Origin of the sequence: Stakelama saccharophila (genome assembly GCF_032229225.1) — a bacterium.
Lineage (GTDB): Bacteria > Pseudomonadota > Alphaproteobacteria > Sphingomonadales > Sphingomonadaceae > Sphingomonas > Sphingomonas saccharophila.
Genome location: NZ_CP135076.1, coordinates 1744842 through 1858274, shown reverse-complemented (window position 1 = coordinate 1858274; position 113433 = coordinate 1744842). Strand labels below are relative to the sequence as shown.

Annotated in this window: 110 protein-coding genes, 1 tRNA gene and 1 pseudogene (2 of these 112 running past the window's edge); 48 read left to right on the top strand and 64 right to left on the bottom strand. The window is 65.1% G+C overall.

Going from position 1 to position 113433, the window contains the following annotated elements:
• The 10 genes in view from mazG to RPR59_RS08560 are tightly spaced (at most 26 nt apart) and all read right to left on the bottom strand, a layout consistent with a single transcriptional unit that may run on beyond the window.
• Positions 1–699: the 5' portion of a nucleoside triphosphate pyrophosphohydrolase gene (mazG, locus tag RPR59_RS08605; protein WP_313913079.1), read on the bottom strand. The gene continues 33 nt to the left of window position 1, outside the view; 699 of the gene's 732 nt are visible here — the first part of the coding sequence; its start codon is at positions 697–699; its stop codon lies beyond the left edge, outside the window.
• Positions 700–725: 26 nt separating this feature from the next.
• Positions 726–1334, bottom strand: a complete 609-nt coding sequence (locus RPR59_RS08600) for a retropepsin-like aspartic protease family protein (protein WP_313913077.1) — start codon at positions 1332–1334, stop codon at positions 726–728.
• Positions 1331–2095, bottom strand: coding sequence for an MBL fold metallo-hydrolase (locus RPR59_RS08595; RefSeq protein WP_313913074.1), 765 nt, complete (start codon positions 2093–2095; stop codon positions 1331–1333). The genes RPR59_RS08600 and RPR59_RS08595 overlap by 4 nt, the downstream gene beginning before the upstream one ends.
• Positions 2092–2871 carry a TatD family hydrolase gene (locus tag RPR59_RS08590; protein WP_313913072.1) on the bottom strand — a complete coding sequence of 260 codons (780 nt, stop codon included), beginning with the start codon at positions 2869–2871 and terminating at the stop codon, positions 2092–2094. Before RPR59_RS08590 ends, RPR59_RS08595 begins: the two co-directional genes overlap by 4 nt.
• Complete coding sequence (gene metG / locus RPR59_RS08585) at positions 2868–4430, bottom strand: methionine--tRNA ligase (protein WP_313913070.1); 1563 nt, start codon at positions 4428–4430, stop codon at positions 2868–2870. The genes RPR59_RS08590 and metG overlap by 4 nt, the downstream gene beginning before the upstream one ends.
• A 21-nt stretch (positions 4431–4451) precedes the next feature.
• Entirely contained in the window at positions 4452–5456 is a 1005-nt protein-coding gene (locus RPR59_RS08580) for a DNA polymerase III subunit delta' (RefSeq protein ID WP_313913067.1), read from the bottom strand.
• Complete coding sequence (gene tmk, locus RPR59_RS08575; RefSeq protein ID WP_313913065.1) at positions 5453–6076, bottom strand: dTMP kinase; 624 nt, start codon at positions 6074–6076, stop codon at positions 5453–5455. Before tmk ends, RPR59_RS08580 begins: the two co-directional genes overlap by 4 nt.
• A complete protein-coding gene (locus RPR59_RS08570) occupies positions 6073–7239 on the bottom strand; it encodes a D-alanyl-D-alanine carboxypeptidase family protein (RefSeq protein WP_313913063.1) in 1167 nt (388 codons plus the stop codon). Before RPR59_RS08570 ends, tmk begins: the two co-directional genes overlap by 4 nt.
• 21 nt (positions 7240–7260) lie before the next feature.
• Positions 7261–8160 (bottom strand): SPOR domain-containing protein, encoded by a 900-nt coding sequence (locus tag RPR59_RS08565; RefSeq protein WP_313913061.1) that lies wholly within the window; start codon positions 8158–8160, stop codon positions 7261–7263.
• The gene (locus RPR59_RS08560; RefSeq protein WP_313913059.1) at positions 8144–9187 is read right to left on the bottom strand and encodes a lytic murein transglycosylase; all 1044 of its coding nucleotides are present in this window, start codon (positions 9185–9187) and stop codon (positions 8144–8146) included. Before RPR59_RS08560 ends, RPR59_RS08565 begins: the two co-directional genes overlap by 17 nt.
• Positions 9188–9285: 98 nt before the next feature.
• Here RPR59_RS08560 and RPR59_RS08555 point away from each other — a divergent pair.
• A tRNA-Ser gene (locus RPR59_RS08555) sits at positions 9286–9375 on the top strand.
• A 14-nt stretch (positions 9376–9389) separates the two neighbouring features.
• Here the strand turns inward: RPR59_RS08555 and RPR59_RS08550 are convergent.
• The 15 genes from RPR59_RS08550 to RPR59_RS08480 form a co-directional block, all read right to left on the bottom strand.
• Complete coding sequence (locus RPR59_RS08550; protein WP_313913057.1) at positions 9390–9749, bottom strand: PilZ domain-containing protein; 360 nt, start codon at positions 9747–9749, stop codon at positions 9390–9392.
• Positions 9750–9809: 60 nt separating this feature from the next.
• Complete coding sequence (gene rpmE / locus RPR59_RS08545; RefSeq protein ID WP_313913055.1) at positions 9810–10040, bottom strand: 50S ribosomal protein L31; 231 nt, start codon at positions 10038–10040, stop codon at positions 9810–9812.
• A 100-nt stretch (positions 10041–10140) separates the two neighbouring features.
• Positions 10141–10620 (bottom strand): 3-hydroxyacyl-ACP dehydratase FabZ, encoded by a 480-nt coding sequence (gene fabZ / locus RPR59_RS08540; RefSeq protein ID WP_313913053.1) that lies wholly within the window; start codon positions 10618–10620, stop codon positions 10141–10143.
• Positions 10617–11234, bottom strand: a complete 618-nt coding sequence (locus RPR59_RS08535) for an OmpH family outer membrane protein (RefSeq protein ID WP_313913050.1) — start codon at positions 11232–11234, stop codon at positions 10617–10619. Before RPR59_RS08535 ends, fabZ begins: the two co-directional genes overlap by 4 nt.
• Before the next feature lie 38 nt (positions 11235–11272).
• Positions 11273–14134, bottom strand: a complete 2862-nt coding sequence (bamA, locus tag RPR59_RS08530; RefSeq protein WP_432280252.1) for an outer membrane protein assembly factor BamA — start codon at positions 14132–14134, stop codon at positions 11273–11275.
• A 67-nt stretch (positions 14135–14201) separates the two neighbouring features.
• Positions 14202–15335 carry an RIP metalloprotease RseP gene (gene rseP, locus RPR59_RS08525; RefSeq protein ID WP_313913047.1) on the bottom strand — a complete coding sequence of 378 codons (1134 nt, stop codon included), beginning with the start codon at positions 15333–15335 and terminating at the stop codon, positions 14202–14204.
• Positions 15332–16489, bottom strand: a complete 1158-nt coding sequence (locus RPR59_RS08520; RefSeq protein WP_313913045.1) for a 1-deoxy-D-xylulose-5-phosphate reductoisomerase — start codon at positions 16487–16489, stop codon at positions 15332–15334. Before RPR59_RS08520 ends, rseP begins: the two co-directional genes overlap by 4 nt.
• Positions 16486–17259: a phosphatidate cytidylyltransferase gene (locus RPR59_RS08515; RefSeq protein ID WP_313913043.1), complete on the bottom strand. Its 774-nt coding sequence runs from the start codon at positions 17257–17259 to the stop codon at positions 16486–16488. The genes RPR59_RS08520 and RPR59_RS08515 overlap by 4 nt, the downstream gene beginning before the upstream one ends.
• Positions 17260–17273: 14 nt before the next feature.
• Positions 17274–18014, bottom strand: a complete 741-nt coding sequence (locus RPR59_RS08510) for an isoprenyl transferase (protein WP_313913042.1) — start codon at positions 18012–18014, stop codon at positions 17274–17276.
• Positions 18014–18571 carry a ribosome recycling factor gene (gene frr, locus RPR59_RS08505; protein ID WP_313913040.1) on the bottom strand — a complete coding sequence of 186 codons (558 nt, stop codon included), beginning with the start codon at positions 18569–18571 and terminating at the stop codon, positions 18014–18016. The genes RPR59_RS08510 and frr overlap by 1 nt, the downstream gene beginning before the upstream one ends.
• A gap of 14 nt (positions 18572–18585) precedes the next feature.
• A complete protein-coding gene (pyrH, locus tag RPR59_RS08500) occupies positions 18586–19311 on the bottom strand; it encodes a UMP kinase (protein ID WP_313913038.1) in 726 nt (241 codons plus the stop codon).
• A gap of 112 nt (positions 19312–19423) precedes the next feature.
• The gene (gene tsf / locus RPR59_RS08495) at positions 19424–20353 is read right to left on the bottom strand and encodes a translation elongation factor Ts (protein ID WP_313913036.1); all 930 of its coding nucleotides are present in this window, start codon (positions 20351–20353) and stop codon (positions 19424–19426) included.
• 91 nt (positions 20354–20444) lie between these two features.
• A complete protein-coding gene (gene rpsB, locus RPR59_RS08490) occupies positions 20445–21371 on the bottom strand; it encodes a 30S ribosomal protein S2 (RefSeq protein WP_313913034.1) in 927 nt (308 codons plus the stop codon).
• A 376-nt stretch (positions 21372–21747) separates the two neighbouring features.
• Complete coding sequence (locus tag RPR59_RS08485) at positions 21748–22527, bottom strand: CDP-alcohol phosphatidyltransferase family protein (protein WP_313913032.1); 780 nt, start codon at positions 22525–22527, stop codon at positions 21748–21750.
• A 53-nt stretch (positions 22528–22580) separates the two neighbouring features.
• A complete protein-coding gene (locus tag RPR59_RS08480; protein ID WP_313913031.1) occupies positions 22581–23309 on the bottom strand; it encodes a phosphatidylserine decarboxylase in 729 nt (242 codons plus the stop codon).
• A gap of 441 nt (positions 23310–23750) precedes the next feature.
• Here RPR59_RS08480 and RPR59_RS08475 point away from each other — a divergent pair, with 441 nt between their 5' ends.
• Positions 23751–24185, top strand: coding sequence for a TonB family protein (locus tag RPR59_RS08475; protein ID WP_313913028.1), 435 nt, complete (start codon positions 23751–23753; stop codon positions 24183–24185).
• Positions 24186–24231: 46 nt separating this feature from the next.
• Positions 24232–25458, top strand: coding sequence for an NADP-dependent isocitrate dehydrogenase (locus RPR59_RS08470; protein WP_313913025.1), 1227 nt, complete (start codon positions 24232–24234; stop codon positions 25456–25458).
• Positions 25459–25605: 147 nt separating this feature from the next.
• Here the strand turns inward: RPR59_RS08470 and RPR59_RS08465 are convergent, their stop codons facing one another.
• Positions 25606–26826, bottom strand: coding sequence for an FAD-dependent oxidoreductase (locus RPR59_RS08465; protein WP_313913023.1), 1221 nt, complete (start codon positions 26824–26826; stop codon positions 25606–25608).
• A gap of 42 nt (positions 26827–26868) precedes the next feature.
• Here RPR59_RS08465 and RPR59_RS08460 point away from each other — a divergent pair, with 42 nt between their 5' ends.
• Complete coding sequence (locus RPR59_RS08460; protein ID WP_313913020.1) at positions 26869–28653, top strand: cation:proton antiporter domain-containing protein; 1785 nt, start codon at positions 26869–26871, stop codon at positions 28651–28653.
• Positions 28654–28656: 3 nt separating this feature from the next.
• Here the strand turns inward: RPR59_RS08460 and alaS are convergent, their stop codons facing one another.
• The 5 genes from alaS to RPR59_RS08435 all read right to left on the bottom strand — a co-directional run bounded on the left by alaS (position 28657) and on the right by RPR59_RS08435 (position 34444).
• Entirely contained in the window at positions 28657–31314 is a 2658-nt protein-coding gene (alaS, locus tag RPR59_RS08455) for an alanine--tRNA ligase (protein ID WP_313913017.1), read from the bottom strand.
• A gap of 120 nt (positions 31315–31434) precedes the next feature.
• A complete protein-coding gene (locus RPR59_RS08450) occupies positions 31435–31965 on the bottom strand; it encodes a GNAT family N-acetyltransferase (RefSeq protein WP_313913015.1) in 531 nt (176 codons plus the stop codon).
• Complete coding sequence (gene ndk / locus RPR59_RS08445) at positions 31955–32377, bottom strand: nucleoside-diphosphate kinase (protein WP_313918423.1); 423 nt, start codon at positions 32375–32377, stop codon at positions 31955–31957. Before ndk ends, RPR59_RS08450 begins: the two co-directional genes overlap by 11 nt.
• Before the next feature lie 78 nt (positions 32378–32455).
• On the bottom strand, positions 32456–32896 hold the full coding sequence (locus RPR59_RS08440) for a DNA polymerase III subunit chi (RefSeq protein ID WP_313913013.1): 441 nt from the start codon (positions 32894–32896) through the stop codon (positions 32456–32458).
• A 78-nt stretch (positions 32897–32974) separates the two neighbouring features.
• Positions 32975–34444 carry a leucyl aminopeptidase gene (locus RPR59_RS08435; RefSeq protein WP_313918421.1) on the bottom strand — a complete coding sequence of 490 codons (1470 nt, stop codon included), beginning with the start codon at positions 34442–34444 and terminating at the stop codon, positions 32975–32977.
• A gap of 212 nt (positions 34445–34656) precedes the next feature.
• Between RPR59_RS08435 and RPR59_RS08430 the strand changes: the two genes are divergently transcribed.
• The 4 genes from RPR59_RS08430 to rsmA all read left to right on the top strand — a co-directional run bounded on the left by RPR59_RS08430 (position 34657) and on the right by rsmA (position 40126).
• A complete protein-coding gene (locus tag RPR59_RS08430; protein ID WP_313918419.1) occupies positions 34657–36849 on the top strand; it encodes an LPS-assembly protein LptD in 2193 nt (730 codons plus the stop codon).
• Positions 36850–36930: 81 nt separating this feature from the next.
• Entirely contained in the window at positions 36931–38280 is a 1350-nt protein-coding gene (locus tag RPR59_RS08425; protein WP_313913011.1) for a peptidylprolyl isomerase, read from the top strand.
• Between the two features lie 17 nt (positions 38281–38297).
• A complete protein-coding gene (pdxA, locus tag RPR59_RS08420) occupies positions 38298–39305 on the top strand; it encodes a 4-hydroxythreonine-4-phosphate dehydrogenase PdxA (protein WP_313913009.1) in 1008 nt (335 codons plus the stop codon).
• On the top strand, positions 39302–40126 hold the full coding sequence (rsmA, locus tag RPR59_RS08415) for a 16S rRNA (adenine(1518)-N(6)/adenine(1519)-N(6))-dimethyltransferase RsmA (protein WP_313913006.1): 825 nt from the start codon (positions 39302–39304) through the stop codon (positions 40124–40126). The genes pdxA and rsmA overlap by 4 nt, the downstream gene beginning before the upstream one ends.
• Positions 40127–40132: 6 nt before the next feature.
• On the opposite strand, the gene RPR59_RS08410 is transcribed toward rsmA, so the two are convergent.
• From RPR59_RS08410 to RPR59_RS08395, 4 genes are all read right to left on the bottom strand, one after another.
• Positions 40133–40645, bottom strand: coding sequence for a tetratricopeptide repeat protein (locus RPR59_RS08410; protein WP_313913004.1), 513 nt, complete (start codon positions 40643–40645; stop codon positions 40133–40135).
• 29 nt (positions 40646–40674) lie between these two features.
• Positions 40675–41862, bottom strand: a complete 1188-nt coding sequence (locus tag RPR59_RS08405; protein ID WP_313913002.1) for an RsmB/NOP family class I SAM-dependent RNA methyltransferase — start codon at positions 41860–41862, stop codon at positions 40675–40677.
• Between the two features lie 4 nt (positions 41863–41866).
• Positions 41867–43324, bottom strand: a complete 1458-nt coding sequence (gene guaB / locus RPR59_RS08400; RefSeq protein WP_313912999.1) for an IMP dehydrogenase — start codon at positions 43322–43324, stop codon at positions 41867–41869.
• Between the two features lie 66 nt (positions 43325–43390).
• Positions 43391–44218 (bottom strand): HpcH/HpaI aldolase/citrate lyase family protein, encoded by an 828-nt coding sequence (locus RPR59_RS08395; protein ID WP_313912996.1) that lies wholly within the window; start codon positions 44216–44218, stop codon positions 43391–43393.
• Between the two features lie 50 nt (positions 44219–44268).
• On the opposite strand from RPR59_RS08395, the gene RPR59_RS08390 reads away from it, so the two are divergent.
• From RPR59_RS08390 to RPR59_RS08380, 3 genes are read left to right on the top strand one after another with little or no spacing between them, the layout of a single operon-like run.
• Positions 44269–45252, top strand: coding sequence for an SPFH domain-containing protein (locus RPR59_RS08390; protein ID WP_313912994.1), 984 nt, complete (start codon positions 44269–44271; stop codon positions 45250–45252).
• 3 nt (positions 45253–45255) lie between these two features.
• Positions 45256–45717 carry an NfeD family protein gene (locus tag RPR59_RS08385; protein ID WP_313912992.1) on the top strand — a complete coding sequence of 154 codons (462 nt, stop codon included), beginning with the start codon at positions 45256–45258 and terminating at the stop codon, positions 45715–45717.
• A 26-nt stretch (positions 45718–45743) separates the two neighbouring features.
• The gene (locus RPR59_RS08380) at positions 45744–47561 is read left to right on the top strand and encodes a DUF885 domain-containing protein (protein ID WP_313912990.1); all 1818 of its coding nucleotides are present in this window, start codon (positions 45744–45746) and stop codon (positions 47559–47561) included.
• A gap of 15 nt (positions 47562–47576) precedes the next feature.
• On the opposite strand, the gene RPR59_RS08375 is transcribed toward RPR59_RS08380, so the two are convergent.
• The gene (locus RPR59_RS08375) at positions 47577–48695 is read right to left on the bottom strand and encodes a mechanosensitive ion channel family protein (RefSeq protein ID WP_313912989.1); all 1119 of its coding nucleotides are present in this window, start codon (positions 48693–48695) and stop codon (positions 47577–47579) included.
• Between the two features lie 126 nt (positions 48696–48821).
• The gene (locus RPR59_RS08370; protein ID WP_313918417.1) at positions 48822–50444 is read right to left on the bottom strand and encodes a phosphoenolpyruvate carboxykinase; all 1623 of its coding nucleotides are present in this window, start codon (positions 50442–50444) and stop codon (positions 48822–48824) included.
• 211 nt (positions 50445–50655) lie between these two features.
• Here RPR59_RS08370 and RPR59_RS08365 point away from each other — a divergent pair, with 211 nt between their 5' ends.
• The 8 genes from RPR59_RS08365 (at position 50656) to RPR59_RS08330 (ending at position 56603) form a co-directional block, all read left to right on the top strand.
• Complete coding sequence (locus RPR59_RS08365) at positions 50656–51363, top strand: response regulator transcription factor (protein WP_313912986.1); 708 nt, start codon at positions 50656–50658, stop codon at positions 51361–51363.
• A complete protein-coding gene (locus RPR59_RS08360) occupies positions 51332–52924 on the top strand; it encodes a sensor histidine kinase (RefSeq protein WP_313912984.1) in 1593 nt (530 codons plus the stop codon). The genes RPR59_RS08365 and RPR59_RS08360 overlap by 32 nt, the downstream gene beginning before the upstream one ends.
• Positions 52921–53355 carry an HPr kinase/phosphorylase gene (locus tag RPR59_RS08355; RefSeq protein ID WP_313912982.1) on the top strand — a complete coding sequence of 145 codons (435 nt, stop codon included), beginning with the start codon at positions 52921–52923 and terminating at the stop codon, positions 53353–53355. Before RPR59_RS08360 ends, RPR59_RS08355 begins: the two co-directional genes overlap by 4 nt.
• Complete coding sequence (rapZ, locus tag RPR59_RS08350; RefSeq protein ID WP_313912980.1) at positions 53355–54272, top strand: RNase adapter RapZ; 918 nt, start codon at positions 53355–53357, stop codon at positions 54270–54272. Before RPR59_RS08355 ends, rapZ begins: the two co-directional genes overlap by 1 nt.
• Before the next feature lie 25 nt (positions 54273–54297).
• Complete coding sequence (locus tag RPR59_RS08345; protein WP_313912977.1) at positions 54298–54705, top strand: PTS sugar transporter subunit IIA; 408 nt, start codon at positions 54298–54300, stop codon at positions 54703–54705.
• A complete protein-coding gene (locus RPR59_RS08340; RefSeq protein WP_313912974.1) occupies positions 54702–54974 on the top strand; it encodes an HPr family phosphocarrier protein in 273 nt (90 codons plus the stop codon). The genes RPR59_RS08345 and RPR59_RS08340 overlap by 4 nt, the downstream gene beginning before the upstream one ends.
• Positions 54975–54999: 25 nt before the next feature.
• Positions 55000–55806 (top strand): TrmH family RNA methyltransferase, encoded by an 807-nt coding sequence (locus RPR59_RS08335; RefSeq protein ID WP_313912972.1) that lies wholly within the window; start codon positions 55000–55002, stop codon positions 55804–55806.
• Positions 55807–55880: 74 nt separating this feature from the next.
• A complete protein-coding gene (locus RPR59_RS08330) occupies positions 55881–56603 on the top strand; it encodes an META domain-containing protein (RefSeq protein ID WP_313912970.1) in 723 nt (240 codons plus the stop codon).
• Positions 56604–56642: 39 nt separating this feature from the next.
• On the opposite strand, the gene RPR59_RS08325 is transcribed toward RPR59_RS08330, so the two are convergent.
• Positions 56643–58034 carry a DNA recombination protein RmuC gene (locus tag RPR59_RS08325; RefSeq protein ID WP_313912968.1) on the bottom strand — a complete coding sequence of 464 codons (1392 nt, stop codon included), beginning with the start codon at positions 58032–58034 and terminating at the stop codon, positions 56643–56645.
• A 104-nt stretch (positions 58035–58138) separates the two neighbouring features.
• Between RPR59_RS08325 and RPR59_RS08320 the strand changes: the two genes are divergently transcribed.
• Complete coding sequence (locus RPR59_RS08320) at positions 58139–58612, top strand: hypothetical protein (RefSeq protein ID WP_313912966.1); 474 nt, start codon at positions 58139–58141, stop codon at positions 58610–58612.
• Positions 58613–58617: 5 nt separating this feature from the next.
• Here RPR59_RS08320 and def read toward each other — a convergent pair whose 3' ends face one another.
• On the bottom strand, positions 58618–59145 hold the full coding sequence (def, locus tag RPR59_RS08315; RefSeq protein ID WP_313912964.1) for a peptide deformylase: 528 nt from the start codon (positions 59143–59145) through the stop codon (positions 58618–58620).
• Between the two features lie 31 nt (positions 59146–59176).
• A complete protein-coding gene (gene recR, locus RPR59_RS08310; protein ID WP_313918415.1) occupies positions 59177–59773 on the bottom strand; it encodes a recombination mediator RecR in 597 nt (198 codons plus the stop codon).
• Positions 59774–59830: 57 nt separating this feature from the next.
• Here recR and fmt point away from each other — a divergent pair, with 57 nt between their 5' ends.
• Together fmt and truA are read left to right on the top strand one after the other, a co-directional pair.
• On the top strand, positions 59831–60736 hold the full coding sequence (fmt, locus tag RPR59_RS08305; protein WP_313912963.1) for a methionyl-tRNA formyltransferase: 906 nt from the start codon (positions 59831–59833) through the stop codon (positions 60734–60736).
• Complete coding sequence (gene truA, locus RPR59_RS08300; RefSeq protein ID WP_313912961.1) at positions 60733–61476, top strand: tRNA pseudouridine(38-40) synthase TruA; 744 nt, start codon at positions 60733–60735, stop codon at positions 61474–61476. The genes fmt and truA overlap by 4 nt, the downstream gene beginning before the upstream one ends.
• Here truA and RPR59_RS08295 read toward each other — a convergent pair.
• Positions 61464–62279: a class I SAM-dependent RNA methyltransferase gene (locus tag RPR59_RS08295; protein ID WP_313912959.1), complete on the bottom strand. Its 816-nt coding sequence runs from the start codon at positions 62277–62279 to the stop codon at positions 61464–61466. The two genes, truA and RPR59_RS08295, sit on opposite strands and share 13 nt — an antisense overlap.
• Here RPR59_RS08295 and RPR59_RS08290 point away from each other — a divergent pair.
• Complete coding sequence (locus RPR59_RS08290) at positions 62265–62669, top strand: hypothetical protein (protein WP_313912957.1); 405 nt, start codon at positions 62265–62267, stop codon at positions 62667–62669. The two genes, RPR59_RS08295 and RPR59_RS08290, sit on opposite strands and share 15 nt — an antisense overlap.
• Here RPR59_RS08290 and RPR59_RS08285 read toward each other — a convergent pair.
• Genes RPR59_RS08285 through RPR59_RS08250 form a run of 8 tightly spaced genes read right to left on the bottom strand, consistent with a single transcriptional unit; the run spans position 62666 to position 71767 of the window.
• Positions 62666–64024 (bottom strand): NAD(P)H-hydrate dehydratase, encoded by a 1359-nt coding sequence (locus RPR59_RS08285; protein WP_313912955.1) that lies wholly within the window; start codon positions 64022–64024, stop codon positions 62666–62668. The two genes, RPR59_RS08290 and RPR59_RS08285, sit on opposite strands and share 4 nt — an antisense overlap.
• A gap of 41 nt (positions 64025–64065) precedes the next feature.
• On the bottom strand, positions 64066–64428 hold the full coding sequence (locus RPR59_RS08280) for a hypothetical protein (RefSeq protein ID WP_313912953.1): 363 nt from the start codon (positions 64426–64428) through the stop codon (positions 64066–64068).
• Entirely contained in the window at positions 64415–66136 is a 1722-nt protein-coding gene (ilvD, locus tag RPR59_RS08275) for a dihydroxy-acid dehydratase (protein WP_313912952.1), read from the bottom strand. Before ilvD ends, RPR59_RS08280 begins: the two co-directional genes overlap by 14 nt.
• A gap of 9 nt (positions 66137–66145) precedes the next feature.
• Positions 66146–66883 (bottom strand): N-formylglutamate amidohydrolase, encoded by a 738-nt coding sequence (locus RPR59_RS08270; RefSeq protein ID WP_313912950.1) that lies wholly within the window; start codon positions 66881–66883, stop codon positions 66146–66148.
• Positions 66880–67617 carry an enoyl-CoA hydratase/isomerase family protein gene (locus RPR59_RS08265; protein WP_313912947.1) on the bottom strand — a complete coding sequence of 246 codons (738 nt, stop codon included), beginning with the start codon at positions 67615–67617 and terminating at the stop codon, positions 66880–66882. Before RPR59_RS08265 ends, RPR59_RS08270 begins: the two co-directional genes overlap by 4 nt.
• Positions 67618–67674: 57 nt before the next feature.
• Complete coding sequence (locus RPR59_RS08260) at positions 67675–68505, bottom strand: 4-(cytidine 5'-diphospho)-2-C-methyl-D-erythritol kinase (RefSeq protein ID WP_313912945.1); 831 nt, start codon at positions 68503–68505, stop codon at positions 67675–67677.
• 3 nt (positions 68506–68508) lie between these two features.
• Complete coding sequence (locus RPR59_RS08255) at positions 68509–70101, bottom strand: tetratricopeptide repeat protein (RefSeq protein ID WP_313912943.1); 1593 nt, start codon at positions 70099–70101, stop codon at positions 68509–68511.
• A gap of 10 nt (positions 70102–70111) precedes the next feature.
• Positions 70112–71767, bottom strand: a complete 1656-nt coding sequence (locus RPR59_RS08250; RefSeq protein ID WP_313912942.1) for an electron transfer flavoprotein-ubiquinone oxidoreductase — start codon at positions 71765–71767, stop codon at positions 70112–70114.
• Between RPR59_RS08250 and RPR59_RS08245 the strand changes: the two genes are divergently transcribed.
• From RPR59_RS08245 to moaB, 3 genes are read left to right on the top strand one after another with little or no spacing between them, the layout of a single operon-like run.
• Complete coding sequence (locus RPR59_RS08245; protein WP_313912940.1) at positions 71748–72626, top strand: uracil-DNA glycosylase family protein; 879 nt, start codon at positions 71748–71750, stop codon at positions 72624–72626. The two genes, RPR59_RS08250 and RPR59_RS08245, sit on opposite strands and share 20 nt — an antisense overlap.
• On the top strand, positions 72623–74392 hold the full coding sequence (locus tag RPR59_RS08240) for a lytic transglycosylase domain-containing protein (protein WP_313912937.1): 1770 nt from the start codon (positions 72623–72625) through the stop codon (positions 74390–74392). The genes RPR59_RS08245 and RPR59_RS08240 overlap by 4 nt, the downstream gene beginning before the upstream one ends.
• Positions 74382–74909, top strand: coding sequence for a molybdenum cofactor biosynthesis protein B (gene moaB, locus RPR59_RS08235; protein WP_313912935.1), 528 nt, complete (start codon positions 74382–74384; stop codon positions 74907–74909). Before RPR59_RS08240 ends, moaB begins: the two co-directional genes overlap by 11 nt.
• A 10-nt stretch (positions 74910–74919) precedes the next feature.
• Here the strand turns inward: moaB and RPR59_RS08230 are convergent, their stop codons facing one another.
• The gene (locus RPR59_RS08230) at positions 74920–75276 is read right to left on the bottom strand and encodes a VOC family protein (protein WP_313912933.1); all 357 of its coding nucleotides are present in this window, start codon (positions 75274–75276) and stop codon (positions 74920–74922) included.
• Positions 75277–75327: 51 nt separating this feature from the next.
• On the opposite strand from RPR59_RS08230, the gene RPR59_RS08225 reads away from it, so the two are divergent.
• Positions 75328–76401 (top strand): PA0069 family radical SAM protein, encoded by a 1074-nt coding sequence (locus tag RPR59_RS08225; RefSeq protein WP_313912931.1) that lies wholly within the window; start codon positions 75328–75330, stop codon positions 76399–76401.
• 126 nt (positions 76402–76527) lie between these two features.
• Positions 76528–79155: a M1 family metallopeptidase gene (locus tag RPR59_RS08220; RefSeq protein WP_313912928.1), complete on the top strand. Its 2628-nt coding sequence runs from the start codon at positions 76528–76530 to the stop codon at positions 79153–79155.
• A gap of 60 nt (positions 79156–79215) precedes the next feature.
• Here RPR59_RS08220 and RPR59_RS08215 read toward each other — a convergent pair whose 3' ends face one another.
• Both RPR59_RS08215 and dnaE read right to left on the bottom strand, forming a co-directional pair.
• The gene (locus tag RPR59_RS08215; RefSeq protein ID WP_313918413.1) at positions 79216–80811 is read right to left on the bottom strand and encodes a long-chain fatty acid--CoA ligase; all 1596 of its coding nucleotides are present in this window, start codon (positions 80809–80811) and stop codon (positions 79216–79218) included.
• A gap of 19 nt (positions 80812–80830) precedes the next feature.
• Positions 80831–84373 (bottom strand): DNA polymerase III subunit alpha, encoded by a 3543-nt coding sequence (dnaE, locus tag RPR59_RS08210; protein WP_313912925.1) that lies wholly within the window; start codon positions 84371–84373, stop codon positions 80831–80833.
• 120 nt (positions 84374–84493) lie between these two features.
• Here dnaE and RPR59_RS08205 point away from each other — a divergent pair, with 120 nt between their 5' ends.
• Entirely contained in the window at positions 84494–85048 is a 555-nt protein-coding gene (locus RPR59_RS08205) for an HdeD family acid-resistance protein (protein WP_313912923.1), read from the top strand.
• A 21-nt stretch (positions 85049–85069) separates the two neighbouring features.
• Here RPR59_RS08205 and RPR59_RS08200 read toward each other — a convergent pair whose 3' ends face one another.
• Entirely contained in the window at positions 85070–85744 is a 675-nt protein-coding gene (locus RPR59_RS08200; RefSeq protein ID WP_313912921.1) for an ABC transporter ATP-binding protein, read from the bottom strand.
• On the bottom strand, positions 85737–86987 hold the full coding sequence (locus RPR59_RS08195; RefSeq protein WP_313912919.1) for a lipoprotein-releasing ABC transporter permease subunit: 1251 nt from the start codon (positions 86985–86987) through the stop codon (positions 85737–85739). The genes RPR59_RS08200 and RPR59_RS08195 overlap by 8 nt, the downstream gene beginning before the upstream one ends.
• A 551-nt stretch (positions 86988–87538) precedes the next feature.
• On the opposite strand from RPR59_RS08195, the gene RPR59_RS08190 reads away from it, so the two are divergent.
• Positions 87539–88009, top strand: a complete 471-nt coding sequence (locus tag RPR59_RS08190) for an Hsp20 family protein (protein WP_313912916.1) — start codon at positions 87539–87541, stop codon at positions 88007–88009.
• 106 nt (positions 88010–88115) lie between these two features.
• On the opposite strand, the gene pyrG is transcribed toward RPR59_RS08190, so the two are convergent.
• A complete protein-coding gene (pyrG, locus tag RPR59_RS08185) occupies positions 88116–89750 on the bottom strand; it encodes a CTP synthase (RefSeq protein ID WP_313912914.1) in 1635 nt (544 codons plus the stop codon).
• 92 nt (positions 89751–89842) lie between these two features.
• Positions 89843–90223 carry a preprotein translocase subunit SecG gene (secG, locus tag RPR59_RS08180; protein ID WP_313912912.1) on the bottom strand — a complete coding sequence of 127 codons (381 nt, stop codon included), beginning with the start codon at positions 90221–90223 and terminating at the stop codon, positions 89843–89845.
• A gap of 220 nt (positions 90224–90443) precedes the next feature.
• Between secG and RPR59_RS08175 the strand changes: the two genes are divergently transcribed.
• The 8 genes from RPR59_RS08175 to eda all read left to right on the top strand — a co-directional run bounded on the left by RPR59_RS08175 (position 90444) and on the right by eda (position 98352).
• The gene (locus RPR59_RS08175; protein WP_313918411.1) at positions 90444–90770 is read left to right on the top strand and encodes a MarR family transcriptional regulator; all 327 of its coding nucleotides are present in this window, start codon (positions 90444–90446) and stop codon (positions 90768–90770) included.
• Between the two features lie 118 nt (positions 90771–90888).
• Positions 90889–91614: a hypothetical protein gene (locus tag RPR59_RS08170; protein WP_313912909.1), complete on the top strand. Its 726-nt coding sequence runs from the start codon at positions 90889–90891 to the stop codon at positions 91612–91614.
• Positions 91611–92543, top strand: a complete 933-nt coding sequence (gene argC, locus RPR59_RS08165; RefSeq protein ID WP_313912908.1) for an N-acetyl-gamma-glutamyl-phosphate reductase — start codon at positions 91611–91613, stop codon at positions 92541–92543. Before RPR59_RS08170 ends, argC begins: the two co-directional genes overlap by 4 nt.
• A 99-nt stretch (positions 92544–92642) precedes the next feature.
• Positions 92643–94100 (top strand): glucose-6-phosphate dehydrogenase, encoded by a 1458-nt coding sequence (gene zwf, locus RPR59_RS08160; protein WP_313912907.1) that lies wholly within the window; start codon positions 92643–92645, stop codon positions 94098–94100.
• 98 nt (positions 94101–94198) lie between these two features.
• Positions 94199–94903, top strand: a complete 705-nt coding sequence (gene pgl, locus RPR59_RS08155) for a 6-phosphogluconolactonase (RefSeq protein WP_313912905.1) — start codon at positions 94199–94201, stop codon at positions 94901–94903.
• The gene (gene edd, locus RPR59_RS08150; protein WP_313912902.1) at positions 94903–96723 is read left to right on the top strand and encodes a phosphogluconate dehydratase; all 1821 of its coding nucleotides are present in this window, start codon (positions 94903–94905) and stop codon (positions 96721–96723) included. Before pgl ends, edd begins: the two co-directional genes overlap by 1 nt.
• A gap of 61 nt (positions 96724–96784) precedes the next feature.
• Positions 96785–97753 carry a glucokinase gene (glk, locus tag RPR59_RS08145; protein WP_313912900.1) on the top strand — a complete coding sequence of 323 codons (969 nt, stop codon included), beginning with the start codon at positions 96785–96787 and terminating at the stop codon, positions 97751–97753.
• Positions 97750–98352, top strand: coding sequence for a bifunctional 4-hydroxy-2-oxoglutarate aldolase/2-dehydro-3-deoxy-phosphogluconate aldolase (eda, locus tag RPR59_RS08140; RefSeq protein ID WP_313912898.1), 603 nt, complete (start codon positions 97750–97752; stop codon positions 98350–98352). Before glk ends, eda begins: the two co-directional genes overlap by 4 nt.
• 27 nt (positions 98353–98379) lie before the next feature.
• Here eda and mltG read toward each other — a convergent pair whose 3' ends face one another.
• From mltG to fabD, 7 genes and pseudogenes are all read right to left on the bottom strand, one after another.
• The gene (gene mltG / locus RPR59_RS08135; protein ID WP_313912896.1) at positions 98380–99348 is read right to left on the bottom strand and encodes an endolytic transglycosylase MltG; all 969 of its coding nucleotides are present in this window, start codon (positions 99346–99348) and stop codon (positions 98380–98382) included.
• Between the two features lie 300 nt (positions 99349–99648).
• Positions 99649–100908: a beta-ketoacyl-ACP synthase II gene (fabF, locus tag RPR59_RS08130; protein ID WP_313912894.1), complete on the bottom strand. Its 1260-nt coding sequence runs from the start codon at positions 100906–100908 to the stop codon at positions 99649–99651.
• 127 nt (positions 100909–101035) lie between these two features.
• Positions 101036–101272, bottom strand: coding sequence for an acyl carrier protein (locus RPR59_RS08125; RefSeq protein ID WP_313912892.1), 237 nt, complete (start codon positions 101270–101272; stop codon positions 101036–101038).
• Positions 101273–101319: 47 nt separating this feature from the next.
• Positions 101320–101454 (bottom strand): annotated as a pseudogene (locus RPR59_RS14895) (hypothetical protein); the annotation flags it as partial.
• Positions 101433–102170 carry a 3-oxoacyl-[acyl-carrier-protein] reductase gene (gene fabG, locus RPR59_RS08120; RefSeq protein ID WP_313912890.1) on the bottom strand — a complete coding sequence of 246 codons (738 nt, stop codon included), beginning with the start codon at positions 102168–102170 and terminating at the stop codon, positions 101433–101435. The gene fabG and the pseudogene RPR59_RS14895, both read right to left, overlap by 22 nt.
• 1 nt (position 102171) lies before the next feature.
• Positions 102172–102525, bottom strand: a complete 354-nt coding sequence (locus RPR59_RS08115; RefSeq protein WP_313918410.1) for a GxxExxY protein — start codon at positions 102523–102525, stop codon at positions 102172–102174.
• A 111-nt stretch (positions 102526–102636) separates the two neighbouring features.
• Complete coding sequence (gene fabD, locus RPR59_RS08110) at positions 102637–103572, bottom strand: ACP S-malonyltransferase (protein ID WP_313912888.1); 936 nt, start codon at positions 103570–103572, stop codon at positions 102637–102639.
• Between the two features lie 174 nt (positions 103573–103746).
• Between fabD and RPR59_RS08105 the strand changes: the two genes are divergently transcribed.
• The 5 genes from RPR59_RS08105 (at position 103747) to RPR59_RS08085 (ending at position 106622) form a co-directional block, all read left to right on the top strand.
• A complete protein-coding gene (locus RPR59_RS08105; RefSeq protein WP_313912886.1) occupies positions 103747–104115 on the top strand; it encodes an RcnB family protein in 369 nt (122 codons plus the stop codon).
• Between the two features lie 222 nt (positions 104116–104337).
• Positions 104338–104694, top strand: a complete 357-nt coding sequence (gene rpsF, locus RPR59_RS08100; protein WP_313912884.1) for a 30S ribosomal protein S6 — start codon at positions 104338–104340, stop codon at positions 104692–104694.
• Positions 104695–104712: 18 nt separating this feature from the next.
• Positions 104713–104937 (top strand): 30S ribosomal protein S18, encoded by a 225-nt coding sequence (rpsR, locus tag RPR59_RS08095; protein WP_184002304.1) that lies wholly within the window; start codon positions 104713–104715, stop codon positions 104935–104937.
• An 11-nt stretch (positions 104938–104948) separates the two neighbouring features.
• Positions 104949–105578, top strand: a complete 630-nt coding sequence (gene rplI / locus RPR59_RS08090) for a 50S ribosomal protein L9 (RefSeq protein ID WP_313912883.1) — start codon at positions 104949–104951, stop codon at positions 105576–105578.
• Between the two features lie 297 nt (positions 105579–105875).
• Positions 105876–106622, top strand: a complete 747-nt coding sequence (locus RPR59_RS08085; protein WP_313912882.1) for an SDR family oxidoreductase — start codon at positions 105876–105878, stop codon at positions 106620–106622.
• A gap of 9 nt (positions 106623–106631) precedes the next feature.
• Here the strand turns inward: RPR59_RS08085 and mutL are convergent, their stop codons facing one another.
• Positions 106632–108413, bottom strand: a complete 1782-nt coding sequence (gene mutL / locus RPR59_RS08080) for a DNA mismatch repair endonuclease MutL (RefSeq protein WP_313912881.1) — start codon at positions 108411–108413, stop codon at positions 106632–106634.
• A 149-nt stretch (positions 108414–108562) separates the two neighbouring features.
• Between mutL and RPR59_RS08075 the strand changes: the two genes are divergently transcribed.
• The 5 genes in view from RPR59_RS08075 to rodA are tightly spaced (at most 15 nt apart) and all read left to right on the top strand, a layout consistent with a single transcriptional unit that may run on beyond the window.
• Positions 108563–109603: a rod shape-determining protein gene (locus RPR59_RS08075; protein ID WP_313912880.1), complete on the top strand. Its 1041-nt coding sequence runs from the start codon at positions 108563–108565 to the stop codon at positions 109601–109603.
• Between the two features lie 15 nt (positions 109604–109618).
• A complete protein-coding gene (locus RPR59_RS08070) occupies positions 109619–110503 on the top strand; it encodes a rod shape-determining protein MreC (protein WP_313912879.1) in 885 nt (294 codons plus the stop codon).
• Positions 110500–111012: a rod shape-determining protein MreD gene (gene mreD / locus RPR59_RS08065; protein WP_313912877.1), complete on the top strand. Its 513-nt coding sequence runs from the start codon at positions 110500–110502 to the stop codon at positions 111010–111012. Before RPR59_RS08070 ends, mreD begins: the two co-directional genes overlap by 4 nt.
• Positions 111009–113048 (top strand): penicillin-binding protein 2, encoded by a 2040-nt coding sequence (gene mrdA, locus RPR59_RS08060; protein WP_313912875.1) that lies wholly within the window; start codon positions 111009–111011, stop codon positions 113046–113048. Before mreD ends, mrdA begins: the two co-directional genes overlap by 4 nt.
• A protein-coding gene (gene rodA, locus RPR59_RS08055) for a rod shape-determining protein RodA (protein WP_313912873.1) crosses the window boundary here: on the top strand, positions 113045–113433 show its start. 724 nt of this gene lie beyond the right edge of the window; 389 of the gene's 1113 nt are visible here — the first part of the coding sequence; it begins with the start codon at positions 113045–113047; its stop codon lies off the right edge, out of view. Before mrdA ends, rodA begins: the two co-directional genes overlap by 4 nt.

The window sequence follows — 113433 nt, the reverse complement described above, 5'->3', positions numbered from 1 at the left end:
CGCTTCCTTCTCCGTCAGTTCGAGATCGGCAAAGCGTTCGCCGGCTTCGTCCTCCATCGCTTCGAAGCGGCGCTGGAACTTCGCATTCGCCGCCCGTAGCGCGCTTTCGGGTTCCACGCCCAGATGCCGGGCCCAATTGACGACCGCGAACAGCAAGTCGCCAATCTCTTCTGCGCGCTCTTCCGGGCCCGCCTCGGCAACTTCGGTCATCTCCTCGTCGATCTTCGCCCTCGCGCCGTCGGGGTCCGGCCAATCGAACCCGGTGCGAGCCGCACGTTTTTGCAACTTTTCCGCACGCTGCAGGGCCGGCAATGCCAGCGCCACGCCGGCAAGGGCTCCGAACCGTCGATCCGCCCGGCGTTCGGCCGCCTTGATGGTTTCCCATCCGGGGGAGCGATCGGCATCGCCGAAGATGTGCGGATGGCGTCGTTCCATCTTGTCGCTGATGGTGTCGACGACATCGCTCAGGGCGAAGGCGCCGCGTTCTTGCGCCATGCGGCTATGGAAAACGACCTGAAGCAGCAGATCGCCAAGTTCATCCTTCAACGCAGTCATGTCGTCACGCTCGATCGCATCGGCAACCTCATAGGCTTCCTCGATCGTATAGGGCGCGATCGTAGCGAAGGTCTGCACGCGGTCCCATTCGCATCCGCGAACGGGGTCGCGAAGCCGCTCCATGATTTTGACAAGCCTATCCATCCGTACGTCCGATAATATACATTATGTTAAGTAGAGTCGGAATTGGCAGGGGCCTCGGGCTCGAGGATCAGGGTATCACCTTCCACGCGCCAGGACCCGAGCCGCGACAGGAAATTCATTCCGATCACATCGAGATCGCCGAAGCTCGGCGCGATCACGGCGTCGAGATCGTCCATGCGGAGATTTCCCAGCACCACATGGTCGATCGTTCCGCGTTGCGCCTCCACCATGCCGTTCGCCGTGTTCAACAGGACCGGAAATCCAGAGCCCGCCTCAATGCCCGCGGCATCCGCCGTCGACTTGGAAAGCGCGGTGATGGTGGCGCCGCTGTCGATCAGCATGCGCCGCTCGACGCCGTTCAACTCCACCCGTGCCCAGAAATGCCCGTCGCTGCTTTGGCGGATGCGGGTCGTATCACCGGCGATCTTCTGGTTGCCTATGCCAATTCCGGCCGCCAGCCGCACGATATCGCGCCGATGGTCCACCGCGACATAGAGGATCGCCGCGATCGCCGCCCAGCCGATCAGCGACTTCAGGAACATGGTCGCGCTCAACCGCCGCGTGCTCAGTGCGCTCAGGACGAGCACGAGCAACAGGATATAGAACAGGATGTTGAGCGTCCCGGCGCTGCTCATGCGGTCAATTCCAGTCCGTCATAGCCGGGTTCGACATGCGCCGGCAGTTCCGCGCGCAGACTGCGATAATCCATGGAATTATCCATGTGCATCAGCGCGGCACGAATGGGCCGGAAATCCCGAACCCATTCCAGAACCTGGTCCAGATGCGGGTGCGTGGGATGCGGCCGCCGACGGAGCGCGTCCACGATCCAGATCCGAAGATCTTGATACAAGAATTGCATATCGCGCGTCATCTCGTTGAAATCCGTCGCATAGCCGATCGCCTTTCCGCCGTGCTCGAAGCGAAGTCCGGCGGAATATATGGTGCCGTGCGGCTGGTCGACGCTGCGCACGGTAATATCGCCGATGCGGATTTCATTGGGCAGGATGTCGATCGTCGCAGTCTGACGATAGCCGGGCCGCCCGGCGAAGACATAGTCAAACCGCTCCGAAATCCGCCGGCACGTTTCCGGCCTGGCCAGCCCGCGCACCGGCCGCCCGAGCGCATGGAACACCTGTCGCAGGTCATCGATGCCGTGACAGTGATCGGCGTGGTCGTGCGTCCAGATCACTGCGTCGACCGTATCAACCTCGGCCGCGAGCAACTGTTCCCGCATGTCGGGGCTGGTGTCGATCAGGATTCGGGTCGTCTCCGTCGAGACGAGCATGGACGCCCGGCTACGGCGGTTTCGCGGTTCCGCAGGATCGCACGCGCCCCAGTCGTTGCCGATACGCGGCACGCCGGAGGACGTGCCGGAACCGAGAATGCGTATCTTCACGCGCGCGTTTTCGCGAACAGGCGGTGGAAATTCTCGCGCGTGCGATCGGCCAGCATTTCCGCATTCTCCCCGCGCAGTTCCGCAAGGAACCGACAGGTATCGGCGACAAAAGCCGGTTCGCCGGGCTTGCCGCGATGCGGCACGGGCGCGAGGAAAGGCGCATCGGTTTCGATCAACAGCCGATCGAGCGGCAATGTCTTCGCCGTTTCCTGCAGGTCCTTCGCGTTCTTGAACGTGACGATACCGGAAAGCGATATGTACAGGCCGAGATCGAGCGCAGTGCGAGCGAAGGCTGAACTCGCGGTGAAGCAATGGATAACGCCGGGAAAGGCCCCCTTCTCCATCTCCTCGGTCAGGATCGCCGCGGTATCCTCTTCGGCATCGCGGGTGTGCACCACGATCGGCAGTTGCGTTTCCCGGCAGGCCGCAAGATGGCTGCGGAAACCGGCCTTCTGACGCTCGCGGTCGGAATGGTCATAGTAGTAATCGAGGCCGCTTTCACCGATGCCGACAATGCGCGGATGCTGCGCGCGCGCGACGAGCTTCGCGGTATCGACATCCGGATGCCGGTCCGCTTCATGGGGATGGATGCCGACTGTCGCCCAGACATCCTCCTCGCGCTCGGCGGTGGCCAGCACCGCATCCCATTCATTCTCCCGCGTGGCGATGTTGAGCATCGCGACGATGCCTTGTGCACGGGCATGATCCAGGATTTCGGCCTGTCGCTCGGCCAGTCCTTCATAATTCAGATGACAGTGGCTGTCGGCCAGCTTCATGCCGGACTGTCCTCCGTTTCAGCGATTGTCAGTCTCGGGAAGATGGGGCTTGGCGGCGCGATCCGAAACCCCGCCCCGCGCGCGGCGTCATACCAGGTGTGATCGCCGAGTGCCGCATGGCCGCGCGCGGTGATGCCGAGCTGGTCGAGCAGCTTGTCGGCCGAGCGCGGTATGACCGGCAGGATCGCGATGGCGAGGTCGCGGATCGCGAGAACCAGCGTCCGCAGAACTGCCTGCATCCGCGCCGGGTCGTTCTTGCGCAACGCCCAGGGAGCCTGGGCATCGATGTACTGATTGCAGGCGAAAACACCTCGCATCCAGGCTTCGGTAGCCTGGGACAGCGCCAGCTTCTCGAATTCGCCGCGATAGCTCTCTATCGCGCTTCCGACAGTCGTCAGAAGGTCGGCATCGACCGCCTCCGACCGCCCTTCCCCCGGTAGCTCGCCACCGCAATTCTTGGCGATGAATGCCAATGTGCGCTGCGCCAGGTTGCCGAAGCTGTTCGACAGATCCGCATTGGCGCGGGTGACGATCGCTTCCTCGGAATAGCTCCCGTCCTGGCCGAAACTGATGTCGCGCAACAGGAAATAGCGCAGCGAATCAACCCCGTAGGTGCGCGCCAGATCCATCGGGTCGACGATGTTTCCGGTCGATTTCGACATCTTCTCGCCGCGGTTCAGGACGAACCCATGGCCGAATATCTGATGCGGCAAAGGTAATCCCGCGGACATCAGGAAGGCCGGCCAGTAAACCGCATGGAATCGGACAATGTCCTTGCCGATAAGGTGAAGATCGGCCGGCCACCACTTTGAAAACGCCGTTTCGTCCGTGGGATAGCCAGCACCGCTGATATAGTTGGTGAGCGCGTCGACCCATACATACATCACATGGCCCGTGCTGTCGGGTACGGGCACGCCCCAATCGAAACTGGTCCGCGACACCGACAGGTCGGAAAGGCCGCCCTCGACGAAACGCATGATTTCGTTGCGCCGGCTTTCGGGACGGATGAAATCGGGGTTGGCGGCGTAATGGTCGAGCAGAGGCTGCTGATATTTTGACAGGCGGAAGAACCAGGTCTCCTCGGACGTCCATTCCACAGGTGTTCCCTGTGGCGAAAGTTTCACGTCCCCTTCTCCCGGCTGAAGCTCCTTTTCCTCGTAAAACGCTTCGTCCCGCACCGAATACCAGCCCTCATAGCGGTCCAGGTACAGATCGCCCGATGCCTCCATCGCCTTCCAGATCGTCTGGCTGGCGGCATAATGCGCGGGCTCGACGGTGCGGATGAACCGATCGTAACCAATGTCAAGACCGTCGGCCATCACACGAAAATATCCGGACATTTCGTCGGCGAGCGTGCGGACGGGAATGTTGCGGTCGCGCGCGGTCTGCACCATTTTCAGGCCGTGCTCGTCGGTGCCGGTCTGAAACCGCACATCGCGACCCGCCTGGCGCTGGAACCGTGCGACGGCATCGGCTGCGATCATTTCATAGGCATGGCCGATATGCGGCCGGCCATTGGGATAGTGGATGGCGGTGGTGATATAATAGGGTTTGGCCATGGCGCGTCCCTAGAACATCGCTCAGCGGTGCGGTAGCCCGTTGTTGTCCGATGGCGAGAGGCGTGCGACGATTCCTCCCATCTCGAACACGGTCGCCTGGGGGTCGAGCGAGAGGCGCAACGCCGTTGCGGCAAGGTCACGCGCGGCGCGATGGGCGTCCAGCACGTTCAGCAGCCGCCCGCCCTTTTCGGACCGGGCCCGCTCCGCGATGAAGGACGGCACGCGCCGTAGAAAGGCCTCGTACCGCGCCTGTGCCGATTTCGTTCCCAGTGCGCTGCTCATGCGCACCCGGATCGCGTTCGTCCGGTCGCCCTCGGACGCGATGGTCCGAAGGTCGTGCTCAATGGCGCTCATGTCGAGCCCGGCAAATGCCAGCGCCCGCCCCGGCGCTCCCTGACAGGCCCGCACCAGCACGGCGATCTCCTCGTCGCTCGCCTCGGGAAGCTCGGCGCGCAGGATGCCCGCCACGGTCCCGTCTTCCAGGGGGGAGAAGCGCAGCAGCCGGCAACGCGACCGAATCGTCGGCAGCAACCGCCCCGGCGCATGACTGATGAGAAGGAAGATGGTGCCCGCCGGCGGCTCTTCCAGATTCTTGAGCAGAGCGTTGGCGGCGGCACGTTCGCAGTCGTCGATCGAATCGATCACCACCACCCGCCGATCCGAATAGGTCGGTTTGGTCGCGAACATGGGCTGCAGCGCCCTGATCTGCGCGATGGGAATGCTGCGCGCTACATTTTGATCGGGCTTTTCCGGATCTTTCGGCAACCGGCGCAGCAGGCGAAAATCAGGATGCGATCCTGCCGCCACCTGACGTATCGCGGCAACGTCGCCCGCCGGCAAGCCGACATCCAGCGGCACCGCGGGATCTGCGGCATGGGCCAGCAGGCGCGCCGCCGCTTCCTGTGCGAACGCGGCCTTGCCGAGCCCTTGCGGCCCGGCGAAGAGCCAGGCGTGCGGAATATTGCTACCGCTGGCCGCGGCAAAGAACGCCGCCTTCGCATCTTCGTTTCCGACAAGCGCCTTCATGCCAGCAGATCGTCCAGGGCATGTACCAGCCTGCCGGTGACCTGTTCCGGTGATCCGGACGCGTCGATCCTGCGGACGCGGTCTCCCTCGGCAGCAGCAATTTCCTCGAAACGAGCTGCCACGGCGCGATGGAAACCGCTGTCGCGTGCGGCGAAGCGGTCGGCGCCCGGCCCGTCCCGCCCGGTCGCGCGTGCCGACGCTGTCTCGCCCGGCAGTTCGAGCAGAAAGGTGCGATCGGGCAGCAGGCCCTTGGTGCCAAAGCCATGCAGCGCGAGGATGGAGGCGTCGTCAATCCCCTGCGCCCCCTGATAAGCGCGAGTGCTGTCGATATAACGGTCGCAGATCACCCAGGTGCCGATGCCGAGCGCCGGACGGATGCGCTTCTCCACATGATCCGCCCGCGCCGCTGCGAACAGCAGCGCTTCGGAATGGGGGCTCCAGCGGCCGACGCTGCCCTGCATCAGGAGATCGCGGATCGCCTCCGCGCCGTCGCTGCCGCCGGGTTCGCGCGTGACGAGAACCTCCAGGCCGCGTTCCTTCAGCGCAGCGGCGAGGCGTTCGGCCTGGGTGGACTTGCCCGTCCCCTCACCCCCTTCCAGCGAGAGGAAGCGCCCCGTCATCCGCCGAACAGCGCAAGGAACCCGGCCCAGGCGCGGCCGAAAAAGCCCGCTTCTCCGACATCGTCGGCAGCGACCAGCGGCATGCGCTGTGCGCCGAGGTCAGGCGTTTCGACGACGAGATCGGCGATGTGCTGCCCCTTCTTGATCGGCGCCTTGATCGGCCCCTGATACACCACCTTGGCCGTCAGTTCCGGCGACGTTCCGGCGGGCAGCGTGACGGTGAGGTCGCGCGGTGCCACCAGGCCGACGGTGCCGGCATCGCCCAGTTGCACTTCCGCCTCGGCCACCTTGCGGCCCTGTTTCACGATCGGCTTCGCCTTCCAGGCGCGGAAACCCCACTGCATGAAGTTCACCGATTCCCGGATGCGCTGATTGTAGGTGTCGAGCCCGGCCAGCACCATCACCAGGCGGCGGCCGTTCTGCTTGGCCGAGCCGGTGAAGCCGTAGCCCGCCTCTTCGGTATGGCCGGTCTTCAGACCGTCGGCGCCTTCGACCCGGCCGAGCAGCGGATCGCGATTGGCCTGGGTGATCGGCTTGCCGCTGGCGGTCTTGCCCCAGGTGAAGCTCTTTTCGGCGTAGAATTTGTCATAAAGTTTCGGGAAATCGTTGATCGTCGCTGCCGCAAGTGTCGCCAGGTCGCGCGCCGTGACATAGGTCCGCCCTTCGTCCGGCCAGCCGTTCGCCGTGCCGAAATGGCTGTTCGTCAGCCCCAGTTCCGCGGCCCGCTGGTTCATGAGCTGGGTGAACGCGGCTTCCGTACCGGAAATTCCCTGGGCCAGTACGACGCAGGCATCGTTGCCGGACAGCGTGACGATACCGTATAACAGGTTTTCGACGCTCACCTGCTGGTCGGGCGACAGGAACATGGTGGAGCCCGCCTTGGGGCCGTGCCAGCGCTCCCACGTTTCGGGCCGGACGGTGAATTTCTGGTCGAGCTTCAGATCGCCCGACTTGATGAGATCGAACGCGACATAGACCGTCATCATCTTCGCCAACGAAGCCGGCGGCATGCGCTCGTCCGGGTTCTTCGCGTATAGCACCGTATCGGACGACAGATCCTTCATGAACGCGATCGGCGCGTCGGTCTGAAAGGGGGGTACGGCCGCCGAAACCGGCGCTGCGACAAGGCTTGCAAGCAAAGCGGACGTGAGAAGCGTTTTCATTCGGAGTCCATACACTGAAGGTTACTGGTCGGTACGATAAAGTCGCGCATCGCCATAGCCCCGCGCGATGATTTTCGCACGCGCACTTTGGGCCTCCGCACGCGTTGCGAAGGGGCCGACGCGGATGCGGTAAAGCCCGCCGCCCGGCGTGACATATCCGTCCAGTTCACCGGCCAGCCTTTCCGCACGGTCCCGGTGGGACAGTGCAGCGACCTGAACGACGTAGCGCCTTTCCGTCCCGGAAGCGGCGGCCGGATTTGAACGGGACGGCGTGGTTGTACCGGCGCGAACCAATGCCGGATCGGCCGCGGCTTTCCTTGTTGCCGGCGGGGGAATCTCGGCCGGCTTTTCAGCCTTCAGTTGCGCCCGCAGACCGCGCAACAGCGCTTCCGGGGCGGGAAGCCGCGGGGCTGCGGGCCTCCCCGCCGAAATGGCGGCAAGGTCCGGCGGGCTCGGCATGGCCTTGCGAACACGCACCGGCATCGGTGCCGGGGAATCGGGTTGAAGCATGTTCGCCGCCATCGGCGAAAGCGCGATGATCCGGTTGTCGCGGACCGTTCGGTCGACGATCTTCACCAGGATCGTCGCGCCGGTATCCAGCGCGGTGACTTCCGCGAAATCCCCGGCGTTCAGCCCCGGACTGGCCGCCACTGCGCCCCCCTGCGCCGCCAGTGATTCGTCGCGCAACGCATATCCGGTCCGGTCGTAGTGGCCATGGTCATCGGCGTCGTGCTGCGAACTGCCGCGCGGTTTGCCATCGCTTCCGTCGGGATAGAGCGTTGTTTCGGCGGGCGGACGAACACCCTGCTCCACCTGGCCGTCGCCGGGCGGATAGCTGTGGTCGGGAACGTCCTGCGCCGCCGCCGGCGATATCGCCAGCACCAGCGACAGGATCGGCAACAGACTATTGCTCGATTTCATCGGCCAGCAGCCCCACCGTCAATGCATAGAAATTGGAGCAGTTATAATCGAGGATGACGCGGTAGTTCCCCGTCAGCAGATAAGCGGTCTTGCCAGGGCCGTCGGGTTCCAGAAGCGTCGCTTGGATATCGTCGTCCGGCCATGTGCCGCGTTCCGCCACGAAGCCCATGGCACGCCATTCCTTCATCGTCCGCCATTGGCTGTAGCGTTCGTGGACACGTGGACAACGCGGGGAAAAGGTGCGGTTCACCATCGCCGAACGATTGTAATTCGTCGGCACCCGGACCGGAATCCCCCAGGGCTCGCCCGGTCGCCATCCGGCATTAACGAAATAGTTCGCGATCGACGCCAGGGTATCGGCATCGCTGTTCCAGATATCGGCTTTGCCGTCGCCGTCGCCGTCGCGCGCGAGCCGCAGATAGACCGACGGCAGGAATTGTGGGCCGCCCGTGGCCCCCGCCCAGCTTCCCTGCAGGGTGTCGCGCGGGATACCGCGGTCCATGATCTTCAGCGCAGCGATGAATTCCTCGGAAAAGAGCTCGCGTCGCCGTCCTTCATAGGCGAGCGTCGCCAGCGCACGCGGCAGATCGAACCCGCCCGTGACCGCGCCGTAGGCGGTTTCATTGCCCCAGATCGACACCATGATCGATTCGGGTACGCCGGTTTCCTGCTCGATGGATCTGAGCTGGTCCCGGTTGCGAAGATAGGCGGCGCGACCCAGGCGAATCCGCGCCGCATCGACGTGCCGGGCGTAATAGGGCGCATAATCGGGGATCGGCGCGTTGGGATTGCCGCCGGGCTGATCGCGATCGAGTTCGATCACCCGCTCGTTGAGCGTAAGCGTGGGAAACACCGCGTCGATCGTCGCATTGCTGACCCCTTCGCGCGCGGCTCTGGCCTGCAGCGTTTTCAGATAGCCCTGAAAACCGGACTCCGTCTGCGCGCAGGCGGAGGTCGCTGACGCGGTCAGCAGGCCGGCGACGGACAGGTACAAAGCGAGACGGGATTTGAAACGCGGACTGGACATGGCCGAATCCTTGCCACAGCGCGCCGCGCGCATGAACCCCCAAACGCTGCCTCTTGCGCAAAACCGTATCGCTGCCATAAGCGGCGATCTGCCGGACCGGAGAGGTGGCCGAGTGGTTTAAGGCAGCGGTCTTGAAAACCGCCGTGGGTTCACGCTCACCGTGGGTTCGAATCCCACCCTCTCCGCCAGTCGGTCCAGGCGGTTAGTGGGTTGCGTAGGATGCTTCGATCAACGCGTGGAAGACGTCGATCGACAAGGGTTCTTCGAAGTCGCAGCCGGCCTCCAGGCCGCGAATCCAGGCGACGCGCGCGATCCGAGGGCCGAAACGCGGCATCGTCAACCAGATCAGTGCGCCCTTGCGCAGTTCGGAATAACTCTGGACACGGCAGCCGTGCAGGGAAAGGTCGACCACCTTGCATAGCGCGCGGTTGATCGCACCGTGGCCGAGCTTGGCTTCGAGCGAGACTTCGGCGCGGTGGGATCGCCGCCACCCGAGCATATCGAGGGATTCGACCGGCTCGAATTCAGCGGCGAAGGGTTCAGGTTTCGCGACATCAATCATGCCACGAAACCTACGTCTGCAATGGCTAATGCCCTGTTAACGGCCCGCCGAAAGCGGTGACTACTTCTTACCCAGGGAAAGCCCGCCGAACCGTTTGTTGAAGCGCGCGACCTGGCCGCCCGAATCGAGCAGCCGCTGGTTGCCACCGGTCCAGGCCGGGTGCGAGGTCGGATCGATTTCGAGCTGCAGCGTATCGCCTTCCTTGCCCCAGGTGGAGCGGGTCTCGAACACGGTGCCGTCGGTCATCTGCACCTTGATGGTGTGATAATCGGGATGGGTATCGGTCTTCACAATCTGTTCTTTCGTCTGAATGGCTGGTTTCCGACCAGCCGAGATCGTCGGAAGGCGGCGCACTACACCCCGCCTCTCCCAATTGCAACCGCGCTTGCCCTCAGGCCTCGGGCGGGTCCGCGATCATGGCCGTAAAGCTCGCCTCTGCCACCGTCTGACCGTCGATCGCCGCCTTGCCGGCGAACTTGCAAACGCTGCTGCGTTTCTGCACGAATTCGACATCCAGGTGCAAAAGCACGCCCGGCTCGACCGGCCTGCGGAACTTCGCGTTCTCGATCGCCATGAAATAGACGAGCTTGCCCGATCCGGCGAGACCAAGCGATTCCACCGCCAGAACGCCGGCCGCCTGGGCCAGCGCCTCGACGATCAGCACGCCCGGCATGATCGGGCGTCCGGGAAAATGTCCCTGGAAGAACCCTTCGTTGATCGTCACCGCCTTTACTGCCCTGATCGACCGGTCGGGCACGATCGCCTCGACGCGGTCGACCAGAAGCATCGGATAGCGGTGCGGCAGGGCCGCCATCACCCGCCCGATGTCGAGCGGGCCAAGGGCGGCCGTGTCGTCGCTATCCCCGCTCATCGGCCGTTGGGCGACGGGTTCGACTGCGGCTGGGTCGGCTGCACCGTCGCCGGCGCCGTGCCCGCCGCCTCGTTCTGGCCGGGCTGCCAGTTCGCCGGCGGCGTGGTGCTGACATTGGTGACCAGGCGATTGAGCTGCGCGGTGATGTCCGACGTGATATCGGTCGTCGGCGCCGCATAGATCACGCTGTCGGGACGCAGCAGGATCTGCACGTTCTTGCCCTGCAGCGCTGCCTGGACCGCGGCCTGGTACTGCTTGCTGATCTGCTCGAGCGCATAGGCGCGGGCGCGCTGCACCGGCTGGGTCAGACGACTGATCTCTTCCTTGGCGGCTTGCTGCTTCTGCTGAATCGTACGGGCCTGCTGTTGCAGCGCGTTCTGATCCGGATTGGCCGCCTGGCGCGCCTGCTCGAACGACTGAACGAGCGGCTTCAATTCCGCCTGCACGGCATCGCTGCGGGACTGCGCCTGGTCGATCTGCGCCTTGTACGTGGTCTGGATCTGCGCGATCGCATTCTTCCAGGCCGTCGTGTCCTGGATCGCCTGTTCCGGGTTCGCCACGGCAACGCCCGAAACCTGGGCTTGCGCGGGAGCGGCAATGGCGATCGGCGCCAACGCGGCGGCCGCTAAGAGCATTTTGTTGGTCATAGTCATCAGAATTGAGTTCCCACATTGAAAGTGATGAGTTTGGCGTCGTCACCGGGCTGGGTGACCAATGCCTTGGCGAGGTCGATGCGCAGCGGGCCGAACGGCGAGTTCCAGTTCACGCCGATGCCCACGGAGACGCGCGGCGAGGCCGAATCGCCGACGAACCGTTCGTAGAACGGCGCCGTCGTCGTCGAATAGACGGTGTTCTGCGATGTGCCGGAGCAGGCGCCGCCATAGCTGTCGGCATAGCCGACCTGACAGGTGGTGAGCGATCCGCCATTGTCGCCGGCATCGGCGGGCACGACGTAAAGCTGCCGGCCCGAGCCGTCCTTCACCGGCGTCACGATCGGCAACAGCGAGGGCGAGCCGTCCTCGTTATAGAGAAGATTGCCGTCTTCGTCGGTTGCCTGTTCGAAATTGGCGGTCGGGAGCGGCCGCTTGATGTTGAACAAGGCCCCGACCTGAAGATAGATCGAAGGCCGCAGACCGAGTTCCTGCGCGCCCGAGCCGAGCGGAATTTCAAGCTCCGCCTTGCCCAGATAATAGGCCTTGCCGCCCAGCGGATCGTCGACGATCCGATCGTTGTCCGTCACCAGCATCTGGTCGCCGCCGGCCACCGTACCCGTATAGGGTATGCGCTGCACGCGCGGGCCGACACCGCGAATGTCGAAACCGTGAAATTCCTGGCCAAGATAGAAGCGGTCGGTGATCCGCACGGCGTCGACGCCGGGGCCGGGGCTGTCCTCGAGCGCGTGGATATAGCCGCCTTCGCCGCTGAGCGAGAAGATGAAGCCATCGCCCAGGCCCCAATATTTGTCGGCACTGGCGCGACCGCGGATATATTGCACGTCGCCGCCCACACCGGCGAAATCCATACCGAGCACAACCCGCGAGCCGCGCGTCGGGCGGTAGTAGCTGTTGAGGCTGGAGTAGATCAGCGACGCGCCGATCGACGAGGTCAGGCGATTGCCCACCGCTTCGCAGAGATAGCGCCCGGCGCGCAGCGGATCGCAGGTATCGGCGATACCATCCCCGTCCGTGTCTCGGTAGAAGGTGCCCTTGTCGAGCGAAACGTCGTCCTGCGACAGCCGATAGCGCCCGGAAAGCTGCCAATATTCGGTGAGCGGGATCGACGAGACGATCTGAAACCCGGTGGAGACCTGCGAATAGGTCGTGTTCCGGTCCTGCCCGATATAATTGAACGAATTATAGTCACGCCGGAAGATCGTGCCGCCCAGCGCGATCGGCTTGTCGAACAGATAGGGTTCCGTGAAGCCCACTTCCGCCGATTTCGAATAGGACGAATAATCGAGCTGGATATGCGCCTGCTGGCCCATGCCGCGGAAATTGTTCTGGCGCACGGCAGCCTGGACGAGAAACCGTTCTAGGCTCGAGAACCCGGCCGACAGCGACAGTTCGCCGGTCGGCTTCTCCTCGACATCGGCGTTGAGCACGATCCGGTCGTCGGTCGTGCCCTTCTGCGTGTCGATCTCGAACTTGTCCTGGAAGTAGCCGAGCGAGTTGATGCGATCCTCCGACCGCTTCTTCAGGAAGGTATTGTACGGATCGCCCTCGGCCAGCCGCATCTCGCGTCGGATCACCTCGTCCTGGGTCTGCGTGTTGCCGTTGATGTTGACGCGCTCGACATAAGTGCGCTGGCTTTCCGCGATATTGAACCCGATCGCCATCGTATGGTTTTCGTGGTCGGGCACGAAATTCGGCTGAACATCGGCGAAAGCGTAACCGGCGAATCCGGCCGTCTCGCTCAACTGGTCGATCGAGTCTTCGACCTGCTTCGCGTTGTACCAGTCGCCTTCCTTCATCGGCAGCGACCGGGCCAGTTTCTCATCGTCGAAATCGCGGATTGCGCTGTCGACCGTGACCGGGCCGAACTTATAGCGCTGCCCTTCTTCCACCACATAGGTGATGATGAAATCCTGTTTGTCCGGCGTCAGCTCGGCGACGGCGGATACCACGCGGAAATCGGCATAGCCCTGCGTCAGATAGAATTGCCGCAGCTTCTGCTGGTCATATTGCATCCGGTCCCGGTCGAAGCTCGTGCTCGAGCTGAAGATACGGAACCAGCGCGCCTGCTTGGTCGCCATCTCGTCGCGGAGATCGTCGTCGGAAAACTTCTCGTTGCCGATGATGTTGATCTGGCGAACCTTCGATTTCGGCCCTTCGTGAATTTCGAAGATCACGTCGACGCGGTTCTGGTCCAGCTTCACCATCTGCGGGTCGATGCGCGCGGCATAGCGGCCCTCGCGCCGATAAAGTTCGATGATCCGCGCCACATCGGCGCGAACGGCGGTGCGGGTGAAGATCTGCCGCGGGGCGAGCTTGATCTCCTTGACGATCTTGTCGTCCTTCAACCGCTTGTTGCCTTCCAGCACCACACGGTTGATCACCGGGTTTTCCTGGATGCGGATGACGAGATTGCCGGTTTCGACGCCGGCGATCTCGACGGAGGACAGGAAATCGCTCTGATAGAGGTCCTTGATCGCCTGGTCGATCGTGGCGTTGGTATAGGGCTCGCCGACGCGGAGCTTGGTATAGGACAGGATCGTCTCCGGCTCGATACGCTGCGAACCCTCGACCCGGATCGACTTCACCACCTGCTGCTCGGCCGCGGGCCGGCTCTGACCTGCCGCCGCTGCGGCCGCCCGGCGCGCGATATCCCGCGCCGACTGCTGCCCGGCAGGAGCGGCAGCCGATGGAGCCGGGGCCGGTGCCGCCGCCACGTCCTGGTCCGCGGAATCCCGTTCCGCGACCTGGGCATGGGCCACGCCGAGACCCGACAGCATGGTGCATGCCAGCGCGAGCGCCTTGGCGTTGGTACTCGATTTGTAAGCCTTGATAGCTGTCACATCCCACCCCAGTCGGAGAAAAAACACTTGGCGCCGCTCGCGGTCCGCTGCCCCTGCCCTAAGCGCATCAACCGATCAACCCGGCCAGATGCCGCCACACGCCGATCGCGTCGAGATCGTTGAACGTCACAAGCAGAAACAAGGCGAGTATAGCCGCCAGGCCGCCGCGATAGGCCCATTCCATCGCACCGGGGCCGACTGGACGGCCGCGCACCGCTTCGATCGCGTAAAAGAACAGATGACCGCCATCGAGCATCGGCACTGGCAACAGGTTGATGAATCCGAGATTAATCGAGATCAGCGCGATGAAGGATATGAGCGCCGGCCATCCAAGCGCCATCTGCTGCCCCGACATCTGCGCGATCCGCAGCGGCCCGCCAAGTTCGTCCACCGAACGCCTGCCGGTAATGATCTGGCCCAACCCGTCGATCATGCTGCGAAGCGTGCCGCCGACGAGACGTATGCCCGCGGCCGGCGCCTCTGCCAAGCCGACCGGTTCGTAAACGCGCGGCCCCGATGCGACGCCCAACTGGCCTCGCGTGTAACGATTGCCGAAGCGATCCTCCTCATGCGCGGCGCCGAGCGTGATCCGCGCGTCGAAGGTTTCGCCATCGCGCTCGACGACCATCGGGACGGTGGCGCCAGGTCGCAAGACGGTGAACTGCGCCAGGTCCTGAAACGTGTCCATCTGCCGCCCGCCGATGCTGACGATCGCATCGCCCTGCTTCAGGCCGGCCGCGGCAGCCGGACTTTCCGGCATGACCTGTCCGACCACCGCAGGCGTGCGGTCGACTCCGTAGGTCATGGCGAACGCGGCGAAAATCAGAATAGCGATGAGGAAATTCATCACCGGCCCGGCCAGGACGATCAGCGCGCGTTGCCACAGCGAACGGGCCTGGAACGTCTGTCGCCGCTCCTCCGCCGGCAGTGCGAGCCAGTCCGCATCGGGCTTGCTGGCAGGATTCATATCTCCGGCGAACTTCACATATCCGCCCAGCGGCAGCCAGCCGAATTTCCACCGCGTGCCGCGCTTGTCGGTAAATCCCGCGATTTCGCGCCCGAAGCCGATCGAAAAAGCATCGGCCTTCACGCCGCACCACCGGCCGACCAGATAATGGCCCAGCTCATGCAGAAAGACGAGCGGCCCCAACACCAGCGCGAACGCGATGATTGTGACGAAAAAGCCGGGAGACTGGATCAACGGACGCGGTTCCTTACTCGGCGATCGGCAATGGCTCTCGCTTCTGCGTCGACCGCCAGCACGGCGTCGAGCGTTTCCGGAGCCGGAGGATCATAGCCGGAAAGCGTATCGCTGACGATTGCGGCAATTTCGAGGAATCCCAGCCTGCCGGCAAGAAAAGCGGCGACCGCCACCTCGTTGGCGGCGTTCATAATCGCCGGGCGGGCGCCGCCTGCGGCCAGGGCCGCCCGGGCGAGGTCGATGGCGGGAAAACGCTCCGGGTCCGGCACTTCGAAATCGAGCTGTGCAATTTTGGCGAGATCAAGACGTTCAACCGGCACAGCCATCCGATCCGGCCAGGCCAGCGCATGAGCGATCGGCGTCCGCATGTCGGGCGATCCAAGCTGCGCCAGGAACGAGCCATCGACATATTCGACCAGCGAATGGATGACCGACTGCCGGTGGACAAGGATATCGAGTTGTTCGGCCGCCACCGGGAAAAGGTGGAACGCCTCGATCAGTTCCAGCCCCTTGTTCATCATCGTCGCCGAATCGACCGAGATCTTCGCGCCCATCGACCAGTTGGGATGGGCCACCGCCTGCGCCGGCGTAATCGCCTCCATCGCCTCGCGCGACCACCCGCGGAACGGCCCGCCGCTTGCGGTCAGCACGATCCGGCGGACGCGCGCCGCCTGGTCGGGGTCGAAGCACTGGAACACGGCATTATGCTCCGAATCGACCGGAAGCAGCGTGACGCCGGACGACCGTGCAGCCGCCGTCATCACGCCTCCCGCGGAAACGAGCGACTCCTTGTTGGCGAGCGCCACCGTCCGCCCCGCCTCCATCGCCGCCATGGTCGGCTTCAGTCCGGCGCAACCGACGATCGCCGCCATCACCCAGTCGGCATCCATGCGCGCGGCCTCGCACACGGCGTTCATGCCGGCGGCAATCTCGACCGGCGCCCCCGCCAGCGCGTCGCGAAGATCCGGCAAAAGCGATTCGTCCGCGATCACCGCGCGCTGCGCCCCCGTGCGCCGGGCGGCGGCGCTCAGGCCGGACACGTCCCGGTGCGCGGTCAGGGCGACCACTTCAAACATCTCGGAATTGCGTTCGATCAGATCGAGCGTCGATCTACCGACCGAACCCGTGGCGCCGAGAACCGTGACCCGCTTCACCGCACGACCTCCGGCAGCAGGACGAGCAGCGCGGCGATCGGCGCAACCGGCACGAGACCGTCCAGCCGATCCAGGAAGCCGCCATGTCCGGGCAGCAGATCGCCCGAATCCTTCACCCCCGCGCGGCGCTTCAGCCAGCTTTCGAACAGGTCGCCCATCTGAGCCGTCACCGCCAGCAATGGTGTGGCGATCGTCAGATGAAGCGGCAGGCCGAAGCGGAAGAGTATGGCGGCGAAGAACGCGGTCGCGACCACGCCGCCGAACAGACCGGCCCAGGTCTTGTTCGGGCTTATTGCCGGGGCCAGTTTTGCCCCGCCCAGGCTGCGGCCGGCGAAATAGGCACCGATGTCGCAAGCCCAGACCAGCGCCATCGCCCAGAACGCCAGCAACAGCCCGTCATCGCGCTGGCGCAGCCAAAGCAGCGCGAGGATCGGCAGACCGACATACACGATGCCCGCGCCCAGCACAGCCCTGCGGGTGGCGATGGCCGTGAAGAAGGCAGCGCCGCCAATCAGCCCCAGGGCGAAGAACCCGGGTCCGGCGGCGAGCCAGGGCGGCGCCATGATCGCGAGCGGCACCGACAAGGCGAACTGGCCCAGCCGCCGCGAATTCTCGGACGCATGGGCCAGGTTTGCCCATTCGCCCATCATCAGGAGCGCGACGATCACCAGCACGAGCCAGAACAGCAGCCCGCCGCTCCACAAGGCAAGGGCGGCGAGGAGGATCAGCCCCGCACCGACAAGCGCGCGGACCGGCAGATCGGAGGGCATGCCGCCGCCGGTCGTCACAGTCCGCCGAAGCGCCGATGGCGAGCGGCGAAGCCCTCCAGCGCAGCCTCCAATGCCGCTTTGTCGAAATCGGGCCAGAGCGTGTCGACGAACATCAGTTCGGCATAGGCGGCCTGCCACAGCAGGAAGTTGGACAGCCGCTGCTCTCCCGACGTTCGGATCATGAGGTCCAGCGGCGGCAGATCGTGCGTCGCCAGCGCGCGCTCGAAGCGTGCTTCGTCGATTTCGTCGGGTATCAGCCCCCCGCTTGCAACATCGGTCGCAAGGCGCCGCGCCGCCGCCGTGATTTCCGCCTGCGAACCATAATTGAGCGCGATGACCAGCATCGGTCCGTGATTGCGCTGCGTGCGGGCGACCGTTTCGTCAATCATCGCGACCAGATCGGCGGAAAGCGCGCGATACTCCCCGATAACGCGCAAGCGGACATCCTCGCGGATCAGATCCTCGGCCTCGGTCTGCAGAAACCGGCGCAGCAACCCCATCAAGTCGCGAACCTCTTCCTCCGGCCGCCGCCAGTTCTCGGAGGAAAAGGCATATAGCGTAAGCACCTCGATGCCGAGCTCGCGCGCGGCGCGCGAAATCCTTCGCACCGCTTCGACGCCCTTTCGATGCCCGGCAATCCGCGGCAGATGCCGGGCTTTCGCCCAGCGCCCGTTTCCGTCCATGATGATGGCGACATGACGGGGCGGTTTGCCGCCACCCGTGCCGGGATGGGGCGCGTTGGCCCGTTGGGGCATCACTGGCTGAGGATTTCCTTTTCCTTCGCCTGCGCCGCAGCATCGATATCGGCGATGGTCTTGTCGGTCAGCTTCTGCACCTCGTTTTCATGGCGCTTGCGCTCGTCCTCGGACAAATCGCCCTTCTTTTCGTCGGCTTTCAGGCTGTCCATGCCGTCGCGACGCACATTGCGCGCGGCGATGCGGGCCTTTTCGGCATATTGCCCGGCCAGCTTCGCCAGTTCCTTACGCCGTTCCTGCGTCAAATCCGGAATCGGCAGACGGATATTGGGACCATCCACGATCGGATTGAGCCCCAGCCCCGCGGACCGGATCGCCTTTTCGACCGGCTGCATGTTCGACTTATCCCATACCTGAACCGACAACATGCGCGATTCCGGCGCGGATACCGTCGCGACCTGGTTGAGCGGCATGTTGGCGCCGTACACCTCGACTGTAACCGGATCGAGCAGCGTCGTCGACGCCCGGCCGGTGCGCAGGCCGGCTAGATCGTGCTTCAGCGCCTCTACAGCGCCCGCCATGCGGCGTTCGAGGTCGGCCTTGTCGAATGCGGCCATGAACTGATCCTTTTCTATTCCGGGTTGTTCTGCACGATCGTCGATGTTCCCTCGTTCCGAAGCGCGTTGGCCAGATTGCCCTCCGCCCGGATGTTGAACACGACGATGGGGATATTGTTGTCGCGGCACAGAGCCACGGCGCTCGCGTCCATGACTTTCAGGTCGTCCGCCAGCACGCGATTGAAGCTCAGAGCGGCATAGCGCCTGGCATCGGGATTTTTCTTGGGATCGGAATCGTAAACGCCGTCGACGCTGGTGCCCTTGAACAGGGCGTCGCAGCCCATCTCGGCGGCGCGCAGAGCGGCGGCGGTGTCGGTGGTGAAAAACGGATTGCCGGTGCCGGCGGCGAAGATCACCACCCGGTTCTTTTCCATGTGGCGCACCGCGCGCCGGCGAATATAGGGTTCGCACACGCTCGACATCGGAATGGCCGACTGGACGCGCGTGTCGACGCCGAGATGCTCCAGCGCATTCTGCAGCGCCAGCGCGTTCATGACCGTTGCCAGCATGCCCATATAGTCGGCGCTCGCGCGGTCGAATCCCTTCGCCGCTCCGGCAAGGCCGCGAAAGATGTTGCCGCCGCCAACGACGATGCAAAGCTCGAAGCCCGCCTCTTTCGCCGCCGATATCTCGCGCGCGACGCGCTCGCAGGTGGCGGGATCGATGCCGAACTCGCCCTCGCCCATCAGGACCTCGCCCGACAATTTGAGGAGGATGCGATTGAAGGTGGGCGTGCTCATGAAACCAACTGACAGGAAATAAGGAAGCGGCGCGGACCTTAGAGGTGCCGCGCCGCCATGCCAAGCAGTGAAACGAACGATCGGCGCGGGGCGCCGATCGCGCGAATCCCGATTACTTCTTCGTGCCCGCCGTGGCCGCCACTTCGGCCGCGAAGTCGCTTTCTTCCTTCTCGATACCCTCACCGAGCTGGAAGCGGACATAGTCCTTGAGGACGATCTTCGCGCCGGCGTCCTTGCCGGCCTTGGCGACGACGTCCGCAATCGGGGTCTTGTTGTCGATCACGAAGATCTGGCTCAGAAGGGCATTCTCCTTCGCGAACTTCTTCACCGAGCCTTCGACCATCTTCTCGATGATCTCGGCCGGCTTACCGGATTCCTGAGCCTTTTCGGTCGCGATCTGGCGCTCGCGCTCCAGCACGTCCTGGTCGAGGCCCGATTCGTCGAGCGCCAGGGGGAAGGTCGCGGCGATGTGCATCGCGAGCTGGCGGCCCAGCGGTTCGAGCACGTCGACACCGGCATCCGATTCGAGCGCGACGAGCACGCCGATCTTGCCGAGATTGCCCGAAACCGCATTGTGCACGTACGGGATCACCGCACCTTCGGACACTTCCAGCACCTTGGCGCGGCGAATGCTCTGATTCTCGCCGATCGTGGCGATATTGTTGGTCAGCGCATCCTCGACCGTGGTGCCCGACGGCATTTTCGCCTTCTTCAGGGTCTCGACGTCGTCGCCTTCCGCCAGCGCGATCTGGGTGACCTCGCCCACGAAATTCTGGAACTGCTCGTTCTTGGCAACGAAATCGGTCTCGGAATTGACCTCGACCGCGGCGCCCTTCGGACCGGCGACGGCAACGCCGACCAGCCCTTCGGCCGCGGTCCGGCTGGACTTCTTCTGCGCCGCGGCGAGCCCCTTGGTGCGCAGCCAGTCGACCGCGCCTTCCAGGTCGCCGCCGCTTTCGTTCAGCGCCTTCTTGCAGTCCATCATGCCGGCGCCGGAGCGCTCGCGCAGTTCTTTCACCGCTGCTGCCGTAATCTCGGCCATGTCATCTTCCTCGGTTTTGCAACTGAATACAGGATCGGGCGGAACAGGGTATTTCGCCCCATCCCGCCCGCATTTCGTTTCGCGCGACGGATCAGGCGTCGATCTGACGCTCGCCTTCTTCGGCCGTTTCCGGATCAGTTGAAGCGGCCTTGTCTTCCGGGTCGCCGTTCGCGGGCCCTGCGTCCGCCTTCTTCTCCGCCTCGGCGGCGGCGGGCTTCGCCTCCGCCGCAGGCTGCTTCGGCGCCTCGGCCGGCGCTTCCGGCGCCTCGCTCAGCGCGGCTTCGGCCGGCGGCTCGGCCATCGCGCCGACATCGGCGCCCGACCTGGACATGGCGTCCTGCCCGCCCCGGGAAGCGGCGACGGCGATCGCTTCGCAATAAAGACGGATGGCGCGGCTCGCATCATCATTCGCCGGAACCGGAAAGGCGATGCCGTCGGGCGAAACATTCGTATCGAGCACCGCGACCACGGGAATGCCGAGCGTGTTGGCTTCCTTGATCGCCAGCTCTTCCTTGTTCGCGTCGATGACGAACATGATGTCGGGAAGGCCGTTCATGTCGCGAATGCCGCCCAGCGACAGCTCGAGCTTGTCGCGCTCGCGGGTCATCTGCAGGACTTCCTTCTTGGTGAAGCCGTGCGTGTCGCCCGACAGCGTCTCCTCGATATTCTTCAAACGCTTGATCGAGCCCGAGATCGTCTTCCAGTTGGTGAGCATACCGCCCAGCCAGCGATGGTTGACGAAATGCTGGCCCGAGCGGAGCGCCGCTTCGGCGATCGGCTGCTGCGCCTGCCGCTTGGTGCCGACGAACAGCACCTTGCCGCCCGACGCGACGGTCTGCGAAATGAAGTCGAGCGCGCGCGCGAACAGCGGAACGGTCTGCGACAGGTCGATGATGTGAACGCCGTTGCGATCACCGAAGATATAAGGCTTCATCTTCGGGTTCCAGCGATGGGTCTGGTGACCGAAATGCGCGCCGGATTCAAGCAATTGCTGCATGGTGACGACAGGTGCCGCCATAGGGATATCTCCTTACCGGTTGGTCCGCTGGGAAGCGATGACCCCTGAAAGGGGCACCGGGTTATGTGCTTCCCATGTGGAATGAAGCCGCGCCCTTATAGGAATGCGAAAGATAATTCAAGCGTTGACAAGAAGAACGAATATGGAACATAGAGGGTTCATCGCGGCACTATCGACCCCGCGACCGGCCAAAAACGCTTGAAATCGCGCGCGTATCGACCACCGCGCCATAGGAGGTTCACCATGGGCTCTGTCGTCGCTTTCCTGATCTTCGGCACCGCGCTGACAGCGGCCGTCTGGACCATTGTCGCCAGTGTGCGCGATCAATCGACCTATATCCGCATGTTGCTGCTTCAGGCCGTCGGCCGCGGCGAGGTCACTCCCCCGCTTCAGCCCCATCGCCAGGGCCGCGCGGCGGCTCGCCGGTTTGCGCGTGAGGCGATACGCCCGCACTGGCGCGCTGCCGCCTGATACGCCGATAGGATCGCACGCTGAACGGGATGGTGGCGAGATAAGCGACGGTGAGCACTGTCAGGGTTTGCCACGGCGCCGTCACCAGGGCCGCTCCGGCGATGACGACCACGACGATGGCCTCGAACCGGATATGCCGCCGGAGTTTGAGCGACGACCAGGAATAGGTGGCGATGCTCGACACCATCAGGAATGCGGCGAAGGCGACCCAGACCGTCACCAGCCAGGGCGAACGAAAGATCGGCAAGCCGGTGAATATCCACAGATAGAGCGGCAGCATCGCGGCCGCCGCGCCCGCCGGGGCTGGAACGCCGGTCAGCAATCCCGCGGATTTGTGCGGCTGGTCCGTCACGTCGATCCGCGCGTTGAACCGCGCCAGGCGCAAGGCGCAGAAGACGGCATAGACCAGCGCGATGATCCAGCCGAGCTTGGGTACATCGATCAGCGCCCAGAGATAGAGGATGATCGCCGGCGACACGCCGAAGGAGATGGCGTCCGAAAGCGAATCGAGTTCCGCGCCGAACCGCGTCTCCCCGCGCACGAGCCGGGCGATCCTGCCGTCGATCCCGTCCAGCACGCCGGCGATCAGGATCATCAGGACGGCACGTTCCCAGTCGTCCGCGATCGCGAAGCGAATGCCGGTCAACCCGAAGCACATGGCAAACGCCGTTACGGCATTCGGCATGACTGCCCGGAGTGGAATCCCGCGTTCCATTCGCCGCCTGCGCCGGGGCGCTCTCACTGGTCGATGCCGTCGACCGGGCAGCCGCCGGTCCTGGCGAGAACGGTTTCCCCCGCCACGCTGCGCTGCCCGAGGGCTACCTGGCAGACCATGTCGTCGGGCAGATAGACGTCGACGCGGCTGCCGAAGCGGATCAGGCCGACCCGCTGGCCGGTCGCGACGATATCGCCGGACTTCACGAAACTGACGATACGGCGCGCGACCAGGCCGGCAATCTGGGTGAACCCGACGCGGCGCCCGTCCAGCCCCTCGACCAGGATATGCTGGCGCTCATTTTCTTCGCTCGCCTTGTCGAGATCGGCGTTCAGGAACTTGCCCGAAATATAGACGACCCGCCGAACGGTGCCGGCGAGCGGCGTACGATTGATGTGGACGTCGAACACGCTCATGAAGATCGACACGCGCACCAGCGGTTCCGCGCCCAGCCCGTCTTCTCCACCGAGTTCGGCGGGGACCGGCACGCGCTCGATCATGGTGATCAGGCCGTCGGCGGGTGCGGTGAGCACGTCCTCGCCAATCGGCGTGACGCGAACGGGATCGCGAAAAAACGCCGCGACCCACACGGTCAGGCCGATGAACGGCCATGTCAGAACGGGCACGAAAAGCCAGACGATGAAGGTGATCGCCGCCGCGATGGCAACATATTTGCGCCCCTCCGGATGGACGGAGGGAAAGCGCCACTTGACGGTGGTCGTGCCGATTTCGGGCTTTTCGAGCGAGGTCATGATCCGGTTCTAGCTGTGCTGTATGTGTAATACAATTGCCTGACTGCGCCCCGTCATTCAGTTTTCCGGCAGCAGAACCATTCTATATTCGAGCAAATGCCTGGGCCGTTATATATCGATCGGCGCCGCCTGCCGACACCCCGCAGCAGGTTCCTGTCCGCCGCTGCCGCGTTGCTCGTGGTTGCCGGTCTCGCTTTGATACTGGCGGCGGGTCTGCGCGTGGATCTGCGACAGTCGAGGCAGGCGGCGCTCGATCTGTTCGACGTTCGCCGCCGCGGCGCTTTCCCCGAAATGCGGCCCGCCCCTCCCCGGCCCGCATCGCCTCACTCCGGCAAGGCGGCCCCGCCGAACAGGACCGCCCGTCCCACACCCGTCGCGGCCGCCGACCCGGAGGTGACCACCCTTCCCCCGCCCGTGCCGGCAGCGCCGGTTGCCGGCACGATGTCCGATACCGATGCCGGGGCCGCCCTTCTGCCCGGTCCCGGCACCGGGGCCGGCGGCGAAGGAAGCGGCACAGGCAGTGGCCATGGCGATCTTGGCGTCGGCGGCGGCGTCGCGATCGGGTCGAAGCGGATCGCCGGCACGATAGATGATGCGGACTATCCGCCGAGCGCCCGCGCTGCCCGAGCAGAGGGAGCCGCCACCGTTCAGTTCATTGTCGGAACCGATGGCCGGGCGCACGATTGTACGGTCATGCGCTCAAGCGGCAATGCTGCGCTGGACGCCACCACCTGCCGCCTGATTGAGCAGCGCTACCGCTATCGTCCGGCGCGGAACCTCGACGGCGATGCCGTGCCGGAACGGCGCGCCTGGAAGCAGAGCTGGTGGCTGGAACGCGGCCGAGGTCGGCTTGATCGCTCGCACGCCACGCCCTAGGACGCTCGGCGATCCTGTACACCCTCAGACAAGAAGCGAGAGATTGATGGCGAAGATCAAGGTGAAGACGCCCGTCGTGGAGATCGACGGCGACGAAATGACCCGTATCATCTGGGCGTGGATTCGCGAGCGGCTGATCCAGCCCTATCTCGACATCGACCTTGAATATTACGACCTTTCCGTCACGAAGCGCGATGAGACCGACGACCAGATCACGGTCGACGCCGCCAACGCCATCAAGAAGCACGGCGTCGGCGTGAAGTGCGCCACCATCACCCCCGACGAGGCGCGGGTCGAAGAATTCGACCTCAAGAAGATGTGGCGCTCCCCCAACGGCACGATCCGCAACATCCTGGGCGGCGTCGTTTTCCGCGAACCGATCGTCATGTCGAACGTCCCGCGCCTGGTGCCGGGTTGGACCAAGCCGATCGTCGTCGGCCGCCATGCCTTCGGCGACCAGTACAAGGCCACCGACTACAAAGTGCCGGGACCGGGCAAGCTGCGCCTCGTCTTCGAGGGCGACGACGGCACCGTGATCGATGAGGAGGTGTTCCAGTTTCCCGGTTCGGGCGTCGCCATGGCGATGTACAACCTCGACGAATCGATCCGCGATTTCGCCCGCGCCAGCATGAATTACGGCCTGCAGCGCAAATGGCCGGTCTATCTGTCGACCAAGAACACCATCCTCAAGGCGTATGACGGCCGCTTCAAGGACCTGTTCCAGCAGGTGTTCGAGGAAGAGTTCGAGCAGAAATTCAAGGATGCCGGTATCGAATACCAGCACCGGCTGATCGACGACATGGTTGCCAGCGCGCTCAAATGGCATGGCGAATTCGTCTGGGCCTGCAAGAATTACGACGGCGACGTGCAATCGGATCAGGTCGCCCAGGGCTTCGGCTCGCTGGGCCTGATGACCTCGGTCCTCATGACTCCCGACGGCAAGACGGTCGAGGCGGAGGCCGCGCACGGCACCGTCACCCGCCATTATCGCCAGCACGAGCAGGGCAAGGCGACCTCGACCAATCCGATCGCCTCGATCTTCGCCTGGACCGGCGGTCTGAAATATCGCGGCAAGTTCGACAACACGCCGGATGTCACCAAGTTCGCGGAGACCCTGGAAAAGGTCTGTGTCGACACCGTCGAGGGCGGTCAGATGACCAAGGACCTGGCAATCCTGATCGGTCCGGAACAGAGCTGGATGACGACCGAGCAGTTCTTCGAGGCGATCCGATCCAATCTCGAGATCGAGATGAAAAAGCAGGGCCTGGGATGATCCTGCCAATCCTATCCCTCGATGGGAGAGGATAGCGGAGCCTGGCGAGGGTGAGCGGCGCGCTGCGTCGCGCGATAAATCGCTACCCCTCGCCCAGCTTCGACTGCGGCCCCTCCCTTGCAAAGGGAGGGGTGGCGTGCGCGGCAATCACGGTCGATGTGCGGATGCTTTCGGCGACCGGACATGCTCCGGCCGGAATCCCAGCCCGATCGCGCGTGCCGGAATGCGGCGAAGTGGGGGGAAGCGATCGATCGCGCGCGCGATCAACGGCGGTCGTTCGAGCGGATCGGCACCTTCGAGCAGCGGCGCGATGACGCGGTCCTGAATCGCCTTCTGCATCGCTTGGGTAAGCCGCGTCGGCAGCATGCGGCGATCCTCGATACGATGGAGCAGCGGGTCGGGGTCGTCGCCCGCCGCCATCGCCCCCGCGAGCACATTGGCCGCGGCGACGGCATCCTGCACCGCGAGATTGATGCCGACGCCGCCGATCGGCGACATCGCGTGCGCCGCGTCGCCGATGATCTGCAGGCCCGGCTTGTGCCATTTCTCCAGCCGGTCGACGGTCACGGTAAGCAGTTTGACGTCGTCCCAACGCGTGATCGCATCGGCGCCTTCGGCCGTTTCGGGCCCGACGGCGCCCACCCGATCGCGGAACTTGTCGAGGCCTTCCGACCGAATCCTGTCGGCGCCGCCCTTGGGAAAGACCAAGGCGCACTGCCAATAATCGCCGCGGTCGATCAGCACGAAGATGCGGCCGCTGTCGAACACGCCCATCGAATCGTTTTCCGGCTGCTCGGTCTTGGGCAGGCGAAACCAGAACACGTCCATCGGCGCGCCGATTATGCGCGACGGCAGGCCGGCGTCGCGGCGGATCGTCGAATGACGACCATCGGCGGCGAGGACGAGGCGGCTTCGTATCTCGCCCTCGCCGGTGCGCACGCCGATCACGCTGCCCGCTTCCTCGATCAACCCGGTCGCCTCGCATGATCGGTGCAGCGTGAAGGACGGATAACGCCGCGCGACATCGGCGACGAAATCTAGGAAATGCCATTGCGGCATCAGCGCGATATAGGGCGCAGGGACGGCCAGGTGCGTGAAGTCGACGATCCGGAGCTGCTCGCCGGCGATGCGCCCGCCGATGCGGTCGACGCGCTGGTGCGGGCGATCGAGCAGTTCGTCGAGCAGCCCCAACTCGTGAAAGACCGTAAGTGTCGAGGGGTGGACGGTATCCCCTCTGAAATCGCGCAGGAAATCGGCGTGCTTTTCGAGTACCGTCGTCCGCACGCCGGCACGCGCGAACAGCAGGCCGGCGATCATTCCGGCGGGTCCGCCGCCGACGATGCACAGATCGGTGTCGATATCGGCCATTGCGACATGACAATGCACCCTCTTGCCGCTTAGATAAATGCCATGGCATTCAGTCTCGAAAATGGCGGCTTCAGCGATGCGCTGGTGATCCTCGGTGCCGCGGGACTGGTGATCCCCGCCTTTGCGCGTTTCCGGATCAGCCCGGTGATCGGTTTCATCCTCGTCGGCCTGCTGGTGGGACCTGCGGGGCTCGGCGCGCTCGTGCCGCGATATTCCCTGCTCTATCACGTCACCATTTCGGATCCGCACTCGATAGAACCGTTTGCGGAATTCGGCATCATTCTGCTGCTGTTCTCGATCGGACTGGAACTCTCCTTCAAACGCCTATGGGCGATGCGCACTCTGGTGTTCGGCGTCGGTGCAGCGGAACTCCTGATATCCGGTCTGATCATCGGGGTGGTGCTGCATTTCATCGGCCAGGCCTGGAGCGGCGCAGTCGGCCTGGGGCTCGCGCTGGCATTGTCTTCCACCGCGCTCGTGCTGCCGATCGCGGGCACGCAGAGCGCATCGGGGCGCGCCGCCTTCGCGATGCTGTTGTTCGAAGACCTCGCCCTGGTTCCGATCATCTTCCTGCTCGGCGCGCTCGCGCCCAATGCCACCGATGAAGGCTGGTCCAATCTCGTCAACGTCCTGATCCGCGGCGGGATCACGATCGCCGTGCTGTTCATCGGCGGACGGCTGGTTCTTCCCCGCCTGTTCGCGCAAGCGGCGCGAACCAAGAGTCCCGAACTTTTCCTCGCGGCAAGCCTGCTCGTCGTCATCATCGCGAGCCTTGCCACGGCAGCGGCCGGGCTGTCGCCGATCGTGGGTGCGCTGATCGCCGGCCTGCTGATCGCGGAGACCGAATATCGTGCAGAGGTCGAAGTGATGACGGGCCCCTTCAAAGGGCTGGCGCTCGGCGTGTTCCTCATCACCGTGGGAATGCGGCTGGACCTGCGGCTGGTCGCCCTGAACTGGGAATTGCTGCTGGTCGCCATCCTCGGCGTGATGCTGGTCAAGGCGGCCGTCACGACCGCACTCGTGAAACTGACCGGCGCCCGCACCGGCACGGCCGCCGAAACCGGGGTGATGATGGCCAGCCCGTCGGAAACGACGCTGATCGTCATGGGCGTTGCGAGCGCGGCCGGGCTGATCCTGCCGTCCACTGCGTCGTTCTGGACGACGGTCACGGCGATCGGGCTTACCATCACACCACTGCTGGCCAAGGCGGGCCAGACGATCGCGCGGAATATCGAGCGCCGCACCGACGCCCTGCCGCCCGAAGCGGAAGTGACCGCCGAAGGCCCCGGCACCGTCATCATCGGTTTCGGCCGCGTCGGCCGTACCGTCGCCGACATGCTTCAGATGCACGGCAAGAAATTTATCGCGATAGAGGCCGATATCGATGCGGTGAATGCCGCGCGGCGCGACAATTACCCGATCATCTTCGGCGATGTGTCCCGCTCGGAACTGGTCGACCGCCTGAACCTGGGTCGCGCCGATGCGCTGATCCTGACGATGGACGAGCCGGTGCTGTCGGTGAATCTGACCAGGCGGGTGCGCGGCTGGGTGCCCGCCATTCCCATCATCGCCCGTGCCCGCGACTGGAACCATGCCGCCGAGCTTTACAAGGCAGGTGCGACCGACGCGGTGCCGGAAACGCTGGAAAGTTCGCTGCAACTGTCCGAGGCCGTGCTCGTCGATCTGGGCGTGGCAATGGGCCCGGTCATCGCCTCGATCCACGAAAAGCGCGATCAGATGCGCAAGGCCATCCAGCAAGCCGCCGAACTCGACCGCGAACCCAAGCTGCGACGGACCCGGGTTGGCGAAGCCGCGCCGGAGGCCTGAGCCTCAGGCCGCAGCCTTCGCCTTCGCCAGGGCATCGCGGATCGCATCGAGCGCGGCATCGGCCTTGGCACCATCAGGGCCGCCGCCTTGCGCCATGTCGGGGCGACCGCCGCCGCCCTTCCCGCCGAGCGCCGCGACGCCCGCGCGGACGAGATCGACCGCGTTGTGATTACCGGTGAGGTCGTCCGTCACGCCGACCGCCACCGAGGCGCGACCGTCACTGACCGCGACCAGCGCCACGACGCCCGAGCCGACGCGGTTCTTCTGCTCGTCGATCGCGCCGCGCAATGCCTTCGGGTCGAGGCCGTCGAGCACCTGGCCGACGAACTTCACGCCCGCGACGTCCTCCGGCCCCGCGGCCTGTCCGCCACCGCCGCCGAGGGCCAGCGCCTTTTTCGCCTCGGCCAGCTCGCGCTCGAGCTTGCGGCGTTCCTCGATCAGGCTGACGACACGCGCCGGAACATCCTCGGGCGTCGCCTTGAGCGCCACTGCCGCCTCGCGCAGGCGGTCTTCGCGCGCGCTCAACCACGCCCGCGCCGCTTCACCGGTAAGCGCCTCGATCCGGCGAACGCCGCTGGATACGGCGCTTTCGCCGACGATCTTGAACAGCGCGATATCGCCGAGGGCCCTAACGTGCGTGCCGCCGCACAGCTCGACCGAGTAATGCCTGTCGACGCCCTCGCCCATCGAGAGCACGCGAACCTCGTCGCCGTACTTCTCGCCGAACAGCGCCATCGCCCCCGCTGCGATCGCGTCGTCGGGGGTCATCAGGCGCGTCGTGACGTCGTCATTGTGGCGGATCTGCGCATTCACATCCGCCTCGATCGCGGCAATGTCTTCGGGGCTGAGAGCCGAGGGATGCGAGAAGTCGAAGCGGAAGCGGTCCGGTGCGACGAGGCTGCCCTTCTGCGTCACATGCTCGCCCAGACGATTGCGCAACGCTGCGTGCAGCAGGTGCGTCGCCGAATGGTTGGCGCGAATGCGGTCGCGCCGGTCGACATCGATGGCGAGATGGACGGTGTCGCCCACCGCGATCTCGCCCGCTTCGATCGTGGCATGGTGCGCGTGCAGACGGCCCAGCGGCTTCGACGTGTCGTCAACAACGGCACGCAAGCCCTTTTCATTGCTGATAGTTCCGGTGTCGCCGACCTGTCCGCCGCTTTCGCCGTAGAAGGGCGTCTGATTGGTCAGGATGACGACCTCATCACCCGCCCTGGCGCTATCGACGCGTGCCTTGTCCTTGACGATGGCGACGATCTGGCCCTCGCCTTCGGTGGCGGTATAGCCGATGAATTCGGTCGAGCCGGCTTCGTCGGCAATGTCGAACCAGATGTCGTCCGACGCCTGCTCGCCCGAGCCCTTCCATGCCGCGCGCGCCGCGCGCTTCTGTTCGGCCATCGCGGCATCGAACCCGGCGCGATCGACCGCCAGCCCTTGCGAGCGCAGCGCGTCTTCGGTCAGGTCATAGGGAAAGCCGTACGTATCGTAGAGTTTGAACGCAGTGGCGCCGGGCAGCGTATCGCCCTCGGCCATGCTCGCGGTCGCCTCGTCAAGCAGCTTCAATCCCTTGTCGAGCGTCTGGCGGAAGCGTGTCTCTTCCTGCAACAGTGTCGCCTCGATCAGCGCCTGCGCGCGGACCAGTTCGGGATAGGCATTGCCCATTTCGGTGACGAGACTCGGCACCATGCGGTGCATCAGCGGCTGCTTCGCACCGAGGAGATGCGCATGCCGCATCGCGCGACGCATGATCCGGCGCAGCACATAGCCCCTGCCCTCGTTCGCCGGCAGCACACCGTCGGCGACCAGGAATCCGCTGGACCGGAGGTGATCGGCGACAATGCGGTGACTCGCCTTGTGCTCGCCATCGGCGTCGGTGCCGGTCAGCATCGCCGATTCCTCGATCAGCGTGCGGAACGTGTCGGTGTCGTAATTGTCGTGCTTGCCCTGCAGAAGCGCCGCGATGCGCTCCAGCCCCATGCCGGTATCGATTGACGGCCTGGGCAGATCGCCGATGATCTTTCCGCCTTCCTGCACATATTGCATGAAGACGAGGTTCCAGATCTCGATGAAGCGGTCGCCGTCCTCATCCGGGCTCCCCGGTGGGCCGCCGGGGATTTCGGGACCGTGGTCATAGAAGATCTCGGAGCACGGACCGCACGGACCGTCATCGCCCATCGACCAGAAATTGTCCGAGGTGGCGATGCGAATGATACGATCGTCGGGAAGCCCAGCGACCCGCTTCCAGATTTCCGCCGCCTGGTCGTCGTCGTGATAGATGGTGACGAGCAGCCGGTCTGGATCAATGCCCCATTCCCTCGTCAGCAGGTTCCACGACAGTTCGATCGCGCGGTCCTTGAAATACTCGCCGAAGGAGAAGTTGCCGAGCATCTCGAAAAAGGTGTGATGCCGGGCGGTGTAGCCGACATTGTCGAGATCGTTGTGCTTGCCGCCCGCGCGCACGCATTTCTGTGCGCTGGTCGCGATGGAATAGTCCCGCTTTTCCGCGCCGGTGAAGACGTTCTTGAACGGCACCATGCCGGCGTTGATGAACATCAGCGTCGGATCGTTCTGCGGGACGAGCGGCGCCGACGGCACCTTGGCGTGGCCCTCTCCCGCGAAATAATCGAGGAACGAGCGGCGAATATCATTGGTCGAAATCATGCCCGCGATTTAGGCGGGCAAGGCGCATTGCTCAAGCGAAAGGGTGTGGGCTCAAGCGAAAGGGTGTGGCGCCGCGTTATGCAGCCTGTTCGCGCCCCTCGGGTGTGCGACGGCTCTTCGCTAAAGCGATCGCGCATACACCACGTCCTCGTGCCAGGTCTTGCCGACGAGAAATCGCCGCTCTCCCACGAGGCGAAAACCGTGACGCTCATAAAAAGCCCTTGCCCGATCATTCCTGCCGTATACGCCGAGCAGCACGCGCCGCCGGCCCAGCTTTCGCGCATCGTCGAACGCACGATTCATCAGCGCGCGGCCGACGCCCGAACCGTGCAGGCGCGAAAGCACGTAGATACGCTTCAATTCCACGTCTTCCGGGCCGGTTTCCAGCGGAAGGTCGGGGCTGGTCAGAACCGTATATCCCACCGGCGCTCCGCCCTCGCCTGCTTCGGCAACGGTGATCACGCTGCCCGGATCGGCGAACCAGGCTTCGAATTTCAGCGGGGCGTTGTTCGCGGCACAGTGGGCGACGATGTCGCTGCCGTCCAGGATGCCGGCGAAGGTATCGAGAAACGTCGCCGATGCGACCAGCGACAGCGCGGCGGCATCACCCGCCGCCGCGCGCCGCAATGCAAACACCGGATCAGCCGACAATTTCTTCCGGCTTGAAGAAGAAGGCGATCTCGGTCGCCGCATTTTCGTCGCTGTCCGAGCCGTGGACCGAGTTGGCCTCGATCGATTCCGCATAGGTCTTGCGGATCGTGCCCTCCTCGGCATTTTCCGGGTTGGTCGCACCCATGACGTCGCGATTGCGCTTCACCGCGTCCTCGCCCTCGAGCACCTGCACGACGACGGGACCCGACGTCATGAACGCGACGAGATCGTTGAAGAAGGGGCGCTCCTTGTGCACCGCGTAGAAGCCCTCGGCCTGCTCGCGCGTCATGCGGATGCGCTTGGACGCGACGACGCGCAGGCCGGCCTCCTCCAGCATCTTGGTGACCGCGCCGGTCAGGTTGCGGCGGGTGGCATCGGGCTTGATGATCGAAAAGGTCCGGTTCGCGGCCATGGCGGTCACGGGCTCCTGCAATTTTGGATTGGAAAGGTGGCGGCTCCCTAGTCGCGCTTGCTTGCCGATGCAAGCGCGTCAGGCCGCCTGTTCCCAGCGTCCCTGTTCGTTCTGCTTCCAGTAGCGGCGCTCGACACCGGCGCGATCGGCAAGCGCCTTCCACGCCTGACGTGCATCGGTGATCCGGTCTTCGTCGAAGAAATGAAAGGCGCGGTCGAACGACAGCGACCGGTCGCGCCAGATCCCATCGGCAAGCGCGATGTTGCGCGCTCCGTTTGCGGCCTCGGGTTCGCCGGAGATCAGCACCGGCTGGTTGGCGTCGTCGCCCGCGCCAGCCTGGGCATGGGGAAGGAAGCTGTCGGCCCGGTAACTCCACAACAGACGGTCCAGCGTTGCCCGTTGCGCTTCGCTGTCCGAAACGATCAGCAAACGGCCATTCTTTTCGATTACCCGCTCCGCGATGCGCGGCAGCGCGCGATCGAGCGGCATCCGGGTCAGATGATAGAAATCGACCTGCACACTCCCCTCCCGCTTGGGGGAAGGCCGGGCGAGGGCCTGAATGAATGCCCAGACCTTCGCCTTGCCCCGCCCTTTGACCTACTTCTCCAGATTATCCGCGACGTAGCGATCCAGCACGCGGACGCCGAAGCCGGTCGCGCCCTTGTCGAAATGGGCGCCGGGCTTGTCCGACCACGCCATGCCGGCGATGTCGAGATGCGCCCAGCGCACACCGTCCTGGATGAAGCGCTGCAGGAACTGCGCCGCCGTGATCGAGCCGGCTGCGCGCGGACCGACATTCTTCATGTCCGCGATCTGGCTGTCGAGCAGCTTGTTATAGGTGTCGTTCACCGGCAGTCGCCATAGCTTGTCGCCCGAGGCCAGCCCCGCCTTGATGAGACCGTCTGCCAGCGCGTCGTCGTTGGAGAAGATGCCGGCATGATCGTGCCCCAGCGCCACGATCATCGCGCCCGTCAGCGTGGCGAGGTCGATGATCGTCTTGGGCTTGTGCGTCTCCTGTACCCAGTGCAGCGCGTCGCAAAGCACGAGACGCCCCTCGGCGTCGGTGTTGATGACCTCGATGGTCTGGCCCGACATCGACTTCACGACGTCACCGGGACGCTGGGCGTTGCCGTCCGGCATGTTCTCGACAAGTCCGCAGACGCCAATGACGTTCGCCCTGGCCTTGCGCAGGGCGAGCGCCTTCATGGTGCCGGCCACCGCACCGGCGCCGCCCATGTCCCACTTCATGTCCTCCATGCCGGCACCCGGCTTCAGCGAAATGCCGCCCGAATCGAAGGTCACGCCCTTGCCCACCAGCGCGAGGTCCGGATTGGCGCCGTCGCCCTTTCCGTTCCAGCGCATCACGAGCAGCCGCGGCGCCTTGCGCGAACCCTGCGCCACGCCGAGCAGCGCCAGCATGCCGAGATCGCGCATCGCCTGTTCATCCAGCACGTCGATTTCGACGCCGAATTCCTTCAGATGCTGCGCGCGCTCGACGAAGCTTTCCGGATACAACACGTTCGCAGGCTCGGCGACCAGTTCCCGGGTGAAGGCCATGCCCTGCGTGATCGCGTCGGCGACCGCATAGGCGGCTTCCGTCCCTTCGGGTGCGCCGGCGATCGTGACCGTCGCCAGCGTCGGCTTCGCCTTTACCGGCTCCTTCGTCCGGTAGATGTCATGGCGCCAGGAGCGCTGTACCATCGCCGCTGCGAAGCGCGCTGCGGCCTGGGCCGAAGGCTTGGCGGGTATGGAATCGAAGTCGACCGCCGCCGTCTCGACACCGGAACTCAGATACCGCGCGGTGATCGCGCCGCCGGCCCGCTCGTAATCGCCCTCGTTGCCACTGCCGATGCCCAGCAGGACGGTGCGCGCCGCCTTGCCGTTTCGGCTCGTGAAAACCTCGACGGTGGCGCCCGCATCGCCTTCGAACCGGCTGGCCTCCGCGGCGCCGACCAGAAGTGCGCGGGTATCCGTATCGCCGAGCTCAAGCCGGTCCAGCCCACCCTTTTCCACCGGAAGAATGAGCATCTGCGTTTCGGGCAGCGAGGTAGCGAACTGGATTTTCATGCCGACCATATTCCTTGTCTTCTTGTCGATAGCTTGCGAGTGCTCCGCATGTAGGGAGATAATAGGCAAACGGCAAAGTCCGCTTGTGATTGCGATGCGCGGGCACCGGTGCAATAGGGCGCGCTCACGCATCGGCCGATTGCCGAAAAAGGGAGTGACAAGCAGACGTGAGGCGCAAGGCCCTGTTGTGTACCGGCGCGCTGTCGCTGACGATGCTGGCCGCCTTGCCGGCATCGGCGCAGGACCTGCTCGATCGCCCGGCCGCGCCACCGCCGCCCGATCAGCAACCACCCGCCGACAGCGAGCAGATTCGCTTCAGTGCGGAGCAACTCGAATATGACAGCGAGGCCGATGTCGTTACCGCCACGGGCAACGTCCGTCTCTTCCGACAGGGCAGCCGCCTCCGCGCAGACCAGGTCGTGTGGAACCGCCGGACCGGCCAGGTCGTGGCGACCGGAAACATCGCGATCACCAATCCCGAGGGCGACGTCGCCTATGGCGACCGTATCGAACTGACCGATACGCTGCGCGACGGAATGGTCGAAAACATGCTCGTCGTGCTCGATGAAGGCGGCCGCATCGCCGCCGCGCGGGGCTCGCGCCAGGACAACGGGGTCATCCGCGTCGAACATGCCGCTTATACCGGCTGCTCGGTGGAGACCAGCGACGGATGTCCGAAGGAACCGTCGTGGAAGATTACCGCTGCCCGCGTCATCTATGACCCTGCGACCAGCAGAATCAGATACAGCGGCGCGCGCCTGCAGTTGTTCGACCTGCCGGCCATTCCGCTGCCGGCCTTTTCCCACCCTGTCGGCGGCGGCAATGACGACGGGCTCCTCGGCCCCGACATCCGGTATGACCGGGTCAACGGCGTAGAAGTCGCCGTCCCCTATTTCTGGAGCTTCGCGCCCGACCGCGACCTCACGATCACGCCGCATGTCTTCACCGACGCCCTGCCCGTGATCGAGGGTGAATATCGCGAATTGAACGACCTGGGCGCCTTTCGCATTCAGGGTTTCGGGACCTATTCGCGTCAGAGCGACGATCAGGTAAGCAACCTCACCGCCGCTGGCAGCAACAACGAGTTCCGGGGATATCTGGATGCGGTCGGACATTACCAGTTCGATTCGCACTGGAGCGCCTCTACCTCCCTGCGAATCGCATCCGACGATACCTTTCTGCGCCGCTATGACATTTCGCGCGATACGCGGCTGCGCAACAATGTGACGGTCGCTCGCGTCGATCGCGACAGTTATCTGTCGGTCGCCGGTTGGGCGGTGCAGACTCTGCGCCTCGACGAAAAACAGGGCATGCAGCCCGTCGCCTTGCCGGAGATCGATTATCGGCGGCGGCTGGGTCTGCTCGGCGGCACGATGATGTTGCAACTCAATACGCTCGCCATCACGCGGGACGAGGGGCAGGATACGCAGCGCGCATTCGCATCCGCACGCTGGGATCTGCGCAAGCTGACCCGCTGGGGCCAGGAGGTCACGTTCACCGCATATGCCCGCGGCGACGTTTATCGCGCCGACGACACGCTGCTGACGGACGTGGTGCGCTATCGCGGCGAGGAAGGCGTGAACACGCGTGCGATCGGCGCGCTCGCGATCGACGTCAAATGGCCGCTCATCGGGAGCTTTCTGGGCGGAACGCAGCAACTGACGCCACGCGTTCAGATCGTGGCGTCGCCAAAGGTCCGCAATCTCGCCATTCCCAATGAGGATGCCCGCGCGGTCGATCTGGAGGATTCGAACCTCTTCGCGCTCAATCGCTTTCCCGGATATGACCGGTTCGAGGATTCGACGCGTTTCACCTATGGGCTGGACTGGCAGGCGGACCTGCCCGGCCTGTCGATCGTGACGACGGTGGGACAGAGCTATCGTCTGTCGTCGGACCCGACGCTCTTTCCGGACGGCACGGGACTGACCGACCGCTTCTCGGATTTCGTCGGCCGGACGGAGGTCCGCTTTCGCGACTTCGTGTCGTTCACCCACCGCTACCGGCTCGACAAGGACAATTTCGCGGTGCGGCGGAACGAGATCGATGCAACGGTCGGATCGCGGGCGACATACGCCATGCTGGGTTATCTCCGGCTGAACCGGAACATCACGCTCGATCTGGAGGATCTGCGCGACCGGGAAGAGGCGCGCGTCGGCGGCCGCGTCGCGATCGGTCGCTTCTGGTCCGTGTTCGGCGCCGCCACCGTCGACCTGACCGACCGGCGCGAGGACATCTATTCCCAGGCCGACGGATTCGAGCCGGTGCGAAGCCGACTGGGCGTCGCGTATGAAGACGACTGCCTGAAGCTTGGCCTTACATGGAAGCGCGATTATGAGGATACCGGCGACGCGCGGCGGGGAAACAGTTATCTGCTGACACTGTCTTTCAAGAATCTGGGGCGCTAAGCCGCGGTTCAGGCACAATCTGCCAGGGCGACAGCAATTGCCACCGAAAGGGTGAAGAGGTTCGACATTTTGGCTAAGACGATGATTAACAAGGTTTCCAGCTTTGGCCGCGCTTTCGGCCTTGCCGTCGGACTGTGCGCGACGACCGCATTGGTGGCGCAAACGGTCCCGGACGAATCGAGCCCCGATGCCGGGCTCGACCTGCCGGCGAATCTGGAAATCTTCGGCGATGCGAACCCGAACGTGCGCAAGCCCACGGCGATCGTGAACAATGCCGTGATCACCGGCACCGATATCGACCGCCGCGTCGCGATGGTGACGGCGCTCAACGGACTGGACCTGAAGAACGACAAGCAGCGCCAGCAACTGCGCCTTCAGGTCTTGCGCTCGTTGATCGACGAGACGCTGGAGATTCAGGAAGCCCGCGCCAACGAGATCGAGGTAACGCCCGAGGAAATCAGCCAGGCCTATGTGCGGTTGTCGCAGCGCTTCAACCGCTCGCCAGAGGAGATGACGGCCTATCTCGACAAGGTGGGATCGTCCGAACAGTCGCTGAAGCGACAGATCCAGGGCGAGGTCGCCTGGAACCGTCTGCTCGAGCGCCGCGTCGAGCCGTTCGTCAATGTCGGCGATGAGGAGGTGCAGGCCATCCTCGACCGATTGGAAGCGTCGAAGGGCACGGAGGAATACCACCTCAAGGAAATCTTCCTCCGTTCAACCCCGCAGAACAGCGATCAGGTGTTCGCGCAGGGCAAGCAATTGATCGAACAGATGAAGCAGGGTGCGCCGTTCGAATATCTGGCGCGGACCTATTCCGATGCCACGACGCGCGCGGTCGGCGGCGATCTGGACTGGGTCCGGCTCGATACCCTGCCGGAGGCCCTTGCCGACGCCGCGCAGCAGTTGAGCATCGGTCAGGTCGCGGGTCCGGTCGAGGTCGGTGGCGGCTTTTCGATCCTGTACCTGGCCGACAAGCGCCAGGTCCTGACCGCTGATCCGCGCGATTCGGTGCTCCATCTGCGCCAACTGACGCTCAATTTTCCCTCGGGCACGACGGAAGCACAAGCGCAGGCCCGCGCAGCCGAGTTCGCGAAGGCCACTCAGAAGATCCAGGGGTGCGGCGATGCCGAAAATACCGCGAAGGAAATCAATGTCGAAGTGGTCGACAACGATTCCGTGCGCGTCCGCGACCTGCCTCCGCAACTGCAGGAAATCATGCTGAAGATGAAGGTTGGAGAGGTCACGCCGCCGTTCGGCTCCGCCGATCAGGGCGTGCGCGTGCTCGTCCTGTGCGGTCGCGACGACGCGCGCGGCGCTTCCCTGCCCTCTCCGAGCCAGGTGCAGGCCGGCCTTGAGCAGGATCGCGTCAACCTGCGGGCGCAACGAATGCTTCGCGACCTGCGACGCGACGCCATCATTGAATATCGCTGAAACGGAGGAAGCGGCAGATGATCCCGCCGCTCGCAGTCGCGATGGGAGACCCGGCCGGTGTGGGGCCGGAAATCGTTGCCAAGGCCTGGATGGCACGCGGCGTTCATTCGTTGACGCCGTTTTTCGTGGTCGGCGATATGCAGGCGATCTCGGCTGTCTGGGACGGACCCGTCGCCGCCATCGACCGTCCCCAGGAAGCGGCGGCCGTCTTCGCCACCGCGCTGCCGATCCTGACCGTGCACAATTCGGGCAATACGGTTCCGGGGAAACCGGATACCGAGGGTGCGCGCTGCGCCCTGCAATCGCTGGAAACGGCGGTGGGCCTGACGCGATCGGGGGCCGCCGGCGCATTGATAACCGGCCCGGTGTCGAAGGCCCGCCTCTACGATATCGGCTTCACGCATCCCGGCCAGACCGAATTCGTGGCCGAGCGTTGTGGCGTTTCGCGGGACAATGCGGTGATGATGCTCGCCGGGCCGACGCTGCGCGTGGTCCCGATCACAACGCATGTCCCGCTCGCGTCGGTGCATGACCTGCTCACCACCGAACTCGTCGCTGCCAAGGGCCGGGCAACGGCACGGGGTCTGATCCGCAATTTCGGGATCAGCCGGCCTCGATTGGCCTTTGCCGGTTTCAATCCGCATGCCGGCGAAAGCGGCGCGATCGGGCAGGAGGAGATCGACGTCATCGCTCCGGCAATCGCGCGGTTGCGCGACGAAGGCATCGACGCCACCGGCCCGTTCGCGGCCGACACCATGTTCCACCCGCGGGCGCGGGCGAATTTCGATGCCGCCTTGTGTCCCTATCACGATCAGGCGCTGATCCCGATCAAGACCCTGCATTTCGATGAGGGCGTGAACATGACGCTCGGGCTTCCCATCGTTCGCACCTCGCCCGATCACGGGACGGCGTTCGGCATCGCCGGCACCAACCAGGCGGAGCCGGGGGCCATGATCGCCGCGCTTCGCCTGGCGGCGAGCGCCGCCGAACGCCGAAGCGAGGCGCTCGCGTCGCGCGACAAATGACCGCGCCCGACCTCCCGCCGCTGCGCGAGGTGATCCGCGCGCACGGCCTTCAGGCCAGCAGGGCCCTTGGCCAGAACTTTTTATTCGATTCCAATATCCTTGGACGGATTGCTGATATTCCGGGTGATCTTGCGGGGCGGCCCGTGCTGGAGATCGGCCCCGGCCCCGGCGGCCTGACCCGGGCGTTGCTCGCAGCCGGCGCGCGCGTAATTGCCATCGAACGCGACCATCGTTGCATTCCCGTGCTGGCCGAGCTGGCCGACGCCTATCCAGGGTATCTCGAGGTGATCGAAGGCGATGCGCTGGAGGTCGATCTGTCCGCCCGGTTCGGGCAGAAACCCTCGATCGTCGCGAACCTTCCCTATAATGTCGGAACCGCATTGCTCGTGTCGTGGCTGTCTGCACCGTGGACGCCGTGGTGGCGCGATCTGACGCTGATGTTCCAGCGCGAAGTCGCGGATCGCATCGTCGCCGAACCGAACACCGCGGCATATGGGCGGTTGTCGGTCCTGGCCCAATGGCGTGCTGCGGCCAGGATCGCGATGCCGGTTCATCGCTCCGCCTTTACCCCGCCGCCGAAGATCATGTCGGCGGTGGTCCACATCGTCCCGGTGGAGCAGCCGCGCGATGTCGCGTTTTCTTCGCTGGAGCGCTTGACCGCGGCGGCATTCGGTCAACGCCGCAAGATGCTGCGGCAAAGCCTGAAGGCGGTGCCCGGCGCGGTTGCCGCGCTGGAGCGCTGTGGCATTGCACCGACGCGTCGGGCCGAAACGGTCAGTGTCGAAGAGTTCGTAGCCCTTGCACGGGCGCTGGACGCCTGAGACGGATCAGTCGTCGCCCGCCGGTTTCGGTTCGACATCCTGCTGTGCGGTGGCGGTCGCCTGTTCGGGCGGGCCGCGGCGGATAACGGCGGCGAGCTGATCCGCCTGGCTGCAGGTCGCGCCGCAAATCTTGCGCATCTTCTTCAGATTTTCCTCGGCGCTGGTCACCGCGCCCTTTGCCACCATCGCCTCTCCCTGCCCGCGCAGCGCGGCGAGATCGGTGGGGTCGAGCTTCAGCGCCTCGCGATAGAGCCGGATGGCCTTGCCGGTCAGCCCCTGCCGCTTGGCGACCACGGCCATGTCGACGAATGCCTCGCGGTTGCGCGGATCGACGGCCAGCGCCGTTTCATAGAGGTCCGTCGCACGCTGCAGCTCGCCTGCGGCGCGGGCGGCATCGCCCTTCTTCACCAGGGCGATGGAGCGCGGGTCGATCTGGTCGTCAGGACGCTGTCCGTACAGCGAGGTCGAAACGCAAACGAGCGTCAGGGCGACGGCAGCCGACACGGCGGTAATACGCATAAACGTCTCCGATACTTTCCCGGTTTCAGCTAGCATGGCCGCGACAGCTTCGCGACAAAAAAGCCGTCTGTCGAGTGGCGCGCGGGGGTCAGCCGCACGCCGCCGCCGTGCGCGTCGCCCGCAGGCAGGGACAAGGGCTCGGCGCGCCAGCCCGGATGACGGTCCAGAAACTGCGAGACCTGATCCACGCCTTCGCGGTCGAGCACCGAACAGACGATATGGACCAACGCTCCGCCGGGGCGGACCAGTTGGCTGCCGATGTCCAGCAATTCGGCCTGCTGGGCCACCAGGCGGTCCAGCCGCTTCGGTGTCAGGCGCCAGCGGGATTCCGGGTTGCGACGCCACGTGCCCGTGCCCGAACAAGGGGCGTCGACCAATACAATATCGGCCTGGCCCTCCAGATCCGCCAACTGTTCGCGTTCGCCGTCGCTATCGAGAAGGCGCGTTTCGACGATCGACACCCCGGCGCGTTCGGCGCGTGGCGCCAGCCGCTCCAACCGCCGCTTCACCGTGTCGCACGCGAGGATGCGCCCGCGATCCGCCATCAGCGCCGCCATCGCCAGTGTCTTTCCCCCTGCGCCGGCGCAGAGGTCGACCACGGTCATGCCCGGCGCCGCGCCCGGCGCCAGCGAGACGATCTGGCTGCCCGCGTCCTGGATCTCGAATGCCCCGTTGCGGTAGAGCGGCAAGCGATCGACCGTAAGCTCCTCATGCACGCGCAGGCCCATCGGCACCGCGTCGATCGGCGATGTATCCGGCAAGGCCTCGGCCACATCCTCGATCTTGGCTCGCAGCGGATTTACCCGGAGATCGAGCGGCGCGCGGGCCAGAAGAGCATTGCGTTCGAATGCGTCGATGCCGGAACGATCGAGTTCGTCCACGAGCCATTCGGGAGCATATCCCTCCGTCGCGGGTACTTCCTCGCCCGCGATGGATGACGGTCCGTACCGTCCCGCGCCGAAATGTTCGATCAGGTCGGGCCGGCGCCGGGCCAGCGCCAGCATCGCGGTGCGGCCGCTTTCCGGGCGATCGCCCAGCAACCGGATGGCGTCGTAGACCACGGCACGGATCGCCTTGCGATCTTTCGACCCGGCATAGCGTCGCTCGCCGAAATATCGTTGCAGAATCGTGTCGGCGGCTGCGCCCTGGTCGCGCGCTGCCTCGATGATACGGTCCAGGACCTCGATTGCGGCCTGAGTTCTCGCGGACGGTGTCACGGCGTCAGCGCGTCGGGTAGTTGGGCGCTTCCCGCGTGATCGACACGTCGTGGACGTGGCTTTCGCGCAAGCCGGCGTTGGTGATGCGGACGAAGCGGGAGCGCTCGCGCAGATCGGTCAGCGTCTTTGCCCCGGTATAGCCCATCGCCGCCTTCACGCCGCCGACGAGCTGATGGATGACGTCGCTCGCCGGCCCCTTGAACGGCACCTGCCCTTCGATTCCCTCCGGCACCAGCTTGAGCTGGTCCTTGATATCCTGCTGGAAATAGCGGTCCGCAGAGCCCTTCGCCATGGCGCCGACACTGCCCATGCCGCGATAACTCTTATACGTGCGTCCCTGGTACAGAAAGGTTTCGCCGGGCGCCTCTTCGGTGCCGGCGAGCAGCGAACCGATCATCACGCTCGACGCGCCGGCCGCAAGCGCCTTGGCGACGTCACCCGACGACCGGATGCCGCCATCGGCAATGACGGGAACGCCGGATTTGTCCGCTTCCTTGGCCGATTCCATCACGGCGGTGAGCTGCGGCACGCCGACGCCTGCCACCACGCGGGTCGTGCAGATCGAACCCGGTCCGATCCCGACCTTGATGCCGTCGGCGCCCGCGTCGATCAGCGCGCGTGTCGCCTCCGGCGTGGCTACGTTGCCGGCGATCACCTGAACCGAGTTGGAAAGCTTCTTCACCCGTTCCACGGCGCGGGCCACGTCGCGATTGTGGCCATGGGCAGTGTCGATGACGACGAGGTCGAGTTCGGCATCGACCAATGCGGCCGTGCGTTCATACCCCTTGTCGCCCACCGTGGTCGCCGCCGCGACGCACAGGCGTCCGGCCGCATCCTTGGTGGCGTTGGGATAGGTGACCGCCTTTTCGATATCCTTCACCGTGATCAGGCCGACGCAGCGATAATCGTCGTCGACAACGAGCAGCTTCTCGATACGGCGCTGGTGCAGCATCCGCCGCGCCTCTTCCTGCGTCACTTCGGCAGACACGGTGGCGAGATCTTCGTGCGTCATCAGCTCGGAAACCGGTTGATTCGGGTTTTCCGCGAAGCGCACGTCGCGATTGGTGAGGATACCGACCAGTTTTCCGCTTCTGTCGGTGACGGGGATGCCGCTGATATGGTGGCGGTCCATCAGCGTCTGCGCATCGCGCAGCGGCGCATCGGCGGTGATGGTGATCGGATTGACCACCATGCCGGACTCGAACCGCTTGACCTGACGGACGGCGGCGACCTGTTCGTCGACGGTCATATTGCGATGGAGAACGCCGATACCGCCCAGTTGCGCCATCACGATCGCCATCTCGGCCTCGGTCACCGTGTCCATCGCGGAAGACAGGAACGGGATGTTCAGGGCCAGTCCCTTTGCAACCTTCGTCCGCGTGTCGGCCTGGCTCGGCACGACGTCCGATTCCGCGGGGAGGAGGAGAACGTCGTCGAAGGTGAGACCGAGAGGGATTTCCATGGGTGAGACTACCAGTTCCTGATCGCGTGCGGGAATTTGGCGGCCCATGTAACCAAGCCTCTCGCGCTAGGCTAGAGGGCGGTGTGCACGGGCCAGCAATTCCCGCGCCTGCTCGACATGCATCGCTTCGATCATCCGGTCCCGGAAGCGTTCTGCTCCGCCCGTGGCGGCGGCGACCAGCGCCTCGGCTTCCTCGACCTCCGAAGCGTCGGGGCCGAAGGCACGGGTGGCGACCTCGAGCTGGTTCGGGTGGATGAGCGTCTTGCCATCGAACCCCATCGCCCGCCCTTCCCGGCACTCCACCGCCAGGCCGTCGGCATCGCCCAGCGCATTGAAGACGCCGTCGAGCGCCCAGCAGCCGCCGGCCCGCGCCGCGAGCACGATCGTCTGAAGCGCGAGGGCGAGCCCTTCCCTGCCGGCCGCCGGCGGAATGCGCAGGCCGGCCCGAAGGTCGTTCGTACCGGCGATGAGACCGGCCACGCGAGGCTGGGCGGCGATCTCCGCCCCCGCCAGAACGCCGGCGGGCGTCTCGATCATCGCTATGACCGGAATACCGACACGCGCGCACAGCTCGTTCACCTGCATCGCGTCTTCCGCTTTCGGCAGGATGACGAAATCCGCGCCCGTGCCGCGGGCGGCGGCGACATCTTCGCCGTGTTCGGGCGTATCGCTGGCATTGATCCGGACAGCGAGGAGGCGGTCGCCAAAGCCCTCGCCGATGGCGTCGACGGCGGCAGTGCGGGCGGCGGCCTTCTGTTCCTCGGGCACGGCATCCTCCAGATCGAGAATCACCATGTCGACGGCGAGCGTGCGCGCCTTGGCGACCGCGCGCGGATTGGAAGCGGGAAGAAACAGCGCCGTGCGCGGCGCCAGTGGAAAGGATGGCTTTGTCATGGGGCTGTGCTAGCACCAGTTATCACGGATTGCTCGGGGAGAGTCGGGACATGAGCGCTTTGGTTACGGTCGTCATATTCCTGGCCGCACTGGTCCTGTTTTACCTCTTCGCCAGCGTGAAGATCGTTCATCAGGGCTATCAATATACGATCGAGCATTTCGGCCGCTTCACCACCGTCGCGAAGCCGGGGTTCAACTTCTATCCGGCCTTTTTCTATCAGGTCGGGCAGAAGGTGAATATGATGGAGCAGGTGGTCGACATTCCCGGCCAGGAAATCATCACCCGCGACAATGCGACGATTTCGACCGACGGCGTCGTTTTCTTCCAGGTCCTCGATCCGGCCAAGGCCGCGTACGAGGTCGCCGATCTGCAACTTGCGCTGATGAATCTGGCGACCACCAACCTGCGTACCGTCATGGGATCGATGGATCTGGACGAAACACTGTCCAAGCGCGACGAGATCAATGCGCGCCTGCTGTCTGTCGTGGACCACGCCACCACCCCCTGGGGCGTGAAGATCACGCGCGTCGAGATCAAGGACATCCGCCCGCCGCGCGACATCGTCGATTCCATGGCCCGACAGATGAAGGCGGAGCGTGAGAAGCGCGCCAATATCCTCGATGCCGAAGGGGACCGAGCATCCGAAATCCTGCGCGCCGAGGGGCAGAAACAGGCCAAGATCCTGGAGGCGGAGGGGCGCCGCGAGGCCGCCTATCGCGACGCCGAGGCTCGTGAGCGGGCCGCCGAAGCCGAAGCTGCCGCAACCAAGGCGGTCAGCGAAGCGATCGAGGCAGGGTCGAGCCAGGCGATCAATTACTTCGTCGCGCAGAAATATGTCGAGGCGGTCGGAAAATTCGCCACTTCGCCCAATGCCAAGACCATCCTGTTTCCGGTCGAGGCGACGCAGTTGGTCGGCACGATCGGCGGGATCGGCGAGCTGGTGAGAGACGCGCTGGACGGCAATAAGCCGGCCTCCCCACCCGCTCCGCAGCCTCCGACGCGGCGCGGGCCGTTCGAACGGTCTTCGGAATAAGCGGTGGACTGGCTTTCCGGAGGCGCACTCTGGCTGATCGCGGCCGCACTGCTCGGCATCGCCGAGTTGCTGATTCCGGGCGTTTTCCTGGTCTTCGTCGCGCTGGCGGCTGCTGTCACCGGGATCCTGACCCTGCTGTTCCCGGAACTGAACGTCGCCGGCCAGTTGATCGTATTCGCCGCATGGTCGGTCGTGATCGTCCTGATCGGAAAGCGCTGGTACGGCAATGCCGATGAGCCATCGGACGACCCCCGCCTCAACGACCGGATAGCCCGCCTGATCGGCGAAACCGTAATCGTCACGCAGGCGATCGAGAACGGCGTCGGTCGCGTGCGCGTGGGCGATGGGGAGTGGAGCGCGCGCGGGCCGGATACCCCGGCAGGAAGCCATATGCGTATCACCGGGCAGCGGGACGGCGAGTTGACCGTCGAGCCGCTATCGTCCAGCCAGAACGGCAACGCCTGACAGGAAGCTCCAGGGAGAATTTGTTGATGTTTACCGATCGCCGTTCGCTGCTGAAGGCAATGGGCGCGGGCACGGCCCTGTCGTCGCTGCCGCTCAAGGCGCTGGCCGCCGAAAATTCCGATGTCGCGGCGGAGACGATGCTTTCGCACATCGCGGAAGCGATGATGATGGACTTTCCCGAGCAGGCCACCAGCCTCGGCATCGATACCGACGGCCGGGCGCCGCTCAAGGCGCGGCTGACGGATCGCTCGGCCCTGGGCCAGCGGCTCGTCGCCGATCACCTGCGCGCCCACCTCGCCAATCTCGACACGCTGGACGAAGCGGCGCTGAGCGATGCGGTGCGTACCGATGTCGAGGTCGTGCGCACCGCCTTCGATCTCGCGCTGCGCGGGTTCGCCTTTCCCTATGGCGACGTCTCGGTCGGCAGTTACCGCAACTCGCCTTATGTCGTGATCCAGAATGTCGGCGCGTTTCTCGACGTGCCGCAGATGCTCGACAGTCAGCACACGGTGAAGAACGCAGCCGATGCCGACGCCTATCTCGCCCGGCTGGAAGATTATGCCGCCGCCCTGGACGGCGAGACGCAGCGGTTGAAGGCGGACGGCGCGCAGGGCGTGATCGCCCCCGATTTCCTGCTCGACAAGGCGCTGAAGCAACTGGCGATCGCGCGGTCCGGCGATGTCGAGGACTGGACGATCGTCACGTCGCTGGCCGACCGGACAAAAGACATTGCCGGGGACTATGGCAAACACGCCGCCACGATCGCGCGCGACATGGTCGCGCCGGCGCTCGATCGCCAGATCGCCGTCCTGAAACAGCATCGAACGCATGCCACCCATGATGCCGGGGCGTGGAAGCTGCCCCAGGGCGAGGACTATTACCGCTGGGCCTTGCAGGCCGGCACGACGACAACGCTGTCGCCGGACGAGATCCATCAGATGGGGCTCGATCAGCTTCACGACCTGCAATCACAGATGGATGTCATCCTGAAGCAGGAAGGCTATTCGCGGGGCACGGTCGGCGAACGCATGGCGGCGCTGGGCAAGGACCCGAAATATCTCTTTCCCGACAATGACGAGGGCCGGGCGCAGATCATCGCACTGCTGCAGAAGTCGATCGACGATATGCGTGCGCGGATGCCGCAGGCGTTCCATACGCTGGTGCCCGGCAATGCCGAGGTGAAGCGCATGGCGCCCGAGGTCGAACCCGGTGCGCCTGGCGCCTATGGCGGGGCGGGATCGATCGACGGCACGGTGCCGGGGCGTCTGTGGATCAACCTGCGCACGACGAAGATCTGGCCGCGCTACGCCTTGCCGGACCTGGCGTATCACGAGACGATCCCGGGGCATGTCTGGCAGGGCGAATATACGTTCAAGCTGCCGCTCGTCCGCTCCCTGATCGCCTTCAACGCCTATTCCGAGGGCTGGGCGCTCTACGCCGAGCAACTGGCGGACGAACTCGGCGCCTATGCCGACAATCCGCTGGGGCGGCTCGGTTATCTGCAAAGCCTGGCGTTTCGCGCCTGCCGTCTGGTGGTCGACACCGGCCTCCACGCCAAGCGCTGGAGCCGCGAACACGCGATCCAGTGGTTCGCCACGACCAACGGCTCCACGGTCGAAGAGGTTCAGGGCGAAGTCGACCGCTATTGTTCCTGGCCCGGCCAGGCGTGCGGCTACAAGGTCGGCCACACGACCATCAATCGCCTGCGCGACAAGACCAAGCGGGCCTTGGGCGCGAAGTACGACTTCAAGGGCTTCAACGACACCGTGGTCACTGGCGGCGGTGTGCCGATGAACGTGCTCGAACAGAATGTCGACCGGCACATCGCCAGGCAGAAGGCATAGGCCGAAACGGGAGGGCTATGCTTCGCCCGCGCGCGCACCGATCGCGTCCAGCTCCAGGCCTCCGCTGCGCCATTCGCGCCCGCCCAGCTCGGTGCGGCTGCGCGGCAAGGCCTCCGGCATCTCGTCACGGATAAAGGCCAGCATCGCCTCACGGATGTCGCAGCGCAGGTCGAATGCGGTGCCTGCATCCGCTGCGGTGGCAAGGATGCGCACTTCGATGGCGTCGCTGCGCGCGTCGGTGACCTGCACGCCCTTGGCGCGACCATCCCAGCGTGGATTGGTCTGAATCACTTCGTCGCTCTTGGCCCGGATGCGATCGACGTCGGCGGTCGGATCGAGATAAAGAAACACCGTCCCGAGCAGTTTGCTCGACTGGCGCGTCCAGTTCTGGAACGTATCTTCCAGAAAACGGCTGACGGGCACGACCAGGCGTCGTTCGTCCCAGATGGCGACGATGACATAGGTCAGCCGGATCTCTTCGACGCGGCCCCACTCGCCGTCGACGATGACGACGTCGTCCAGCCGGATCGGCTCGGTAAAGGCCATCTGGATGCCGGCGATGAGGTTCTTCAGCGCTGGTTGTGCCGCGGCCCCCACCGCCAGAGCGGCTAACCCGGCCGACGCCATCAGCGTCACACCGACGCTGCGCACGCTCGGGATGCTCAAGAGCATTAGGCAGATGGTGATGAAACCGATCACCATGATTGCGATGCGGGTTAGGATCGCGGCGCGTGTCCGGCGCTGCCTGGCGCGCAGATTGTCGGCGACGCTGATATCGGCCTGAAGCTCGATCACACGGTGGACCGCGCGGACCATGGCGATCGCCAGCCAGCCGACCAGCAGCGGGACGGCCATGGCCGCGATGCGGACCCAGAGTTCAGCCAGCCGGTCCGACAGGTGAAGCGCTTCGCGGACGAGCGCCAATGCAAGGCCGACCAGGATCCACCGCAACGGACGCCGGGCACGGCGCAGGAATATTTCATCATGCGAGATACTCGTGCCGCGGACGACGCGTTTGAGAATCTGCATCGTGATCAGGTGAAGGATGAGCGCGATACCGATGGCAAGCGCGACGTAGACGATGTCCACAACGATCGTCGGCACGTTCCAGTCGCCGATCCTGATATCCGTCATAGCCGCATCAACGCTGTCATCGGCAAGGGTTCCCCATCCGATCAAAAAACACCGCTCTGCACCCCGGACGCAGGCGGCATTCTTTGGGTCAACGGGCTTTGGGACGACGAGGCAGAAGCCAACCGCTCAGGCGGCTTCGCTGACCTTCGGCCCCGCATCCCGGACGCCGTCGTCCACATGGTCCGCGAACTGCGCGAAATTGGACGCGAACAGCTCGATCAGCTTCGCCGCCATGGCGTCATAGGCGGCCGGATCGGCCCATGTGCTCCGCGGGTCGAGAATGGCGTCGTCGACGCCTTCGACGCTGACCGGCACTTCGAACCCGAAATTGGGATCGGTGCGGAACGCGGCGTTCTTCAGGCTGCCGTTCAGCGCCGCGTTCAGCAGCGCTCGCGTCGCCTTGATCGGCATGCGCTGTCCGACACCGTATTTGCCGCCCGTCCAGCCGGTATTCACCAGCCAGCAGTCCACCCCGCCCCTGGCGATCCGTTCCTTCAGCAAGTTGCCGTAAACCGACGGATGGCGCGGCATGAACGGCGCACCGAAACAGGTCGAAAAGGTCGCCTCCGGTTCCGTCACGCCGATTTCGGTTCCCGCCACCTTGGCCGTGTAACCCGACAGGAAATGATACATCGCCTGTTCGGGAGTGAGCTTCGCGATCGGGGGCAGCACCCCAAACGCGTCGGCCGTCAGCATGATGATGTTGCTGGGCACCGGCCCCATGTTTTCGGCCGAAGCATTGGGAATGAAGTCGATCGGATAGGCGCCGCGGGTATTTTCGGCCAGGCGGTTGTCGTCCAGATCGAGTTCGCGCGTGGCATCGTCCATCACGACATTTTCGAGAACGGTGCCGAAGCGTCTCGTGGTCGCGAAGATCTCCGGCTCGGCATCCTCGGACAGCCGTATCATCTTCGCATAACAACCGCCTTCGAAGTTGAAGACCGCGCTGTCGGACCAGCCGTGCTCGTCGTCGCCGATCAGGGTGCGATCGGGATCGGCGGACAAGGTCGTCTTGCCGGTTCCGGAAAGGCCGAAGAACACCGCGGTATCGCCGTCCGGGCCGATATTGGCCGAACAGTGCATCGGCATGATGCGCTTTTGCGGCAGGAGGTAATTGAGCAGTCCGAAGACCGACTTCTTCATTTCCCCGGCATAGGCAGTGCCGCCGATCAAGATCAGCTTCTCGGCGATGTTCACGGCGATGACGGTTTCCGAGCGGCAGCCGTGGCGCTTCGGATCGGCCCTGAAGCTCGGCAGGTCGATGATGGTATAATCCGGGCTGAATCCGGCCAGCTCCTCCGGCTCCGGGCGCACCAGCATGGTACGGATGAACAGGTTGTGCCAGGCAAGCTCGTTGATGACGCGCACGTTGACGCGGTGCGCCGGCTGCGATCCGCCGAACAGGTCCTGGACGAACAGGGTGTCCTTTTCCCGCAACGCTTCCAGGAAATCCGCCTTCAGGTTGGCGAACGCCTCCGGCGCCATCGGTTTATTGACGGGGCCCCACCAGACCGAATCTTCCGTCTCGCTGTCGCGCACGAGGAATTTGTCCTGCGCAGAGCGCCCGGTGTGCCTGCCCGTCTCTACGACCAGCGGCCCGTCCTTGGCCAGACGGCCTTCGCCGCGCCTGACGGCCTGTTCGATCAGCGAAGTCGAACCAAGATTGTGGTGAATCGAAGCGGCCGTCTCGATCGCCGTCGCATCGAGGCCGACACGCAGGGTGCGCTCGGTCAAATCCTGTCTCCCCATGACGCCCGAGAGCGGGCGCCGCATTCGTTTGTAATGGTTATGACCCTCGCATAGAACCGCGCCGGCTTGTCGTCAAACCACCTGAATCATATGATTTTTCGCATAACCCCGGCGGTTACGATGGTTCGATGCTGCGAACGCGGTTGAGCGCCACCCCCCTTTGCCTTAATCGGGTCGTCCACACGTCTATCGGGACACAGGCCTGCCGCAGATGACCGACACGATCGCCCTGGTCGACGACGATCGCAACATTTTGACCTCGGTCTCCATCGCGCTTCAGGCCGAGGGGTTTCTGACGCGCGTCTATTCCGACGGCGAAACGGCGTTGAAGGCCCTGGCCGAGAATCCTCCCGATCTCGTCGTACTCGACATCAAAATGCCGCGCCTGGACGGGCTGGAGCTGCTCCGGCGCCTCCGGGAAAAGAGCAGCGTTCCCGTGATCTTTCTGACGTCGAAGGACGATGAGCTGGACGAGGCGCTGGGCCTCGCCATGGGCGCCGACGACTATATTTCCAAACCCTTCTCCCAGCGCCTGCTGATCGCCCGCATCCGTGCCATCCTGCGCCGGGCGGAACAGCGGGGGGGCACCACCGACGGGCAAGAAGAGGAAACCCAGCCGATCCTGGAACGGGGGCGGCTGCGGATGGATCCGGCGCGGCACCTCGTCACCTGGGCTGGTGAAACCGTTACGCTCACCGTGACGGAGTTCCTCATCCTGGAGACGCTGGCGCAACGACCGGGCATCGTGAAGACCCGCAACCAGTTGATGGATGCCGCCTATCAGGACGACATCTACGTCGACGATCGCACGATCGACAGCCATATCAAGCGGGTGCGGCGCAAGTTCCGTCAGGTCGACCCCGAATTCGACGCCATCGAAACACTCTATGGGGCGGGTTATCGCTTTGCCGACGAGTGACGAGCGCGCGCTGACGCTGCGCTGGTCCGGCCGTGTTTCGCTCACGCCGCGTATCCTGGCCGTCAACATCTTTGCGCTGGCATTGCTGGCCGGTGGTTTCTTCTATCTCGATTCCTATCGCGCCCGGCTTGTCGACAGCCGGGTTGCCCAGGCGGGGCGGGAGGCGCAATTGATCGCGCAGGCACTGGTATCGGTTCCCGACACTTCCCGGATTCCATTGATCCTGCGTCTGGCGGCGAGCACCGGATCGCGTGTTCGCGTCTTCGATCAGCAGGGACGCGAAGTGACGGACAGCCTGCAATTGGGTGTCCGCAATTTTCGCCTGTTGCCGGCGCATAGCGATCGCTGGCAGGTGCGTTCCGCACGCCTGCTCGACACCATCTTCGACGCCGTCGCCGGAACCAAGGCCGCCCCGCCCTATCGCGAAATCGCCCCCGAACGCGGCCTGCGCTGGCCCGATGTCCGCACCGCCCGTCGCAGCGAAGGGACTCCGGCAACCGTCTGGCGGGCACCCGACGGAACGCCGGTGATCACCGCCGCCGCTTCGCTGAACGGCAACGGCGTCGTGATGACGACGGTGAACGCGCGCAGCATCACCCAAACCGTGCGGCTGGAGCGATACCGCCTGGGCGTCGTCCTGCTGATCGTGTCGCTGGTGTCTATCCTGCTGTCGCTGTTCCTCGCCAGGACGATCGTGCGACCGCTGCGCCGGCTGGCGCGCGCAGCGGTGCGGGTGCGCCTCGGCCGCGCCCGCGAGGTCGTGGTCCCGCGCCTGCCGTCGCGGCGCGACGAGATCGGCATGCTTGCCCGCGCCCTGTCCGACATGAGCCAGGCCCTGCGCGCCCGCATCGACGCGACCGAGGCGTTCGCCGCCGATGTCACACACGAACTGAAGAACCCGCTGGCGTCGCTACGGTCCGCTACGGACAGCCTGGCATCCGTGCGCGACCCGGACCTGCAGGATCAACTGCTGGCGGTAGTGCGCGACGATGTCCACCGGCTCGACCGCCTTATCGGCGACATATCCGATGCCTCCCGCCTCGACGCGCAGTTGAGCCGCGCCAAATTCGATCCGCTGGATCTGGTGGCGATGCTGGACGCGCTGGTGGCGCAGCGCCTCGCGCGCGGGATCGAACACCAGGTCCGGCTGCGTTTCGATCGCCCGGCCGAATCGCATCTGTTCGTGATGGGTGAAGGCGCGCGGCTGGAACGCGTCTTCGAGAACCTGATTGACAATGCCATCTCCTTCTCCCCGTCCGGTGCGCTCGTCGTCCTGTCCGCGGACCGGGAAGACGGCGACATCATCGTCCGGGTGGAGGATGAGGGGCCGGGGGTGCCGGAAGAAGCGCGCGAGGCGATCTTTCGCAGGTTCCACTCCGTCAGGCCGGAAAGTGAAGCCTTTGGCAGGCATTCCGGCCTGGGCTTGGCCATTGCCCGCACCATCGTGGAAGGGCATCAGGGGACGATCGCGGTCGAATCGCGGGAGGACCGGTTGAGCGGCGCCCGCTTCGTCGTCCGCCTGCCGGCCGCGAGCGGCGGTGCTGAACGGAACCGGGGATGACAGAATTATCGTCCGAGACCCTGCATGCGACCTGCGTCGCGATCGGCGGGCTTGCGGTGCTGATCGAAGGGCGTTCGGGAAGCGGGAAGTCGGATCTCGCCCTGCGCCTGATCGATCGCGGCGCCAGTCTCGTCAGCGACGACTATACGCTTGTCACGCGCAGGGCGGGCACGCCGATCGCCAGCAGTCCGTCGACCATCGCAGGAAAGATGGAGGTGCGCGGTATCGGCGTCGTCACCGTCGAAGCGTCGGAGCCGGCCCCGGTCGCGTTGATCGTCGAGATCGAGGATTCGCCGCCGCGCATGCCGTCCGGGCGGACCACGCGCCGGATCGCCGGCGTCGAAATCCCGGTCGGGGCGGTGGCGGCGCTTGAACCGTCGGCGCCCATCAAGGTGGAAATGATGCTGCGCAGCCTCGGGGCGACCGACTGATGGCCATGCGCGGCCCCAAGGAAATCCTGCTCGTCACCGGCATGTCCGGTGCCGGCAAGTCGACAGCGCTCCGGACCCTGGAAGACATGGGATGGGAGATCGTCGACCAATTGCCGCTCTTGCTGCTGGACCGGCTGCTCGCGACCAGGCTTCCACAAGGTGCCGCCGACGACCATGCGCCCCTCGCCATCGGGATCGGCACCCGAACCCGCGGTTTCGACGCGCTGTCGATCGTCGAACGTATCCGCAAGCTTCGCGACGATCACGACCATCATATCGGCGTGCTGTTTCTGGATTGCAGCGGCGGGGAACTGGAGCGCCGCTTTTCCGAGACACGCCGGCGCCATCCCCTCGCCTCCGATCGCCCGGTCGGCGACGGGATCGTCCGCGAGCGCGAATTGCTGGCGCCGCTGCGTGCGACAGCGGACCGCCTGATCGACACCAGCCGCTTTTCCACCAACGACCTGCAGCACCTGGTGAGAAAGACGTTTGCGACGGCACGCCACGGCGAAACCGTGTTGTCGGTACAATCCTTCGGCTTCGCTCGCGGTCTTCCGGCCGGGGTGGATCTGGTCTTCGACATGCGATTTCTGCGGAATCCGCATTGGCAGACCGAACTTCGTCCCGGCACGGGACGGGATCAGGACGTCGCCGACTATATTGCCGCCGACCCGGCATATGATAGTGCGCTGCAACAGATCGAGTCGCTGTTGCTGACCCTGCTGCCGCGATATCAGGCGGAAGGAAAATCCTATGTCGCGGTGGCGTTCGGATGTACCGGGGGCCGGCACCGGTCCGTCCATGTCGCCGAACGGGTAGCGGCGCGGTTGCGTGAGGAAGGTTTTTTCCCCACGTTGACGCATCGGGATCTGGGTACGGCGCCTACCGACTCGCTGGAGGGTGCGCCGACCGTATGAGGAATCGAACGGGACACAGGTTCGCATGATCGGTTTGGTACTGGTGACGCACGGGCGTCTCGCCGAAGAATTCGTCACCGCGATGGAACATGTCGTCGGGCCGCAGGGAAAGATCGTTCCGATCTGCATCGGCCCCGAAGACGACATGGAAGAACGTCGCGGCGACATTGCCGGCGCGATTCGGGAGGTCGACGACGGATCCGGCGTAATCGTACTGACGGATCTGTTCGGCGGCACCCCGTCCAACCTCGCCATTTCGCTGATGGTGCCGGGCAAGATCGAGGTGATTGCGGGCATCAACCTGCCCATGCTGATCCGGCTGGGCGGCGCGCGCCGCAAGATGAAGGTCGTCGAGGCGGTGGCGGCGGCGCGCGAGGCCGGCAGGAAGTATATCTCGGTCGCCTCCGAGGTTCTGGGCGAGGCTGCGGCGTGAACGAAGCGAGCCGGTCGGTCACGATCGTCAACCGGCGTGGCCTTCACGCACGCGCCAGCGCCAAATTCGTCACAATGGCTTCGGCTCAACCGGTCGACGTGACGGTGGAGAAGGACGGCGCCTCGGTAACCGGAACGTCGATCATGGGGCTGATGATGCTGGGCGCGGCGATGGGAGACACCATCACCATCCGGGCCGAAGGCGATGAAGCCGATACCGTGGTGGAAAAGCTCGCGGCCCTCGTCGCGGATCGTTTCGGCGAAGACTGAGCCGCGCCCGGACGAAAGCGCCAACGTGCCCCGCAGCATTACCGCCTTTTCCAATCCGCTGATCAAGCGCATCCGCAGCTTGCGCGACAAGCGCCATCGCCGCGCGGAGGGGCTGTTCCTGGCGGAAGGCCTTCGTATCCTGACCGAGGCGCGGGAAGCGGGCAGGCTTCCGCAGTTCCTGTTCCACACGGCGGAAGGGGCGCGGCATCCCCTGGTCGACGCGCTGGTCACTGCCACCGAATCCGCTGGCGGGGAGGTGATCGAAACGAGCGCCGATATCCTGTCCAAATTGTCGGGCAAGGACAATCCCGGCGCGGTGGTGGCCGCCTATCCGGAGTTCGATACCTCGCTGGATGGGATCGACCGGCACGCGGCACCCTTGTGGCTGGTCGCCGAGCGGCTCCGCGATCCTGGCAACCTCGGCACGATCCTGCGCACCGCCGATGCCGTCGGCGCCGGCGGCCTGATCCTGGTCGACGACTGCGTCGATCCCTTTTCGGTAGAGGCCGTGCGGGCCAGCATGGGAGCGATCTTCACCGTTCCTCTGGCCAAGACGGGTTGGGATGCGTTCGAACGCTGGCTGCGCACCGATGCCGGCACGCTGGTCGGCCTCAGCCTTGCGACCGACCTGGATTATCAGGCGCCCACTTATCCGGCGCCGACGTTCCTGATGACCGGGAACGAGGCGCAAGGGATGCCGGAAGCGATCGCGGCCGCCTGCGACCTCCTCGTGAAGATCCCGATGTACGGCAAGGCGGACAGCCTGAACGCTGCGGTCGCCACGGCGGTAATGGCCTATGAGGTACGGAACCAGCTTCGTCGACGGTCCTGACACGATTTTCGCGCGCCTCCCATCGCGAGACTTGTCGTTCCGCGCGGATAGGCGCAATCTCGCGCCTGTCCATCGTGGGAGAAAAGGCGATGCGTGGATCTGTTCTCTATCTCGGCGCCGCAGTCCTGCTGAGCGGATGCGCCGCAACCGCCATAGCGCCGAGGCCCACCGAGCACCTGCCGTATCGGGCGCTCGGCACCGAACCGGGCTGGTCGCTTGAGATCGATTCCGATCGGATGCACTATGAAGGCGATTATGGTGCGACCGGGGTCGCCACCGCAACGCCGCCGCCGGAGCGCCGAAACGACGGTTTGCGATACGAGACCGACCGGATGGTGGTGGATATCGCGCACCAGCCCTGCAGCGACGGCATGAGCGCTCGCAAATATCCGGATGCCGTCACGGTGACCGTCGGTGGCGCAACCGTTCACGGCTGCGGGGGCCGGCCGGTCGACAGTGCATCCGCCTCCCTGGCGGGCAGCGAATGGGTGCTTGCCGAACTGGATGGAAGACCGGTCCGGCTGGACCGCCGGCCGACACTGAACTTTGCCGAAGACCGCATCATGGGATTCGGCGGCTGCAATCGCTTTACGGGCCCTTACTCCCTCACCACCGGCAGCATTCGCTTCGGAGCGATCGCCGCAACGAAAATGGCCTGTCCGGGTACAGGCATGGAAACAGAATCGGACTATTTCAGCCTGTTGGGCGGTGATGTGGCCATGACGCGTGAACCGGACGGCGCATTGACATTGTCCGGAAACGGGCACCGCGCCAGCTTCGTCCCGGCGGCCGAATAGCGCCGAACGCCGTGAACCATCGCCTGCCGCCGATACGGGTCACTGCGCTGCGTCCTCCGGTTCGGCAGGCTCGGTAGCGAGTTTCGTCAGCGGCCGCGCGGACTGTTCCACCATCGGCAGGCTGTCCAGCGTCTTGCCCCCGGTGTCGATGTTGAGCGTTTCGAAGCGCCGGGCGGAGGTCATGACCTGCGACTCCATCGACCCGACGAAGCTGTTATAGGCCCCCATCGCGGTTTCCAGGTTCTTGCCCAGCTTCTCGACATGCTTTCCCATCGTCGCCAGGCGGCCGTGCAATTCCTTGCCCAATTCAGCTATCTGACGGGCCTCGCCTGCAAGCTTCTCCTGGCGCCAGACGGCGGCGACCGTTCGGGCGATCGCGATCAGATTGGTCGGCGTCGCGATCAGGACGCGCCGGTCGAAGGCGTGCTCCCACAGGTCCGGATCATGTTCCAGCGCCGCCGACAGGAAATGCTCGCCCGGCACGAACATGATGACATAGTCCGGCGTGTCGTCGAACTGGTCCTGATAGGATTTGGCACCCAGCGCGTTGATATGCGTCTTCATGGAGGCGACGTGCTGCGACAGGAACTGCATCCGTTCGGCATCCTCTACCGCGCCGTGCGCATCCTGATAGGCGTTGAGCGACACCTTGGCGTCGATCACGAGTGAGCGCCCGCCCGGCACCTTGACGATGGCGTCGGGACGCAACCGCCCGTTCTCTCCCGCAACGCTGACTTCCATGGCGAAGTCCGTATGCTCCGCCAGCCCGCACGTCTCGAGAACATTGCGCAACTGCTGCTCGCCCCAGCGTCCCCGCGCCTTCGGTGCGGAGCGCAGCGCGTTGGAAAGCTTCGCCGCTTCGTTGCGGACCGATTCCTGACCGAGCCGCATGGCTTCCATCAGGCCCGACAGATTGCCGTACGCCTCCTTGCGCTCGCCTTCGACCTTGACGACGTTCTCCTCATATCGTTTCAACGTCGCCTCGACGGGCTGGAGCAGCGCCTTCAACTTGGCCTCGTGCGTCTTGCCCTCCTCGGCGAACCGGTCGTTCGCCCGGGCCAGAAACGACTTCTGCGCCTCGCCCAGCAGATTGTGCGCCACCTCGCGGAACTGGCCCGCCATCGCCTCGCGCGCATTCTTGAACTCTTCGAGGCGCTCCTCGAACGCGCCTGCCCGCGCTTTCAGATCAGCGACCTCCAGCTTTGCGGCGTCGCGTTCCTGACGAATGGTTTCGATCTGCTCGCGCAGTCTCGACGCCTCGGCGGCCTGCTCCTCGGCGCGGGCGAGATCCACGATCGCCTGCTTGAATTCCTGGGTACGGGCATCGCGCTCCGCCCGCATCCCGGCCACCGCCCGACTACCGAAGAACCACCCCGCTGCCAGCCCGGACAATATGGCCGCGAATGCTATCACGATGAAAAGCGTGTCCAAATGATCCTCCCAGGGAACAGAATGCGAACCTATCGTGCCGCTGCGGCGGGAGCAAGCGGAACACGCGGGCGCGACGTTCGTTGGCCGTGCCGGTGTGAGGAAGAATGTCCCGGACGCTCACGATCCTTTTCCCGCTCGGTGCGGCACTGATCACGGCATGCGATAGCGGCGGCGATGCCGCCCGGAGCCCCGCCGTCGACGGCGCGGCAAATACCGAATATCGCAGCGCGAGGGCGTCGCAAAACGACGCGGCCGTGCCGGAACGGGCGGACACTTCGCTTCCGCCCGCCGCCGCGAACCGTCGCTATGTCGGAACATGGGCCGAAACCGTGTCCGGGTGCGCCAGCGCCGCCTGGACGTTTCAAGCGCGTCATCTTGAAACCGCCGACGGAACATCATGCGATTTCGACGATGTGGTCGACGCGCCCGGCGGATACGACGTGCAGGCCACCTGCATTGGCGGCAAGGGCGCCGATAGCGGCACCCTCACGCTGCGCTTCGCGGAATCGGCACAAGCGCTGTTGGTGGATTCGGATATGGTTTCGTCCGTCGGGCTGATCCACTGTCCCGCGGATTGAGCGCTTCAGGCAGCCGCCTTGCGCATCTTCTCCAGGCGTTTCATCACCATGTTCCGCTTCAGCCGGGACAGATGATCGGTGAACAACACGCCGTTCAGATGGTCGATCTCGTGCTGGAGACAGGTGGCGAGCAGGCCCTCGAAGCGATCCTGATGCTCCTTGCCATGTTCGTCCCGCCAGCGCGCCACGCACCAGGTCGGACGTTCGATTTCCGCGAACTGTTCGGGGATCGACAGGCAACCCTCATTATAGGTCGACATCTCTTCGGAGACCTCGATCAGCTCCGGATTGATGAAGACGCGCGGGTCCTTGATCGGTTTGCCGTCTTCATCCTCTTCTTCCTGAAGGTCGATGACCAACAGGCGCTTTTCCACGCCGATCTGGATCGCGGCGAGGCCGATACCCGGCGCGTCGTACATCGTCTCGAACATATCGGAGACCAGCCTGCGCAACGCGTCGTCGAAGACCTCGACGGGCTTAGAAACCGTGCGCAGCCGCGCGTCCGGTACTTCCAGAATGGGGTGGATCGCCATGCGGTCTAGCTAGGTCGCGCACGGCGCTTCGTCAAGCGACCGGACGCCGCGCGCGCAGGGCCTGCGCCAATGTCCCTTCGTCCAGATAATCCAGCTCTCCACCCACGGGAAGGCCGTGGGCGAGCTGGGTGACCCGAACGGGATAGCGTTCCACCCGCTCGGCGACGAAATGCGAGGTCGTCTGCCCTTCCAGCGTCGCGTTCATCGCCAGGACCACCTCCTCGATCCCCCCTGCTTCGATTCGCCGAAGCAGTGCGTCGATCGACAGATCCTCGGGCCGCACGCCATCGAGCGCCGACAGCCGGCCGCCGAGTATGTGAAAGCGGCCCGGAAACAATCGCGACCGGTCCAGCGCCCAGAGGTCGGCCACCTCTTCCACCACGCAAAGCGAGCGGGCGTCCCGCCGTGGGTCCGTGCAGATCGCACAGGGATCGCTGGTGTCGATATTGCCGCAGATCGCGCATGTGGACAGCGTTTCCGCCACCGCCCCCAATGCCTTCAACAAGGGTTCGAGCGCCGTCTCCCGCTTCTTGATGAGGTGCAGGACCGCACGCCGCGCAGACCGCGGGCCAAGGCCGGGAAGGCGGGAAAGCGCCTGGGTAAGGGTTTCGATCTCGGGAGAAGCCATGGTCCGGCGAAGATAGGGGGTTGCGTCCATGCCCGCCAGACGTTTGAGCATGGGCCCATGCGCATCATCTTCATGGGAACCCCCGAATTCGCCGTACCTGTCCTGGACGCCGTGGTCGCAGCGGGGCATGACGTCACAGCCGTCTATAGCCAGCCGCCCCGGCGAGCGGGCCGCGGAAAGGCGCTGTCCCCTTCCCCCGTCCACCGCCGGGCGGAGGCGCTGGGCATCGCGGTGCGCACGCCGTCGTCCCTGCGAGATGGCGACGCCCAGGCCGAATTCGCCGCGGCCGGGGCCGATGCGGCCGTCGTCGCCGCCTACGGCCTGATCCTGCCCCGCCCCGTCCTCGATGCACCGGCGCTCGGGTGCCTGAACGTCCATGCCTCGCTCCTGCCGCGCTGGCGTGGCGCAGCGCCGGTTCAGCGGGCGATTCTCGCCGGCGATCGCGAAACCGGCGTCGGCATCATGCAGATGGAAGCGGGCCTGGACACCGGCCCCGTGCGTCTGGAAGCACGCACGCCGATCGACGGCAAGACGGCGGGCGACCTCACCACCGAACTGGCCGCCATGGGGGCGGCGCTGATGGTAAAGGTTTTGGCAGACGCGGCTGCCTTTCCGCCCGTCCCGCAAGCGGCCGATGGCGTCACCCACGCGCCGAAGATCGCCAAGGCCGAGGCGCGGCTCGACTTTTCCCGTCCCGCCGACGAGGTCGAACGTCAGGTGCGCGCATTCAATCCCGTGCCCGGCGCCTTCTTCGAATATCGTGGCGATCGTATCCGCATCCTTTCCGCGACGTGCACCGCGGACGAGGGGGTGGCGGGAACGGTATTGGACGACCGCCTGACCATCGCTTGCGGAACCGGCGCGATACGGGCGGAGACGGTGCAGCGGGCAGGACGTGGCGCCATGACGGCTACGGACTTGCTGCGCGGCTTTCCCATTCCCACAGGTGCCGGTCTGGCATGACCCGCTTCGCATTTACCGTCGAGTTCGACGGCCGGCCCTTCATGGGCTGGCAGCGTCAGGCGCACGGGCCCAGCGTGCAGCAGGCGCTCGAAACCGCGGTCGCGGCGATTACGGGCGAGACGGTAACCATGCACGCCGCCGGTCGCACCGATGCCGGGGTTCACGCCCGCGCGATGCGGGCGCATTGCGACGTCGCAAAGGATATCGCCTCCCATCGCCTGATGGCCGGCATCAATGCAAAGCTCCTCCCCGATCCGGTCGCGGTCACCGCCTGCGAGACGGTGGCGCCGGATTGGCACGCCCGCTTTTCCTGCACCGGGCGCGCCTATGAATATCATATCGTCAACCGGCGGGCGCCGCTGACCTTCGAAGCGGGCCTGGCATGGCGGCTGGCACAGCCGCTCGATGCCGAAGCGATGCACCGCGCGGCGCAACATCTGATCGGCCGCCATGATTTCACCACCTTCCGCTCCGCCCACTGCCAGTCGCGCAGCCCGCTCAAGACGCTCGACAGGCTGGAGGTGACACGGACCGGCGACCGCCTGGTAGTGACGGCGGAGGCGCGGTCGTTCCTGCATCACCAGGTGCGCTCGATGGTCGGATGCCTGGCGTTGGTGGGCTACGGCAAATGGTCGCCCGACGACATGGCGGCAGCGCTTCATGCGCGCGATCGCGCCGCATTGGGGCTGAACGCGCCACCCGACGGGCTGTATTTCGTTCGCGCCGTCTATCCGGATTGACGCGTGAAGCATGCCGCCAGCTCGACATGCGTCGACCAGCGAAACTGCCCCACCGGCCGCACCCATTCCAACCGAAAACCACCTTCGCAAATTATTGCAGCATCACGAGCAAACGTGTTGGGATTACAAGAAATATAGCATAGCCTTGGAAGAGTGGATCGCGCGATCGTGGCCGCCTGTTCTCTCGCGCCCGCCCGCGGCGGATCGAGAATCGCGGCATCGAACCGGTCCAATTCCGAGCTGCCGAGCGGTCGGCGGTAGAGATCGCGGTGGTCGGCGAACACCTGCAAGCCGGCGGCGTCGGCGGCGGACTTCAGGCCAGCGATCGCCTCGCGCGAAGCCTCTGCGGCATAGATCCGGCGGCGCCCCAGTCCGAAGGTGAGGGTGCCGAGGCCTGCAAACAGATCGGCAATGGTGCCGGCCTGCCCCACCGCCGCTTGCGCCGCCGCGATCAGCGCCGCCTCCCCCTCGCACGTCGCCTGCAAGAAGCCGCCGGCTGGAAACGGGACGGGAACACCGCTCAGCGTAATCGTGACCGGACGCGGTTCCCAGCGCGGCTCCGGTCCCAGGCCTTCATCGACACAAAGCCGGGCCAGCTTCTGACGTTCGGCGAAGGTCGTAAGCGCTTCCAGGGACCGCAAACCGGCGACGCTTACACCGGCCAGAACGACATCCACGCCCTGATCGACGCACGTCAATTGCACGTCCGCCCTGCCCTTTTTCGGCAGCAGCGCATCGAGCAGACCGCGCAACGGCGCCACCAGCGCGAACAGGTCGGGCGTCAGGATGTGGCATTCGCGCATGTCGATCACCTGATGGCTCCGACTTTCGGTAAAGCCCAGGCGGATTCGTTTTCCCTGCCGCTCCGCATGAAGCGTGGCGCGGCGGCGGCTGCGTGGCGGCGACAGATGCGGCTGTTCTATCGCCGTTTCCAGTCCGTGCTGGCGCAGTGCGCCCGCCACCCGATCGCACAGGAAGCGGCGATAACTCTCCTCATCCAGATGCTGCAGTTGGCACCCTCCGCATTCCGGGAAGTGACGGCATGGCGGTGTCACATGGTGCGGCCCCCGCGTAATATCGCCGTCCGCGGTGACACGGTCCCCCGGGGCGGTGAGCGGTACATGCCGGCCGTCGCCGGTGACACCGTCGCCGCGTGCCGCCACGAACCGGACGCATTCGCCGTCGTCGCCTAGAGACATTCGGCGACCGCACTCGCGATGGGTGCGACGATATCGTCGGCCATGAAGGCAGCACCGGTCAGGCGTGCCGCGCGGGCGTGCAGCCATATCGCTGCATCGGCAGCGCTCTCGTCTCCACAGGCCATTCTCGCCCCGCAAATGCCGGCCAGTACGTCGCCCGTCCCTGCCGTCGAGAGCCATGAGGTGCCGGTATCGGCGATATGAACATTGCCGTCCGGGTCGGCAATGACGGTATCCGGCCCCTTGTGGACGATCGTTGCTCCAGCCCGCTGCGCCGCCTGTCGGGTGCGGTCGATCTTGTTGCCGCCGCCATCGCCGAAAAGACGGACGAATTCTCCCTCATGCGGGGTGAGCCAGGATCGCGCATCCCGCGTCGATAGCCGGCGCACCGCGTCTTCGCCGAGCAAGGTCAGCGCGTCGCCGTCGATGATCAGCGGACGATCGCTGGCCAGTGCCGCGTCCAGCAATGCGCGTGCATGATTGCCGCTGCCGAGCCCGGGGCCGATCACCGCCGCCCCGATCCGCGCATCCGCCAGCAGTTCCGCCAGATCATCGGCGTCGGCAATCTTGCGGCGCACGAGAGCGTCGGGACTTCGATGTTGCGGATCGCCGCTTGCGAGCAGGACATAGCCCGCCCCGGCATGCAGCGTCGCCCGCGCCGCCAGATGCGCCGCACCGGGCATGGCGCCGGCCACCACCGCAACCATGCCGCGGCGATATTTGTGTGCGTCGCGCGCGGGTGGCGTCAATCGCGGTCGGGCGATCGTTCGCGTGGAATCCGGGCAGGCAATGTCGATATCGACCAGGCGAACATGGCCGCAACAGGCCGCGCCCGGCATCAACACATGCGCGGGCTTCAACGCGCCCAGTGCGCAGGTGGCCGAAACGGGCGCTAACCCCAGATCCTCGCCGCTGTCCGTCGCCAGGCCAGAAGGCAGATCGATTGCCAGGCTGAAATCGGCCGCGCCGACCAGCCGGTGCAGTGCCTCGCGCACGTCGGTTTCCAGCGGGCGCGACATTCCGGTGCCGAACAGCCCATCGACCAGAACCGCGCGCGGCGCAGCATCCGCCAGCGCGACCGTCGGGCCCGTCCAGCGGCGGCGCATATCGGCAGCGGCACCCGATTTCTTGCTGCCCAGCGCGGCAACCGTGACGTCACATCCCCACGAATGCAGCAACCGGGCCGCGGCATAGGCATCGCCGCCGTTATTCCCCGGCCCTGCGAGGACCAGCACCGGACGGCCGAGCGCAAACCGCATCGCCTCGCGCGCGACGGCGGTTCCGGCCCGCTCCATCAGCGTCGCCTGGTCGATTCCGGCGTCGAAACAGCGCTGTTCTGCCGTCCGCATCTGCTCTGCGGTCACGACCGGGACGCCGGTTGGCGGTCGGCTCACGATTCGGAAACGTCGCCGATAGTGGCGGGCAGACGGTAGCGTGCATCCGGCATCGCGACCTCGATCTGGTGATCGCCGATTATCCGTATATCGGCATTCGTCGCTCCGTCCGCGGGCACGACTCCGCGACCGTCCGTCGTCACGCGCAGCCTGTGAAAGCCGCCGTCGGGATGGTGGATCGTCAATACCAGCCCGTCGTCGGTCATGGAGCGGTCGAGCGTGCAGACGCGGGTAAAATCGGTGGCGTCTCCCACCGCACACGACACGCGCTCGGCAGAGGCGGTTTCTTCGGAATCCCCCGAACCACCGCCGCACGAGGTGAGCGACAATCCGAGCAGCAGTGCGCTAGATATCCGCATATACATGGCGTTCGGTCCTTGCTCCGGGGTGCGTCACGGCACCCTTACAGGCCGAACCGACATTTTGCGAATAGCGCCAGAGCGCGCCGGCCTGATAGTCGTTCACCGGGTTTTGCCAATTCGCCCGACGCTGTTTCAGCACGGTGTCTTCGACGTCCAGATCGATGGTGCCGGCCTGGGCGTCGATCCGGATGACGTCGCCGTCTTCGACCAGCGCGATCGGGCCGCCGGCCGCGGCTTCGGGGCCGACATGACCGATACAGAATCCCCGGGTGCCGCCCGAAAACCGCCCGTCGGTGATCAACGCGACCTTTTCGCCCATACCCTGTCCATAGAGTGCGGCGGTCGTCGCCAGCATCTCCCGCATACCGGGGCCGCCTTTGGGGCCTTCATACCGGATGACGATCACCGCTCCTTCGGCGACATCGCGATCCTCCACGGCACGGAACGCGTCCTCCTCGCAATCGAAGACACGCGCCGGCCCCTCGAACTGCAACCGCTTCATTCCGGCAACCTTCACGATCGCTCCCTCGGGCGCCAGGCTCCCGCGGAGCCCGACGACGCCACCGGTCGGCGACAGCGGCGTCTTGATGTCGTGGATCACCTTCTGGTCGGGATTCCAGGTGACGCGGTCGATATTCTCGCCCAGTGTCCGCCCGGTCACGGTCATGCAATTCCCGTCCAGATACCCGCCGGACAGCATGGTCTTCATCAGCATGTAAACGCCGCCCGCTTCGTGCATGTCCTTGGCCACATAGCGGCCACCGGGTTTGAGGTCCGCGATGTAAGGCGTTGATTTGAATATCTCTGCAACGTCGAACAGGTCGAATGCGATGCCTGCTTCATTGGCCATCGCAGGCAGGTGCAGCGCGGCATTGGTCGAACCGCCGGTGGCCGCGACGACGCGCGCGGCGTTCACGAAAGCCTCGCGCGTGCAGATGTCGCGCGGGCGTAGATTCGCCGCGACCAGTTCCATCACCTGCGCGCCCGCCGCGATCGCGATTTCCTCGCGGCTGGCATAAGGCGCCGGCACCATGTTGGAATTGGGCAGCGACAGGCCGATCGCCTCGCCCACGCATGCCATCGTGTTGGCGGTGAACTGGCCACCGCAGGCGCCGTGGCCCGGACACGCGACCTTTTCCAGCGCGACCAGTTCCTGCAGCGGACAGTTGCCGGCAGCGTGCTGACCCACCGCCTCGAACACGTCGACCACGGTGACGTCGCGATCATCGAAGCGACCCGGCAGGATGGAGCCGCCATATACGAAGATCGACGGTACGTTCAGCCGCAGCATTGCCATCATCATGCCCGGTAATGACTTGTCGCAGCCGGCAAAGCCGACAAGCGCATCATAGCAATGGCCGCGAACGCTCAGCTCGACCGAATCCGCGATGACTTCCCGGCTGACGAGTGAGGATTTCATCCCCTGGTGGCCCATGGCGATGCCGTCCGTCACGGTGATCGTGTTGAAACGGCGCGGCGTGCCGCCGCCTGCGGTCACCCCTTCGCGCGCCGCATCGGCCTGGGCGTTCAGGGTGGTGTTGCAGGGCGCACTGTCATTGCCGGCGCTGGCCAGCGCGACGAAGGGTTTGGCGATATCCTCTTCGGAGAGGCCCATCGCGTAATAATAGCTGCGGTGCGGTGCGCGTTCGGGTCCGACCGATACGTGGCGGCTGGGCAGGCGGGTTTTGTCGAATTTCTGGGTCATGGCGACAGCCTATGTCGCGGATACCCCTTTCGACGCAAGACCATTACGAACTTTTCCCAGCGCCGCCTCTATGATGTCGCTCCAATACGCTACGCCTTCGGGTTCCGCGATCAGGTCGTTGCGAATTTCCAGCGACACGCATGGGATGCCTCTCGCCTCGCCATGCCGATTCAGCGTCGCGTTCAGGCTGCGCCCGGAATAGGGCTCGTTATCGCCGGTAACCACTCCGGCGTTGCGGAGCGCGGCGAACGCAAACCGCGCCGCCCGGTCGTCGCGATTGTAGAGCACGCCGACCTGCCAGGGACGAAGGCCGCCGCCGCTCGCCATCTGCGCGGTGAAGCTGTGGATCGCGACGAGCAGCGACGGGCGATGGCGGGTGATTTCCGTGGCGATCGTCCGGTGATAGGGCTTGTGGAACCGGGCGATACGCCCTTCCCTGTTATATCCGTGATTGCCGGGAATATCATGGCCATCGGTGATGGCCGGCGCCAGGCCCGGATGATCCGGTTCGCGGTGCAGGTCGATCACGAGCCGGGAGACGGTGGCGAGAACCGCCGGCGCAAGCAATCGGATCGACAGCTCGCGCGTCAAGGCGGCGGCGCCGATGTCAACGCCGACATGCTTGTCGAGCAGGGCGGCATCAATCCCGAGGTCGATGTCGTCCGGCACATGGTTCGACGCATGGTCGCACAGCAGCAGGAGCGATGGGTCCGCGCCGTCGATGATTTCGGGTATCGTCTCGGTCATCGTGCCCCGCCACGCCTGTTCAGGAAGGTATCGAGCCGATCGGCGAAACCGGACGTGCCGAACTGGCCGTCGAATGCGGGATCGAGCGCTTGGTCGTCGGGATCGGCAAGCGTTTGCTTCAGCAACCGGACCGCGCCGGCATCATTGTCGGCAATGATGCGGGCCAGCGCCCGTGCGGCCGAAACAGCGTCGTCGTCAGCGGCTTCGGCCAGGCCGATGCGCTTCGCCGCCCTGGCGTCCAGGCGTTCTCCCGCCAGCAGCATCCGACCTGCAACGCCCCGCCCGACCAGCGCCAGCAACCGGGCGACATCCTCGCGCGGGTAGCCCAGACCCAGCCGTGCCGGCGTCGTCGCAAAGATCGCATCGCGCCCGGCAATGCGGATGTCGCATGCCAGGGTCAACGCGACCGCCGCACCGAAACAGCCGCCGTCGACGGCCGCAAGCACCGGCATGGGAAGCGCCGCAACCGCCTCGATCCCCTGGCGCATGGCGGCGCGAAACTCCGGTCGCAGGTCGGCATCATCCCGCAATTCCGCAAATTCGGTCATGTCCGCGCCGGCGGAGAAGATACCCGGCACCGCGGATGCGATGACCACCGCTCTTGCATCGTCGCCCACGATCTTTTCGCTCAGGCTGGCGAGTTCGCGCCAATGCCGAACCGCGACGGCGTTCCTGGCTTCCGGGCGGTCGAGCGTTATGGTCGCGACGCCATCGGTCAGTGTGCAGTCGAACATCGCCGCAGCGCTTGCCTGAAAAACGGCCCGGTGTCACCCGGCGCTGCCGAGCGCCGGCTAGACCAGTTCTGTCTCCAGCAACCACCAGTCGGGCCGGGCGGCAGCGATCGCAGCGGCAGCGGTGTTTCGTGCCGCTGCGGTCTCGTAGAGCGAAAAGCAGGTCGCGCCGGAGCCGGACATACGTGTCAGCACCGCGCCGTCCTGCCGCTGCATCAGATCGAGGCATTCGCCGATGACGGGCGCAAGGGTCTGTGCAGGCGGTTGAAGGTCGTTTCGACCGCGCTGCGCCACTTCCAGTACCGATCCGTCCGGCAGCGGTCCGTGATCGATCCCGCGCCAGCCCGCGAATACCGCGGCCGTAGAAAGCGCCGTTCCCGGATGGACCAACAACACCGGCATGCCTGCTGGCCCGTCTAGCGGCACGAGTGTCTCGCCGCGGCCGCTGCCCCGCACGGTCCTGCTCAACAGACAGGCGGGCACGTCCGATCCCAGTTCAAGACCGCATTGGAGCATGTCGGGCGTGTCGAACGCCCTGTCGAAATGGCGCGCCAGCGCTCGCAGCGCTGCGGCCGCGTCGGCCGATCCCCCGCCGATCCCCGACGCCACGGGCAGTCGCTTGTCGAGACGGATCGCCAATGGCGCATCGACGCCATAGCGTCGGCGAAACGCCCCCAAGGCGCGCAGCACCAGATTGTCGGATTCGCCGGCGAGTGCGACGGCGAACGGTCCGACGATCTCGAACGAATCCGCCTCGGCCGCCGACAGGGTAAGGCGGTCACCGTCCGCCACGAAGGCGAACAGCGTTTCCAACTCGTGATAACCGTCCGGCCGCCTGGCCCGGATATGAAGGGCGAGGTTGAGTTTCGCCCTTGCGACTTCCGTGATCAAGGGTCAGTTCCGTTCCCGCTTCAGGCCGAGCGCCAGCTTTTCCGCGAGACGTTCCGCATCGGCGCCGTCCGCGAACACCCGTGCCGCCTGCCAGGCATAGCGCGCTTCGTAGTGCCGGCCAGATCGCCACAGGGTATCGCCGAGATGTTCGTTGATGGTGGCGTCGGCGGGGCTCGCCTCGGCCGCACGCTGCAGCAGCGGCAGCGCCTTGCGCGTCTCGCCTCGCTGATAATAGGCCCAGCCCAGCGAATCGGTAATCGACGGATCGTCCGGACGCAGATCGCTTGCCCGTTCCAGCATATCGACCGCGGCCGCCAGGTTCTCGCCGCGTTCGACCTGCGCATATCCCAAATAATTGAGCACGATCGGCTCGTCCGGCGCCATGGCGGCAGCCTTGCGCAACAGCGGCAGGGCTGCGTCCCACCGCCCCGCTTGTTCCAGGGCGCCGCCCTTTTGCAGGTACAGCGCCCAGCTCGCACCGTCGCCGGCCAGCGCGATCGCCCGGTCATAGGCTTCCGCGGCCTGCGTATAGTGCTCCGCGCTCATCAGGAGGTCCGCATAGTGCCGCACGGTTCCGAGGTCGGCTCCGTCCGATCGCGCGAGTTCCGCCGCCACCTCCAGCGCCCTGGCATCCTTGCCCGCGCGTTGCAGCACGGCGACGCGCGCCTGGCTGGCCGCCGGGGCGAAAGCGCTGTCGGCGTCGACCTCCCCCAGCATCTGCTGCGCGATTTCCGACGCGTCGGACCGCGACAAGGCGTCCGCCAGCACAAGCCGCGTCCGATCGCTTTCCGGGTCGAGCAACAATGCCGCGCGCGCCAGAGTGATGTTGAGCGGCAGCAGACGGTCGCTGTCCAGCCGTGCGGCAAGCTCGTTCAGGATGCCGGCAATCGCGATGCTGGCCCCGGGCTGCTTTTCCGGCAGCCTTTCACGCAGGCGACGCATCACCGTTCCGTCGCCCGGTAGCAGCGTTCTGGCCGCATCTTCCTTGCCGTCCTCGGCCAGCATCGCCGAAGCCGTCAATCTGAGGTCGAGATTGCTGCTGTCGGCCGCGAGCAGCGGTTGCAACATCTTGACGCCGCGCCCGCCGTCGCCGCGTGCGATCGTCAGCAAGGCGCGTTGCTCTTCGGCATAGCGCGCGCCGAGCGCGTTCTGGTCCGATCGCTCCAGCGCGGATTCGGGATGCCGCTCACCCCGGTCGAACGCGATCCAGGCGCGCAGGCTGGGTACGATGAATTCCAGCGGTCCCTGCGCGATCCGGCCGATAGCCTGTTCTGCGGCGGCATAGTTGCGCTCTCGCACCGCGTCCGCAAGGCGCAGCACCGCGCCGTCGTTGGGCGCTACACCGGCGGCTTCCAATGTGCTCAGCGCCCTGCGCGCGAGGTCGTAACGCCCCGCGGACAGCGCCTCGCGATAGGCACGAATGGCGACCAGGATGCTGTCCGGCTTCGCCGCAAGCGCTTCGTCATAGCCGCGAACCGCCGCATCGACCGCACCATCGGCGTCGGCCGCGCGTGCTTTCACATAGGCCGCCAGGTCGGGCAGGCTTTCCCTTGCGGACGCGGGCTCCGCGAAGGCGGCCGTCAGCAAGACCGCCACCGACAGGCGTTTACATATTCGGATAGTTCGGTCCTCCTCCGCCTTCGGGCACCACCCAGTTGATGTTCTGGGTCGGGTCCTTTATGTCGCAGGTCTTGCAATGCACGCAATTCTGGGCGTTGATTACGAACTTCGGATCGCCCTCTTCCTCGCCCACGATCTCGTAAACGCCCGCCGGGCAGTAACGCTGCGCCGGCTCGTCATATTCGGGAAGGTTGTACGCCACCGGAATATCGGCATCCTTCAGCGTCAGGTGACAGGGCTGGTCCTCTTCGTGGTTGGTGTTCGACAGGAACACCGAAGACAGCCGGTCGAACGTCAGCTCGCCGTCCGGCTTCGGATAGTCGATCGGCCGCGCCTGGTCCTTCTGCCAGAGGCTTTCGTGATCGGGACGGTGCGCCATGGTGTAGGGCATGCGCAGCCCCCAATGTTCCAGCCACATGTTGGCTCCGGCAATGCCGGAGCCGACGAAGTCGCCATATTTCTTGACCAACGGCACGACGTTGCGAACCTTGCGCAGTTCTTCGTACACCCAGCTCTTCTCATATGCCTGCACATAGGACGTCAGTTCATCGGCCGAGCGCCCCTCGCCCAGCGCCTCGAACACCGCTTCCGCTCCCATCATGCCAGTCTTCATCGCGGTGTGGGTTCCCTTGATGCGCGGCACGTTCACGAATCCCGCGGAGCACCCGATCAGTGCGCCGCCGGGAAAGACGAGTTTCGGCACCGACTGCCAACCCCCGTCGTTGATCGCGCGCGCGCCATAGGACACGCGCTTGCCGCCCTTCAGAATCTCCGCGATCGCCGGATGCGTTTTCCAGCGCTGCATTTCCTGGAAGGGCGACAGATAGGGATTGGCGTAATTGAGCCAAGTGACGAAGCCGAGCGCCACCTGCCCGCTTTCCTGGTGATAGAGGAAGCCACCGCCATTGGCGCCGCGCTCCAGCGGCCAGCCCTGGGTATGGATGACGCGGCCCGGAACATGCTTGTCGGGATCGATATCCCACAATTCCTTGACACCCAGCCCATAAACCTGCGGTTGGCTGTCCCGCGCCAGGTCGAACATGCGGATCAGCTCTTTCGACAGGCTTCCGCGCACACCTTCGGCGAACAGGGTGTATTTCGCGTGCAGTTCGATGCCCGGCTGATAATCGGGCTTGTGGCTGCCGTCCTTCGCCACGCCCATGTCGCCGGTCGCCACGCCCTTGACCGCGCCCTTGTCGTCGAACAGCAATTCGGCAGCGGCAAAACCGGGGAAGATCTCGACGCCCAGCGCCTCGGCCTGCTCCGCCAGCCAGCGGCACATATTGCCCAGACTGCCGGTATAGGTCCCCTTGTTGTGCATGAAGGGCGGCAAGGCGAAATGCGGGATTTCGGACTTGCCCTTCTCCTTCAGGATCCAGTGATGGTTCTCGGTCACCGGCGTCTTCGCCATGGGACAACCGGAATCGCGCCAGTCGGGCAGAAGCTCGTCGAGCGCGCGCGGATCGACCACCGCGCCCGACAGGATGTGCGCGCCGACCTCCGAACCCTTTTCGAGGATACAGACGGACAGCTCGCGATCGCCCTTCTGCGCGAGCTGCTTCAGCCGGATGCCCGCCGAAAGGCCGGCAGGACCGGCGCCAACGATCACCACGTCATAGGGCATGGATTCGCGTTCACTCATCTTCCGTCTCCTTCCGGCGTTGATCCGCCGCCTCTCGTCGCGCATAGGCAACGACTTGTCCAAAGCGCGATGGCTGCAGATTGACCGCCGCGTCAACCCGGGATTCTATGGGCTTATGGGGGCGGATCAACTTCAGGATTGGCGACGGGCCGCCGCGAGCACACTGGAATGGTGGCGCGATGCCGGTGTGGACACGCTGGTGGACGACGCCGCGCGCGACTGGCTCGCACCTTCGGAAGCGGTAGCGGCCGTCGCGCCCCCGCCGGCAAGCGCCGCCGCCGGTGCGCCCGCCCCGCCCGCCGACGCGCTTCCCGAGAGCCTGGACGCATTTCTCGCCTGGCGGACGGGAGGCGACGCGCCGGAGGCGGTCTGGAATACGCCCATGGTGCCCCCCGCCGGCCCGGCCGAGGCCGAACTCATGGTCCTCGTGGACATGCCGGAGCCGGGCGATGCCGACAACGGTGTGCTCGTGGGTGGTGCCAGTGGCGCACTGCTCGATCGAATGCTCGCGGCCATCGGCCTTTCTCGTGGGGCCGTGCATATTGCCGGCGTGGCGCTCGCCCGGCCGATAACCGGACGCATTCCGCCAGACCACGAGGCGCGGCTCGGCGAAATTGCGCGCCATCACGTCTCGTTGGCGGCGCCCAGGCGGCTGCTCATGCTGGGGGATGCGGCGGCACGCGCGATCTTCGGGAGCGATGGCGGTCTGCGGCGCGGACGTTTGGACTCCGTTAGTCATTCCGGCAGGAGCTTGCCGGCGGTCGCCAGTTTTCATCCGCGATTCCTTCTTGAACGCCCCGTCGCCAAGGCGGAAAGCTGGAAAGACCTGCAATTGCTTATCGGGGGCAACCGCTTGTGATTGTACGCTCCGTTCTCGCAGTCCTGCTATTGACGGCGCCGGTCGTCAGCCATGCCGCTGACAAGCGGCTCCGGCCCGGGACCGAACAGGCGGATGCCGCGCGCATTCCCGCGCAGCTCGATGCCGAGCAGCGTGCCGGATACCGCGCGGTCTTCGCCGCCATCCGCGATCACCGCTGGACCGATGCCCAGCTCCGGCTCGATTCGATGAAACCGGGGCCGCTCCACGCGATCGCGCGTGCCGAACTCTATACGGCCGCAGGCTCGCCGAAGGTGCCGCTCGCTCCACTGCTCGAGCTGCTGTCCCAGGCGCCCGAGCTTCCCCAGGCGGAACAGATCGCCCGCCTCGCGGAGATTCGCGGCGCAGAGACGCTGCCCCAGCTCCCGGAAACGCATCGCCTCGTCTGGCATGACGGCGCGCCGAACCGCCGGCGCATGCAAGTCAGCAAGAGCGACGAGGCTTCGGCCAGGCTGGCCGCGGACATGCGGCCCTATCTGGAAAATGACGACGGCGCGGGCGCGGAGGCGCTGTTGAACGCGTCCATGTCCGACCTGACCGAATCCGACCGCGCCGAGTGGCTGCAGCGGGTCGCGTGGATCTATTACATGGCTGGCGACAATGCCGACGCCCGCCGCATGGCATCAAAAGCGCAAGCGGGAGAAGGCGAGTGGGCCGCCCATGCGGATTGGGTGCAGGGACTTGCTTCCTGGCGCCAGCAGGATTGCCGCAGCGCGGAGGCCGCTTTCCAATCGGTTGCCGGCCGCGCAACCGACGTCGACATGCGCGCAGCCGGATTGTTCTGGGCCGCGCGTGCGGACATGGCCTGCGGTCGCCCCGATCTGGTCGAGGCCCGGTTGGAAAGCGCCGCCCAATATCGCGAGACCTTTTACGGCATGTTGGCGAGGCAGGCACTCGGCATTCGCGACGAGCCGCTGGGCGGCAGGATGCGTGCGGTCGCCGGCGACTGGCGGAAGCTCGACAGCATTCCCAATGTCCGGGTCGCGGCCGCCCTGCACGAAATCGGCGAGGATCGCCTCGCCGATCAGGTGCTTCGGCACCAGGCGAGGATCGGCGACGCCGGCGACTATGCCGCGCTGACCCGGCTGGCCGGTGACCTGAATCTCGCCAACACGCAGCTCTGGCTGTCCTATTACAGTCCGGCCGGCGCCAGGCCGCTGGAGGAGGCGCGCTATCCCCTGCCCGACTGGGCGCCGGACGGCGGATGGCGCGTCGACAAGGCGCTGGTCTATGCCCACACGCTACAGGAATCGAAGTTCGATACCGACATCGTCAGCCCGGCGGGCGCTTATGGCCTGATGCAGATCATGCCGGCGGCCGCCAACGATATCGGCCGCGAACGCGGCCTTGACATTGATCGCACGGCGCTCACCCGCCCTTCCACCAATATGGAGGTCGGGCAGACCTATCTGGAACGATTGCGCGACCTGCCGATGACGGACGGTCTGTTGCCGAAGGTGATCGCCGCCTACAATGCCGGTCCCTCGCCCGTGCAGACCTGGAACGTGACTACGCACGCCAATGGCGACCCGCTGCTCTACATCGAATCGATCCCCTATTGGGAGACGCGCGGCTATGTCATGACGGTCTTGCGCAATTACTGGATGTACGAACGGCGCGAGGGCAAGACGTCGCCCAGCCGGGCCGCGCTGGCGCAGGGCCTGTGGCCCAAATTCCCCGGTATGCCGGGTGCCGCCGGCATCCGCCGCCCGCAACACGAACGGATCGCCTCGGCCAGTGCCGATTGACGAAAGCACCCCCTTCAAGCCCGTTCGCATCGCCGTCCTGACCGTTTCCGACAGTCGGACGCTTGCCGAGGATCGCTCCGGCGATACGCTCGTGGCCCGGATCGAGGCTGCCGGCCACATCGTCGCGGATCGCCATATCGTGCGGGATGACTGCGACGCCATTGTCGGCCTGCTTCATGGCTGGATCGATGACGAGACGGTCGATTGCGTCATCACCACCGGCGGCACCGGGGTCACCGGTCGCGACGTGACGCCGGAGGCGCTCGCCCGGGTGCAGGACAAGGCCATCGAAGGCTTCGGCGAGCTGTTCCGCTGGCTCAGCTACGCCAAGATCGGCACCTCGACCATTCAGTCGCGAGCATGCGCATGTGTGGCGCGCGGCACCTATATCTTCGCGCTTCCCGGCTCCACCGGCGCCGTAAAGGACGGCTGGGACGACATCCTGGCGCAGCAGCTCGACATCCGCCACCGGCCCTGCAACTTCGTCGAACTGATGCCGCGCCTGATGGAACGCTGACGACGACGTCTCAGGCGGCATCCCCCTGCTCGGGCGCCTTGGTCCAGACAGCGAGTTCGTGGCCGTGCGGATCGCGGAAGTGGAACCGGCGGCCGCCGGGGAAAGCAAAGATCGGCCGGGATACGGTTCCACCTGCTCGCGTGACCTGCTCCACCGCCGAATCGATGTCATCAACCTCGATCACCGGCAGCAACTGCGCCGTCCATTCGTCCGCATCTCCGTTCAGGCCGATCTCGACGTCGTCGCTTGTCGTCGCTGCATAATCCGGTCCGAATTGCGACAGGCTCCACCCGAATGCCTGCTCATAGAACTGTTTCAGCCGCGCCACGTCCCGCACCGGTAGCTCCAGATAATTCAGCCGCGCCATATCGCCTCCTTCGTTCTTGCTATGTTCTACTCAATCGCTTATCCCAAGGCAATGGCAAAGACGACTTCCGGTCGCGGCGCGACGCAGAACAGGGAAAGTGCCCGCTTCAGCACGGTCGAACGGCTGGCCGATGGCGACTGGCTGGACATGCGCGATGCCGTGGACGGCCCGGCGGCCAAGCTGCGCACCACCGTAACGGTAGAGCATCCCAGAACCATCATCACCCGCAACCGCTCGCCCGACATTGGGTTCGACCGTTCCGTCAATCCGTATCGCGGCTGCGAGCATGGCTGCATCTACTGCTTCGCGCGCCCGACGCACGCGTTCCACGATCTCTCGCCCGGCCTGGATTTCGAGACGAAGCTCTTTGCGAAGCCATCCGCGCCGGACCTGCTGCGCGCGGAGCTGGCGCGGCCGGGATATAGCGTGCGGCCGATCGCCTTCGGCACCAATACCGATCCCTACCAACCCGTCGAACGCGAATGGCGGATCACGCGGCGCTGCATCGAAATTCTGGCCGAGACCGATCATCCCCTCACCATCACGACGAAGTCCGACCGGGTTCTGCGCGACCTGGACCTGCTGGCGCCCATGGCCCGAAAGAACCTCGTCGCCGTCATGCTGTCGGTGACGTCGCTCGATCCGAAAATCGCGCGCACGCTGGAGCCCAGGGCGCCGCACCCGGAAAAGCGGCTGTCGGCCGTTGCGCAACTCGCCGATCGCGGCATTCCGGTTTTCGTGTCGATTTCTCCCATCGTCCCGGCGATCACCGATCACGAAATGGAGCATCTGCTGGAACGGGCCGCGCAGGCAGGCGCGCGTTCGGCCTTCTTCATTCCGGTGCGGCTTCCCCACGAAGTCGCGCCCCTGTTCCGGGATTGGCTGGAAACCCATTTTCCCGATCGCGCCGGCAAGGTGATGGCGACGATACGGTCGCTACGCGGCAACCGCGACAACGATCCGGACTTCTTCAACCGGATGCGGGGCAAGGGCGTCTGGGCCGATCTGCTCCGCACCAGGTTCCACAAGGCGTGCCGCAAATACGGATTGGACGGGGAGCGCATGTCCTTGCGAACCGATCTCTTCCGCCCGCCGCGCGGCCCGCAAGGGGAATTGTTCGACTGATGCATTCTGCGGGCGAGCACCCGGCCGGAAACCAACACAACCGACGGCATGCGGGCGCGGGCGCTTCCATTGCAATCGCGCCGCCGCTGCGCGTAAGAAACAAAGAAAGGCAAAGGAGTAACGATCTTGCGGACCATCTTCGCGGCGCTGTGCGCGGCCGCCCTTCCATTTGCGGCTCATGGCGAAACAGCGGACGAAGTGCCGACCGGAAAACTCCCCGATACCGCCGCGCCGACCGCCTATCGTCTCGACCTGACCGTGCTGCCGGCGCAGGATCGTTTCAGCGGCCATGCCGAGATCGACGTCGATCTGAAGGAAGCCGCGAGCATGATCTACATGCACGGCCGCGATCTGAAGGTGACCAGGGCGACCGCGACGGTGGGAAGCGAAACCTTTCCGGTAACGCTGAAACAGATCACTCCGTTGGGGCTCGATCGGCTGGAGTTCGGCCGGATGCTGCAGCCGGGCAAGATCACCCTGTCCTTCGACTATTCGGCGCCGTTCGGATCGGGTGCGGCGGGCCTGTATCACGTGAAGGTGGGTGACGAGTGGTATAGCTGGACGCAGTTCGAATCGATCGACGCCCGAGCCGCCTTCCCGTCCTTCGACGAGCCGGGCTTCAAAACGCCGTTCACCGTCAATCTGACGACCCGGCCGGGTTATGTCGCACTGTCGAACGCCCCGGAAACCGGAAAGGCCAAGGTCGGCGATCTCGTCAAACACAACTTCCGCACGACCAAGCCGCTGCCCACCTATCTCATGGCATTCGTCGTCGGCCCGTTCGCCACGGTGGAAACCACCGCCGAACCGACCCCGCAGCGCAGCGATCCGCTGCCGGTGCGCATCGTCGCGACGCAGCAACAGGCCGGAAAGCTGGCCTTCGCGCGGGAGAATACCGGGCCGATCGTAGCGCTGCTGGAAAAATATTTCGGCGAGCGCTTTCCTTTCGGCAAACTAGACCAGATCGGGTCGCCGATCATGCCCGGCGCCATGGAAAATGCCGGCGCCGACATCTACGGCGACGGCATTCTCCTGCTGGAACCCAATGCCACGGCCGCGCAGAAGCAGAGTTTCGGCATGGTCGTTTCGCACGAGCTGTCGCACCAGTGGTTCGGCGATCTCGTCACCCCCGCCTGGTGGGACGACATCTGGCTCAACGAGAGCTTCGCCAATTGGATGGGCTATCGCATCGGCAATGAATGGCGCCCCGACCTGAACATCGGCACCAACGCCATCGAGGAAGCGTTCGAGGCGATGGATATCGACGCGCTCAAGGCGGGCCGGCCGATCCACCAGAAGATCACGCGCGACGCCGACATCAACAGCGCGTTCGATTCCATCACCTATGGCAAGGGTGGACAGGTCGTCGCGATGATCGCGGCCTATATGGGTGATGCCGAATTCCAGAAGGGCGTTCGGCTGCACCTGAAGCGCCACGCTTATGGCAATGCGACGACCGAGGAGTTCTTCCAGTCGCTCGCCGACGCGGCGCAGGATCCGCGCGTGCTGAGCGCGATGAAGAGTTTTGTCGACCAGCAGGGCGTGCCCGTCGTCACTTTTCACCACGCGAACGGCAAGCTGATGGCGAGCCAGAAGCGCTACAGCTATCTCGGCACCCAGGTCGCGCCCGAAACCTGGAGCATTCCGCTGTGCATCCGCCACGGCGAGGAGCGGAACTGCACCTTGATGGACAAGCGGCAGACCCTCGTCCGCGCGCCCGGCACGGGGGCGATCATGCCCAATGCCGGCGGCACGGGCTATTACCGGTTCGATCTCGACCCCGCCGACTGGGACGCATTGATCGCCGCAGCGCCGAAGCTGGTTCCGGGCGAGGCCCTGGCGTTGACCGACAGTCTGTGGGCGGATTTCTATGCGGGATCCGGCTCGGCGGAACGCCTGATCGCGCTCACCCACGCGATGGCGGCCAATCCCGATTCGAACGCCGCCGTCGACAATGGCAACCGCCTGGTCGAACTTGCCGGACACGGCATGATTTCGGATGCGGCGATGCCCGCCTATCGCCGGCTCCTGATCGACACCTATGCACCGTTATATGAAAAACTGGGGTTCGATCCGGCCGATGGCGCTTATGCGGACGAAAATCCCGATACGCAGGAGCTTCGCCGCGCGGTCGTCGGCCTGATGGCGGGAGCTGCGCAAGACGAAGAGGTGCAGGCCCGGCTGGCCGAGGCGACGAACGCCTATCTCGCCGGCAATGCCGAGGCGCTCGCCCCCGGCTATCTGCGGCGCGGGTTGGGCGTCCTTGTCGAGCGCAATGATCTGGATTTCGCCAAGTCGTTGGCGGACAAGGCGTTGTCGAGCGATGATTCCGAATTCCGCGAAGCGGCGCTGGCGGCGATCGGTGGATCGGGCAAGGCCGATATCGGCCGGTGGCTACTCGAGGATTTCGACGACGCCCGCCTGCGCAAGACCGAAAAGCTCGACCTGATCGGCGACCTCGCCGGCAATGGCGACACTCGCAAACTGGCTGCCGATTACATGATCGCGCACTTCGATCGGATCGCGAAAGATGCCGGCATCTTCGCGGCTCTCAGGATTCCAGCGTTTTTCTCCGGAAGCTGCTCGGTAGCGCAAGCGGATGCACTGGAACAGGCACTGCGTCCGAAGTTCGAGGCGGCCGGCGTCGGCATGCTCGGCTTCGACCGGACGATCGAGAAGATCCGGACGTGCGCCCGGCTGAAAACCGCGCTTTCCGGCGACGTGTCGAAAGCCCTGTTGCGCGGGACCGGGTAACGGCGGTGGGTCGGGAACCGGCCGGGAAGCCCGAAGCTGCCTTTCTCTTGGCCCACCGGCTCAGGCGACGGCCAGTTTGAAATCCTTATACTGCTCGCGGATCTGGGCCTTGAGCAGTTTGCCGGCCGCGGTGTGGGGTAGCGAGTCGACGAATTCGATTTCGTCGGGCAGCCACCATTTGGCGACGTGCCGCTCCAGATGGGCGATGATCTCGTCCGCCGTGACGGTGCTTCCCTGCTTGCGAACCACCAGCAGCAGCGGGCGCTCGTCCCATTTCGGATGATGCACACCGATGGCCGCGGCTTCCGCTACGCCCGGGCATCCGACCGCGCAGTTTTCCAGCTCCACCGAGCTGATCCATTCGCCGCCGGACTTGATGACATCCTTCGCCCGGTCGGTGATCTGCATCGTGCCGTCGGGATGGATCACCGATACGTCTCCGGTATCGAACCAGCCGTCCGGGGTCAGCGCGTCGCCGCTGTCATCCTTGAAATAGCGCTTGACGATCCACGGCCCGCGGACCTGCAGCCGCCCCGAGCTGACGCCGTCTCGCGGGAGCGTGTTTCCATCCTCGTCGACGACCCGCATTTCCACGCCGAACGGAACACGGCCCTGCCGGCACAGGTAATCGACCTGCTGATCGAACGTCAGGTCGTCCCAGTCCGGCGGCCGCGCGCCGATCGTGCCGATCGGAGAGGTTTCGGTCATGCCCCAGGCGTGATTGACGCGGATTCCCATTTTCATGATCCGTTCGATCATGGAACGCGGCGCTGCAGAACCGCCGATCGTGACGACCTGCAAATGCCGGGGAGCTTCGCCCGTTTCATCCATGTGCTGGAACATCGCGAACCAGACCGTCGGCACCCCGGCGCTGTGGGTGACCCGTTCGCGATTCATCAGGCCGCACAGGACCTTCGCCTCGTTGACGGCGGAAAGGACGAACTTCAACCCGGCGGCGGGTGCGGCGAACGGCAGCCCCCAGCCCACCGCATGAAACATCGGCACGACCGGCAGCGCGACCGAGCTCGCGGAAAGGTCGAACACCGATGGCTGCATCTCGGCCAGGGCATGAATGACCGACGAGCGGTGCGTGTAGAGAACCCCCTTGGGATTGCCCGTCGTGCCACTGGTATAGCACAGCATGCACGGTTCGCGCTCATCGCCCTCTACCCAGCGATATGCACCGTCCTCCCGCCCGATTACCGCCTCGAAGCTGTCCGGTCCGTCACTATCATAAACGATGTAATGCTCGATCGTCGTCCAGCGGTCGCGCATCCTGTCCACGATCGGCTGGAACGCCTTGTCGTAAAGGAGGACCTTGTCCTCCGCATGGTTGGCGATGAAGGCGAGCTGGTCCTCGAACAGTCGCGGATTGATCGTGTGCAGGATTCCGCCCATCCCGATCGCACCGTACCAGGTGATCAGGTGCCGCGCATGGTTCATCGCCAGCGTTGCGACACGGTCGCCGGGGCGCACGCCCATCCGCTCCAGCGCCTGCGCCAGCCGCCGCGCGTCGCGGCCGACCCCGGCCCAGTCGGTTCGCGTTTCGCTGCCGTCGGCCCAACGGGTCACGATTTCGCGCGAACCGTGTTCTCGCTCGGCATGTTCGACCAGTCGCGGTACCCGAAGCTCGAAGTCCTGCATCCCTCCCAGCATCGCGCGCTCCCAATGCCCTTTATCCTGCGGCCGCAAGCCGCTTTATCTCCGCCGGCTTCAATACCGACCATTCGACACCTTGGAGACTCTCGATCCGCTCGGCAAGCTCCCCATCTAGCAGGAAATCGCTGCCGAGGATCAGTTCGGTCTCTCCGCCCGCGATGGTGGCGTGCAGCCGGACCTCCGCTTTCCCGCCGCGCTGATCGGCGAGCATCTCCGCCAGCAACGGCAACACCGCGGGACCGTCGACGGCGAATTCCAGGATCAGTCGCGCGCTGTTGGCTAGTTGCTCGAATGGCTGGATCTGCCGGATGGTCACGCGCGGCGTCTCCTCACCGGGCCGTCGATCCAGCTCCGCCGTCACCAGTCCGCATCCGCCGGCCTTCGCCGCCTCTTCGACCTGCTCGGACACGGCGTCGTCGAAACAGGTCGCGATGCACTGCGCCGTCGCGTCCGAAAGCCCGGCCATCAGGTAACGCTTGCCACGCGCGGACGTGCGCCACCGGGCATCCTCCACCAGAACAGCGAACAACGCACTTGCCCGGCCGCCCTCCGGCACCTCGAACTCGTTGATGCTCGCCAGGGTTCGGGCCTGATGGGTGCGCGCCAGATGCGCATAGCGATCGAGCGGATGGGCGGAAAAGTAAAAGCCGAATGCATCCTTTTCCGCCGCGATGCGCTGCACCAGCGACCAATGCGCAGCGGCGGGAAGCTTGATGTCGGGCTCGGCCGCGCTCCCCTCGCCGAACAGGCCGCCCTGACCGCTGACCCGCTGCTCGTGCGTGCGCGCCGCGACCGCCAGCAGCGTTTCGGCCACGGCATGGACGCCGGCGCGATTGTCGTCGATCGAATCGAAAGCCCCCGCGCCGGCAAGCGTTTCCAACTGCCGTTTGTTGAGGAGACGGGGATCGACGCGGCGGGCGAAATCGTCGAGCGACCGGAACCGCCCCTCGTTCCGCCGCGCATCGACCAGCAGTTCCATGGCGCGCTCGCCCACGCCCTTCAGCGCGGCCAGGGCATAGCGGACGGCCAGAGCGCCATCCGCGTCCGCCTCCACCGTGAACTCGGCTTCGCTGGCGTTGATGTCGGGCGCCAGGCAGGAGACGCCCAGCCTTTTCATGTCGTCGACAAAAATCGCAAGCTTATCCGTCTGGTGCAGGTCATAGCTCATCGACGCTGCGAAGAATTCGTGCGGGTGATGCGCCTTCAGCCAGGCGGTCTGATAGGCGAGCAGCGCATAGGCGGCGGCGTGGCTCTTGTTGAAACCGTATCCGGCGAACTTGTCGATCAAGTCGAACAGCTCGTTGGCCTTCGCCTCTTCGATACCGTTATGCTCCCTGCAGCCCGCGACGAAGATCGCGCGCTGCTTGTCCATCTCTTCCTTCTTCTTCTTGCCCATGGCGCGGCGCAGCAGGTCCGCGCCGCCGAGCGAATAGCCGGCAAGAACCTGCGCCGCCTGCATCACCTGCTCCTGATAGACGAAGATCCCGTAGGTCTCCTCCAGGATAGGCTCCAGCAGCGGATGCGGATATTCGATCGGTTCACGGCCGTTCTTGCGCGCGCCGAACATGGGGATATTGTCCATCGGTCCGGGGCGATAGAGCGACACGAGCGCAATGATGTCACCGAAGTTGGACGGCCGGACCGCGGCAAGCGTGCGCCGCATGCCTTCGGATTCAAGCTGGAAGACCCCGACCGTCTCACCGCGCTGCAACAACTCGTAGGTCGCCTCGTCGTCCCATTTGAGCGCGTCGAGATCGACCGCGATACCGCGCTGCTTCAGGAGCTTCGTTGCAAGATTGAGCACCGAAAGCGTCTTCAGCCCCAGAAAGTCGAACTTCACCAGCCCCGCGCCCTCGACATATTTCATGTCGAACTGCGTGACCGGCATGTCCGAGCGCGGGTCGCGATAAAGGGGCACCAGTTCCGACAGCGGACGGTCGCCGATCACCACACCCGCGGCATGGGTGGAACTGTGGCGTGGCAAGCCTTCCAGCTTCATCGCGAGATCGAGAAGGTAGCGAACGCCCTCGTCGTTCCGATACTCCGCATGAAGTTCGCTGACGCCGTTCAGGGCACGTTCCAGCGTCCAGGGATCGGCCGGCAGGTTCGGCACAAGCTTGGCGAGCCGGTCGACCTGACCATAGCTCATCTGCAGCACGCGGCCGGTGTCCTTCAGCACCGCTCGCGCCTTCAGCTTACCGAAGGTTATGATCTGCGCGACATGATCCCGGCCGTATTTCTCTTGGACATAGCGGATCACCTCGCCGCGCCGCGTTTCGCAGAAATCGATGTCGAAGTCCGGCATCGATACGCGTTCGGGGTTGAGAAAGCGCTCGAACAGCAGGCCCAGCTTCATCGGGTCGAGATCGGTGATAGTGAGCGCCCAGGCGACGACCGAGCCGGCGCCGGAACCGCGGCCCGGCCCCACCGGGATGTCGTGATCCTTGGCCCATTTGATGAAGTCGGCGACGATCAGGAAATAGCCCGGAAACCCCATCTGGATGATGATGTCGAGTTCGAACTCCAGCCTCTCGAAATATTCTGGAAACCGCGCTTCCAAAGCTGCGGCGTTCGTGCCGGCCATCTCCGCCGGCTGACCCTCGTCAGGCGCGGCGTCGATCGAGATCAACTTCGTCAGGCGTGCGACCAGGCCGGCCCGCGCATCTTCGCGCAAGCGCGCCGCCTCGCCCTCCCGGTCGCCGGCAAGGCTTGGCAGGATCGGTTTCCGCTTCGGCGCGGCGACGGCGCAGCGCTGCGCGACGACCAGGCTGTTGTCGATCGCCTCCGGCAGATCGGCGAACAGCAATTTCATCTCGCTGGCCGGCTTCAGCCACGCGTCGGGAGAACTCTTCGGCCGATCGTCGCTCGCGACATAACTGGAATTGGCGATGCAGAGCATCGCATCATGCGCATCGTGGAAATCGCGTTCGGCAAAGCAGCACGGGTTGGTCGCGACGATCGGCAGTCCGCGATCATAGGCCAGGTCGAGCAGATGAGGCTCGGCGCGCGTCTCGACATCGTCGTTGCGGCGCGACAATTCGACGTACAGCCTGTCGCCGAACAGGTCCTGCAGCCGATCGGCATAGCGTAGCGCCGCTTCGCTTTGCCCGTCGGCGAACATCCGGGCGAGCGCCCCTTCCCGCCCCGCGGTAAGCGCGATCAGGCCATCGGTGCATCCGTGCAGGGCATCGAAATTGATATGCGCCGGCTCTTCGATCGGGCGATCGAGATGGCCCCGGCTCACCAGGGTGCACAGATTGGCATACCCGGCCTCATCCTGGGCCAGCAGCGCCAGCCAGTCGAGCGGCTGGCTCAGTTCTCCCGACGGCGATTCGGGACGCGCGACGGTCAACATCGTCCCGATGATCGGCTGCACGCCCGAATCGAAGGCGGCATCGGAAAAGGCCATGGCGGCGTACAGGCCGTTGCGATCGACGAGCGCGGCGGCCGGAAAGCCCAGCTCGCGCGCATGGCGGGCGATTGCCGACGGTTCGATCGCACCGTCGAGCATGGTGTAGGAGGAGAATATTCTTAAGGGAACGAAACCAGCATGGGCCATGAGCGCACTATGCGCCCTCCAGCCGATTCAGGAAACACCCGAGCAGTGGGAAGCGCATTTTCGCAGTGCGGAACGCAGGTCCCGTCTCGATCGTTTCGCTGGTGTTTTCAGGAGAGTATCGTGCCCGAACTTCGCAGCGCCGAACCCGCCCCGCTCACGCGGGGAAATCGCGGATGGGGGCTCATGCTCGTCTATGGCCTGCTGTCCGTCATACTGGGCATCGTCGCGATCTTCTGGCCGTTTCCGGCAAGTCTTGCCGCCGCGCTGGTGTTCGGCGCGTTCCTGGTCGCAGCCGGAATCGGCGCGATCGCGTCGGCCGTCGCCGGCCATGCACATGAAAGCCGCCTTTATTCGCTGATCTTCGGCGGGATCTCGCTCGTGGTGGGCGTGCTCATCTGGTTCGCGCCCGTCGCAGGCGTCGTGTCACTGACCATGCTGGTAATGGGTTGGCTGACGGCGCGCGGAATCCTCGAACTCTATCTGGGCGCCCGCTTTCGCCGCAACCGCGCGCTGATGCTGTTCCTCGGCGTGCTGAACCTCGCGCTGGTCGCGCTGATCCTGCTCACCGGCCCCTATTCGGCGCTGACGCTGCCCGGCTATATCATCGGTCTGAGTTTTCTGGTCAGCGGCATCACCGTTACCGCGAACGCTATCTCGCACCGTCAGGCCATCTAGATCCGGCGGTGACGTCCGGCGCTATTGCAGCAACCCTTCGTGCAGGCGCACCACCCTGTCCATCTTTCGGGCGAGCCGTTCGTTGTGCGTCGCCACCAGTGCAGCGGAACCTTCATCACGGACGAGACGAAGGAATTCGTCCAGCACCACGTCCGCGGTCACTTCATCCAGGTTGCCCGTGGGCTCGTCCGCCAACACGATGGCGGGACGATTGGCGAGCGCCCGGCCGACTGCCACCCGTTGCTGCTCGCCGCCCGATAATTGGCTGGGCCGGTGACTCAGGCGCTGGCCCAGCCCGAGTGCGGTAAGAAGGCCGGAGGCACGGTCCTCCGCTTCCTCGCGCGTCGCGCCCTGGATCAACTGCGGCAGCACGACATTCTCGATCGCGTTGAAATCGGGCAGCAGGTGATGAAACTGATAGACGAAGCCCAGGGCGTCGCGGCGCAGCTCGGTACGACCGCGGCTGTCCAGCTTCGAGGCTTCCCTTCCCGCGATCCGGATCGAGCCGCCGAAGCCGCCTTCCAGCAGCCCCACGGCCTGAAGCAATGTGGATTTTCCCGATCCGGACGGACCCAGCAGCGCCACGATCTCACCCTGCGCCACGTCGAGGTCGACACCGCGCAGCACGTCGATGCGGACGCTGCCCTGGGTGAAGCTGCGCTCCAGCCCCCTCGTTGCAAGAACCGCTTCATTCATAGCGCAATACCTGGACGGGGTCGGTGCTCGCCGCCTTGAAGGCGGGATACAAGGTTGCGAGGATGGAAAAGACCAGTGCCATCAAGGCGATGCCGACGACCTCCAGCGGCGCCGTCTTGGCCGGCAATTCCGTCAGATAGCGCATCGAGGGATCCCAGACCTGTTGCCCGGTCACGAAACCGATCGCCGCCACCACATTCTGTCGGAAATGGATAAAGACGAAGCCGAGGATCAGACCGGCGCCGATCCCCAGCGCGCCGATCGTGGTGCCCACCGTCATGAAGATACGCAGCAACCCCAGCCGGGTCGCGCCCATCGTTCGCAGAATGGCGATGTCGCGCGTCTTGGCGCGGACGAGCATGATAAGCGACGACAGAATGTTGAACACGGCGACCAGAATGATGATCGACAGCACGACGAAGGTGACGAGACGGTCGACCTTGAGCGCTTCGAAAAGCTGCGCGTTCATCGATCGCCAGTCGGTGATGAGCCCGCGATCGCCGACCTTGGCGGCCAGCGGCGCCACGATCTCGCCCACGCGATCGGGATCGGTGACGTTCATTTCGATCATGCCCACCGAATCGCCCATCAGCAGCAGCGTCTGTGCATCCTGCATCGGCATCACGACGAAAGTCTTGTCGTAATCATAGACCCCGACTTCGAAGATTGCTCCGACCCTGTAGGAAATGATTCGCGGTACGGTGCCGAACGGGGTCGCGTGGCCCTGCAGCGAGGTCAGCGAGATCTCGCTGCCCACCGTCGCGCCCAGCGCCTCGGCCAGGCGGGAACCGATCGCCACCGCCTTGCTGCCCGGTTTCAGTGCATCGAGGCTGCCCACGACCACATTGTCCGCGATGGTTGCGTTGTGGCGTAGATCGCTGACCCGCATGCCGCGCAGAAGAACGCCCTCCGCCCGACCGTTATGCGATGCGAAGAGCGGTTGCTCGACCAGCGGCATGGCTTTCGTCACGCCCTTCGTCGCGCGCGCTTCCTCCAGCACCTGACGCCAGTCGCGCAACTGGCCGTCATAGCCCTGCACCACGGCATGACCATTGAGCCCGACGATCTTGTCGAACAGTTCGGCGCGGAAGCCGTTCATCACGCTCATGACGACGACGAGCGCGGCGACGCCCAGCATCACGGCAATCAGGCTGATCGACGCGACGAGGAAGATGAACGCCTCGCCTCGCCCTGGCAGCAGATATCGCCGTGCGATCATTCGCTCGTAGCGCGACAACAGCATGAAGTGGTTCAATCCCCGGCGGTGTTCAGGCGTGACGGCTGTAGAGTGCCCCCGCTGCCGTGACAATCCATGCTGTTGCCAAATGAACACAGGGTGAAGCCAATCTCACGCCGGCACCCGGAAACCCCATGACATCCAGCCGCCAAAGGCTTAGCAAGATCGTCACCAAACACAGGCAAAAGGCCGTGGTTCGGGGAGGCTTCGTTGCCCCGTCCGACATCAGAATCGGACGCGTGGGCAGAAGCCGTACAAGGGGGCTGACGAGTATTCGTCACGCAGGCGCCCGGGCTGGAAACAGCTCGGGCGTTTCCTTGTCCGCATGCCAAAACATTCGTCACTGCCTTCGCACGATTGCGCGCTCCGCCCCCATTCCGTTTTTGCCGCAAGGGCACGGGCGAAGCGGGTTCGGAACTGGAAGGTGGCATCTTGAAACCTGAATTCACGATACCCAATTTCCTGTCGTGCGGCGCCGAACCGGGCCGCACCGGAACCCGATGTCGCGCTTGGCGGACATCGGCCGACGTTCATCTTGCTCATTGGAGGATTTGAAAATGCGTCAGATCGACCTAACCCCCTATCGTCGCTCCGCGATCGGATTCGATCGGCTGTTCGACATGCTGGAAAGCCGCGCCCGAGAGAGTGCGGGAGACAATTACCCGCCGTTCAATCTCGAACGCCTTGCCGAGGACCGATACCGCATCACGCTTGCCGTGGCGGGGTTCAAGGCGGACGAGATCGACATCACGGCTCAGCAGAATGTGCTCCTCGTAAGCGGGCGCAAGGAAGAGAGTGAGCGCCAGGGCGACGGCGAATATCTCCATATCGGCATCGCCAATCGCAGCTTCGAACGCCGGTTCGAGCTTGCGGATTTCGTCCGCGTCGACGGCGCCAATCTCGACGCCGGATTGCTGACGATCGATCTCGTTCGGGAAGTACCCGAGGCGATGAAGCCGAAAAAGATCGAAGTCCGTAGCGGCGCATCACTTCCTGATGATCGGAATGCCGTGTCCGAAGCGGCCTGAACGATCAAATGATCATGTGTTAGCGGCGTCTTGCTCCCTTTGACGCTGCATCGAGAGGGCGCCCGGACATCGGTCCGGGCGCCCCATTCCTATTCCCGCGCGATATTCAGACGAGGCGGCTCTGCCGGACCGCTGCGGCGATGAAGCTCGCGAACAGCGGGTGCGGGTCGAACGGCTTCGACTTGAGTTCGGGATGGAACTGCACGCCGACGAACCAGGGATGATCGGGACGTTCGACGATTTCCGGCAGCATTCCGTCCGGCGACATTCCCGAAAAGATGAGGCCGCCTTTTTCCAGCGCGTCACGATAATGCGTGTTCACTTCGTAGCGGTGACGGTGCCGCTCCGAAATATCGGTGCCGCCATAGATCGAAGCGACAACGCTGTCGGCGTCGAGGGTCGCGGGATAGGCGCCCAGACGCATGGTGCCGCCGAGATCGCCGCCTTCTTCCCGCTTTTCGATGCCAGATTCACTCATCCATTCGGTGATCAGGCCGACAACGGGGTCGCTCGTTTCGCCGAATTCGGTGGAAGAGGCGCCGGCAATACCGGAGATATTGCGCGCGCCCTCTATGCAGGCCATCTGCATGCCGAAACAGATCCCGAAATAGGGAACGCGGCGTTCGCGGGCGAAGCGCACGCTCGCGATCTTGCCTTCCGCCCCGCGCTCGCCGAATGCGCCTGGCACCAGGATCGCATGGCAAGGCTCCAGCGCCGCCGCCACTTCGCCCTCGTCACCTTCGAAGAGTTCGGCGTCGATCCAGCGGATATTGACCTTCACGCGGTTGGCGATGCCGCCATGGATCAGCGCCTCGTTCAGTGATTTGTACGCATCCTGCAGCCCGACATACTTGCCGACGACGCCGACCGTCACCTCCCCTTCCAGATGGGTCAGGCGATCGAGAATCTCCGTCCAGCGCGACAGGTCGGGCGAGCTTCCCGGATCGTCGCCGAAAGCACGCAACACTTCCGAATCCAGCCCCTCGCCGTGATATTGCAGTGGCACCGCGTAGATGCTCGTGGCATCCAGCGCCGGAATCACCGCGGATTTGGGGACGTTGCAGAACAGGCCGATCTTGGCGCGTTCTCCATCCGGCAGCGGATGCTCGCAGCGGCAGACCAGGACGTCGGGCGAGACGCCCAGCGCCGCCAGTTCGCGTACGGAATGCTGCGTCGGCTTGGTCTTCAGTTCGCCCGCGGCGGAGATATAGGGCACCAGCGTCAGGTGAATGCTGATCGACTGCCCCCGGCCGAGTTCGTTGCGAAGCTGGCGGATGGCCTCGATGAACGGCAGCGATTCGATGTCGCCCACCGTGCCGCCGATCTCGCACAACACGAAATCCACATCGTCGCTATCCGCGATGGCGAACGCCTTGATGGCGTCGGTAACATGCGGAATGACCTGCACGGTCGCGCCCAGATAATCGCCGCGCCGTTCGCGCGCGATGATGGTCTGATAGATGCGCCCGGTCGTGATATTGTCCGACTGCCTGCTGGGAACGCCGGTAAACCGCTCATAATGGCCGAGGTCCAGATCGGTCTCCGCGCCGTCGTCGGTGACATAGACCTCGCCATGCTGATAGGGCGACATCGTGCCGGGATCGACGTTCAGATAGGGATCGAACTTGCGAATGCGCACGCGATAGCCGCGCGCCTGCAACAAGGCGGCCAGACTTGCCGCCATCAAACCCTTGCCGAGCGAGGAAACCACGCCGCCGGTGATGAAGATATACCGCGCCATGGGAGAAACCGCCTAGCGTCGAGTGGGAGCCTTGGGCAAGCGCCCAATGCGCCGCCCGCGAAAAAATCGTACAAGAGCGTGCGTTGGCGGCGCTATTGCGCCAGCGGCACCGCGTCGTTGTCGGCCGGGGCCGCCGCGTCGTTGGCCGCACCCGCGAGCGGATCCTGATCCGCGGGTTCCTGCGGCGCGGCCTGCGTTGCGGGCGTCGCCCCGCTGCCGGCGAGCGATGTGTCGATCGTCGAGGAATCGCGCGTGGCGGCCAATACCGCCAGAAGAATGCTCATCGCCACGAACAGGCCGGCAAGCGCCGCGGTGCTGCGTGTCAGGAAATCCGCGGCCCCGCGCGCCGACATCAATCCCCCGGGACTGCCCCCCGAGGTCAGCCCGCCCCCTTCGGAACGCTGCATCAGGATCACCGTCACCAGGAGCGCGGCGATGATGGCGTGAAGGACTAGCAGGAAGGTGAAGAGCATCGGAAAAGCTGACAGCCTGTGGTTGCGAAAGCGGCCACATAGGCGAGCACCGCCCCCCGATCAACCGATCTCGCGCGCGGGACCCAAGTTTTCGCGCCTCGCGGGAAACTTGAGGCCTCGGCATACGTTAGTCAGGCCAGTGAACCCGGTCTTAACGGACCTGTAATGGTACGGTTGAATGAATGTGAGTGCGCTCGCGGAAAAGCCCCTATTCTCCTGGATGCACACCCTGGTCGGCTATGTCCGTTCGGGCGAGCCCGATCTGACCAATCGCCAGATGGCGTTGCTGATGATCGTGTATCTGGAACCCGGCCCGCATACGGTACGGGGTCTCGCCGAAGCATTGAACGTATCCAAGCCCGTCGTCACACGCGCCTTGAACAGATTGGGAGCGCTCGGCTATCTGCGCCGTCAGCGCGATGATCGCGACAAGCGCAACATCTTCATCGCGCGCACGACGGAAGGGGCAGAGTTTCTTGCAGAGTTCGGGCACTTTGTCGCCGGCGACACCGCCGGTGAATCGGAAGGACAACGCGTCAGCGCGTAGGCAGTTCGCGCTCGCCGGGCGATCTGTCCGGATCGATCCGCGTGTTGCCGCGGTCCGCCGGGATCTGGCGGATATCCGTCTCGCGAGTGACGTATTCGCCCCGCATTACGCAGCACCGATGCGCTTCGGCATCCGCGCACGGCACCCGCTCCGTTCCGGTCCCGCCGAAACCGCGCCGCGCATCTCCGAAATTCTGGCCGGCGAGAATTTCGACGCACTGGAAATTTCCGGCAAATGGGCCTGGGGCATTTCCGCCGTTGACGGATGTGTGGGATATATCGAGCGTGCCGTGCTGGCCGACCCGGTGGAGGCCGACCATGTCGTCGCCGTCCGTTCGGCCCGCTTTTATGCGAGCCCCGTTCTTGCCGGCGCCCCGGCTGCCGAACTGCCCATGGGAAGCCGCGTCCGCGTCGAGGGAGGGACGGATGTGTGCCGCACGCCGCTGGGCCATGGCCGTGCGTCCGACCTGCTGCCCGCCGATGTCTCCGACGCCGACTGGGCCGTGACGGCAGAAGCGCTGATCGGCGCGTCCTATGTTGACGGCGGCCGCTCCGGCGCGGGTGTCGATGCCGGCGGCCTGATTTTTCTCGGCCTGCAACTCGCCGGGATAGCCGCGCCGCGCTTCGTCGATCTGCAATCGGAACTGCTGGGTTTCGAACTCGATCCCGATGCGGCTGTCCGGCGCGGCGACCTGATATTCGGCGATGGCGCAGCGGCGATAATGACCGACGATCAGCACTGCGCCACAGCCGACATGGCGGCCGGTGAAGTCGTTCGCGTCCCGCTGTCCGAATTCACGAGCGGTATCCGCGGTGCGGTAATCCGACGGCGGATCGAATCATGACGGCAACGATCTTCATCGATGGCGGCGCCGGTACGACCGGCCTGGAGATTGCCGGCCGGTTGGAAGGACGCTCGGAATTCGAGATCGTCACCCTGGCGGAGGACCGGCGCAAGGACGCGAATGCGCGGCGTGAAGCGCTGAACGATGCCGATTTCGTCATCCTGTGCCTGCCGGACGATGCGGCGCGCGAGGCAGTGGCGATGATCACGAACCCACATACCCGCGTAATCGACGCCTCCAGCGCCCACCGGGTCGACGAGGATTGGGCCTACGGCTTCGCCGAACTGGAACCCGGCCAGCACGACGTGATCGCGACCGCGGCCCGGGTCAGCAATCCGGGCTGCTATCCGACCGGCTTTCTCGGGCTTGTCCGGCCCCTCGTCCGTACCGGTCTGGTGCCCCATGACTGGCCGGTCACCGTCCATGCCGTGTCGGGATATTCCGGCGGCGGCCGCGCGATGATCGCCGCGTTCGAGCAAGAGGATGCGCCGACGGCCCACAAGGCGTATGGCCTCGGCCTCGCGCACAAGCATGTGCCGGAAATGCAGCGCCGCGCCCGGCTGGCCCGTCCGCCCATCTTCCAGCCGGCCGTCGCGCGCACCTATCGCGGCATGATCGTGGAAGTGCCGCTGCCGCTATCTCATTTCCCGCGCCGGCCCGGCCTCGACGCCTGCGAAGCGGCATTGTCCGACGCCTATCGCGATTCGGCGATCGTGCGCGTGGCGACCGCGAACGGATGCGAATCCGTGTCGATCGAGGAGGATGCTGGAACCGACCGGTTGACGCTGCGCGTCTGCGGGAACGAGGATACCGGCCAGGCGCGCCTCATCGCGACGCTCGACAATCTCGGCAAGGGCGCCGCGGGCGCGGCAGTCCAGAATCTGAATATCATGGCCGGGCTGGAAGAGACCGCCGGCCTGAACTTGTAACATCACCGGCGCCGCCAGCAGCGAAACGACGATCTTTGCGGTTCGCAGACCCGGCGGGTCTTGCTACGGGCACCGGCGACCAGCCACGAAAGGAACGACATGGGTGAGCCATTCGGCAAGCTGCTCCTGTTCGGAGCGACCGGCGACCTTGCGCAGCGGATGTTGCTGCCATCGCTGTACGGCCTGCACGCCGATGGATTGCTGCCACGCGATCTTACCATCACCGGCACGGCGCGCACGGAGTATGACGATTCCGGATACCAGGCGTTCGCCAAGGACGCGTTGGAACGGTTCCTGCCGGCGGATCGCAAGGACGAAAGCACAATCGGCACGTTCCTGCACCGCCTGCGCTATCAACCGCTCGATGCCTCGACCCTGGAGGGGTTCGACGAACTGGCGAAGAAGATCGGCGACGTATCGAGCGGTCTCGCCATTTTCCTGTCGACGGCGCCGTCGCTGTTCGGGCCCACCATCAAGGGGCTGCAATCCGCAGGGCTGGCGGGTGCCGATGTCCGGATCGGCCTTGAAAAACCCCTGGGCGAAGACCTGAAATCGAGTTGCGAGATCAACGATATCGTCGCCGAGGCCTTTCCAGAGGACCGCACGTTTCGGATCGACCACTATCTCGGCAAGGAAACGGTCCAGAACATCCTGGCCCTGCGGTTCGGAAACGCTCTGTTCGAGCCGGTGTGGAACGCGCAGGCGATCGATCATGTGCAGATCACCATTTCGGAAACCGTCGGGCTGGAAGGCCGCGCCGGCTATTACGATACGTCCGGTGCGCTGCGCGACATGGTGCAGAACCATATGCTCCAGCTTCTGTCGCTGATCGCGATGGAACCCCCGGCGCAGATGAACGGCACCGCGATCCGCGACGAAAAGGTGAAGGTTCTGCGCTCGCTGCGCGCGATCACGCCGGATCAGGCGCCGCACCTTACGGTCACCGGCCAATATGGCAGCGGCGCCGTCGCCGGCGAAATCGTCAAGGGCTATGACGAGGAACTCGGCCGGGATTCCGATACCGAGACCTTCGTCGCGATCAAGGCGCATGTCGACAATTGGCGCTGGCAGGGCGTCCCCTTCTATCTGCGCACCGGCAAGCGTCTGCCGGAACGCCATTCCGAGATCGTGATCCAGTTCAAGCCGGTGCCGCATTCCATCTTCGCCCAGCGCGGCGGCCTGCTGCAGCCCAACACCCTTGTCATTCGTCTGCAGCCGGAGGAATATGTCCGCTTGCTGGTGATGGCGAAGGAACCGGGGCTCGATCGCGAGGGCGTACGCCTGCGCGAAGTGCCGCTCGATCTTTCGCTCACCACCGCCTTTGCCGGCGCGCGGCGGCGCATCGCCTATGAACGGTTGCTGCTCGATCTGCTCGAGGGCGATCCGACGCTGTTCGTCCGCCGCGACGAAGTGGAGGCGCAGTGGTCCTGGATCGACGCCATCCGCAAGGGGTGGCGCGCCAATGCGATGAAGCCGAAAGCGTATCCGGCCGGAAGCTGGGGGCCGTCCGCCAGCATCGCACTGACCGAACGAGACGGCGTGACCTGGCAGGAGTGACCGCCGCCGGTCGAACGAGATTTGCAAGGAGCCGCGCGGATCGCCGGACAGGGTGAACCGTTGCTCCTCCAACCCCATATGAACCGACAGGAGCCCGCATGACCGAGATCGAATGGTGGGAATATGACGATGCCGACGAAATGGCCGAAGCCGTCGCCGGCGACGTCCGCTTCATCATCGAAAGCGCGCTGGACGCTCGCGGCGGCGCGGTGATCGCGCTGCCCGGCGGCAAGACGCCGCTTCCCATCTATGACAAGCTGGCCGAAGCCAAGCTCGACTGGAAGCGGGTGACCATCGTGCCCACGGACGACCGGCTGGTGCCGATGGGCGACGCCTTGTCCAACATCACCAGCATCGGCAAGGCCTTCATCCCCGAGGGCGCGCGCGTGATGCCCATCACCAGCGAACAGGCCGAGGATTACAAGGCGGCCGGCCGCGCCGCGGATGCAAGGCTGCAGGATGTCCACTGGCCGCTCGACCTTTGCCTGCTGGGCGTCGGCGCCGATGGTCATACCGCCTCGATCTTTCCCGGCCCCGATCTCGACGAAGCGCTGCACGGTCCCAAGGAGCGCCGCGCACTGGGCGTGAAGCCCGATCCGATGCCCGAAGATGCGCCGGTGCCCCGGGTAAGCCTGTCGCTCGCATCGATCGTCTCCGCTCGCGCGCTGCTGCTGGCGGTCACGGGCCGCAAGAAGCGGGAGGTGATCGAAGCCGCGGTTCAGGAAGGCGTCGCCTCCCCCTATCCCATCGGACGCGTTCTGGCCGGCGCCGAACTACCGGTCGACATTCACTGGAGCGAATAATGGCCCTGCATCCCGAAGTCGCCGCCGTCACCGACCGCGTCATCGACGCATCGAAGGAAACGCGTCGCCGCTATCTCGACCTCATTCAGCGTGAGCGCGATTCCGGAGCCGACCGGCCGAAACTCGGCTGCGCGAATCTGGCCCATGCCTATGCCGGCACCGACGAACAGCGCGACCAGATGCGATCCGGCCGCGGCATGAATATCGGCATCGTCACCGCCTACAACGACATGCTGTCGGCGCACGCGACCTATTACCGCTATCCCGAACAGATGAAGGTCTGGGCGCTGGAGGTTGGCGCGACGGCGCAGGTGGCGGGCGGCGTGCCCGCGATGTGCGACGGCGTGACGCAGGGTTACTCGGGCATGGAGCTGTCCTTGTTCAGCCGCGACACGATCGCGCTGTCGACCGCCGTGGCGCTCAGCCACCGCACGTTCGAGGGCGCGGCCCTGCTCGGTATCTGCGACAAGATCGTGCCGGGACTGTTAATGGGTGCGCTGCGCTTCGGCCATTTGCCGATGGTGATGATTCCCGGCGGCCCGATGCGCTCGGGCCTCGCCAACAAGGAAAAGGCTCGCGTCCGCGAGCAATATGCCGAGGGCAAGATCAGCCGCGAGGAACTGCTCGATGCAGAGGTCGCCGCCTATCACGGCAAGGGCACCTGCACCTTTTACGGCACTGCCAACTCCAATCAGATGATGATGGAGGCGATGGGCCTGCACATACCCGGCGCGGCATTCGTCAATCCGGGCACGAAGCTGCGCCAGGAACTGACCCGCGCGGCAGTGCAGCGGGTCGCGCAACTGAGCTGGGACGGCGACGATTACCGGCCGTTGGGCAAGTGCGTCGACGAACGCGCGATCGTCAATGCGGCGGTCGCGCTGCTCGCGACGGGCGGGTCGACCAACCACCTGATCCACCTGCCGGCGATCGCCCGGTCGGCGGGCATCGTTCTGGACTGGGAGGATTTCGACCGCCTTTCCAAGGTCGTGCCGCTCATCACGCGCGTCTATCCCAACGGCTCCGCCGACGTGAACGCGTTCGAGGATGCCGGCGGCCCCCCGTTCGTTATTCGCGAGATGACGCGGGGCGGCCTCATGCATGCCGACATTACCACGATCGCCGAAGGCGGCTTCGGAAGCTATGGTACGAAACCGGCGATCGAAGACGACCGCCTCGTCTGGAACACGCTGCCCGAAAAAAGCGGCGACGACGGCATCGTGCGCACGCTTGATGCTCCTTTCTGGCATGAGGGCGGCTTCCGTATCCTGCAGGGCAATCTCGGCCGTGCCTGTATCAAGATCAGCGCCGTGGAGGAGGATCGCTGGGTCATCGAGGCGCCGGCCCGCGTCTTTTCCGATCAGGCTCAGGTACAGGCCGCCTTCAAGGCCGGCGAACTGGATCAGGACGTCGTCGTCGTCGTTCGCTTTCAGGGGCCCAGGGCCAACGGCATGCCCGAACTGCACAAGCTCACTCCGCCGCTCGGCGTGCTGCAGAATCGCGGCTTTCGCGTCGCGCTGGTCACCGACGGGCGGATGTCGGGCGCCAGCGGCAAGGTGCCGTGCGCGATCCACCTCAGCCCGGAAGCGTTGGGCGGCGGGCCGCTCGGCAAGGTGCGTGATGGCGACGTCATCCGCCTCGATGCCAACGCCAACACGCTGCAGGTGCTGGTCGACGACGCGGAGTGGAATGCGCGCGAACTGGCCCCGCCGCCGGCCTCGGTCGAGGGCACGGGTCGCGAGCTGTTCGCCCTGATGCGCAACGGCGCGAACGAGGCGGAACAGGGCGCATCCGCCCTTCTGGCGCAAGCCGAGCTGTAACCGGTTCCCAGCAGCAGGCGGCCGCGATAAAGCGAGCCCGCCTGCAATTCGAGGAGAGAGCATGGAAATCGTATCGGTCGATATCGGGGGAACGCATGCCCGCTTTGCCCTTGCCGAGGTGGAAAACGGCAAGGTGCTTTCGCTGAGCGAGCCGACCACGTTGAAAACGGCCGAACACGCAAGCCTGCAATTGGCGTGGCAGGCCTATGAGCGTCAGCTCGGCCGTCCCCTGCCCAGCGCCGGCGCGATCGCGATCGCGTCGCCCATCGGCGGCGATGTCATCAAGCTGACCAACAATCCCTGGATCATCCGCCCCGCCCTGATCCACGAGCGGCTGGGCCTGGAGCGTTATTCGCTGATCAACGATTTCGGCGCCGTCGGCCACGCCGTGGCGCAGGTCGGCGACGATCACTTCCTGCACATTTGCGGCCCGGATGCGCCCTTTCCGGAACGCGGCGCGATTACCGTGTGCGGTCCCGGCACGGGCCTGGGCGTGGCGCAGGTCTTCTGGTCGAATAGCGGCTATCACGTAATCGAGACCGAGGGCGGTCACATGGATTTCTCGCCCGTCGACAATCTGGAAGATGCGATGCTGCGCCGACTGCGCAGCAGCTATACCCGGGTTTCGGCCGAACGCATCTGCGCCGGACCGGGCATCGTCGCCATCTATGAAGCGATGGCGCAGATCGAGGGCCGCTCCATCGCCAGTCTGACCGACCGGCAGATCTGGAACCTGGCGTTCGAGGGCAAGGACAGCCTGGCGTCGGCCGCACTCGACCGCTTCTGCCTTGCGCTCGGCACCGTCGCAGGCAATCTGGCGCTGGCCCATGGTCCAAAGGGCGTGGTGATCGCCGGCGGGCTCGGCCTGCGGCTGAAGGATCACCTCGTCCGCTCCGGTTTCGAGGACCGCTTCGTGGCGAAGGGACGGTTTCAATCCCTGATGAAATCCATCCCCGTCAAACTGATCACCCATCCGCAACCCGGCCTGTTCGGCGCGGCTGCGGCCTATGCGCAGGAACACACGCTATGACCATTCAGACCATCATGCGCACCAGCGCCGTCATTCCCGTCCTGGTCGTGGAGGACCCGGCAGAGGCCCGGCCGATGGCCGAGGCGTTGGTCCGCGGCGGGCTGCGCGTGCTCGAAGTGACCATGCGCACCGATGCCGCGCTGGATGTGATCCGCGAAATGAAGCGCGTGGACGGCGCAATCGTCGGCGCCGGTACCGTAGTCGATGCGCAGCAGGTGACGCAGGTGATCGACGCCGGCGCCGAGTTCATCGTGTCCCCAGGTCTGACGGAAACGGTCGCGCGACCCGTGATCGACGCGAACGTGGCGTTCCTGCCCGGAATCGCCAATGCCGGCGACATCATGCGCGGACTCGACCTCGGGCTCGAACATTTCAAGTTCTTCCCGGCCGAAGCGTCGGGCGGGCTCAAAGCGCTGAAAGCGCTTGCGGCACCGTTCCGGCAATGCAGGTTCTGCCCCACCGGCGGTATCAGCGAAGCAACGGCGCCCGAATGGCTGGCGTTCGAGCCGGTCCTGTGCGTCGGCGGAAGCTGGGTCGCGGGCGGATCGGCCGAAGAGATCGAAGCCAAGGCGAAAAAGGCGGCCGCACTGGCGCGCTGACGCCGCCTTTGCTTCGCGCGCGGGCCGTTACATCTCGCCGCGTTTCCGGCGGATCGCATACCATTTGCGCACGTTGGCGTTATGCTCTTCCAGCGTATCGGAAAACACGTGCCCGCCCGTGCCGTCGGCGACGAAATAGAGCGCATCCGATTGCGCCGGATGCAGCACGGCGTCGATCGACGCGCGGCCGGGATTGGCGATCGGGCCGGCCGGCAGCCCGGCCTCGGCATAGGTATTGTAGCCGTTCTTCGCGGTCAGTTCCGACTGCCTGATCCGCCGGCCCAGGGGCTTGCCCCGGGTGATCGGATAGATCACGGTCGGATCGGCTTGCAGCAGCATGCCCTTTTCCAGGCGGTTGGAATAGACGGCGGCGACCATGCGGCGCTCCTGCGGCTTCGCCGTTTCCTTTTCCACGATGGAGGCCAGGATCAGCGCCTCGCGCGGTGTCTCCACGGCGATATCCGCGGCGCGCTTCGCCCAGGCCCGGGCCAGATAGTCGCGCATCGCCCGCTGCATCCGGGCCAGGATCGCCGCGCGTGTATCGCCGCGCTGATAGCTGTAACTGTCGGGCAGTACCGTCCCCTCTTCCGGCACCGCCACCTTGCCCGAGAGTTCGGGCGTCGCCATCAGCGTCTCGTACACCATTATCGACGGCAGCCCCTCGGGAATGGTGACAAAGCGCTGCAGCGTGTCGCCGCTTTCCATCATGCCGAGGATTTTCGACTGGCTGGCACGGGCCGGCAGCAGATACTCGCCTGCGCGGATCGGCTCGCCGGAACCGAAAACCTTCGCCAGCAACAGAAAACGTCGGGCGGACGGGATTGCGCCGGCGTCTTCCAGCCTTTCGGCGGCATCGGTCAGCGTCGCACCCCGCGGCACGACCACCGTAACGGCTTTTGGCGCCGGCCCCGCACCGTTCCAGCTCTGCACGACGAAGAACAGCGCGGCGACCGCCGTCAGGGCGATAACGATGCCGAAACAGCCGAGTTTGCGCATCAACTACGCCCCCCAATGCGTCCTTGTCGAACCTGTCGAAGCACTGCTCTTCCTCTTGTCGAACATAAGGAAATACAGCCCTTCGACACGTTCAGGACAAACGGCGGGGTGGGCCGGCCTAGAGCGGCGCGCCCTAAATCTGACCCCTATCGTTCGCCCTGAGCTTGTCGAAGCCTGTCCTGAGCGGCTGGCTTTGCCAGCCAGCCGAAGGGGGCCGCTTTTCTCCTTCACCTCCACGCCAAGCAAGAACGGTGCTTCGACAAGCTCAGCACGAACGGTTCTGATTTAAGGCTTGATGCCCTAGACGGCCCGCATCACCAGCGACGCATTGGTGCCGCCGAAGCCGAAGCTGTTGTTGAGCACGGCCTTGACCTTGCGCTCCTTCGCCTGATGCGGGACGAGATCGACGCCGGCGCAATTCTCGCTCGGATTGTCGAGATTGAGCGTCGGCGGCACAATCTGGTCGCGCATGGCGAGGATGCAGAAGATGCTTTCCACCGCACCGGCGCCGCCCAGCAAATGACCGATCGCCGACTTCGTCGAACTCATCGACATGCCGCCGACCGCATCGCCGAAAAGGCGGCGAACGGCGCCCAGTTCAAGTTCGTCGCCGAGCGGCGTCGACGTGCCGTGCGCGTTCACGTAATCGATATCCGACAATGACAGGCCCGACTTCCTCATCGCCATTTCCATCGCGCGATAGGCGCCCGCCCCTTCCGGATGCGGCGCGGTGACGTGATAGGCGTCTCCCGACAGGCCGTACCCGATGACTTCGGCATAGATGGTGGCGCCGCGAGCCTTCGCCCGCTCATATTCCTCCAGCACCACGACTCCGGCGCCTTCGCCCATGACGAAGCCGTCGCGGTCCCGGTCATAGGGCCGGCTGCCCCTGGTCGGATCGTCGCGGAAGCCGGTCGAAAGCGCGCGCGCCTGGCCGAAACCAGCAATGCCGATCGGGCAGATCGCGCTTTCCGCGCCGCCCGCCAGCATGACGTCGGCATCGTCCATCGCGATCATCCGCGCGGCGTCGCCGATCGAATGCGCACCGGTGGAGCAGGCGGTCACCACGGCATGATTCGGCCCCATCAGGCCGTATTTGATCGAGACCTGGCCCGAGATCAGGTTGATCAGCCGACCGTGGACGAAGTGCGGGGAAACGCGCTTCGGCCCCTTATGCTCGAGCACCAGCGATTCGCTTTCGATACCCGGAAGTCCGCCGATGCCCGATCCGATCGAACAGCCGGCGCGCAGGCGCTCTTCCTCGCTCATGTCCGTCAGGCCGGCATCCTCGATGGCCTGGCCGGCGGCGTCGATGCCGAAGACGATGAACGGGTCGACCTGACGCTGAATCTTGTGATCGACGCGCTTGCCGGCGTCGAAGCCGTATTCGTGGTCGGCGGCTTTCACTTCACAGGCATAGTCGGTGTGAAAGTCGGTTGCGTCGAAACGCGTGATGGTGGCGGCGCCGGATTTCGCGCCGATGATGTTCTTCCAGCTCGTTTCGACGTCGGCACCCAACGGGGTGACGAGGCCCAGTCCGGTCACGACTACGCGACGCATGCTGTCTCTCCGTACCTCTTCCATAAGCGAACGGCTTTCCGCCCGGTCGGCGCTTGGCCTGCGGGGCGGAAAGCCGTCCGGGTCACATTCCGGCCCACGGGTGGGCGGACGATCGCGGCGTGGGCGATCAGCCCTTGTGCTCGTCGATGTAGTTGATCGCGTCCTTGACGGTCGTGATCTTCTCCGCGGCGTCGTCCGGAATCTCGACGCCGAATTCTTCCTCGAACGCCATGACCAGCTCGACGATGTCAAGGCTGTCCGCGCCCAGATCGTCGATGAAGCTGGCATCCTCGGTCACCTTGTCGGCTTCGACGCCCAGATGCTCGACGACGATCTTGCGTACCCGATCGGCGGTCTCGCTCATTATCCCTGTTCCTCTTCTGGCTGGGTATTGGAAATTCCTGATCGCACCTAGAGCGGGCTTGGCCGCCTGACAAGAGGCAGACACAGGCAAACACCGCCCGGATACGCGAATTTCCGGCTCGTTTCACGGCACTTGCGGCATTTTTCACCGCGAAAGTGGGTCAGAGCATCGCCATGCCGCCATTCACGTGCAGCGTCTGGCCCGTGACATAGCCTGCTTCCCTGCTGGCGAGATAGACGACCGCCGCGCCGATATCGTCACCTTCGCCCAGCTTGCCCGCCGGAATCCGCCCCGTCAGCGCTTCCTTCTGCGCATCGGGCAGCACGTCGGTCATGGCCGAGCGGATGAAGCCCGGCGCGACGCAATTGACCGTGATCCCGCGCGACGCGAGTTCCTGCGCCAGCGCCTTGGACATGCCGACCAGGCCGGCCTTGGACGCGGCGTAATTGGCCTGGCCCGGATTGCCGGTCGCGCCGACGACCGAGGTGATCGAGACGATGCGGCCGAAGCGCGCTTTCATCATCGGCCTGGCGGCGGCACGGGCAAGGCGGAAGGCGGCTTCCAGGTTCACCTTGATGACCTGCTCCCACTCCTCATCCTTCATCCGCATGGCGAGGTTGTCCCGCGTGACGCCGGCGTTGTTGACCAGGATATCGAGCTTCCCGAGCGCTTCGACCGCCTGCGGCACGAGCTGGTCGACCGCGGCACCATCGGACAGGTTGCACGGCAGTGTCACATGATCACCGCCCAGCTCCGCCTTGAACGCTTCCAGTTTTTCAACATTGGAACCTGACAGGGCAAGCCGTGCCCCCTGCCTCGCCAGCGCCCTGGCGATCGCCGAACCGATACCGCCACTGGCGCCGGTCACCAGCGCCGTCATGCCTGTAAGATCGAACATTTCAACATCCTTTGGTTGGTTCGCGCAGAGGCGCGGAGAGCGCAGAGGGATCGTAGTCGTTCACCGGACGGCGCACGCCCTCCTTCAAGGTTTCCCCGCCGAAATTTATAAGCAGCCCAACGGGCTGCTTGGTCAATCGAACGTAGGTCAGAAGCTGCTTCGCGTGCACCTTGGCCAGTTGTTCGACCGATTTGATCTCGATCAGGACACGGCCATTGATCAGAAGGTCAATTCGGAAAGCAGCCTCGCACCGGACATTTTCAAACGCAATGTCCACCGGAAACTGACGCAGCACAGAATAGCCCATGGACGTCAGGCGCGCCGCCAGCACAGCTTCATAGACGCTCTCAAGCAGTCCCGGCCCCAGATCGCGATGGACCCGGATCGAGACAGCCAGCAGGTCGCCGGTAATCCGATCGATATCTTCTACGCCCCCTCCGCGTGCTCTGCGCCTCTGCGCGAACGTTTAAAGCCCCTTCGCCAACGCCTCGATGTCCTCCATCGTGACGACACTCGTCTGCGTCGTGTCGGGTGCGGTGCGCTTTACCATTGCGCTCAGCACCTTGCCGCCCAGCTCCACGAAATCGTCCACGCCCGCCTCCGTCATCGCGAGCACCGATTCGCGCCAACGCACCATGCCCGTCACCTGCTCGACCAGGAGCGCGCGGATGGTGTCCGGATCGGCGACCGCGGCCGCGGTCACATTGGCAAAGACCGGCAGCAGCGGACTGCGGATCGCAACATCGGCGAGCGCCTTCTCCATCGCATCGGCGGCGGGCTGCATCATCGGGCAGTGGAACGGCGCGGATACCGGCAGCAGGATCGCGCGCTTCGCTCCCATTTCCCTGGCCAGCGGCACGGCGCGCTCGACGGCGGCCCTGGCGCCCGAGATCACCACCTGGCTCGGGTCATTGTCGTTCGCGACGGTGCAGACCTCGCCTTCGGCCGCGGCATCGGCGATCGCTTGCGCCTTTTCCCGGTCGGCGCCGAGCACCGCCGCCATCGCCCCCTCGCCCACCGGTACGGCGGCCTGCATCGCCCGGCCTCGCTGCTTGAGCAGTTTCGCCGTGGTCGACAGGTCGAGCGCCTCCGCCGCGCACAAGGCGGTATATTCGCCCAGGCTGTGCCCCGCGACGAAATCGGCCTTGTCGGCAAGGCGGATGCCGCCTTCTTTCTCCAGCACCCGCAAAACGGCGACGGCATTGGCCATGATCGCCGGCTGGGCATTCTCGGTCAGCGTCAGCTCGTCCTCGGGTCCCTCGGCCATCAGCCGGGCGAGATTCTGGCCCAGCGCCTCATCGACCTCCTCGAATACCTGACGGGCGATCGGGCTCGCTTCGGCGAGCGCCTGGCCCATGCCGACGGCCTGGCTGCCCTGGCCGGGAAAGATGAAAGCGCGCAACGGACATCTCCATGAAATCTGCAATCGGCGGCGGGATTAGGCAGGTTCGCCGCATCCGTCAAAAGGCCGCGACAAATTGCGACCAATTTCCACCCTTCGGGGACATTTGGGCGACATTCCCCTTCCATATTGGTCTCATCGCCGGATCGGCGGAACCATGAAGGAGTAGCAACGATGAAAAAGATCATTCTAGCCGCCGCAGCCGCCTCGATGCTCGCGACACCGGCGCTCGCCGCACCGCGTCACGACAACCATCAGCGTGAACCGCAGCGGGCGACCGTGGTCCACCAGGCGCCGCAACGCACCGCCGTCGATCGGACGGTCCGCCGCACACCGGCGGTTCAGCATCGCACATGGCAGCGCGGACAACGTTTCGACGCGCGCAACGCCCGCAATTACCGGGAAGTCGACTATCGTCGCTATCGCGGGTTGCAGGCGCCGCCGCGCGGCTATCACTGGGTGCAGTCGGGCAATGATGCGGTTCTCGTCAGCATCGCCAGCGGCCTGATCGGCGCGGTTATCGGAGGTGCGATCTTCAACTAGACCTTGGTTGAAAGGTTCTCCGGGACGGGGCGAAAGTTCATGCTTTCGCCCCGGCTTGGTGGATCGCGGGGTTGCAAAACGCTTCGATCTGCCGCATAGGGCGCGCGATCGGGCTGGGGCACGCAAGTGCTTCGGCCCTGATTACTTTTGGCAGACGACAGCCGGAGGGGCGCATCGCATGGGGCGGGCGTCAGCGATCGGCCAAACAGAGAGAAGAAGCACATGGCTCTATACGAGCACGTCTTCCTTGCGCGCCAGGATCTGGCACAGGCGCAGGTGGACACGCTGGCGGAGACCGCCACCAAGATCGTCGAGGACAATGAGGGCAAGGTCGTCAAGACCGAGACCTGGGGCCTGCGCAGCCTCGCCTATCGCATCAAGAACAACCGCAAGGCGCATTTCGTCATGCTCGAAATCGACGCGCCGACCGCCGTCGTGGCCGAGCTGGAGCGTCAGACGGCGATCAACGAGGACGTGATCCGCTATATGACCGTGCGCGTGGACGAGCACGAGCAGGGTCCGTCGGTGATGATGCGCAAGGGTGATCGCGACAATCGTCGCGGCCGCCGCAACGATTAAGCGAGGGAGGCTCCAACCATGGCACGACCGTTTTTCCGCCGCCGCAAGAGCTGCCCCTTTTCGGGCAAGAACGCTCCGGTCATCGATTACAAGGACGTTCGCCTGCTGCAGGGCTTCGTGTCCGAGCGCGGCAAGATCGTCCCGTCGCGCATTACCAGCGTGAGCGCGAAGAAGCAGCGCGAACTGGCCAAGGCCATCAAGCGCGCCCGTCATCTGGGCCTGCTGCCCTATATCGTTAAGTAAGGAACGCCGACATGGACGTCATTCTGCTTGAACGCGTCGAAAAGCTCGGCGCCATCGGCGACGTGGTGAAGGTGCGCGACGGCTACGCCCGCAACTTCCTGCTGCCGAACAAGAAGGCGCTGCGCGCCAACGAAGCCAACAAGAAGATCTTCGACGCCAATCGCGAACGGCTCGAAAAGGAAAATGCCGAAAAGCGCGCCGAGGCCGAGAAGGAGGGCAAGGGCATCGACGGCACCGTCCTGACGCTGATCCGTCAGTCGTCGAATGCCGGCCAGCTCTACGGCTCGGTCGCGGTTCGCGACATCGTCGAGATACTCGAAAGCGAAAACCACAAGATCCACAAGTCGCAGGTCGTGCTGGAACGCCCGATCAAGACGATCGGCATGCACGATGTCCGCATCGTCCTGCACCCGGAGGTGTCGGTGACCATTCAGGTCAACGTCGCCCGCTCGCCCGAAGAGGCCGAATTGCAGGAACAGGGCGTCGACGTCATGGCGCAGATGTTCGAGGAAGGCCGCGACACCGGCGGCTTCACCGAGGATCGCGATCCCAATGCAGAGCCGGGCGAGATCACGCCCGCGCCGACCGACGGCGACGAAGCCGCGGCCGGAGACGAAACCGAGCAGACCACCCAGGCCTGATCGCGTCCCGCAAAAGCAAAGAAAAGGGCCGTCCGGACATCTCCGGGCGGCCCTTTTTTATTCGATTTTGGTCGTCATCGCGGTCAGGGCACCATTACGCACGCGCTGACCACCGCGGCGAGCGGAATGAGCGACAGGACGACGGGTACGATCTTACGCATGGCTGACATTCGTTCTCGATATTGCAGTTATCGCGAACAATGCACGAACCGCCGGAAAGTTGCCGGCGGATGAACGGCTCGACCGCCGCGCCCGCCGATGTCATTAGCGCTGCCGGAACAACAGGGACGGTGGCGCATGGCGCAGACGCAAACATCCGAGGACCGCATCATATTGGTGACAGGCGCCGGTCGCGGCCTCGGTCGTGCGATCGCGCAAGGGTTCGCAGCGTCAGGCGTTCACGTCATCCTGCAAGGCAGGAATCCGGATGCGCTCGCAAATACCGCTGAGGCGATCCGCGATCGGGGCGGATCGGCCGCGTCCTGGGTGGTCGACCTTGCGGATGAAGATGCGGTCGGCGCGGGATTGGCCGGACTGCCCGCAATCGACGTTCTGGTGAACAACGCCGGGCACCGCGACCGCCGCCCGCTCCCCGAACTCAGTCGCGCAAGTCTGTGCACGATGCTGGAGGTCAATCTGGTCGCGCCGTTCGATCTGGCGCGGCGGATCGCGCCGGGGATGAATGCGGGCGGGCGGATCATCAACGTGACGTCGATTGCCGGACAGATCGCACGGTCCGGCGATGCCGCCTATACGGCGTCGAAGGGAGGCCTCGATGCCCTCACCCGCGCGCTCGCCGCGGAACTGGGGCCGAAGGCGATAACGGTGAACGCCGTCGCCCCGGGGTTCTTCGCCACCGAAGCGAATGCGGAAATGACCGAGGACGAGGCGATCGCCGAACATCTGCAACGCCGCACATCGCTCGGCCGCTGGGGCCGGCCGGAGGAGATCGTCGGCCCGGTGCTGTTCCTGGCGTCCGATGCCGCCTCCTATATCACCGGACAGGTGCTGGCGGTCGACGGCGGCTACACCGCCCATTTCTGACGGCGATCATCACTTCCGACCGAACAGCTTTTCCACATCGGCCATGCCCAGCTTCACCCAGGTCGGGCGTCCGTGATTGCACTGACCCGAATGCGGCGTCACTTCCATCTCGCGCAACAGGGCGTTCATCTCGGCGACCGACAGCACGCGCCCGGCGCGGACCGAGCCGTGGCACGCCATGGTCGCGGCGACGTGGTCGATGCGTTCCTTCAGGCTGAGCGCCGCATCATAAGCGGCGAGTTCGTCGGCAAGGTCGGTGACCAGCCCGATCACATCCCCCTGCCCCAGCATCGCCGGCACGGACCGTACCAGCATCGCCTTCGCGCCGAAGCGTTCGAGATCGAGCCCGAATTCCGACAATTCCTCCGTTCGCGCTTCCAGGCGATCACATGCCGGCTCGTCCAGTTCGACGACTTCGGGCAACAGCAGTGCCTGCGATTTCACGCCGCCTTCGGCCAGGGCCTTGCGCATGCGTTCGAGGACGAGCCGTTCATGGGCGGCATGCTGATCGACCAGGACGAGACCGTCATCCGCCTCGGCAACGATATAGGTTTTTGCGATCTGGCCGCGCGCGGCGCCGAGCGGGTAATCTACGCCGGCAGGCACGGCCTCCTCGGCAGGTTCGGCGCGCGCCTGGGGCGGTGGCGTCATGAAGCTGGGCCGCGCGTCGTGCACCCGTCCCGGCGCGGCGTAGGACCGTTCCTCCAATGCGAGTTCGCCACCCGGTCCAGGCGGTTGCGGCGCCGGATAGGTCGGCTCGCGCTGCCACGCCCCCAGCGCCGATTCCGACGGCCGCTGCACCGCGCGAAAACCTTCGGCGTCGAGCGCGCGGCGCAGGCCGCTGACGATCAGGCCCCTTGCCAGCGCCGGATCGCGGAAGCGCACTTCCGTTTTCGCCGGATGGACGTTCACGTCGACCGCGTCGGTCGGCACGTCGAGGAACAGCGCCACCACGGCATGACGGTCGCGCGCCAGCATCTCCGCATAGGCGCCGCGCACCGCACCGGTCAGCAGCCGGTCCTTCACCGGACGCCCGTTGACGAACAGATATTGGTGATCGGCAACGCCGCGATTGAAGGTCGGCAGGCTCGCAACCCCGCCCAGCCGCAGCCCTTCGCGTTCCAGATCGACGGCGACGCTGTTCTCGGCCAGTGTGCGGTCGGTAAGCGCTGCTACCCGCGCGGGCCGGCTTTCGTCCGCCTGGACGTTCAGCACGCGCCTGCCGTCATGTTCCAGCGAAAACGCGATGTCGGGCCGGGCCATGGCGAGCCGGCGCACCACGTCCATGCACGCGGCATATTCGCTGCGCGGCGTGCGCAGGAATTTGCGCCGCGCCGGCACGCGGCCGAACAGCGCCTCGACGCGCACGCGCGTGCCGGGCGGAAGCGCCGCGGGACCTTCCTGTTCCATCACGCCGTTGTCGACGATGCGCGACCATCCCTCCGCCCCGCGCACGCGGCTTTCGAGGGTCAGGCGCGCGACGCTGGCGATCGAGGGCAGCGCTTCCCCGCGAAAGCCGAGGGTCTCGACGCGCTCGATGGCATCGTCCGGCAGCTTCGACGTCGCGTGCCGCTCCAGTGCCAGCGCCATCTCGGCGGGTCGCATGCCGCACCCGTCGTCCACGACCTCGACCAGGTCGATGCCGCCAGCCGCGATCCGCACCGCGATTCGCGAGGCACCGGCGTCGATCGCGTTTTCCAACAGTTCCTTGAGCGCGCTGGCGGGGCGTTCGACGACCTCGCCGGCAGCGATACGGTTGACAAGATGTTCGGGTAGACGGCGTATTGACATGGACGCCGGTCTAGCCCAAGCGGCGCCATCCCGCGACCCGCATCCGCCATTTGCACGGTCGGAATCGTTCCGCATCGTGCGAGGTCCGGATCAACATTGTGCGAACTGCCGCGTTCCGGGGCCGACGCGGTTACCGACGGAAGTATTTGATGGTATTCTCCCGCCTTTTCAAATTCATGTCCCAGGACATGGCGATCGATCTCGGAACGGCCAACACGGTCGTCTATCTGCGTGGCCGCGGCGTCGTGCTCAACGAGCCGTCGGTGGTCGCGGTCGAAACGCTGCAGGGCGTTCGCAAGGTCAAGGCGGTCGGTGACGACGCGAAGCTAATGATGGGCAAGACCCCCGGAACCATCGAAGCGATTCGCCCCCTTCGCGACGGCGTCATCGCCGACATCGACGTCGCCGAACAGATGATCAAGCACTTCATCCAGAAGGTGCACGGCCAGCGCCGCTTCATCCGCTGGCCGCAGATCGTGATCTGCGTACCCTCCGGCTCCACTTCCGTCGAGCGCCGCGCGATCCGCGACGCGGCATCGAATGCCGGCGCCAGCCAGGTGTGGCTGATCGAGGAGCCGATGGCCGCGGCCATCGGCGCCGACATGCCGGTGACCGAGCCGATCGGGTCGATGGTCGTCGATATCGGCGGCGGCACGACCGAGGTCGCGGTCCTTTCCCTGCGCGGCCTGGCCTATTCCACCTCCGTGCGCGTCGGCGGCGACAAGATGGACGAGGCGATCGTCTCCTATGTCCGGCGCAACCACAATCTGCTGATCGGCGAATCGACGGCCGAGCGCATCAAGCAGGAGGTCGGAACCGCCAAGCCGCCCGCCGACGGCATCGGCGAGACGATCCACATCAAGGGCCGCGATCTCGTGAACGGCGTGCCCAAGGAAATCCAGATCAACCAGGGCCAGATCGCGGAAGCGCTGTCGGAACCGGTCGGCACCATCATCGAGGGCGTCCGGATCGCGCTGGAAAATACCGCGCCGGAACTCGCCGCCGACATTGTCGATCAGGGCATCGTGCTCACCGGCGGCGGCGCCTTGCTGGCGGGCATCGACGACATGCTGCGCGATGAGACGGGCTTGCCCGTGACGGTTGCCGAAGACCCCCTCACCTGCGTCGCGCTGGGCACCGGCCGCGCGCTTGAGGATCCGATCTTTCGCGGCGTATTGCTCGCCGTCTGATACGCAGGACACGACATGGCGACGCCTCGTAACCGGCGTCCGGGATTTTCGCGGCGGGCGCAATATGGACTGTTCCTCGGCTATGTTCTCGCCGGGGCGGGCGTCTTCGTCGCCGTCATTCTGCTTCTGTTATCGAGTTTCGATCCGCAGGCCTACGGCGCCGTCCGCGGCGGCCTTCGTGAGGTCACGACCCCGGTTTCTTCGCTGTTCGCCGGAATACGCCGGGGCGTGTCGAGCATTCCGGCGAGTATCAGCGATCATTTCCGGACCGTATCCGAAAACCGAAACCTGAAACAGCAGCTCGCATCGTTGCGAACCGACGTGATCGAGGCGCAGTCGCTGGAGCGGGAAAATGCGCGGCTGCGGCGCCTGCTGGCGCTTCGCGATCGCGCCACGCGCACGGTGGTGGCCGCGCGGCTGGTCAGTTCCAGCGCCAGCAGTACGCGCCGATATGCCATTCTCGACGCCGGGCGGCGTCAGGGCGTGCGCGCCAGTCAGCCGGTGCGCGGTCCGCGCGGCCTGATCGGTCGCGTGCTGGAGGCGGGACCGAACAGCGCGCGCGTGATGCTGGTGCTCGATCCCGAAAGCATCGTGCCGGTACGCCGCGTTCGCGACGGTCTTCCCGCGATCATCGTGGGTCGCGGCGACGGCATGGTGGACGTGCGCGCGGCGAGCATCGCGAACGCGCCCTTCCTTGCCGGCGACATTTTCGTCACCTCGGGTACGGGCGGGATCTATCCGCCCGACATTCCGGTTGCGCGGGTCGCTCGCAACGCCCGCGACACCGCCGTCGCGCGCGTCTTCGCCAGCCCCGATTCCTCCGACTTCGCGCTCGTCCTCGATATCTTCATGCCGCCCAGCCAATCGTCCCCCGGCACCGAGACGGACGACCAGCCGTGAGGCCACCCAGCCGCCTGCCGCTTGGAACCGCTGCGGCACCGTCGCGCTCGGGCTGGAAAGCGCCGGTGTCGATCCTCGCCGGATCGGCGATGACGCTCCTGCCCGTGGTCGCCACCATTCCCATACTGCCCCCCTTCGGCCTGATGATGCTGATGGCGTGGCGGTTGCTGCGGCCGGACGTCTTCCGTCCCTGGGCGCCGCTGCTGTTCGGATTGTTCGACGATCTGCTGAGCGGGCAACCGCTGGGTAGCGCAATGCTGCTATGGACGATATGCTTCGTCGCCGTGGATGTGGTGGATAGTCGCCTGGTCTGGCGGGATTTCTGGCAGAACTGGCTGATCGCCGCTGCCGCGATCGCTTTCTGCCTCAGCGTCGGCCGGTTGATCGCCACACCTTTCGGCGCCCATGTCGATACGGTATTGTTGCTTCAAATTCTGGTGTCCATCGCCCTGTTTCCGCTTACCTTTCTCCTGTGCGCCCGGCTCGACGGCCGCGAACGGCGATCATGAAGCTGCCGAAGCGATCGATGAGCAAGGCGGAGCAGGCGTTCAGCTTCTCGCGCCGCGCGATGATGCTGGGGTTGGGCCAGGGCGCGGTCGGACTTGTGCTCGCGGGGCGGATGGGCTGGCTCGCCGTCGCGGAAAACGAACATTACAAACTTCTGTCGGAGAGCAATCGCGTCAACATGACGCTGATCCCGCCCCGCCGCGGCTGGATCGTCGATCGCAACGGCGCGCCGATCGCGAACAACCGCACCGATTTCCGGGTGGATATCATTCCAGACCGCCTGGAAAACAAGGAGGCCGTGCTGACGCGGCTCCAGGGTATCCTGGCCCTGACTGCGGACGATATGGCACGGGTGCGCAAGGACCTGCGGCACGCGGCGGGCTTTCGCCCCGTGCAGGTCAGCGAAAATCTGGACTGGGATCGCTTTGCCAGCGTCTCCGTGCGCTTGCCCGAACTCACCGGTGTCGCACCGTCGCGGGGATTTGCCCGGAACTATCCGCTCGGCCCCGCCGTGGCCCATCTGGTCGGCTATGTCGGCTCCGCGTCGTCCGAACAATATGCGGAAGAAAAGGACCCTCTGCTCATCACACCGGGATTTAAGCTCGGCAAGGATGGTCTTGAAAAGGCACTGGAAGATCGGCTGCGCGGCAAGCCGGGCGCCAAGCGGATCGAAGTCACGGCGCGAGGCCGCCTGGTGCGCGAGCTGGCGACGCGGCCCGACGTGCCCGGCGAAACCGTCCGGCTGACGATCGACGCAGGGCTTCAGGAATATGCCGCACGCCGGATGGGGCCGAATTCGGGATCGGCCGTCGTTGTCGACGTCTATACCGGCGACATGCTGGCGATGGTGTCGATGCCCGCCTATGACCCCAACAGCTTTTCCGAAGGCATCGGCCGGATGGAATGGAAGATGCTGTCGCAGGACGACCATATTCCGCTGATGAACAAGACGCTGCAGGGCCTGTATCCGCCGGGGTCCACGGTGAAGCCGATGCACGGCCTGGCCCTGTTGCGCAACGGCATCAGCGCCGATCAGACGGTATATTGCGGCGGCGTGATGAGGGTCGGTCGCGGCCGTTTTCACTGCTGGAAGCCCGGCGGTCACGGGCACATCGACATGCACCGCGCCATTCCGCAAAGCTGCGACATCTATTTCTACACGATGGCGCGCGAACTCGGCTATGATCGTTTCGCCCCGACCGCGCACGACATGGGGTTGGGCGCGCGCTTCGACCTGCCCTTCCTTTCGCAATATTACGGCACCGTGCCCGACAGCGCGTGGAAGATGCGCAAATATGGCAAGGAATGGACGGTCGCCGATTCGATCAACGCGTCGATCGGCCAAGGCTATGTGCTCGTCAATCCAATGCAACTGGCCGTCATGGCCGCGCGGATCGCCGGCGGACGCAAGGTGGTGCCGCGCATCCTGCTCGATCAGCCGCATCGCCCGGCGGCATCGATGAACTTCGACCCCGAACACCTCAAGATCATCCGCGAAGCGATGTGGGCGGTCGTCAACCATGGCGGCACGGGTGGCGCCGCGCGCATGAACATCGGCGGTATCGACATGGCCGGCAAGACCGGCACGGCGCAGGTTCGCCGCATCACCATGGCTGATCGCCGCGCGGGTCGCACGGGCAATGCGAGCTTTCCGTTCAAGATGCGCGATCACGCGTTGTTCGCCGGCTTCGCGCCTGCCGCCAATCCGCGTTACGCCGTATCCGTCGTCGTCGAACATGGCGGGCATCTTATCCGCAATCTGGACGCGCCCATGCTTGCCAGCGACATTCTCAGCTACCTGTTCGACCGTGAAAAGGCGATCAAGAAGCTTACCGAGCTCGAAAAGACCTGGGGCGGCGACATCGGGGCGCGGATGAAGGCCAAGGAAGCCGCTTTCGCCGCGGCGCAAAAAGCGACGGCCGCTCCGCCTCCCGAGGACGAGGCAGCCGCCCAGCGCGCGGCGGTGGAAGAAGCGGCGACGACCGACAGAAGCGCCGTCGCCAACGCCGCGAGCGACGGTTCGGAGCGGCCCGAATGATCGGCTCCGGCCTGATGCCCGCTGCCGTCGCGCAGCTTCCCTGGCGGATCACGATGCTCGTGCTCGCGATCGGCTCGTTCGGTATCGTGGTCCTCTATTCCGCCGCGGGCGGCAGCGTGTCGCCCTGGGCTTCGCGACAGGCGCTCGCCCTGGTGGTATTCCTCGTCATGGCACTGGTGATGTCGCGCTTTCCCCGGACGTTCTGGGCGCGAATGGCGTTTCCGGTGTACGGCGTGCTGCTGGCGATGCTGATCTTGGTCGAACTGCTGGGCGCGGTGCGCGGCGGCGCGCAGCGGTGGCTCGACCTCGGCCTCATCCGGCTGCAGCCGTCGGAACTGATGAAGCCGGCGATCATCCTGGCCTGCGCGCGGTTCTACGAATTGTT

Bases quoted from the DNA above. Each gene is read 5' to 3' on its own strand.
- RPR59_RS08380 (WP_313912990.1), top strand. From the start codon at position 45,744: ATGTTTACCGATCGCCGTTCGCTGCTGAAGGCAATGGGCGCGGGCACG.
- RPR59_RS08410 (WP_313913004.1), bottom strand. From the start codon at position 40,645: ATGCGTATTACCGCCGTGTCGGCTGCCGTCGCCCTGACGCTCGTTTGC.
- RPR59_RS08465 (WP_313913023.1), bottom strand. From the start codon at position 26,826: ATGGCCGATATCGACACCGATCTGTGCATCGTCGGCGGCGGACCCGCC.
- truA (WP_313912961.1), top strand. From the start codon at position 60,733: ATGACCCGCTTCGCATTTACCGTCGAGTTCGACGGCCGGCCCTTCATG.
- pyrH (WP_313913038.1), bottom strand. From the start codon at position 19,311: ATGAGCACGCCCACCTTCAATCGCATCCTCCTCAAATTGTCGGGCGAG.
- RPR59_RS08215 (WP_313918413.1), bottom strand. From the start codon at position 80,811: ATGCTGGGAGGGATGCAGGACTTCGAGCTTCGGGTACCGCGACTGGTC.
- RPR59_RS08375 (WP_313912989.1), bottom strand. From the start codon at position 48,695: ATGACGGATATCAGGATCGGCGACTGGAACGTGCCGACGATCGTTGTG.
- RPR59_RS08190 (WP_313912916.1), top strand. From the start codon at position 87,539: ATGCGTCAGATCGACCTAACCCCCTATCGTCGCTCCGCGATCGGATTC.
- fabF (WP_313912894.1), bottom strand. From the start codon at position 100,908: ATGCGTCGCGTAGTCGTGACCGGACTGGGCCTCGTCACCCCGTTGGGT.
- RPR59_RS08225 (WP_313912931.1), top strand. From the start codon at position 75,328: ATGGCAAAGACGACTTCCGGTCGCGGCGCGACGCAGAACAGGGAAAGT.
- RPR59_RS08265 (WP_313912947.1), bottom strand. From the start codon at position 67,617: ATGTTCGACTGCACACTGACCGATGGCGTCGCGACCATAACGCTCGAC.
- pgl (WP_313912905.1), top strand. From the start codon at position 94,199: ATGACCGAGATCGAATGGTGGGAATATGACGATGCCGACGAAATGGCC.
- RPR59_RS08570 (WP_313913063.1), bottom strand. From the start codon at position 7,239: ATGAAAACGCTTCTCACGTCCGCTTTGCTTGCAAGCCTTGTCGCAGCG.
- glk (WP_313912900.1), top strand. From the start codon at position 96,785: ATGGAAATCGTATCGGTCGATATCGGGGGAACGCATGCCCGCTTTGCC.
- RPR59_RS08560 (WP_313913059.1), bottom strand. From the start codon at position 9,187: ATGTCCAGTCCGCGTTTCAAATCCCGTCTCGCTTTGTACCTGTCCGTC.
- tsf (WP_313913036.1), bottom strand. From the start codon at position 20,353: ATGGCCGAGATTACGGCAGCAGCGGTGAAAGAACTGCGCGAGCGCTCC.
- RPR59_RS08515 (WP_313913043.1), bottom strand. From the start codon at position 17,259: ATGCCCTCCGATCTGCCGGTCCGCGCGCTTGTCGGTGCGGGGCTGATC.
- RPR59_RS08285 (WP_313912955.1), bottom strand. From the start codon at position 64,024: ATGCGGACGGCAGAACAGCGCTGTTTCGACGCCGGAATCGACCAGGCG.
- tmk (WP_313913065.1), bottom strand. From the start codon at position 6,076: ATGACGGGGCGCTTCCTCTCGCTGGAAGGGGGTGAGGGGACGGGCAAG.
- RPR59_RS08195 (WP_313912919.1), bottom strand. From the start codon at position 86,987: ATGCTGTTGTCGCGCTACGAGCGAATGATCGCACGGCGATATCTGCTG.
- fabZ (WP_313913053.1), bottom strand. From the start codon at position 10,620: ATGAGCGGGGATAGCGACGACACGGCCGCCCTTGGCCCGCTCGACATC.
- RPR59_RS08280 (WP_313912953.1), bottom strand. From the start codon at position 64,428: ATGCGGATATCTAGCGCACTGCTGCTCGGATTGTCGCTCACCTCGTGC.
- RPR59_RS08355 (WP_313912982.1), top strand. From the start codon at position 52,921: ATGACAGAATTATCGTCCGAGACCCTGCATGCGACCTGCGTCGCGATC.
- pdxA (WP_313913009.1), top strand. From the start codon at position 38,298: ATGATCCCGCCGCTCGCAGTCGCGATGGGAGACCCGGCCGGTGTGGGG.
- RPR59_RS08550 (WP_313913057.1), bottom strand. From the start codon at position 9,749: ATGATTGATGTCGCGAAACCTGAACCCTTCGCCGCTGAATTCGAGCCG.
- pyrG (WP_313912914.1), bottom strand. From the start codon at position 89,750: ATGGCGCGGTATATCTTCATCACCGGCGGCGTGGTTTCCTCGCTCGGC.
- fabG (WP_313912890.1), bottom strand. From the start codon at position 102,170: ATGTTCGATCTTACAGGCATGACGGCGCTGGTGACCGGCGCCAGTGGC.
- RPR59_RS08250 (WP_313912942.1), bottom strand. From the start codon at position 71,767: ATGAGTGAACGCGAATCCATGCCCTATGACGTGGTGATCGTTGGCGCC.
- RPR59_RS08365 (WP_313912986.1), top strand. From the start codon at position 50,656: ATGACCGACACGATCGCCCTGGTCGACGACGATCGCAACATTTTGACC.
- RPR59_RS08345 (WP_313912977.1), top strand. From the start codon at position 54,298: ATGATCGGTTTGGTACTGGTGACGCACGGGCGTCTCGCCGAAGAATTC.
- RPR59_RS08295 (WP_313912959.1), bottom strand. From the start codon at position 62,279: ATGCGCGAATGCCACATCCTGACGCCCGACCTGTTCGCGCTGGTGGCG.
- ilvD (WP_313912952.1), bottom strand. From the start codon at position 66,136: ATGACCCAGAAATTCGACAAAACCCGCCTGCCCAGCCGCCACGTATCG.
- RPR59_RS08460 (WP_313913020.1), top strand. From the start codon at position 26,869: ATGGCATTCAGTCTCGAAAATGGCGGCTTCAGCGATGCGCTGGTGATC.
- zwf (WP_313912907.1), top strand. From the start codon at position 92,643: ATGGGTGAGCCATTCGGCAAGCTGCTCCTGTTCGGAGCGACCGGCGAC.
- RPR59_RS08075 (WP_313912880.1), top strand. From the start codon at position 108,563: ATGGTATTCTCCCGCCTTTTCAAATTCATGTCCCAGGACATGGCGATC.
- fmt (WP_313912963.1), top strand. From the start codon at position 59,831: ATGCGCATCATCTTCATGGGAACCCCCGAATTCGCCGTACCTGTCCTG.
- argC (WP_313912908.1), top strand. From the start codon at position 91,611: ATGACGGCAACGATCTTCATCGATGGCGGCGCCGGTACGACCGGCCTG.
- rpsF (WP_313912884.1), top strand. From the start codon at position 104,338: ATGGCTCTATACGAGCACGTCTTCCTTGCGCGCCAGGATCTGGCACAG.
- ndk (WP_313918423.1), bottom strand. From the start codon at position 32,377: ATGGCCGCGAACCGGACCTTTTCGATCATCAAGCCCGATGCCACCCGC.
- RPR59_RS08370 (WP_313918417.1), bottom strand. From the start codon at position 50,444: ATGGGGAGACAGGATTTGACCGAGCGCACCCTGCGTGTCGGCCTCGAT.
- edd (WP_313912902.1), top strand. From the start codon at position 94,903: ATGGCCCTGCATCCCGAAGTCGCCGCCGTCACCGACCGCGTCATCGAC.
- RPR59_RS08270 (WP_313912950.1), bottom strand. From the start codon at position 66,883: ATGACCGAGACGATACCCGAAATCATCGACGGCGCGGACCCATCGCTC.
- RPR59_RS08085 (WP_313912882.1), top strand. From the start codon at position 105,876: ATGGCGCAGACGCAAACATCCGAGGACCGCATCATATTGGTGACAGGC.
- rplI (WP_313912883.1), top strand. From the start codon at position 104,949: ATGGACGTCATTCTGCTTGAACGCGTCGAAAAGCTCGGCGCCATCGGC.
- RPR59_RS08600 (WP_313913077.1), bottom strand. From the start codon at position 1,334: ATGAGCAGCGCCGGGACGCTCAACATCCTGTTCTATATCCTGTTGCTC.
- frr (WP_313913040.1), bottom strand. From the start codon at position 18,571: ATGGCCGCATTCGACAAGGCCGACCTCGAACGCCGCATGGCGGGCGCT.
- RPR59_RS08485 (WP_313913032.1), bottom strand. From the start codon at position 22,527: ATGCCGAATGCCGTAACGGCGTTTGCCATGTGCTTCGGGTTGACCGGC.
- RPR59_RS08390 (WP_313912994.1), top strand. From the start codon at position 44,269: ATGAGCGCTTTGGTTACGGTCGTCATATTCCTGGCCGCACTGGTCCTG.
- metG (WP_313913070.1), bottom strand. From the start codon at position 4,430: ATGGCCAAACCCTATTATATCACCACCGCCATCCACTATCCCAATGGC.
- RPR59_RS08230 (WP_313912933.1), bottom strand. From the start codon at position 75,276: ATGGCGCGGCTGAATTATCTGGAGCTACCGGTGCGGGACGTGGCGCGG.
- RPR59_RS08175 (WP_313918411.1), top strand. From the start codon at position 90,444: ATGCACACCCTGGTCGGCTATGTCCGTTCGGGCGAGCCCGATCTGACC.
- RPR59_RS08395 (WP_313912996.1), bottom strand. From the start codon at position 44,218: ATGACAAAGCCATCCTTTCCACTGGCGCCGCGCACGGCGCTGTTTCTT.
- RPR59_RS08320 (WP_313912966.1), top strand. From the start codon at position 58,139: ATGTCCCGGACGCTCACGATCCTTTTCCCGCTCGGTGCGGCACTGATC.
- RPR59_RS08565 (WP_313913061.1), bottom strand. From the start codon at position 8,160: ATGAAATCGAGCAATAGTCTGTTGCCGATCCTGTCGCTGGTGCTGGCG.
- rpsB (WP_313913034.1), bottom strand. From the start codon at position 21,371: ATGGCGGCACCTGTCGTCACCATGCAGCAATTGCTTGAATCCGGCGCG.
- secG (WP_313912912.1), bottom strand. From the start codon at position 90,223: ATGCTCTTCACCTTCCTGCTAGTCCTTCACGCCATCATCGCCGCGCTC.
- RPR59_RS08360 (WP_313912984.1), top strand. From the start codon at position 51,332: ATGGGGCGGGTTATCGCTTTGCCGACGAGTGACGAGCGCGCGCTGACG.
- RPR59_RS08425 (WP_313913011.1), top strand. From the start codon at position 36,931: ATGATTAACAAGGTTTCCAGCTTTGGCCGCGCTTTCGGCCTTGCCGTC.
- eda (WP_313912898.1), top strand. From the start codon at position 97,750: ATGACCATTCAGACCATCATGCGCACCAGCGCCGTCATTCCCGTCCTG.
- RPR59_RS08125 (WP_313912892.1), bottom strand. From the start codon at position 101,272: ATGAGCGAGACCGCCGATCGGGTACGCAAGATCGTCGTCGAGCATCTG.
- RPR59_RS08590 (WP_313913072.1), bottom strand. From the start codon at position 2,871: ATGAAGCTGGCCGACAGCCACTGTCATCTGAATTATGAAGGACTGGCC.
- rpsR (WP_184002304.1), top strand. From the start codon at position 104,713: ATGGCACGACCGTTTTTCCGCCGCCGCAAGAGCTGCCCCTTTTCGGGC.
- guaB (WP_313912999.1), bottom strand. From the start codon at position 43,324: ATGGAAATCCCTCTCGGTCTCACCTTCGACGACGTTCTCCTCCTCCCC.
- RPR59_RS08105 (WP_313912886.1), top strand. From the start codon at position 103,747: ATGAAAAAGATCATTCTAGCCGCCGCAGCCGCCTCGATGCTCGCGACA.
- RPR59_RS08435 (WP_313918421.1), bottom strand. From the start codon at position 34,444: ATGAAAATCCAGTTCGCTACCTCGCTGCCCGAAACGCAGATGCTCATT.
- RPR59_RS08475 (WP_313913028.1), top strand. From the start codon at position 23,751: ATGTCCGATACCGATGCCGGGGCCGCCCTTCTGCCCGGTCCCGGCACC.
- RPR59_RS08170 (WP_313912909.1), top strand. From the start codon at position 90,889: ATGCGCTTCGGCATCCGCGCACGGCACCCGCTCCGTTCCGGTCCCGCC.
- RPR59_RS08245 (WP_313912940.1), top strand. From the start codon at position 71,748: ATGGATTCGCGTTCACTCATCTTCCGTCTCCTTCCGGCGTTGATCCGC.
- rapZ (WP_313912980.1), top strand. From the start codon at position 53,355: ATGGCCATGCGCGGCCCCAAGGAAATCCTGCTCGTCACCGGCATGTCC.
- recR (WP_313918415.1), bottom strand. From the start codon at position 59,773: ATGGCTTCTCCCGAGATCGAAACCCTTACCCAGGCGCTTTCCCGCCTT.
- RPR59_RS08070 (WP_313912879.1), top strand. From the start codon at position 109,619: ATGGCGACGCCTCGTAACCGGCGTCCGGGATTTTCGCGGCGGGCGCAA.
- def (WP_313912964.1), bottom strand. From the start codon at position 59,145: ATGGCGATCCACCCCATTCTGGAAGTACCGGACGCGCGGCTGCGCACG.
- dnaE (WP_313912925.1), bottom strand. From the start codon at position 84,373: ATGGCCCATGCTGGTTTCGTTCCCTTAAGAATATTCTCCTCCTACACC.
- RPR59_RS08430 (WP_313918419.1), top strand. From the start codon at position 34,657: ATGCTGGCCGCCTTGCCGGCATCGGCGCAGGACCTGCTCGATCGCCCG.
- mltG (WP_313912896.1), bottom strand. From the start codon at position 99,348: ATGCGCAAACTCGGCTGTTTCGGCATCGTTATCGCCCTGACGGCGGTC.
- mutL (WP_313912881.1), bottom strand. From the start codon at position 108,413: ATGTCAATACGCCGTCTACCCGAACATCTTGTCAACCGTATCGCTGCC.
- RPR59_RS08470 (WP_313913025.1), top strand. From the start codon at position 24,232: ATGGCGAAGATCAAGGTGAAGACGCCCGTCGTGGAGATCGACGGCGAC.
- RPR59_RS08580 (WP_313913067.1), bottom strand. From the start codon at position 5,456: ATGAAGGCGCTTGTCGGAAACGAAGATGCGAAGGCGGCGTTCTTTGCC.
- RPR59_RS08480 (WP_313913031.1), bottom strand. From the start codon at position 23,309: ATGACCTCGCTCGAAAAGCCCGAAATCGGCACGACCACCGTCAAGTGG.
- RPR59_RS08510 (WP_313913042.1), bottom strand. From the start codon at position 18,014: ATGCCCCAACGGGCCAACGCGCCCCATCCCGGCACGGGTGGCGGCAAA.
- RPR59_RS08200 (WP_313912921.1), bottom strand. From the start codon at position 85,744: ATGAATGAAGCGGTTCTTGCAACGAGGGGGCTGGAGCGCAGCTTCACC.
- rsmA (WP_313913006.1), top strand. From the start codon at position 39,302: ATGACCGCGCCCGACCTCCCGCCGCTGCGCGAGGTGATCCGCGCGCAC.
- alaS (WP_313913017.1), bottom strand. From the start codon at position 31,314: ATGATTTCGACCAATGATATTCGCCGCTCGTTCCTCGATTATTTCGCG.
- mrdA (WP_313912875.1), top strand. From the start codon at position 111,009: ATGAAGCTGCCGAAGCGATCGATGAGCAAGGCGGAGCAGGCGTTCAGC.